This is a genomic window from Streptomyces sp. JNUCC 63 (assembly GCF_054366325.1).
Window position 1 is genome coordinate 3028789 of sequence record NZ_CM135963.1, and the last position, 113930, is coordinate 3142718.

The 113930-nt window shown below is 71.8% G+C and carries 95 protein-coding genes, 2 pseudogenes and 1 riboswitch (2 of these 98 only partly in view); of the genes and pseudogenes, 37 read left to right on the forward strand and 60 right to left on the reverse strand.

Going from position 1 to position 113930, the window contains the following annotated elements:
* From ACX25U_RS13670 to ACX25U_RS13700, 7 genes are all read right to left on the reverse strand, one after another.
* Positions 1 to 256 carry the beginning of an extensin gene (locus ACX25U_RS13670; RefSeq protein ID WP_454391949.1) on the reverse strand. The gene continues 929 nt to the left of window position 1, outside the view, so 256 of the gene's 1185 nt are visible here — the first part of the coding sequence; it begins with the start codon at positions 254 to 256; its stop codon lies beyond the left edge, outside the window.
* Positions 256 to 918 (reverse strand): RNA polymerase sigma factor, encoded by a 663-nt coding sequence (locus ACX25U_RS13675; RefSeq protein WP_454394259.1) that lies wholly within the window; start codon positions 916 to 918, stop codon positions 256 to 258. Before ACX25U_RS13675 ends, ACX25U_RS13670 begins: the two co-directional genes overlap by 1 nt.
* Positions 919 to 1211: 293 nt before the next feature.
* Positions 1212 to 1838, reverse strand: coding sequence for an RNA polymerase sigma factor (locus ACX25U_RS13680; RefSeq protein ID WP_454391951.1), 627 nt, complete (start codon positions 1836 to 1838; stop codon positions 1212 to 1214).
* A 134-nt stretch (positions 1839 to 1972) separates the two neighbouring features.
* The gene (locus ACX25U_RS13685) at positions 1973 to 2359 is read right to left on the reverse strand and encodes a hypothetical protein (protein ID WP_454394261.1); all 387 of its coding nucleotides are present in this window, start codon (positions 2357 to 2359) and stop codon (positions 1973 to 1975) included.
* A 131-nt stretch (positions 2360 to 2490) separates the two neighbouring features.
* Positions 2491 to 3057 (reverse strand): hypothetical protein, encoded by a 567-nt coding sequence (locus tag ACX25U_RS13690; RefSeq protein WP_454391953.1) that lies wholly within the window; start codon positions 3055 to 3057, stop codon positions 2491 to 2493.
* Positions 3058 to 3212: 155 nt separating this feature from the next.
* Positions 3213 to 3998: a DUF4328 domain-containing protein gene (locus ACX25U_RS13695; protein WP_454391955.1), complete on the reverse strand. Its 786-nt coding sequence runs from the start codon at positions 3996 to 3998 to the stop codon at positions 3213 to 3215.
* A gap of 110 nt (positions 3999 to 4108) precedes the next feature.
* The gene (locus tag ACX25U_RS13700) at positions 4109 to 5737 is read right to left on the reverse strand and encodes a beta-N-acetylhexosaminidase (RefSeq protein ID WP_454391957.1); all 1629 of its coding nucleotides are present in this window, start codon (positions 5735 to 5737) and stop codon (positions 4109 to 4111) included.
* 175 nt (positions 5738 to 5912) lie between these two features.
* Between ACX25U_RS13700 and ACX25U_RS13705 the strand changes: the two are divergent.
* From ACX25U_RS13705 to ACX25U_RS13725, 5 genes and pseudogenes are all read left to right on the forward strand, one after another.
* Positions 5913 to 6365: pseudogene (locus tag ACX25U_RS13705) on the forward strand (2-oxo-4-hydroxy-4-carboxy-5-ureidoimidazoline decarboxylase); the annotation flags it as partial.
* A gap of 308 nt (positions 6366 to 6673) precedes the next feature.
* Positions 6674 to 7054 (forward strand): succinate dehydrogenase, cytochrome b556 subunit, encoded by a 381-nt coding sequence (gene sdhC / locus ACX25U_RS13710; protein ID WP_454391959.1) that lies wholly within the window; start codon positions 6674 to 6676, stop codon positions 7052 to 7054.
* Between the two features lie 5 nt (positions 7055 to 7059).
* Entirely contained in the window at positions 7060 to 7542 is a 483-nt protein-coding gene (locus ACX25U_RS13715) for a succinate dehydrogenase hydrophobic membrane anchor subunit (RefSeq protein ID WP_454391961.1), read from the forward strand.
* Between the two features lie 24 nt (positions 7543 to 7566).
* The gene (sdhA, locus tag ACX25U_RS13720) at positions 7567 to 9321 is read left to right on the forward strand and encodes a succinate dehydrogenase flavoprotein subunit (RefSeq protein WP_454391963.1); all 1755 of its coding nucleotides are present in this window, start codon (positions 7567 to 7569) and stop codon (positions 9319 to 9321) included.
* On the forward strand, positions 9321 to 10085 hold the full coding sequence (locus tag ACX25U_RS13725; RefSeq protein WP_454391965.1) for a succinate dehydrogenase iron-sulfur subunit: 765 nt from the start codon (positions 9321 to 9323) through the stop codon (positions 10083 to 10085). The genes sdhA and ACX25U_RS13725 overlap by 1 nt, the downstream gene beginning before the upstream one ends.
* Positions 10086 to 10717: 632 nt before the next feature.
* Here the strand turns inward: ACX25U_RS13725 and ACX25U_RS13730 are convergent.
* Both ACX25U_RS13730 and ACX25U_RS13735 read right to left on the reverse strand, forming a co-directional pair.
* Positions 10718 to 11143: a DUF2752 domain-containing protein gene (locus ACX25U_RS13730; protein WP_454391967.1), complete on the reverse strand. Its 426-nt coding sequence runs from the start codon at positions 11141 to 11143 to the stop codon at positions 10718 to 10720.
* Positions 11136 to 11543, reverse strand: coding sequence for a TM2 domain-containing protein (locus ACX25U_RS13735; protein WP_454391969.1), 408 nt, complete (start codon positions 11541 to 11543; stop codon positions 11136 to 11138). The genes ACX25U_RS13730 and ACX25U_RS13735 overlap by 8 nt, the downstream gene beginning before the upstream one ends.
* 153 nt (positions 11544 to 11696) lie before the next feature.
* On the opposite strand from ACX25U_RS13735, the gene ACX25U_RS13740 reads away from it, so the two are divergent.
* From ACX25U_RS13740 to ACX25U_RS13750, 3 genes are all read left to right on the forward strand, one after another.
* Complete coding sequence (locus ACX25U_RS13740; RefSeq protein ID WP_454391971.1) at positions 11697 to 12107, forward strand: VOC family protein; 411 nt, start codon at positions 11697 to 11699, stop codon at positions 12105 to 12107.
* A gap of 77 nt (positions 12108 to 12184) precedes the next feature.
* Positions 12185 to 12937, forward strand: a complete 753-nt coding sequence (locus ACX25U_RS13745; RefSeq protein ID WP_454391972.1) for a TetR family transcriptional regulator — start codon at positions 12185 to 12187, stop codon at positions 12935 to 12937.
* Between the two features lie 90 nt (positions 12938 to 13027).
* A complete protein-coding gene (locus tag ACX25U_RS13750) occupies positions 13028 to 13645 on the forward strand; it encodes a Uma2 family endonuclease (protein ID WP_454391974.1) in 618 nt (205 codons plus the stop codon).
* Positions 13646 to 13670: 25 nt separating this feature from the next.
* Here ACX25U_RS13750 and ACX25U_RS13755 read toward each other — a convergent pair whose 3' ends face one another.
* From ACX25U_RS13755 to ACX25U_RS13765, 3 genes are all read right to left on the reverse strand, one after another.
* Positions 13671 to 15227 carry an ABC transporter substrate-binding protein gene (locus ACX25U_RS13755; protein ID WP_454391976.1) on the reverse strand — a complete coding sequence of 519 codons (1557 nt, stop codon included), beginning with the start codon at positions 15225 to 15227 and terminating at the stop codon, positions 13671 to 13673.
* A 170-nt stretch (positions 15228 to 15397) separates the two neighbouring features.
* The gene (locus ACX25U_RS13760) at positions 15398 to 16783 is read right to left on the reverse strand and encodes a metallophosphoesterase (RefSeq protein WP_454391978.1); all 1386 of its coding nucleotides are present in this window, start codon (positions 16781 to 16783) and stop codon (positions 15398 to 15400) included.
* Between the two features lie 35 nt (positions 16784 to 16818).
* Positions 16819 to 17058 carry an SCO4848 family membrane protein gene (locus ACX25U_RS13765; protein ID WP_111004586.1) on the reverse strand — a complete coding sequence of 80 codons (240 nt, stop codon included), beginning with the start codon at positions 17056 to 17058 and terminating at the stop codon, positions 16819 to 16821.
* 91 nt (positions 17059 to 17149) lie between these two features.
* On the opposite strand from ACX25U_RS13765, the gene ACX25U_RS13770 reads away from it, so the two are divergent.
* Positions 17150 to 18427 carry a D-alanyl-D-alanine carboxypeptidase family protein gene (locus ACX25U_RS13770; protein ID WP_454391980.1) on the forward strand — a complete coding sequence of 426 codons (1278 nt, stop codon included), beginning with the start codon at positions 17150 to 17152 and terminating at the stop codon, positions 18425 to 18427.
* Here ACX25U_RS13770 and ACX25U_RS13775 read toward each other — a convergent pair.
* Positions 18375 to 19331, reverse strand: a complete 957-nt coding sequence (locus tag ACX25U_RS13775; protein WP_454391982.1) for a YihY/virulence factor BrkB family protein — start codon at positions 19329 to 19331, stop codon at positions 18375 to 18377. The genes ACX25U_RS13770 and ACX25U_RS13775 overlap by 53 nt on opposite strands.
* An 86-nt stretch (positions 19332 to 19417) precedes the next feature.
* Between ACX25U_RS13775 and ACX25U_RS13780 the strand changes: the two genes are divergently transcribed.
* On the forward strand, positions 19418 to 20182 hold the full coding sequence (locus tag ACX25U_RS13780) for a decaprenylphospho-beta-D-erythro-pentofuranosid-2-ulose 2-reductase (protein WP_454391983.1): 765 nt from the start codon (positions 19418 to 19420) through the stop codon (positions 20180 to 20182).
* A gap of 25 nt (positions 20183 to 20207) precedes the next feature.
* On the opposite strand, the gene ACX25U_RS13785 is transcribed toward ACX25U_RS13780, so the two are convergent.
* Positions 20208 to 20789 carry a 2'-5' RNA ligase family protein gene (locus ACX25U_RS13785; RefSeq protein ID WP_454391985.1) on the reverse strand — a complete coding sequence of 194 codons (582 nt, stop codon included), beginning with the start codon at positions 20787 to 20789 and terminating at the stop codon, positions 20208 to 20210.
* Positions 20790 to 20951: 162 nt separating this feature from the next.
* Entirely contained in the window at positions 20952 to 21965 is a 1014-nt protein-coding gene (trpS, locus tag ACX25U_RS13790; RefSeq protein WP_454391987.1) for a tryptophan--tRNA ligase, read from the reverse strand.
* Between the two features lie 116 nt (positions 21966 to 22081).
* On the opposite strand from trpS, the gene ACX25U_RS13795 reads away from it, so the two are divergent.
* From ACX25U_RS13795 to ACX25U_RS13810, 4 genes are all read left to right on the forward strand, one after another.
* Positions 22082 to 22693: an RNA polymerase sigma factor gene (locus ACX25U_RS13795; RefSeq protein WP_454391989.1), complete on the forward strand. Its 612-nt coding sequence runs from the start codon at positions 22082 to 22084 to the stop codon at positions 22691 to 22693.
* On the forward strand, positions 22686 to 23585 hold the full coding sequence (locus ACX25U_RS13800) for a hypothetical protein (protein WP_454391991.1): 900 nt from the start codon (positions 22686 to 22688) through the stop codon (positions 23583 to 23585). The genes ACX25U_RS13795 and ACX25U_RS13800 overlap by 8 nt, the downstream gene beginning before the upstream one ends.
* A gap of 153 nt (positions 23586 to 23738) precedes the next feature.
* Complete coding sequence (locus ACX25U_RS13805) at positions 23739 to 24398, forward strand: hypothetical protein (RefSeq protein WP_454394263.1); 660 nt, start codon at positions 23739 to 23741, stop codon at positions 24396 to 24398.
* 29 nt (positions 24399 to 24427) lie between these two features.
* Positions 24428 to 25120, forward strand: a complete 693-nt coding sequence (locus tag ACX25U_RS13810; RefSeq protein ID WP_454391993.1) for a hypothetical protein — start codon at positions 24428 to 24430, stop codon at positions 25118 to 25120.
* A 14-nt stretch (positions 25121 to 25134) separates the two neighbouring features.
* On the opposite strand, the gene ACX25U_RS13815 is transcribed toward ACX25U_RS13810, so the two are convergent.
* Positions 25135 to 26589, reverse strand: a complete 1455-nt coding sequence (locus tag ACX25U_RS13815) for a glycine hydroxymethyltransferase (protein WP_454391995.1) — start codon at positions 26587 to 26589, stop codon at positions 25135 to 25137.
* Between the two features lie 31 nt (positions 26590 to 26620).
* A riboswitch (ZMP/ZTP riboswitch) is annotated at positions 26621 to 26710 on the reverse strand.
* A 117-nt stretch (positions 26711 to 26827) separates the two neighbouring features.
* On the opposite strand from ACX25U_RS13815, the gene rocD reads away from it, so the two are divergent.
* On the forward strand, positions 26828 to 28033 hold the full coding sequence (gene rocD / locus ACX25U_RS13820; RefSeq protein WP_454391997.1) for an ornithine--oxo-acid transaminase: 1206 nt from the start codon (positions 26828 to 26830) through the stop codon (positions 28031 to 28033).
* A gap of 9 nt (positions 28034 to 28042) precedes the next feature.
* Here rocD and ACX25U_RS13825 read toward each other — a convergent pair whose 3' ends face one another.
* Both ACX25U_RS13825 and ACX25U_RS13830 read right to left on the reverse strand, forming a co-directional pair.
* Complete coding sequence (locus ACX25U_RS13825; protein WP_454391999.1) at positions 28043 to 29230, reverse strand: glutathionylspermidine synthase family protein; 1188 nt, start codon at positions 29228 to 29230, stop codon at positions 28043 to 28045.
* A 7-nt stretch (positions 29231 to 29237) separates the two neighbouring features.
* Positions 29238 to 29591 (reverse strand): hypothetical protein, encoded by a 354-nt coding sequence (locus ACX25U_RS13830; protein WP_454392001.1) that lies wholly within the window; start codon positions 29589 to 29591, stop codon positions 29238 to 29240.
* A 157-nt stretch (positions 29592 to 29748) separates the two neighbouring features.
* Between ACX25U_RS13830 and ACX25U_RS13835 the strand changes: the two genes are divergently transcribed.
* Entirely contained in the window at positions 29749 to 30573 is an 825-nt protein-coding gene (locus ACX25U_RS13835) for a hypothetical protein (RefSeq protein WP_454394265.1), read from the forward strand.
* Between the two features lie 61 nt (positions 30574 to 30634).
* Here ACX25U_RS13835 and ACX25U_RS13840 read toward each other — a convergent pair whose 3' ends face one another.
* The 10 genes from ACX25U_RS13840 to ACX25U_RS13885 form a co-directional block, all read right to left on the reverse strand.
* Positions 30635 to 31591: an ABC transporter substrate-binding protein gene (locus ACX25U_RS13840; protein WP_454392003.1), complete on the reverse strand. Its 957-nt coding sequence runs from the start codon at positions 31589 to 31591 to the stop codon at positions 30635 to 30637.
* A gap of 1 nt (position 31592) precedes the next feature.
* Complete coding sequence (locus ACX25U_RS13845) at positions 31593 to 33536, reverse strand: ABC transporter permease (protein ID WP_454392005.1); 1944 nt, start codon at positions 33534 to 33536, stop codon at positions 31593 to 31595.
* Positions 33536 to 34684 carry a quaternary amine ABC transporter ATP-binding protein gene (locus ACX25U_RS13850; protein WP_454392007.1) on the reverse strand — a complete coding sequence of 383 codons (1149 nt, stop codon included), beginning with the start codon at positions 34682 to 34684 and terminating at the stop codon, positions 33536 to 33538. Before ACX25U_RS13850 ends, ACX25U_RS13845 begins: the two co-directional genes overlap by 1 nt.
* Positions 34684 to 36213: a GMC family oxidoreductase gene (locus ACX25U_RS13855; protein ID WP_454392009.1), complete on the reverse strand. Its 1530-nt coding sequence runs from the start codon at positions 36211 to 36213 to the stop codon at positions 34684 to 34686. Before ACX25U_RS13855 ends, ACX25U_RS13850 begins: the two co-directional genes overlap by 1 nt.
* A gap of 115 nt (positions 36214 to 36328) precedes the next feature.
* On the reverse strand, positions 36329 to 37855 hold the full coding sequence (locus ACX25U_RS13860) for an aldehyde dehydrogenase family protein (protein WP_454392011.1): 1527 nt from the start codon (positions 37853 to 37855) through the stop codon (positions 36329 to 36331).
* Positions 37856 to 38118: 263 nt separating this feature from the next.
* Positions 38119 to 39108 carry a malate dehydrogenase gene (locus ACX25U_RS13865; RefSeq protein ID WP_454392013.1) on the reverse strand — a complete coding sequence of 330 codons (990 nt, stop codon included), beginning with the start codon at positions 39106 to 39108 and terminating at the stop codon, positions 38119 to 38121.
* A 388-nt stretch (positions 39109 to 39496) separates the two neighbouring features.
* Positions 39497 to 40759, reverse strand: coding sequence for a DUF2690 domain-containing protein (locus ACX25U_RS13870; protein ID WP_454392015.1), 1263 nt, complete (start codon positions 40757 to 40759; stop codon positions 39497 to 39499).
* Positions 40760 to 40967: 208 nt separating this feature from the next.
* The gene (locus ACX25U_RS13875; RefSeq protein WP_454392017.1) at positions 40968 to 41438 is read right to left on the reverse strand and encodes a helix-turn-helix domain-containing protein; all 471 of its coding nucleotides are present in this window, start codon (positions 41436 to 41438) and stop codon (positions 40968 to 40970) included.
* A gap of 260 nt (positions 41439 to 41698) precedes the next feature.
* Positions 41699 to 42202, reverse strand: a complete 504-nt coding sequence (locus ACX25U_RS13880; protein WP_454392019.1) for a DUF3017 domain-containing protein — start codon at positions 42200 to 42202, stop codon at positions 41699 to 41701.
* On the reverse strand, positions 42192 to 43046 hold the full coding sequence (locus ACX25U_RS13885; protein ID WP_454392021.1) for a bifunctional methylenetetrahydrofolate dehydrogenase/methenyltetrahydrofolate cyclohydrolase: 855 nt from the start codon (positions 43044 to 43046) through the stop codon (positions 42192 to 42194). Before ACX25U_RS13885 ends, ACX25U_RS13880 begins: the two co-directional genes overlap by 11 nt.
* Before the next feature lie 263 nt (positions 43047 to 43309).
* Here ACX25U_RS13885 and ACX25U_RS13890 point away from each other — a divergent pair, with 263 nt between their 5' ends.
* On the forward strand, positions 43310 to 43876 hold the full coding sequence (locus ACX25U_RS13890; RefSeq protein WP_454392023.1) for a hypothetical protein: 567 nt from the start codon (positions 43310 to 43312) through the stop codon (positions 43874 to 43876).
* A pseudogene (locus tag ACX25U_RS13895) lies at positions 43852 to 44406 on the forward strand (FHA domain-containing protein); the annotation flags it as partial. The gene ACX25U_RS13890 and the pseudogene ACX25U_RS13895, both read left to right, overlap by 25 nt.
* Positions 44407 to 44760: 354 nt before the next feature.
* On the opposite strand, the gene purH reads toward ACX25U_RS13895, so the two are convergent.
* Together purH and purN are read right to left on the reverse strand one after the other, a co-directional pair.
* Positions 44761 to 46326, reverse strand: coding sequence for a bifunctional phosphoribosylaminoimidazolecarboxamide formyltransferase/IMP cyclohydrolase (purH, locus tag ACX25U_RS13900; protein WP_454392025.1), 1566 nt, complete (start codon positions 46324 to 46326; stop codon positions 44761 to 44763).
* Positions 46323 to 46952, reverse strand: coding sequence for a phosphoribosylglycinamide formyltransferase (gene purN / locus ACX25U_RS13905; protein WP_454392027.1), 630 nt, complete (start codon positions 46950 to 46952; stop codon positions 46323 to 46325). Before purN ends, purH begins: the two co-directional genes overlap by 4 nt.
* 300 nt (positions 46953 to 47252) lie before the next feature.
* Here purN and ACX25U_RS13910 point away from each other — a divergent pair, with 300 nt between their 5' ends.
* Positions 47253 to 48044, forward strand: coding sequence for a hypothetical protein (locus tag ACX25U_RS13910; RefSeq protein ID WP_454392029.1), 792 nt, complete (start codon positions 47253 to 47255; stop codon positions 48042 to 48044).
* 34 nt (positions 48045 to 48078) lie between these two features.
* Here ACX25U_RS13910 and ACX25U_RS13915 read toward each other — a convergent pair whose 3' ends face one another.
* Complete coding sequence (locus ACX25U_RS13915; protein ID WP_454392031.1) at positions 48079 to 49833, reverse strand: cell division protein PerM; 1755 nt, start codon at positions 49831 to 49833, stop codon at positions 48079 to 48081.
* Between the two features lie 104 nt (positions 49834 to 49937).
* Here ACX25U_RS13915 and ACX25U_RS13920 point away from each other — a divergent pair, with 104 nt between their 5' ends.
* Positions 49938 to 50837, forward strand: a complete 900-nt coding sequence (locus ACX25U_RS13920) for an RNA polymerase sigma factor (protein WP_454392033.1) — start codon at positions 49938 to 49940, stop codon at positions 50835 to 50837.
* Between the two features lie 80 nt (positions 50838 to 50917).
* On the opposite strand, the gene sucD is transcribed toward ACX25U_RS13920, so the two are convergent.
* The 5 genes from sucD to ACX25U_RS13945 form a co-directional block, all read right to left on the reverse strand.
* Entirely contained in the window at positions 50918 to 51802 is an 885-nt protein-coding gene (sucD, locus tag ACX25U_RS13925; protein ID WP_454392035.1) for a succinate--CoA ligase subunit alpha, read from the reverse strand.
* A gap of 21 nt (positions 51803 to 51823) precedes the next feature.
* Positions 51824 to 53005, reverse strand: a complete 1182-nt coding sequence (gene sucC, locus ACX25U_RS13930) for an ADP-forming succinate--CoA ligase subunit beta (RefSeq protein ID WP_454392037.1) — start codon at positions 53003 to 53005, stop codon at positions 51824 to 51826.
* 582 nt (positions 53006 to 53587) lie between these two features.
* Positions 53588 to 54763, reverse strand: a complete 1176-nt coding sequence (locus ACX25U_RS13935) for a VWA domain-containing protein (protein WP_454392039.1) — start codon at positions 54761 to 54763, stop codon at positions 53588 to 53590.
* Positions 54760 to 57174 (reverse strand): DUF5682 family protein, encoded by a 2415-nt coding sequence (locus ACX25U_RS13940; protein WP_454392040.1) that lies wholly within the window; start codon positions 57172 to 57174, stop codon positions 54760 to 54762. Before ACX25U_RS13940 ends, ACX25U_RS13935 begins: the two co-directional genes overlap by 4 nt.
* 111 nt (positions 57175 to 57285) lie before the next feature.
* Positions 57286 to 58437 (reverse strand): ATP-binding protein, encoded by a 1152-nt coding sequence (locus ACX25U_RS13945; RefSeq protein ID WP_454392042.1) that lies wholly within the window; start codon positions 58435 to 58437, stop codon positions 57286 to 57288.
* A 133-nt stretch (positions 58438 to 58570) separates the two neighbouring features.
* Between ACX25U_RS13945 and ACX25U_RS13950 the strand changes: the two genes are divergently transcribed.
* Positions 58571 to 59935, forward strand: coding sequence for an SWIM zinc finger family protein (locus ACX25U_RS13950; RefSeq protein ID WP_454392044.1), 1365 nt, complete (start codon positions 58571 to 58573; stop codon positions 59933 to 59935).
* Between the two features lie 256 nt (positions 59936 to 60191).
* The gene (locus tag ACX25U_RS13955; RefSeq protein WP_454392045.1) at positions 60192 to 61892 is read left to right on the forward strand and encodes a DUF5691 domain-containing protein; all 1701 of its coding nucleotides are present in this window, start codon (positions 60192 to 60194) and stop codon (positions 61890 to 61892) included.
* A 26-nt stretch (positions 61893 to 61918) separates the two neighbouring features.
* On the opposite strand, the gene ACX25U_RS13960 is transcribed toward ACX25U_RS13955, so the two are convergent.
* A complete protein-coding gene (locus ACX25U_RS13960) occupies positions 61919 to 62335 on the reverse strand; it encodes a cobalamin B12-binding domain-containing protein (RefSeq protein WP_073945805.1) in 417 nt (138 codons plus the stop codon).
* 425 nt (positions 62336 to 62760) lie between these two features.
* Here ACX25U_RS13960 and ACX25U_RS13965 point away from each other — a divergent pair, with 425 nt between their 5' ends.
* A complete protein-coding gene (locus tag ACX25U_RS13965; protein WP_454392047.1) occupies positions 62761 to 63627 on the forward strand; it encodes an esterase/lipase family protein in 867 nt (288 codons plus the stop codon).
* Between the two features lie 74 nt (positions 63628 to 63701).
* Positions 63702 to 65261, forward strand: coding sequence for a M23 family metallopeptidase (locus ACX25U_RS13970; RefSeq protein ID WP_454392049.1), 1560 nt, complete (start codon positions 63702 to 63704; stop codon positions 65259 to 65261).
* A 12-nt stretch (positions 65262 to 65273) separates the two neighbouring features.
* On the opposite strand, the gene pcrA is transcribed toward ACX25U_RS13970, so the two are convergent.
* Positions 65274 to 67742 (reverse strand): DNA helicase PcrA, encoded by a 2469-nt coding sequence (gene pcrA, locus ACX25U_RS13975; protein ID WP_454392051.1) that lies wholly within the window; start codon positions 67740 to 67742, stop codon positions 65274 to 65276.
* Between the two features lie 286 nt (positions 67743 to 68028).
* Between pcrA and ACX25U_RS13980 the strand changes: the two genes are divergently transcribed.
* Together ACX25U_RS13980 and ACX25U_RS13985 are read left to right on the forward strand one after the other, a co-directional pair.
* Positions 68029 to 69144 (forward strand): C40 family peptidase, encoded by a 1116-nt coding sequence (locus tag ACX25U_RS13980; protein WP_454392053.1) that lies wholly within the window; start codon positions 68029 to 68031, stop codon positions 69142 to 69144.
* Positions 69145 to 69218: 74 nt separating this feature from the next.
* Positions 69219 to 70187: a tellurite resistance/C4-dicarboxylate transporter family protein gene (locus tag ACX25U_RS13985; protein ID WP_454392055.1), complete on the forward strand. Its 969-nt coding sequence runs from the start codon at positions 69219 to 69221 to the stop codon at positions 70185 to 70187.
* A gap of 3 nt (positions 70188 to 70190) precedes the next feature.
* Here ACX25U_RS13985 and ACX25U_RS13990 read toward each other — a convergent pair whose 3' ends face one another.
* Complete coding sequence (locus ACX25U_RS13990; protein ID WP_454392057.1) at positions 70191 to 70544, reverse strand: hypothetical protein; 354 nt, start codon at positions 70542 to 70544, stop codon at positions 70191 to 70193.
* A gap of 379 nt (positions 70545 to 70923) precedes the next feature.
* Between ACX25U_RS13990 and ACX25U_RS13995 the strand changes: the two genes are divergently transcribed.
* Entirely contained in the window at positions 70924 to 71961 is a 1038-nt protein-coding gene (locus ACX25U_RS13995) for an NlpC/P60 family protein (RefSeq protein WP_454394267.1), read from the forward strand.
* Positions 71962 to 71977: 16 nt separating this feature from the next.
* On the opposite strand, the gene ACX25U_RS14000 is transcribed toward ACX25U_RS13995, so the two are convergent.
* Complete coding sequence (locus ACX25U_RS14000) at positions 71978 to 72526, reverse strand: hypothetical protein (RefSeq protein WP_454392058.1); 549 nt, start codon at positions 72524 to 72526, stop codon at positions 71978 to 71980.
* A 716-nt stretch (positions 72527 to 73242) separates the two neighbouring features.
* Here ACX25U_RS14000 and ACX25U_RS14005 point away from each other — a divergent pair.
* Positions 73243 to 73794, forward strand: a complete 552-nt coding sequence (locus tag ACX25U_RS14005; RefSeq protein ID WP_454392060.1) for a hypothetical protein — start codon at positions 73243 to 73245, stop codon at positions 73792 to 73794.
* Between the two features lie 733 nt (positions 73795 to 74527).
* Positions 74528 to 76138 carry a hypothetical protein gene (locus ACX25U_RS14010; protein ID WP_454392062.1) on the forward strand — a complete coding sequence of 537 codons (1611 nt, stop codon included), beginning with the start codon at positions 74528 to 74530 and terminating at the stop codon, positions 76136 to 76138.
* A gap of 338 nt (positions 76139 to 76476) precedes the next feature.
* On the opposite strand, the gene ACX25U_RS14015 is transcribed toward ACX25U_RS14010, so the two are convergent.
* Genes ACX25U_RS14015 through ACX25U_RS14025 form a run of 3 tightly spaced genes read right to left on the reverse strand, consistent with a single transcriptional unit; the run spans position 76477 to position 79081 of the window.
* Positions 76477 to 77034 (reverse strand): RloB family protein, encoded by a 558-nt coding sequence (locus ACX25U_RS14015; protein WP_454392064.1) that lies wholly within the window; start codon positions 77032 to 77034, stop codon positions 76477 to 76479.
* A 38-nt stretch (positions 77035 to 77072) separates the two neighbouring features.
* Complete coding sequence (locus ACX25U_RS14020; protein WP_454392066.1) at positions 77073 to 77795, reverse strand: LuxR C-terminal-related transcriptional regulator; 723 nt, start codon at positions 77793 to 77795, stop codon at positions 77073 to 77075.
* Positions 77792 to 79081: an ATP-binding protein gene (locus tag ACX25U_RS14025; RefSeq protein ID WP_454392068.1), complete on the reverse strand. Its 1290-nt coding sequence runs from the start codon at positions 79079 to 79081 to the stop codon at positions 77792 to 77794. Before ACX25U_RS14025 ends, ACX25U_RS14020 begins: the two co-directional genes overlap by 4 nt.
* Before the next feature lie 199 nt (positions 79082 to 79280).
* Here ACX25U_RS14025 and ACX25U_RS14030 point away from each other — a divergent pair, with 199 nt between their 5' ends.
* Both ACX25U_RS14030 and ACX25U_RS14035 read left to right on the forward strand, forming a co-directional pair.
* A complete protein-coding gene (locus ACX25U_RS14030; RefSeq protein ID WP_454392070.1) occupies positions 79281 to 80864 on the forward strand; it encodes a PspC domain-containing protein in 1584 nt (527 codons plus the stop codon).
* Entirely contained in the window at positions 80851 to 81093 is a 243-nt protein-coding gene (locus ACX25U_RS14035; RefSeq protein ID WP_454392072.1) for a hypothetical protein, read from the forward strand. The genes ACX25U_RS14030 and ACX25U_RS14035 overlap by 14 nt, the downstream gene beginning before the upstream one ends.
* Before the next feature lie 13 nt (positions 81094 to 81106).
* Here the strand turns inward: ACX25U_RS14035 and ACX25U_RS14040 are convergent, their stop codons facing one another.
* The 3 genes from ACX25U_RS14040 to ACX25U_RS14050 all read right to left on the reverse strand — a co-directional run bounded on the left by ACX25U_RS14040 (position 81107) and on the right by ACX25U_RS14050 (position 84078).
* The gene (locus ACX25U_RS14040) at positions 81107 to 81637 is read right to left on the reverse strand and encodes a DoxX family protein (protein WP_454392074.1); all 531 of its coding nucleotides are present in this window, start codon (positions 81635 to 81637) and stop codon (positions 81107 to 81109) included.
* Positions 81638 to 81807: 170 nt separating this feature from the next.
* Positions 81808 to 83082 (reverse strand): hypothetical protein, encoded by a 1275-nt coding sequence (locus ACX25U_RS14045; protein ID WP_454392076.1) that lies wholly within the window; start codon positions 83080 to 83082, stop codon positions 81808 to 81810.
* 201 nt (positions 83083 to 83283) lie between these two features.
* Positions 83284 to 84078, reverse strand: a complete 795-nt coding sequence (locus ACX25U_RS14050) for a class II aldolase/adducin family protein (RefSeq protein WP_454392078.1) — start codon at positions 84076 to 84078, stop codon at positions 83284 to 83286.
* Between the two features lie 164 nt (positions 84079 to 84242).
* Here ACX25U_RS14050 and ACX25U_RS14055 point away from each other — a divergent pair, with 164 nt between their 5' ends.
* A complete protein-coding gene (locus ACX25U_RS14055; RefSeq protein ID WP_454392080.1) occupies positions 84243 to 84716 on the forward strand; it encodes a pyridoxamine 5'-phosphate oxidase family protein in 474 nt (157 codons plus the stop codon).
* 19 nt (positions 84717 to 84735) lie between these two features.
* On the opposite strand, the gene guaA is transcribed toward ACX25U_RS14055, so the two are convergent.
* Positions 84736 to 86316 carry a glutamine-hydrolyzing GMP synthase gene (gene guaA, locus ACX25U_RS14060; protein ID WP_454392082.1) on the reverse strand — a complete coding sequence of 527 codons (1581 nt, stop codon included), beginning with the start codon at positions 86314 to 86316 and terminating at the stop codon, positions 84736 to 84738.
* Positions 86317 to 86663: 347 nt separating this feature from the next.
* Between guaA and ACX25U_RS14065 the strand changes: the two genes are divergently transcribed.
* Together ACX25U_RS14065 and ACX25U_RS14070 are read left to right on the forward strand one after the other, a co-directional pair.
* Positions 86664 to 86951, forward strand: coding sequence for a chorismate mutase (locus ACX25U_RS14065; protein ID WP_454392084.1), 288 nt, complete (start codon positions 86664 to 86666; stop codon positions 86949 to 86951).
* A 560-nt stretch (positions 86952 to 87511) separates the two neighbouring features.
* Positions 87512 to 88582, forward strand: coding sequence for an LPXTG cell wall anchor domain-containing protein (locus ACX25U_RS14070; RefSeq protein ID WP_454392086.1), 1071 nt, complete (start codon positions 87512 to 87514; stop codon positions 88580 to 88582).
* Between the two features lie 120 nt (positions 88583 to 88702).
* Here ACX25U_RS14070 and ACX25U_RS14075 read toward each other — a convergent pair whose 3' ends face one another.
* From ACX25U_RS14075 to ACX25U_RS14110, 8 genes are all read right to left on the reverse strand, one after another.
* Positions 88703 to 90481: a GMC family oxidoreductase N-terminal domain-containing protein gene (locus ACX25U_RS14075; RefSeq protein WP_454392088.1), complete on the reverse strand. Its 1779-nt coding sequence runs from the start codon at positions 90479 to 90481 to the stop codon at positions 88703 to 88705.
* A 30-nt stretch (positions 90482 to 90511) separates the two neighbouring features.
* On the reverse strand, positions 90512 to 92125 hold the full coding sequence (locus tag ACX25U_RS14080; protein ID WP_454392090.1) for a succinic semialdehyde dehydrogenase: 1614 nt from the start codon (positions 92123 to 92125) through the stop codon (positions 90512 to 90514).
* A gap of 115 nt (positions 92126 to 92240) precedes the next feature.
* The gene (locus ACX25U_RS14085; RefSeq protein ID WP_454392092.1) at positions 92241 to 93899 is read right to left on the reverse strand and encodes a serine/threonine-protein kinase; all 1659 of its coding nucleotides are present in this window, start codon (positions 93897 to 93899) and stop codon (positions 92241 to 92243) included.
* A gap of 69 nt (positions 93900 to 93968) precedes the next feature.
* Positions 93969 to 95630: a serine/threonine-protein kinase gene (locus ACX25U_RS14090; protein WP_454392094.1), complete on the reverse strand. Its 1662-nt coding sequence runs from the start codon at positions 95628 to 95630 to the stop codon at positions 93969 to 93971.
* 71 nt (positions 95631 to 95701) lie between these two features.
* The gene (locus ACX25U_RS14095) at positions 95702 to 97363 is read right to left on the reverse strand and encodes a protein kinase domain-containing protein (RefSeq protein ID WP_454394269.1); all 1662 of its coding nucleotides are present in this window, start codon (positions 97361 to 97363) and stop codon (positions 95702 to 95704) included.
* Positions 97364 to 97498: 135 nt separating this feature from the next.
* Positions 97499 to 100324 (reverse strand): protein kinase, encoded by a 2826-nt coding sequence (locus ACX25U_RS14100; RefSeq protein ID WP_454392096.1) that lies wholly within the window; start codon positions 100322 to 100324, stop codon positions 97499 to 97501.
* A 143-nt stretch (positions 100325 to 100467) separates the two neighbouring features.
* Positions 100468 to 102552 (reverse strand): serine/threonine-protein kinase, encoded by a 2085-nt coding sequence (locus ACX25U_RS14105; protein ID WP_454392098.1) that lies wholly within the window; start codon positions 102550 to 102552, stop codon positions 100468 to 100470.
* A gap of 283 nt (positions 102553 to 102835) precedes the next feature.
* A complete protein-coding gene (locus ACX25U_RS14110; RefSeq protein ID WP_454392100.1) occupies positions 102836 to 104542 on the reverse strand; it encodes a glycerol-3-phosphate dehydrogenase/oxidase in 1707 nt (568 codons plus the stop codon).
* A 301-nt stretch (positions 104543 to 104843) separates the two neighbouring features.
* On the opposite strand from ACX25U_RS14110, the gene ACX25U_RS14115 reads away from it, so the two are divergent.
* Positions 104844 to 106052, forward strand: coding sequence for a nucleotide sugar dehydrogenase (locus ACX25U_RS14115; RefSeq protein WP_454392102.1), 1209 nt, complete (start codon positions 104844 to 104846; stop codon positions 106050 to 106052).
* Between the two features lie 612 nt (positions 106053 to 106664).
* Here ACX25U_RS14115 and ACX25U_RS14120 read toward each other — a convergent pair.
* The 4 genes from ACX25U_RS14120 to ACX25U_RS14135 all read right to left on the reverse strand — a co-directional run bounded on the left by ACX25U_RS14120 (position 106665) and on the right by ACX25U_RS14135 (position 111489).
* A complete protein-coding gene (locus ACX25U_RS14120) occupies positions 106665 to 107789 on the reverse strand; it encodes a GuaB3 family IMP dehydrogenase-related protein (protein WP_454392104.1) in 1125 nt (374 codons plus the stop codon).
* 128 nt (positions 107790 to 107917) lie between these two features.
* Entirely contained in the window at positions 107918 to 109426 is a 1509-nt protein-coding gene (gene guaB / locus ACX25U_RS14125) for an IMP dehydrogenase (RefSeq protein ID WP_454392106.1), read from the reverse strand.
* Positions 109427 to 109569: 143 nt separating this feature from the next.
* A complete protein-coding gene (locus tag ACX25U_RS14130; RefSeq protein ID WP_454392108.1) occupies positions 109570 to 110157 on the reverse strand; it encodes a sigma-70 family RNA polymerase sigma factor in 588 nt (195 codons plus the stop codon).
* A 720-nt stretch (positions 110158 to 110877) separates the two neighbouring features.
* The gene (locus ACX25U_RS14135) at positions 110878 to 111489 is read right to left on the reverse strand and encodes a response regulator transcription factor (protein ID WP_003948568.1); all 612 of its coding nucleotides are present in this window, start codon (positions 111487 to 111489) and stop codon (positions 110878 to 110880) included.
* Between the two features lie 381 nt (positions 111490 to 111870).
* Between ACX25U_RS14135 and ACX25U_RS14140 the strand changes: the two genes are divergently transcribed.
* On the forward strand, positions 111871 to 112200 hold the full coding sequence (locus ACX25U_RS14140; protein WP_358733963.1) for a WhiB family transcriptional regulator: 330 nt from the start codon (positions 111871 to 111873) through the stop codon (positions 112198 to 112200).
* A 93-nt stretch (positions 112201 to 112293) separates the two neighbouring features.
* On the opposite strand, the gene ACX25U_RS14145 is transcribed toward ACX25U_RS14140, so the two are convergent.
* Positions 112294 to 113190, reverse strand: coding sequence for a LysR family transcriptional regulator (locus tag ACX25U_RS14145; RefSeq protein WP_454392111.1), 897 nt, complete (start codon positions 113188 to 113190; stop codon positions 112294 to 112296).
* An 81-nt stretch (positions 113191 to 113271) separates the two neighbouring features.
* On the opposite strand from ACX25U_RS14145, the gene ACX25U_RS14150 reads away from it, so the two are divergent.
* On the forward strand, positions 113272 to 113930 hold the 5' portion of the coding sequence (locus ACX25U_RS14150; RefSeq protein ID WP_454392113.1) for an MOSC domain-containing protein. 22 nt of this gene lie beyond the right edge of the window; the window shows 659 of its 681 coding nt (coding positions 1–659); its start codon is at positions 113272 to 113274; the stop codon falls past the right edge of the window.

Here is a 113930-nt window from a genome sequence, read left to right on the forward strand (position 1 = left end):
GTGTGCAGGCATGTTCCGCCGCCCGCTCCGCGCGCGCCTTGCGGAAGGCGGCCAGCGCGGCGGCCTCGCCGGGCAGTTCGGCGTCGGCCGAGGCGGGGAAGGCGGGAACGGGCGGTTCGGCGGAGAGGGCTCCGAGCGCCTTGGCGAGTCGTTCGGCCTGATCACGGGCGGTGGCGTCGACGGTGTCCAGTGACTCTCCGCGCAGCAGTCGCTCCGCCGTATCGCGGTCCAGCCACCTGTACTGCTCGTCGGCCATCACATGTCCTTCTGCGTCCGGGCACGCATATGCGTCACACCGGCGGACGTCACCGCACGGCCCCGCGGTTTCCGCGGGGGCGGCAGCGCGTCGAGCACATGGGGGGATTCCGGATCGTCGCCGAGTAGTTCCGCGAGCCGCTTCAGACCGCGGTGCGCGGCCGTGCGTACGGCACCGGGCCGCTTGCCGAGCGTTTCGGCGGCGGTCTTGGCGTCCAGGCCCACGACCACGCGCAACACGACGGCCTCGGCCTGGTCCTGCGGGAGCTGGGCGATGAGCGAGAGGGTGCTGCCGGTGGCCAGCGCCTCCATGGCCTCGCCCGCGGTGTCGGACTCCGAGGCCCTGCCGGTCAGTTCCGTTTCGTCACCGCCGATCGCGGGGCGGCGGCCGCGCATGCGGATGTGGTCGAGCGCGCGGTTGCGGGCGATCCGGGCGGCCCAGCCGCGGAACCGGTCGGCGTCCCCGCTGAAGCGCTCGAGGTCGCGGGCGATCTGCAGCCAGGCCTCGGACGCCACGTCCTCGGCGTCCGGGTCGCCGACCAGCGTGCGTATGTATCCGAGCAGCCGTGGGTGCACGGCGCGGTACACAGTCCGGAACGCGGTCTCGTCCCCGTCCTGTGCCGCAAGCACCGCGGCGGTCAGCTCCGCGTCGTCCCCCAGCACGTGGTTCCTCAAGTGATCGAGTGAATCGTTGCGGCAGCGCGGCCACCGATGGTTTGCGGTGATCGTGCCCGTCCCGCGCCCGGCGCGAAAGGCACGTTACGGCCTGAAACCGCCTCTCGTCCATGACCGTACAACGTGCAACTAACCAAAGTGGGGATGAGGTGTGACGGAAAGCGCACCCGCGGCGCTGTAGAGAGTACGGGCCGCCGCGCGGCCCGTGCCGCGCGACGGCCGGGGCCTCTCCTGTGGGGGGTGGCGGCCCCGGCCGTTGCCTCGGTCCGCTCCGGCAGGACCTACTCGGCCGACCGGCCCCTTCCCTCCCCTTGCGAACTCCCGTCGCCGTCGCCCTCCGCGCCGAGCTGCCGGGCCAGCCGCTTCAGCCCCCGGTGGGCGGCGGTGCGCACCGCGCCGGGCCGCTTGCCGAGAACACGCGCGGCGGCGGGGCCGTCGAGGCCGACGACCACACGGAGCAGCACGGCCTCGGCCTGGTCGCGGGGCAGCCGTCTCAGGAGCGCGAGGGCCTGCTCGGTGGTGATGGACTCCAGGGCCTGGTCATGGGTGCTGTACGGGCCGGGCAGGTTCAGGACGTCCTGTTCGAGCGCGGTGCCCCGGGGCCGCACGCGCTGCCGGCGCAGATGGTCGAGCGCCCGGTGCCGGGCGATGGTCGCCGTCCAGCCGCGGAAGCCCGCCCCGTCGCCCCGGAACCGGCCCAGGTCGCGGGCGATCTCCAGCCAGGCGTCCGACGCCACGTCCTCGGCGTCGTTCCCGACGAGGCCGCGCAGGTACCCGAGCAGTCCGGGCTGCACGATCCGGTACGCGGCCGCGAAGGCCTCCTCGTCGCCTTCCTGGGCCCGCGCGACGGCCGCACCCAGCTCCCCGTCGTACGCCTGCGTGCGGCGGGGTTCCCCTCCCTGGCCCAAGAACTGTCCTCGTCCGTAGCGAGTCCCCAGACGTGCGCACCACCGTGTGTCCGGTTGTGTCCACGCCCCCCACGGTCATCAGCGTCGGCTCTCACAGAAGTGTCACAGCTCGTCAGCGGCCCCTTGCGCACGGCTCAGTTCCGCCGCCCGCTCATGGCGTCCCGGCAGAGCAGTCGCAGCGAGCCGTGGCCCGCGTAGCAGCGCCGGGCCTCGTCGATCGGGTCCCACAGCCGTCCGTCGGGTGTACGGACCCAGTGCTCGCCACCGGTCGCCCACCACTCGGCTCCGCCGTGGCGGACGATCACCTCGCCGGCGTAGGCCCCGAAGCCGCGCAGCACGTCGCCCAGGGCGCCGGGCGGTGCGCCCTCGCGCCGCATCTCCTCGATCACCCGGTCGACCCGCCACAGGCTCTGCGCCGAGTAGTCCGGTCGCAGCCGGGCACCCATCGCCGCCGCGGCGTCCGTCGCCCACCGCACCGGCCTGGTGGCGGCGTGCGGCCTGGTCTGCCGCTGAGTCGTCACATCCTGCGCTGCCATATACGGAAGAGCGCGTTCCGCGTGCTCTTCGTCACCCGTATCCGGGGCTTTTCCGCAACCGGCGCAGGAACGGCGCAAGGTTTCCGCACCGCGCCCGCAGGAGGCTCACACGGCTTTCACGCCCGGCTGCGGGCCCGGCGGGACACCACGGCGCGCAGGACACGGCGTCCCTCGGTGGAGATCTCCAGCGCCTGGCGGAGTCCGGCGGGGCCGTGCCCGGCGAGCAGTTCCAGGACGGTGATCTGCCGGCGCAGCTCGGCGGCGACGAGCGGCGACATGCCCTCCGTACGCCCCTCACGGCGCGAGTCGACCGGGGAGGCGTCCTCGGCCGGGTCGAGGAGCCGGTGGATCTGGAGCGAGGCGACCGAACAGGCGTCCGCCCACTGCCGCACCCCAGGAGCGGACCGGACGGCCGGCGCGGCGGCCAGCATCCGGCGGACCAGCAGCGCGGCCTCGTCCTCGACGGCCTCCTCCCCGCCGGCCGTCTCCAGCGCGCCGCGCGCCTGCTGAAGCCGTTCGGCCCAGTCGCCGTCGCCGGGGGAGTCGTCGACGAGGCTCCCCCACAGCGGCCGCAGGACCTCGTCGTCGCCGCCGAGCAGCGGTACGCACCGATCCAAACAAGCCAGCCCGCTGGCGGCCAGTCCGCGCTCGTCGGCCTGCGCGATCAGTTCCACCAGGCTCATCCACGCCTCCTTGCAGGGCGCCGATCTCCACGGAGCCCGCACTTGCCATCACTGTGTGCGATCGCCCGGTAGTGTCACACGGCGATCACACGCAGTCGAGAGAAGGACGACAGAAGGCGGAAGAAAAGATTTCGGCCAGCGATCGAGGTCGGCGGTCAGCGCGTCGGAAAGGAGGGGCAGGCCGCGGTCGGCGCCGGCCCCCGCAGCGCCTTCTCGTGCTGCATCCGGGTCAGCCGGAGCACGACAAGGATGGCAAGTACGGCGGCCACGGCGTCGAGGGCGTCGGAGAACAGCATCTGCCCGGCGGCCTTGCGCAGTTCCTCGGCCGTTTCGGCCCGGCTGTAGGTGGTGAACGCGGCACGGCCCACCACCAAGTCGATGATCCACAACGTCCACCAGGCGTTGACCAGCCCATGCGACCCGGGCCGGTCCCGGAGGCTGCTGGCGTCCCAGATGTCCAGCGTGATCCGGCGCGGGAACCACAGGCTGACGACCGGGGTGAACCACGCGCCGATCGCCCAGCCGCGCTTCTTGCTGTGCCCGAACGGGTCGAACACCTCGGCGTTGACCCGCACCCGGTGGAACCAGCACAGGAAGACGACACAGCTGGCGAGCAGCGCGGCGGTCTGCACGACGCCCGCGACGGCGTAGAGCCGGTCCGCGTCGTCGGCCCGCCGCGTCACGTCCCCGCCGACCGGGCCGTTCATGAGGTCACCCGCGACGCCGTACATCACGGCGTCCGCCCAGATGGCGAACAGGTCGGTGGCGATGACGAGGCCGAGCAGCACGGCCGCGGCCCGGCCCAGTCCGACCGGCGAGCGCAGCCAGGCGGCGGGTGCCCCCGCGGGCGGTGGGACGGCCGGCGCCGGAACGGCCGAGCAACCGGTGCACAAAGTGCCGCCGGGCACCGCCGCGAAGTGCCGGCAACGCGCGCAGATCATGGTGAGTCCCCCCGAGGTGTCGTCCTGGAACCGCCGCGGGCTCCCCAGGAGCATCGAGCGCGGCACCCGGAACCTACGGGGTCCCGCTCTCGCACGTCTACTCGATTCGGTCAGCCCAGCCTGGCCGCCAGCGCCTTGAACTCCGCCCAGGACATCGCCGGCCTGCCGGGGTCCCACAGCTTCTGGATCGTCGCCCGCAGCGGCATACGGATGCCGGCCGCCACCTGGTCCTGGGTCTGGGAGTTCGCGAGGTCGGACCACACGGCGAACGAGCCGCCCAGTATCTGCGCGTCGTACCGTGCGGGTACCGCCTGGGTGCCGCGCAGCACGCGCGGGGTCCACTGTTCGTAGATCCGCTGTCCGGTCGGGTAGACGAAGGTCTGCGGCTGGCCGAGGACGTAGTACAGGAACTCGTCGTTGTAGTTGAGCACCTTGCGGCCGGCGGCCAGGTACTCGGCGGGTTGGCGGGCGCCTGTCTCCTTGCCGGTCCAGTAGGCGACCACGATGTCCTTCGCGGGCTGTACGGAGGTGTTCCGGAAAAAGCCGTCGTTCCACGCGCGCGGGGTGCGGTCGTGCTTGCGGACGGTGGCGGCGCGGTCGTTCAGCCAGCCCGTCGCCAGGTCGGCCACGGTGCCGCCGGGGCCGTAGGCCTTCTTCGCGGCGGCCGCCAGCTGCGGGTAGGACGCCTCGGGGTTGCGCGCGGTCAGCGCCTGGTACTCGTCGCCGCCGAGGTGCCACTGGCTGCCGGGGAAGAGGCCCGCGTACTCGTTCAGCAGGTCGTCGACGATCCGGGCGGACCGCTCCTTGGAGATGTCGATCGCGCCCCGCGTCGCCACACCCCGCGCGTTGCGCAGCTGCAGGTCGGGGTGGGCGGCGATCACCGCTCCCAGATGGCCGGGCGAGTCGATCTCGGGCACGACGGTGATGTGCCGGCTGGCGGCGAGGGCGACGATCTGCTTGACCTGCGCCTTGCTGAGGTGGTTCCTGGAGACGATCTCCGGGTGCGTGTCGGACTGTATGCGGAAGCCCTGGTCGTCGGAGAAGTGCAGGCCCAGCTCGTTGAACTTCAGGTCGCCCAGCTCGCGTACCCGGTCCTCTATCCAGCCGGCCGTGAACGGCTTGCGGGCGATGTCCAGCATGAAGCCGCGCCGCGGCTTGGCCGGCATGTCGTTCACGACGCCCTCGGGCGCCGTACCGCCGCCGTGCACCTCCTGCTTCAGGGTGCGGGTGCCGTAGAAGACCCCCGCGTCGGCCGGCCCGCTGATGGTCACCCGGCCGTCGCGCACGGTCATGGTGTACGACTCCGGGTTCCCGCCTCCGCCGAGCGTCAGCCGTACGTCCCCGGAGCGCACGTCGCTTTTCTGCCCGGCGTACGTCAGACCGAGCTCGCTCGCTATCAGCTTCCCCTCGTCGGCCAGGGAGGCGTTGCCCACCACGACCCGGCCGCCGTGCGCCGGGCGCCAGCCGGGGCCGCGGGCCGGGGTGTGGGAGCGCACGGCGGGGATGGTCCGCGGCGCCTGGGACAGGGGGTGGCTGCGGGTGGGACTGGGGCTCGCGGAGGGGGCGGCGGCGGGCGCGCCCGACGCGCGCTGCCCGGAGCCCGCCGGGGACCCGTGGCCGCCGGAGGCCCACACGCCGAGCGCGGCGCCCAGTCCGACCGTCACGGCGAACGCGCCGCCGGCCACTGCCTGCCGGTGCCGCACCTTCCGGCCCGAAGCCCGGTGCCTGTGCTTGCTCACCCCGCCAACGTACGGCCCATGGGCGCCGAATGTGTCCACCAGAAGTCCCCAAACTCTCCCGTTCGGGTGAAAATCAGGCGCCCACCGGACACGTCATGAGCACACCCGATAACGTAACGGCGCATCTCTCACAGCATCCCCTGCCGACCGAGGACCCACGCTGCCCGCGCAGAACCTGGAGCACTTCAACACCGCCCCCGCCCCCGTGGCCCACCACACCCTCCTGACCTGCCTGCACAGCCCCCGCTGGGCCCAGCGTCTCACCGCTCACCGCCCCTACCCGGACCTGCCGTCCCTCCTGGCCGCGGCGGACGAGGCGGCGTACGACCTGCGCCCGTCGGACCTGGCAGAGGCGCTGGCGGCGGAGCCTCTGCCCCCGCTCCCCGAGGGCATCTACGCGGCCGCCTCCATGGCCCTGAGTGCCGCCTACGCCGCCTACGAGGCCCGATTCGGCCACAGCTTCGCCATCTGCCTGGACGGCACCGCGCCGGCCGAGACCTTGGACCGGGTACTGGCAGCCATCCGGTCACGATTGACGAACGATCCGGAGGAGGAGCGGATCGTGGCGGCAGAGGAACTCCGGCACCTTGCGAGAGGACGGCTGAGGAACCTCCTGAAGGGGCGCGGGGCCGTATCGATCAGCGGCTCCGCCGCGATGGGGGTCCCCCCTGTTCGAGCGAAGCCGAGGACTTGGGGGAGCGACCAGTCACAACACAGCCGCAGTCGGCAGACAACCGAACAAACCACCCCAGTAGCCGCCCCCGCTAACCCGTCCGTGCACCTTTGAGTGCAAGTTCGATCACACGGGCAGGCCCCCCTGTAAGCCTCGCCGCAACGGCTGGTTACGATGCTGGGGGCCGGTGGACCGTACCCGGCCGGGCCCGACCGACAGTGAAGCCGGCGCGGCCCTAGTCCCCGCTCCCGGAGGGTTCTTCCGTGCCGGCTGGAACGCTGTACCGCGGCAGGGAAGGAATGTGGTCCTGGGTGGCTCACCGAGTCACCGGCGTCCTCATCTTCTTCTTCCTGTTCGTTCACGTGCTGGACACCGCGCTCGTCCGCGTGTCTCCCGAGGCCTACGACACTGTCGTGGCCACGTACAAGTCGCCGATCGTCGCCGTACTCGAGTACGGCCTGGTCGCCGCGATCCTCTTCCACGCGCTCAACGGCCTGCGCGTGATCGCCGTCGACTTCTGGGCCAAGGGCGCCCGCTATCAGAAGCAGATGCTGTGGACCGTGGTCGGCATCTGGGTCGTGCTGATGATCGGGGCGATCTACCCCGTCCTCGGCCACGCCGCACGAGTATTGTTCGGGAGCTGACGCACATGTCCACTTCTGAAACCACCGCTTCCGGCGTCGGCCCCGTCGAGGGCGGCTCCGGCTACAGCGTCGACAACCCCGCCCCCTTCATCGAGGCCCCGCGCCAGCGGACCAAGAAGACCCCGCGGTCGACCCGGGGCAACTTCGAGATGTACGGCTGGCTGTTCATGCGGCTGTCCGGCATCGTCCTGGTCGTCCTCGTCATCGGCCACCTGCTGATCCAGCTCGTCCTGGACGGCGGCGTCTCCAAGATCGGCTTCGCCTTCGTGGCGGGCCGCTGGGCCTCCCCCTGGTGGCAGGTCTGGGACCTGCTCATGCTGTGGCTGGCGATGCTGCACGGCTGCAACGGCCTGCGCACGGTCATCAACGACTACGCGGAGCGCGCGAACACGCGCCTGTGGCTGAAGGGCCTGCTGTACACCGCCACGGTGTGGACCATCCTGTTGGGCACGCTGGTGATCTTCACCTTCGACCCGAACATCCGCTAGGCCCCGGGACCGAGGTATTTCCTGATGAAGATCCACAAGTACGACACCGTCATCGTCGGCGCCGGTGGCGCCGGTATGCGTGCCGCCATCGAATCGACGAAGCGCAGCCGCACCGCCGTCCTGACCAAGCTCTACCCCACCCGCTCCCACACGGGCGCCGCTCAGGGCGGCATGGCCGCCGCGCTGGCCAACGTGGAGGAGGACAACTGGGAGTGGCACACCTTCGACACGGTCAAGGGCGGTGACTACCTGGTCGACCAGGACGCCGCCGAGATCCTGGCGAAGGAGGCCATCGACTCCGTCCTCGACCTGGAGAAGATGGGCCTGCCGTTCAACCGCACCCCGAACGGCACCATCGACCAGCGCCGCTTCGGCGGCCACTCGCGCAACCACGGCGAGGCCCCGGTCCGCCGCTCCTGCTACGCGGCCGACCGCACCGGTCACATGATCCTCCAGACGCTGTACCAGAACTGCGTCAAGGAGGGCGTGGAGTTCTTCAACGAGTTCTACGTCCTGGACCAGCTGATGACCGAGGTCGACGGCGTCAAGAAGTCGGCCGGTGTCGTGGCGTACGAGCTGGCCACCGGCGAGATCCACGTCTTCCAGGCGAAGTCCGTGATCTACGCCTCCGGCGGCTGCGGCAAGTTCTTCCGCGTGACGTCCAACGCGCACACCCTGACCGGTGACGGCCAGGCGGCCGTCTACCGGCGCGGACTGCCGCTGGAGGACATGGAGTTCTTCCAGTTCCACCCGACCGGCATCTGGCGCATGGGCATCCTGCTCACCGAGGGCGCCCGCGGTGAGGGCGGCATCCTGCGCAACAAGGACGGCGAGCGCTTCATGGAGAAGTACGCCCCCGTCATGAAGGACCTGGCCTCCCGTGACGTCGTCTCCCGCTCGATCTACACGGAGATCCGCGAGGGCCGCGGCTGCGGTCCCGAGGGCGACCACGTCTACCTGGACCTGACCCACCTGCCGCCGGAGCAGCTGGACGCCAAGCTGCCGGACATCACCGAGTTCGCGCGGACCTACCTGGGCATCGAGCCGTACACGGACCCGATCCCGATCCAGCCGACCGCGCACTACGCGATGGGCGGCATCCCGACCAACGTCCAGGGCGAGGTGCTCGCGGACAACACCACGGTCGTGCCGGGCCTGTACGCGGCCGGCGAGGTCGCCTGTGTGTCCGTGCACGGAGCCAACCGTCTGGGCACCAACTCGTTGCTGGACATCAACGTGTTCGGCAAGCGGGCGGGCATCGCGGCGGCGGAGTACGCGCACAAGGTGGACTTCGTCGAGCTGCCGGAGAACCCGGAGTCCTTCGTCGTCGAGCAGATCGAGCGGCTGCGGACCTCCACCGGCAACGAGCGGGTGGCCGAGCTCCGCAGTGAGCTGCAGGAGACCATGGACGCCAACGTCATGGTGTTCCGCACCGAGCAGACGATCAAGACGGCCGTCGAGAAGATCGCCGAGCTCCGGGAGCGCTACAAGAACGTGGCGATCCAGGACAAGGGCAAGCGGTTCAACACGGACCTGCTGGAGGCCATCGAGCTGGGCAACCTGCTGGAGCTGGCCGAGGTCATGGCGATCTCCGCCCTGGCCCGCAAGGAGTCCCGCGGCGGTCACTACCGCGAGGACTACCCCAACCGCGACGACGTCAACTTCATGCGCCACACCATGGCGTACCGCGAGGTCGGCGCCGACGGGTCCGAAACCGTCCGTCTCGACTACAAGCCGGTCGTGCAGACCCGCTACCAGCCGATGGAGCGTAAGTACTGATGGCAACCCCCGTTCTGGACAAGGCCGAGGCGGAGGGCCAGGCCGCGTCCCCGTACATCACGGTCACCTTCCGCGTCCGCCGCTTCAACCCGGAGGTCTCGGGCGAGGCGACCTGGGAAGACTTCCAGCTGGAGATCGACCCCAAGGAGCGTGTCCTCGACGGTCTGCACAAGATCAAGTGGGACCTCGACGGCACGCTGACCTTCCGCCGCTCCTGCGCGCACGGCATCTGCGGCTCGGACGCCATGCGGATCAACGGCAAGAACCGTCTGGCCTGCAAGACGCTGATCAAGGACATCAACCCCGAGAAGCCGATCACGGTCGAGCCCATCAAGGGTCTTACGGTCCTGAAGGACCTGATCGTGGACATGGAGCCGTTCTTCCAGGCGTACCGGGACGTCATGCCCTTCCTCATCACGAAGGAGACGAACGAGCCCACGCGTGAGCGCCTGCAGTCCCCGGAGGACCGGGCCCTGTTCGACGACACCACGAAGTGCATCCTGTGCGCGGCCTGCACCTCGTCCTGCCCGGTGTTCTGGAACGACGGCCAGTACTTCGGTCCGGCGGCCATCGTCAACGCCCACCGGTTCATCTTCGACAGCCGTGACGAGGCCGGCGAGCAGCGCCTGGAGATCCTCAACGACAAGGACGGCGTCTGGCGCTGCCGTACCACCTTCAACTGCACCGACGCCTGCCCCCGCGGCATCGAGGTGACCAAGGCGATCGCGGAGGTGAAGCGGGCGCTGATCACGCGCCGCTTCTGACACCGCGCCGCATACGACGCCGAGGGCCCCGTTCCGTCCGGAACGGGGCCCTCGGCGTGTCACCGGCCGGCCGCCTGACGTGTCTCGCAACCCCCTTCGACTTGTCGGAGTACGAGCGGCTCTGCGGGACGTAGCCGTAGGGCGCGTCAGGGGTGGGGACGGTCGTGACTCCGCTCCCCATCCGCAGGAGGGGGGCCTCCAACCCAGGGGTTGCGGTCCAGCCCGAACCGATCCCTTGCGGGACGGGCAGGAACTGCCGCACATGCAGGAAGCGGTTCCCCACCGGTTGAAGCCGGTGGCTCCCTCGCCAGGAGAGCGATGGAAGGTGCTCCCGGCAGTGACCGGAGCGACCGGAACGACCGGAGCGACCGGAACGACCGGAACGACCGGAGTGGGATCCTCCGGGGCCCAGGAGGCCCGACTGCCCGATCACGCGACATCCGCGCGCGATCCACCGCGCACTGACCGGATACGGCCGTCCCCCTGCGCGCTGGAAGCATGAGGATCCAAAGGGGCGGTGTGGGAGGGGTGGTGGTCGACCATTCCCGTTCGTGATGAAATCCGGCCACACCGGCGGCCTTTCGTCGCCGGTGTCCGTATGCCCGCATCGCGGACTTCTCCCGAGGGCGGCTCTAGACGACGTTGCGGACGACGGTCCACGCCACGGCCACCAGGAGCACCAGCGCCTGTGCCCGGGAGCTGAGCCGGGGGTGCCAGCGGTGTCCGCGCAGGCCCTCCACCGCCCACTTGCCGAGCAGCGCCAGTGCGAACGGAGAGGCGAGCAGGAGCATCCTGTTGTCCAGCCAGGCCTGGGCGAAGTGACCGTGCATCAGGTCGTACACCATGCGCGTGCCGCCGCAGGCCGGGCAGAGCAGCCCGATGACGTACCGGAAGGGACACCGGGGCAGGAGGTGGGCGGGCTCGTGCGGGTCGGTGACGTAGAGATAGGCGGCGCCCGCGGCGCCCGCGCAGAGCACTGCGAGCGGGGCCGCCGCCGGGTGCCGCAGCAACTGACGCAGCTGCCGGCGGCGGACCGCGCCGGCCGCCGCGTCAGCCACGCAGGATCCGGCCCTGCGAGTCGGTGGTGTCGTTGCCCGTCAGCAGCATGATGCCGTCGATCAGGGCCCAGATGCCGAACCCGCCGCAGGTGAAGAGCTGGGCGAGGCCGAGCCCGACGTGGCCGATGTAGAAGCGGCCGATGCCGAGGCCGCCCAGGGTGAGCTGGAGGACACCGGCGACGATCTTCGACTTGTCGGAGTAGGGACGGCCGTAGGGATCGTAGCCGTACGGAGCGTTGGGGTCCGCCATCATCCCGGGGGGCGGATAGGCGCCGGGGGGCGGCGGGTACGCGCCGGGGGGCGGCGGGTAGGCACCCGGAGGCGGCGGGTACGCGCCGGGCGGCTGGTTGGGGTAGCCGTATCCCGGGGCCTTGGGCGGCTGTTGCGACTGCTCGGACACGGTTGCTCCACTCTTCGGCAGGGACGAACTGACGGTCATAGTGCAGGAAGTACGGCCGGAGGGAAACATCGGGGTCCGCCCCAACGAGTGAGCGGGCGGCCCGGCCGCGCTCGGCCTCCCCCACCGCGCGCCTGCGACACCTAATCTGATGGCATGTCAGATGACGAGTCGTACGAGCTGCTCGGGTTCGACAACGTGCTGCTGCCCGTGGGGGATCTCGGCGAGGCCGTCGGTTTCTACGAGCGGGCCGGGTTCGCGGTGGCGTTCCGGCTGGACGAGGCGGGAATCGCGGGGCTGAAGGTGGGGGGCGAGGCGCCGGGGATCCTGCTGCGCGCGGAGGAGACGTTCGGACACCGGCCGCCGCCGTGGCCCTCGTCCCGGGTGTGGCTGGAGGTGTCGGACGCGCGGGCCGCGGCGCGGGAGCTGACGGCGGCCGGGATCGCGCTGCTCGACGAGCCGTCCGCGGTGGCGACCGGCTGGACCGTCGAGATCGCCGACCCGTGGGGCAACGTCCTGGGGTTCACCGACTACAGCAAGCGGCCGGAGCTCGGACGCAGGCCCTGACGGAACCCGTCCCGGCCGGCCCGCACACCGCCCTCGGCCGCTGCGGCGGCGCCCGTACCACTGGCTAGGCTCTCTCCGTGCCCGTGAAGAACAACGACGGCCCTGGTGAGGGCGTGCCCGCCGGAAAGTCCGAGCAGACCCGTGCCCGGATCCTTCAGACGGCCATGCGGCTGTTCCAGGAACGTGGCTACGACAGGACGACCATGCGGGCCATCGCCAAGGAGGCCGGGGTCTCCGTCGGCAACGCCTACTACTACTTCGAGGGCAAGGAACACCTGATCCAGGGCTTCTACGACCGGATCGCCGCCGAGCACCGGGCGGCGGTCCGGGAGGTCCTGGACCGGGAGACCGACCTGGAGGCACGGCTGGCGGGCGTGCTGAAGACATGGCTGGACATCGCCGCGCCGTACCACGAGTTCGCGGTGCAGTTCTTCAAGAACGCCGCCGACCCCGACAGCCCGCTCAGCCCCTTCTCCCCCGAGTCGGAGCACGCGCGCGTGGAGGCCATCGGCATCCACAAGGAGGTGCTGTACGGCGCGAGGACCAAGGTCCCGGCGGAGCTGCGGGAGGTGCTGCCCGAGCTGATGTGGCTCGCCCAGATGGGACTCGTCCTGTACTGGGTGTTCGACCGCACGGAGGACCGCGAGCGCAGCTACCGGCTGGCCGGGCGCGGGGCACGGCTCACCGCGCGGGGCGTGACCCTGGCCCGCTTCCGGGTGCTGCGGCCGCTGGTGCAGGAGGTGCACGAGCTGTTCACGGACTTCCTGCCGGGGATGACGAAGGCGATGCCGGATCCGGCGGGCAGGGGGCGGCGCACTGCGGCCGAGTGATCACTTTCGGGTGAACCGGCCGGAGCAGGACACCCGGGATCCTGCCTGCCTACGATGATGCTCTCGACACCAGCCCCTAGGAGGCACGCGATGTCCGCCGCATCCGTCGAGCAGCCCTTCGACGACGACCGGCCGTTCTCGCTCACGGCCATCGCCGACGAGATCATGGAGCGCCATCCGGGCTACCGCGTCGAGATCATCGGGGGCCACCTCCTCGTGACCCCATCACCGGATGTCCCCCACGCCCGCGCCCTGACGAAACTGATGCGCCCCTTCATCGCCGCAGGACTCGACGACGGCGAAACCGAGGTCCTCCAGAACGTCGGGATCTGGCTGCCCGCCGGCGCCGAGGACTACGCCATCCCCGACCTCGTCGTGGTGGACGCCGACATCGACGAGCACTTCGTCGAGAACAACGCGCACGACCCGGTCTGCTTCCGTCTCGTCCTGGAAGTCACCTCCAGCAACTGGAAGGACGACCTGAAGACCAAGGCCGCCGCCTACGCCGAGGCGAAAGTCCCCGTCTACGTCATCGTCGACCGCAAACATCAGCGTCTTCACGTCCTGGCGGATCCGGTCGAGGGCAAGTACGAGTACCACCGCCCCCACGCCCCCGGCGAACTCGTCACCCTCCCCGACTCCCTCGGCGCCAAGGTCACCCTCGACGTGGCCGAGATCCTCAAGGCCGGACAGAAGAAGGCTGGTTGACCCGTCCGCCTCCGGCGGTCGCCGGTCAGATCCAGTCGAGCTTCCACAGCCGGAAAGCGCCGGTGCCGTCCGTCAGGTACTGGCTGCCGCCGACGTCCTTGCTGCTGACGACGTACTCCTTGCGCTGCCACAGCGGGATGAGCGGTACGTCGGCGGCGATCTCCGCCTGCAGGGTGCGGAAGTCCGCGACGACCCGGCCGCGGTCGGCGTGCTCCTGGCTGCCCCGGATGAGGTCGTCGACGGCCTTGTTGCTGTAGCCGGTGTTCATGGTGCTGCCGGTGCCGACGAGCGGGGAGCCGAAGGTGTCCGGGTCCGGGTAGTCGGCGACCCAGCCGACCGCGTAGGCGTCGAGCTTGCCGCCCGCCCAGCGCTTCTGGAAGTCGGTCCACTCGTAGCCCTTGACGTCGACCTCGAACAGGCCGCTCGCCTCCAGTTGCCGCTTGAGTTCGGCGGCCTCCTCGGCGGCGGCGCCGCGCCCCTCGCCGTAGCCGTAGGCGAAGCGCACCGGGATCGACACGCCGGCCTCGGTCAGCAGCGCGCGTGCCCGCTTGACGTTCTGCTCCGGGTAGGCGTCGAAGAACGACGTGGTGTGGCCCGTGATGCCCGTCGGGATCAGCGAGTACAGCGCGTCGACGGTGCCGTCGTACACGGCACCGGCCAGATGCTCACGGTTGATCAGCCAGGCCATGGCCCGCCGGACGTGGACGTCGTGCAGCGCGGAGGAGGCACGCGTGTTGAGGTAGAGGTTGCGGGTCTCGGAGCTGTCGGACACCGACACACGGTGTCCGGGGTCGCTCGGGTTGAGTCCGGCGAGGACCTTCGGGGACAGGGTGCGGGTGGCGACGTCGATCTGCTTGTCCTGCCAGGCCCGGTCGAGCTCGCCCGCGCTGGAGTAGTAGCGCAGCTCGACGGGTCGTCCGGTACCGCCGACGGCGCCCTTGTAGGAGCCGTTCGGCTCCAGCTCCGCGCTCCTGTCCTTGGCGTAACCCTTCAGCCGGTACGGTCCGGTGCCGTCGGCCTGAGTGCCGGTGCGCAGCGCGTCCTTGGAGTAGCGGGTGTGGTCGACGATGGAGCCGGCTCCCGTGGCCACCTTCAAGGGGAACGTGGCGTCCGGCGACGACAGGTGGAAGGTGACGATCGAACCGGCGGCCTGCACCGAGCCGAGGGTGGAGAACAGGGAGGCCGGGCCGACATCGGAGTTGATCTTCTTGACGCGGTCGAAGGAGAACTTCACGTCCTCGGCGGTCATCGTGCGTCCGCTCGGGAACGTGATGCCGTCGCGCAGTTCGCAGCGGTAGGTGCGCAGCCCGCTGCCGACGAAGCCGCAGCTGCCGGCCGCGTCCGGCACCGGGGAGGTGCCGCCCGGCTGGAAGGTCAGCAGGGACTGGAACACGTTGCCGAACAGCGCCCAGGAGCCGGCGTCGTAGGCGCCGGCCGGGTCGAGCGACGTGACGGCGTCCGTCGTGCCGACGGTGATCGCCTTGTTCTTGTCCCCCTGCGACGGCAGCAACTGCCGGCCTCCGACGCCCACGACGGCCAGTACGAGCAGCGTCGTGAGTATCCGTATGCGAACCGATCGCATCGGCAGCCTCCCCAGACCCTTCACGGGCCCTTTGCATGTGCCACGTCCCTCAGTGGCGCCGACACCTAATCACACGCCTCTCGGCGCGGGGAAGCCGGGTGTGGAGACAAGGAAGAGAAGTTACGAAGACGTGTTTCGCGTTTGCTTCACAAGACGTTCCCAACCGGTGCTCAGGCCCGCCGGGAGGCGAGTTCGACGACGGTGATGTCGGAGGGGGCACCCACACGCGTGGGCGGGCCCCAGGCGCCGGCGCCGCGGGTGACGTACAACTGGGTGTCGCCGTAGCGCTCCAGGCCCGCGACGGTCGGGTTGGCGGCGGCCGCGAGGAGGTTGCCGGGCCAGAGCTGGCCGCCGTGGGTGTGGCCGGACAGCTGGAGGTCCACGCCGTGCCGGACGGCCTCGTGGATCTGCACCGGCTGGTGGGCGAGCAGCACGCACGCGCGTGCGGGGTCCCGGTCGCCCAGGGCCCGCTCGTAGTCGGGGCCCTGTCCCTCTCGCTCGCCCTGCACGTCGTTGACGCCGGCCAGGTCGAAGCCGGGCAGCTCGGTGCGCGCGTTCTCCAGGGGGAGCAGGCCGAGGCGCCGTACCTCCTCGACCCACTGCTCGGCACCGGAGAAGTATTCGTGGTTGCCCGTGACGAAGTACGCCCCGTGCCGCGCCCGGAGTCCCGCCAGCGGCGCCGCCGCCGGCCCGAGGTCCTTGACGTCGCCGTCCACCAGATCCCCGACGACCGCGATGAGGTCGGGCTGGGTCGCGTTGATCGTGTCGACGACCTTCTGCGCGAAGCCGCGCCCCAGGATGGGCCCCAGGTGAATGTCACTGACCACGGCGATCCGGAAACCGTGTGCGGCCCGCGGCAACTTCGCCAGCGCCACGGTGACCCTCTTCACCCGCGGCCCCCGCAGCACGCCGTACGTCCCGTACCCGACGGTCCCCACCGCGGCCGCCGCTGCGGTCCCGGCCACCATCCGGGACACGAACAGCCGCCGGGTGGGAACGCGAACCACCGTCTCTCCCCCGGCTGGGGACACCTCCCCGGAAACGGCCTGCGCCTCAGCGACGGAACAGCTGCCGAGCCCCGCCCGGACGTCGCGCGCCGGCGCGTGCTCGAACTCCGCCCCGGCAGGCCCGGAACCGGCCGCCGACGGACCGCCGAGCGCCGCCTCGCGGGCAGGCGCCGGCTCGTGGGCCACGTCCGTCCGCCCGTCGTGTCCCGGCTCGGAGTCCCGTGTCGCCGGGCGGGTGAGCAGACGGTGGAGGACCGGCCGCAGGGGTTCGGTGGCCAGGGTGGCCAGGAGGAGGTAGAGCGACAGGGCCAGCCAGAGGTAGCCGGGCCAGGCCAGGGTGCGCTGGAGCCAGAAGGGGGCGCCGGCGCGTGCGCCGGCGAAGGCCGCGATCGCCGACAGCCAGCCGCCGACGATCAGGGCGGCGCCGACGCGCCGTACCGGACCGGGGCCGCGGGTCGTGTCGCGGAACAGGCGCCGCCACAGGTACCAGTTGGCCGCCACCAGGATGGCCAGGGCGAGCAGCGCCACGAGCACGAAGACGACCACCATGCCGTACGTACCTTCCGGTCGGGGTGTCGGAGACGCTATGACGTCCGACGCAGTGCGCGCACTCCGCGCAACCCGATGGCCCCGATGACCGTCCCCAATACGAAGGAGACGACGGCGAGCGTCAGATGCACCCAGAAGTACGCCGTCGGATGCCCTTCGTCGAACGCGAGCCCGCTGCTGTCCTTGACGAGATTCTTGACGAAAGTGACCCAGATGACCCAGCTCCACACCCCGAAGGCGAGCAGGAACCAGGAGACGGGGCGGCTGAGCTTCATACCTTCAGTATCGCTGCCGGACGCCGGGCTCCGCGCCCGGGGTGGGAGGCCGGGCGGAACGTCACTGCCGGTGCCAGGTACGTTTCCGACCGTGCCCGCACCCCAGAAGACCGCCAGGCGCCGCCTGCTGGTCGCTTCCGCCGCCCTGTTGTCCGTTTCCCTGACCGCGCCCGCCGCCCTCGCCGCGCCGGTCACCCCGAGGACGAGCCCGTCGGCCACTCCCCCGGCGCAGATGTCCACCGTGGGCGGCGCCCGCCTGGGCCGGCCGGGCACGCAGGTCGACCTGGCGAACGGCGCGCCCGTGCTGCCCAAGGACATCACCGCCCGCTCCTGGATCGTGGCCGACGCCGAGTCCGGCGAGGTCCTCGCCGCGCACAACGCGCACTGGCGGCTGCCCCCGGCCAGCACGCTGAAGATGCTGTTCGCCGACACCGTCCTGCCGAAGTTCCCCAGGACGCAGACGTACAAGGTCGACCCGGCCGACCTGGCCGGCGTGGGCGCCGGCTCCAGCCTGGTCGGCATCAAGGAGAACGAGACGTACACGGTCCACGACCTGTGGCTGGGCGTCTTCCTGCGCTCGGGCAACGACGCCGTGCACGTCCTGTCCGCGATGAACGACGGCGTCGAGCGGACCGTCGAGGACATGAACGCGCACGCGCAGGAGCTGCAGGCCCTCGACACGCACGTGGAGAGCCCGGACGGCTACGACGCCAAGGGCCAGGTCTCCTCGGCGTACGACCTGACCCTGTTCGCCCGTTCCGGGCTGCAGAAGAAGGACTTCCGCGAGTACTGCTCGACCGTACGGGCCCCGTTCCCCGGCGAGACGAAGAAGGACAAGAAGGGCAAGACAACCCGCGGTTCCTTCGAGATCCAGAACACCAACCGGCTGCTGAGCGGCGACTACGACCTCTCCGTCTACCAGGGCATCGCGGGTGTGAAGAACGGCAACACCACCAACGCGGGCGCCACCTTCACCGGCGTGGCCGAACGCGACGGCCGGGTGCTGCTCGTGACGGTGATGAACCCGGAGAAGAAGGAGCACAACGAGGTCTACAAGGAGACCGCCAGGCTGTTCGACTGGGGCTTCGCCGCCGCGGGCAAGGTACGGCCGGTGGGCGAACTGGTGCCGCCGAAGAGCGCGGTCGGCGCGAAGGGGCAGCCGGGCGCCACGCCCTCGGCCGGCCAGGCGGGCGGCGGCGGATCGCCGTCCAAGTCCGTGGCGAGCGCCTCCGTCAAGAACGGCGCCGGCGGCGCCGGTACCGCCCTCGGTGTCACGGGCGGCGTCCTGGTGCTGCTCGCCGCCGGGGCGTTCCTGGTCAACCGCCGCTGGCCCCTGCCGGACCTGATGCGACGCCGGAGCCGCCCCTGAGCCGGACTCCCTTGCCGCCGTCGCCGTCCACGCCGTTCCGGCCGCCGGTTTCGTCCTCCCTGCCGCCCGTCGCCGTCCAGGCGGCGCAGTACAGGACCAGCTTGGAGGTGAAGTTGATCCACAGCAGCAGGGCGACGGGAACCCCGAAGGCGCCGTACATGCTCTTCGCCGCCACCCCCTGGATGTAGCCGCTCAGCAGCAGCTTCAGCAGTTCGAAGCCGACCGCGCCGAGCAGTGCGGCGACGAGCAGCCGGCGGCGCGGCGGTTCGACGCCGGGCAGCAGGGTGAGGACGTACAACAGCACCAGGAAGTCGGCCAGTACGGCGACCACGAACGCGACGACCCGCAACACCACGCTGCCCCAGCCGTGTTCGTCCAGCCCGATCTGCCGGGCGGTCCAGCCGACGGCGGCCGAGGCGACGGTGGACACGGCGAGCGTGACGAGCAACGCGCCGCCGAGACCCACCAGAACGCCCGCGTCCTTCACCTTGCTCAGCAGCGGGTTCTCCTCCGGGTCGGCCAGCTCCCACACCGCGCGCAGGCAGTCCCGCATCTGGGCGACCCAGTTGACGCCGGTCAGCAGCAGGGCGGCGCCGGCGATGATCCCGACGGTACCGGCGTTCTGTACCAGGGCGCCGATGTCCAGCTGGTTGCCGAGGCCCGGGAACTGCTGGGCGATCTTGCTCTGGAGCGTGTGCTGCTGCTCACCGTTGAGCGTGGCCGCGCCGATCGCGGCACCCACCGTCAGCAGCGGGAACAGGGCGATGAAGCTGATGAACGTCATGGCGGCGGCCAGCCGTGTCCACTTCACCCGGTCCAGACGCTCGTACGACCGCCACGCGTGCGTGCCCATCAGGCGCGCCGCCCACGGCCCGACGACAGGGAGCCTCTTCAGCCAGTCCATGATTCGGACTGTGCCCGCTCGGCGACCGCGCCAACACCGCGTTTCTGCGGCAAACCGCGCACAACCGGACGATACAGTCCTCTGCCGTGAGAGCTGCCCCCGGTCCGACCCGTCTCCCGCAGTCCCTGCTCGTCCTCGGCGGCACGTCCGAGATCGCCCTGGCCACCGCACGCCGCCTGATCGCCCGCCGCACCCGCACGGTGTGGCTGGCGGGCCGCCCGTCACCGGCCCTGGAGGAGGCCGCCGCACACCTGCGCGCCCTGGGCGCCGACGTGCGCACCGTCCCCTTCGACGCGCTCGACCCCGAGTCCCACGAGACCGCCCTCGGCAAGGTCTTCGCCGAGGGCGGCATCGACATGGTGCTGCTGGCCTTCGGCGTCCTCGGCGACCAGGCGTACGACGAACGCGAACCCCTCAACGCGGTCCGGGTCGCCCGGACCAACTACACCGGGGCGGTGTCCGCGGGACTCATCACCGCCCGGTCGCTGCAGAACCAGGGACACGGCTCGCTGGTGGTGCTCTCGGCGGCGGCCGGTGAACGCGCCCGCCGCGCGGACTTCATCTACGGCTCCAGCAAGGCCGGTCTGGACACCTTCGCCCAGGGCCTGGGCGACGCGCTGTACGGCACGGGCGTGCACGTCATGGTCGTACGCCCCGGCTTCGTACGGTCCAGGGCGACCGCCGGACGGGAGGCCGAACCCTTCGCCGTCACCCCGGAGGAGGTGGCCACCGCCGTCGAACTGGGCCTCAGACGGCGCTCGGAGACGGTGTGGGTGCCCGGTGTGCTCCGGCTGGTGACGTCCGTACTGCGGCATCTGCCGCGCGCGGTGTTCCGGCGGCTGCCGCTGTAGCCCCCGCCGTTCCCTGCTGCTGCCGCTAGCGAGTGGGCAGTGTGCCGCGGTCCACCGGGCCCGCCTGCGGGGGCACCGTCGTGCAGCCGCCGAAGCCGAACTCGCGCAGTTTGCGCCAGACTCCGTCGGGGCCCTGCTCGTGCAGGGCGAATCCGGTGCACGGCCACTCGGCCTCGTACCCGGCGAGTTCCTCGAAGGCGCGGTCCATGGCCGCGTCGTCGATGCCGTGCGCCACCGTCACATGCGGGTGGTAGGGGAACTGGAGTTCACGCGCCACGGGTCCGGAGGCGTCACGGACCTGCTTCTGCAGCCATGTGCACGCCTCGGCGCCCTCGACGACGCGTACGAACACCACCGGCGACAGCGGCCGGAAGGTGTCCGTGCCCGACAGCCGCATGGTGAACGGATGTCCGGCCGCGGCCACCTCCGTCAGATGGGCCTCGACGGCTGGCAGCTCGGCGTCGTCGACCTCCGTCGGCGGCAGCAGGGTGACGTGCGTGGGGATTCCGTGAGCCGCGGCGTCGCCGAAGCCCGCGCGCCGCTGCTGGAGCAGGCTGCCGTGGGGCTCCGGGACCGCGATCGACACGCCGATCGTTACGGTCCCCACGTCGTCTCCTGTCGTCGTGTCGGAAGCGTCGTCTGTTTGGTTCTCAGCCGTTTCGTCACTGCCGTCCGGCTTCGACTGTACGTCTGCGGCCGTGTTGTGGGCAGGCGCAGCCATGTGATGTGCAGCGCTCCGCCCGGTGCCGCGTGTGTGCGGTGGTGCGCCTCAGCGCTTGGCGGGCAGGAAACCCACCTTGTCGTACGCCCGGGCGAGGGTCTCCGCGGCGACCGTGCGCGCCTTCTCCGCGCCCTTGGCCAGGATCGAGTCCAGCGTCTCCGGGTCGTCCAGGTACTGCTGGGTCTGCTCCCGGAACGGCGTCACGAACTCGGTCATGACCTCGGCGAGGTCCGTCTTGAGCGCGCCGTAGCCCTTGCCGGCGTACTTCTCCTCCAGCTCGGCGATGCCCGTGCCCGTCAGGGTCGAGTAGATCGTCAGGAGGTTGCTGACGCCGGCCTTGGTCTCCGGGTCGTAGCGGATGACGGTGTCGGTGTCGGTGACCGCGCTCTTGACCTTCTTCGCGGTGGTCTTCGGGTCGTCGAGCAGGTTGACGAGGCCCTTCGGCGTGGACGCCGACTTGCTCATCTTGATCGTCGGGTCCTGCAGGTCGTAGATCTTCGCCGTCTCCTTCAGGATGTACGCGTCCGGGACGGTGAAGGTCTCGCCGAAGCGGCCGTTGAAGCGCTCGGCGAGGTCGCGGGTGAGCTCGATGTGCTGACGCTGGTCCTCGCCGACCGGAACCTGGTTGGCCTGGTAGAGCAGGATGTCGGCGACCTGGAGGATCGGGTACGTGAACAGGCCGACGGAGGTGCGGTCGGCGCCCTGCTTGGCGGACTTGTCCTTGAACTGGGTCATGCGGCCCGCCTCGCCGAAGCCGGTGAGGCAGTTCATGACCCAGGCCAGCTCGGCGTGCTCGGGGACATGGCTCTGGACGAACAGCGTGCAGCGGTCCGGGTCCAGTCCGGCTGCCAGCAGCTGGGCGGCGGCCACCCGGGTGTTGGCGCGCAGCTCCGCCGGATCCTGCGTGACCGTGATCGCGTGCAGGTCGGCGAGCATGTAGAACGCGTCGTGGGACTCCTGCAGGGCCACCCACTGGCGGACGGCGCCGAGGTAGTTGCCTAGGTGGAAGGAGCCTGCGGTGGGCTGGATTCCGGAGAGCACACGGGGTCGATCAGAGGCCATGTCCACCATTCTCTCAGGTACTGGATCCTCCCCCTCTCGGGTGCTGGATCCTCCCCGATCCGGAACTGGTCGGGAACAGGTGGGAACCGAACCGGCCCGCGCGGTGTAACAAGGGTGTGAGAACGCGGGAGGGGGGCCGCATCGTCGACGAGGCCGCGGTGATCGCTCGTGTACGCGCCGGGGAGCCGGAGGCGTACGCGGAGCTGGTGCGGGCCCATACGGGCATCGCGCTCAGGGCGGCCGCGGCGCTCGGAGCGGGAGTGGACGCGGAGGACGTGGTGCAGCAGGCCTTCGTCAAGGCGTACTGCGCCCTGGGCCGGTTCAGGGACGGCTCGGCCTTCAAGCCGTGGCTGCTGTCCATCGTCGCCAATGAGACCAGGAACACAGTGCGCACGGCGGCGCGGCAGCGCACGCTCGTCGGCCGGGAGGCCGCCTTCGTGGAGGCCGAGCCGTTGATACCGGAGTCGGCGGACCCGGCGGTGGCGACGCTGCGGATCGAGCGCCGCGCCGCCCTGCTGGCCGCCCTGGAGCAGCTGGGCGAGGAGCACCGCCTGGTCGTCACCTACCGCTATCTGCTGGAGATGGACGAGTCGGAGACCGCCCAGGCCCTGGGCTGGCCTCGCGGGACCGTGAAGTCCCGGCTCAACCGTGCCCTGCGCAAGCTGAGCCGTCTGCTGCCGGATTTCCAGCCTCGGAAAGGGCGGGAAGGGGGTGAGGAGCGTGCGTGAGGAGCCGGAGGATGCCTCTCGGCTGCGAGAGGAGTTGCGGGCGCTGGGGCGGGCGCTGGACGCGCCCGGTTCCGCGGGTTCGCCGGATTCCGCGGGTTCTGCTGCGGGACCGGAGACGATGGTCGAGCGGGTGCTGCGGCAGATACTGGCCGATCAGGTGCCGGTGCCGGTGGCCGAGCCGGCGGGTGCCGGTGAGCGGCTGCGGGCGGTGCGGCACTGGACGCGGACGCGGTGGCGCTCGCTGACGGCGGCCCTTTGCGGTCTGCTCACGGTGCTCGCGCTCACTCCCCCGGTGCGGGCGGCGGTCCTCGACTGGTTCGACTTCGCGGGTGTCGAGGTGCGCTACGACCCGTCGGCGGTGCCCTCGCCGGGTGCGCGGGTCCCCGACTGCGGCCGGTCGCTGTCCCTGGCGCAGGCCCGGCTGCAGGCCGGTTTCGAACCCCTGGTGCCGGATGCGCTCGGCGTGCCGGACGCGGTGACGGTGACCGATGCTCCGGAAGGGCGGTTCCTTGTGACCCTGTGCTGGCACGAGCAGGGGCGGACCGTACGGCTCGACGAGTACCCGGAGCGGTTGGACCTCAGCTTCGCCAAGAGCGTGCGGGAATCACCGGAGTGGATACAGCTGGACACGACGGCCTCGGCCGGCGGCATCCCGAACTCCGCCCTGTGGTTCCCGAGGCCCCATCTGCTCACCTTCTGGCTGATGGACGCCGACGGCCACCGGTTCACGCGCAGCAAGCGGACGGCCGGTCCGACGCTGTTGTGGACGCGGGGGACCAGCGGCGGCGATGTGACGCTCCGGCTGGAGGGAGTGGCGTCGAAGGCGCAGGCGGTGCGGATCGCGCGGTCGGGTGTGCTGGGTACCAAGGCGCCCGGGCGGCCTTCGAAATAATGCACGCGGGACGGGAACCCCGGCGGGCCGGGCGGTGTACCAGAAGTGACACGCGGCCTGTGGGCGGGCCGCACGGGATCGTCCGGTTGGGGGTTTCGGATGGGCAGGTGGAGAGTTCGTGAACTGACGGCCTGCGTGGGCGCGTTGACGGTTGTGCTCGCGCTGACGGTGTGGGGCGCGTCCTCCGCGGCGGCCGGCGGGCCGACGAGCGTGCTCGTGACCTCGCCGCAGAGCGGTGAGGCCACCGCGCTGTACTTCTCCCAGAAGGAGTACGGGCAGCTGGAGCGGCTTCTGGGACCGGCGGGCACGGGCAGCCGGGACAAGCCTCCCGAGGCCGACCTGGTCCACGCCCGGCAGGTCAACGTGACCTGGATGGCGCACGACATATCGCCGTGGCGACTCGACCGGGTATTCCCGGTGACCGGCACCGACGCCGTCTGGATCCACACGGCGGCGAACATGCCCGAGTCCGTGAACGGCTACTGGCACCGCGCCGAGCAGCCCGCCCGGTTGCGTGCCCTGTTCGGGAAGCTGGGCGTCATGGGCAAGGTCGCGGGCGAGGGGTACACCGGCATCTTCCCGGCGCCCTGGCAATCCGACACCGCCACGCCCGGCGCCGCCGATACGGAGACGATCCGGGTGAGCGCAGGGACGGCCGACGGCGGCGGGACCGACTGGTGGTGGGCGATACCGGGCGCGGCGGCGGGGGCGGTGCTGGCGCTGACGCTGCGGCCCCTGGCATTGAGGCTGCCGCTCGACCGCCTGCGGCGTGAGCGGGACCCGGGGCCCAGGCAGGAATTGCGGGACGTGTAAGACGTGTGAGCGGGAGGGGGAGCGGTCGGATGGCACTGCGTGGTGGGCGTGCGGCGGCCTGGCTGGTCTCCGTGCCGCCGGTGTCGGTGGCGGTGATGCTGCTGTGCGCAGGGTCGGCGGTCGCGACGGCCGCGGACGGGGACATTGCGCCGCGCGCGCCCGATGTGGCGCTGGTCGTCGCGGGCGGCTCGGGGCGGACGAGAGCGTTGCACTCGGGGGATCGCGACTTCGCCCGGCTCCAGGAGCTGCTGCGGCCTTCGTACACGGGGACGGAGCCGGTACCGGCGGCCTGGGCGGAGGGGCGGTATCCGGCGGTGCGGGTGACCGTGGTGTGGGGGCTGACCGGGGTCGGGGGATGGCCGATGACGAGCAGGCCGCCGGGAGGGGATGTGGCCGTGGAGAGACAGGACCAGTTGATCGTGGCGGGGGACGGCACGCCGTGGGTGCGGTCGGACCCGGCGCCGGATGTGGAGGACGACGACATCCACTGGCACCGGGCGCCACGGGACCTGTACGAGCGGCTGGACCACGCGGGGCTTCTGGGGGGCGAGGACAGTACGTCGTCCGGCGGGGCTCGGGGCGGGAGGGGTGATCCCTTGTGGTGGGCGGCCGGCGGGCTGGCCGTCGGGATCGGCGGCACGCTGCTGATACGCCGCGCGGCGGCCCGGCGTGGTGCCGGACCGCCGCGGGAGGAACCACGACAGGAGCTGATCGACCTTTGACCCCGGGGGGTGCGTCAGCCCAGGTCGATCTCCGGGTACAGCGGGAAGCCGGCCAGCAGGTCGGTCGCGCGGCGGGAGATCTCGTCGGCGACCTTCGGGTCGAGGACGTGGGCGGCCTTGGACCGGGCGCCCGACTTGGTGGTGCCGGGCTCGGCGGCCGTCAGGACGCGGTCGATGAGGCCGGCGACCTCGTCCATCTCGGCGGTGCCCAGACCGCGGGTGGTCAGCGCGGGCGTGCCGATGCGGACGCCGGAGGTGTACCAGGCGCCGTTGGGGTCGGCCGGGATCGCGTTGCGGTTGGTGACGATGCCGGACTCCAGCAGGGCGGCCTCGGCCTGGCGGCCGGTGAGGCCGTAGGAGGAGGCGACGTCGATCAGGTTGAGGTGGTTGTCGGTGCCGCCGGTCACCAGGGTGGCGCCGCGGCGCGTCAGGCCCTCGGCCAGGGCACGGGAGTTGTCGACGATCCGCTGGGCGTAGTCCTGGAAGGAGGGCTGCCGGGCCTCGGCCAGGGCGACCGCCTTGGCGGCCATGACGTGCGGGAGGGGGCCGCCGAGGACCATCGGGCAGCCGCGGTCGACCTGGTCCTTGAGGGAGTCGTCGCACAGGACCATGCCGCCGCGCGGTCCGCGCAGGGACTTGTGGGTGGTGGTCGTGACGATCTGGGCGTGCGGGACCGGGTCGAAGTCGCCGGTGAGGACCTTGCCGGCGACCAGGCCCGCGAAGTGGGCCATGTCGACCATGAGCGTGGCACCGACTTCGTCGGCGATCTCGCGCATGATCCGGAAGTTCACCAGGCGCGGGTAGGCGGAGTAGCCGGCGACGATGATCAGCGGCTTGAACTCCCGGGCGGAGGCGCGCAGGGCCTCGTAGTCGAGGAGGCCGGTGGCCGGGTCGGTGCCGTAGGAACGCTGGTCGAACATCTTTCCTGAGATGTTCGGGCGGAAGCCGTGGGTGAGGTGGCCACCGGCGTCCAGGGACATGCCGAGCATGCGCTGGTTGCCGAAGGCCTGGCGCAGTTCGGCCCAGTCGGCCTCGGAGAGGTCGTTGACCTGGCGGACGCCGGCCTTCTCCAGAGCGGGGGCCTCCACACGCTGGGCGAGGACGGCCCAGAAGGCGACGAGGTTGGCGTCGATGCCGGAGTGCGGCTGGACGTAGGCGTGGCGGGCACCGAAGAGTTCGCGGGCGTGCTCGGCGGCCAGTGACTCGACGGTGTCGACGTTGCGGCAACCGGCGTAGAAGCGGCGGCCGACGGTGCCCTCGGCGTACTTGTCGCTGAACCAGTTGCCCATGGCCAGCAGGGTGGCCGGGGAGGCGTAGTTCTCGGAGGCGATCAGCTTGAGCATCTCGCGCTGGTCGGCGACCTCCTGGCCGATGGCGTCGGCCACGCGCGGCTCGACGGCGCGGATCACGTCGAGGGCGGCGCGGAAGGCGATGGACTCGTGGGACAGGGGCGCAGAGTTCTCGGGCATCAGGACCTCCGGACGTGGCGTTCGGCGTTCACGGTACGGCCCAGGCGCACGGCACTCTTTCCCGCTCGGGCCGCTCCCCGATGGTCGGTCCCATCCCAGCGCGCCAGTCACGGCCCGCGGTCAGCCTACCGGGCGCGCCGAACGGCGCAGTTCCCGCGTCCACCATGCGAGCGGGGATAGGAAGGAGGACGGCCTCCCTTTCGCCGGGGGGCGCCCCTCGTCGTCCTCGGGAGCCGCCGTGACCGCTACGGAAGACCTCATCGCCACCGCCGACGCCCACAGCGCGCACACCTACGACCCGCTGCCCGTGGTGATCGCCGCCGCGGACGGCGCCTGGATGACGGACGTGGAGGGCCGCCGGTATCTCGATCTGCTGGCCGGTTACTCGGCGCTGAACTTCGGGCACGGCAACCGGCGGCTGCTCGAGGCTGCCAGGGCGCAGATGGAGCGGGTGACGCTGACCTCGCGGGCCTTCCACCACGACCGGTTCGGCGCGTTCTGCGAGCAGTTGGCGACGCTGTGCGGCATGGAGACGGTGCTGCCGATGAACACGGGCGCGGAGGCGGTGGAGACGGCCGTGAAGACGGCCCGCAAGTGGGGTTACAAGGTCAAGGGCGTGCCCGCGGAGATGGCGAAGATCGTGGTCGCGGGCAACAACTTCCACGGCCGTACGACGACGATCATCAGCTTCTCCACCGACCCGCAGTCGAGGGCGGACTTCGGGCCGTACACGCCGGGCTTCCAGATCGTGCCGTACGGGGACCTGACGGCGATGCGGTCGGCGCTGACGGAGAACACGGTCGCCGTGTTGCTCGAGCCGATCCAGGGCGAGGCGGGGGTGCTGGTGCCGCCGGCCGGTTATCTGCCGGCGGTGCGGGAGCTGACCCGGGAGCGGAACGTGCTGTTCGTCGCCGACGAGGTCCAGTCGGGGCTGGGGCGGACGGGCCGTACCTTCGCGTGCGAGCACGAGGGGGTCGTCCCGGACATGTACGTCCTGGGGAAGGCGCTGGGCGGCGGGATCCTGCCGGTGTCGGCGGTGGTGTCCTCGCGGGAGGTGCTCGGGGTGTTCCGGCCGGGCGAGCACGGGTCGACGTTCGGCGGTAATCCGCTGGCGTGCGCGGTGGCGCTGGAGGTGATCGCGATGCTGCGCACGGGCGAGTTCCAGGCGCGGGCCGCGGAGCTGGGCGAGCGTCTGCACCGCGAGCTGGGGCAGCTGGCCGGAGCGGGGCGGGTGCGGGCGGTGCGCGGGCGGGGGCTGTGGGCGGGCGTGGACGTGGACCCGGCGCTCGGGACCGGCCGGGAGGTCTCGGAGAAGCTGATGGACCGGGGTGTCCTGGTGAAGGACACCCACGGTTCGACCATCCGGATCGCCCCGCCGCTGGTGATCGGCGAGGAGGACCTGGACTGGGGGCTGGAGCAACTGCGGGCGGTGCTGAGCGCGTAGGAGCCGTCTCTAGAGGATCACGTGGGGCAGGAAGCGGGCGTACCCGTCCGTGACCAGGCCGGCCGACTCGCGGATGCCGAGGCCGGCCGCCTCATCCCCGACGACCCAGGCACCGAGGACGACGTGGTTGCCGTCGAAGGCGGGCAGCGGGGCGAGGGCCTGGTAGCAGCAGGGCTCGTCGCCGGCGGGAGGGCCGCCGCTGCCGGGCCGGCGGATCGTCACTCCGGCGCCCTCCCGGCCGAGCAGGGGTTTGGCGACGTAGCCGGTGGTGGCCGCCAGGTCGCGGGGGCCGTCCAGGTGGGCGGGGAGGAGGTTCGGGTGGCCGGGGTACAGCTCCCAGAGGACGGCGAGCAGGGCCTTGTTGCTCAGCAGCATCTTCCAGGCGGGCTCGATCCACAGGGTGGAGCCGGTGCCGCCGCCGTTGTCGAGGGTGTCCAGGACGTGGTCGGCGAAGCGGTCGGTGGTCAGCCACTCCCACGGGTAGAGCTTGAAGATGCTGCGGATGAACCGCAGTCCGTTGTCGACGAAGCGTTCGGAGAGCGGGTCCCAGCCGATCTCCTCCATGGATGTCCAGTCGGTGTCGAGGCCGGCCTGTTCGGCGGTCTCCTTCAGATAGGCGACCGTCATCAGGTCCTCGCCGGTTTCGTCGTCGCTGGTGTGCGCGAAGTGCAGGGGACTGCCGGGCGGCAGCAGCGGGGCCTGCTTCCGCCAGGCGGCGACGAGGCGTTCGTGCAGGGAGTTCCACTGGTCGGCGCCGGGGAAGCGCTCCTCCATCCAGAACCACTGGGGGGAGGCGGCCTCGACCAGGGAGGTGGGTGTGTCGGCGTTGTACTCCAGGAGCTTGGCCGGGCCGGTGCCGTCGTAGCGGAGGTCGAAGCGGCCGTAGAGGGAGGGGAGTTCGGCACGGCGGTGCCAGGACTCGGCGACGGCGTGGGCTACGCGCGGGTCGGTGATGCCGAGGTCGGCGAAGCGGCCGGCGGTGACGATGTGGTCCGCCGCGGCGAGGCACATGCGGTGCAGTTCCTCGACGGTCTCCTCCAGCGCCTCCACCTCGTCGAGGGTGAAGACGTAGCAGGCGCTCTCGTCCCAGTACGGGCGGAAGGAGTTGTCGGGGTACCTGGTGAGCGGATAGATGAGGCCCTGGGCCTCGACGGCCTGCTGCCAGCCGGGGCGGGGCGTGAGGGTACGGCGCTCCATGCCGGCCTCAGCCGCCGGACTTGCCGCTGCCGCCGCCGAAGCCGCCGCGGTCCACACCGCCGTGGCCGCCGCCCGAACCGCCCGAGCCACCCGGGCTGTTGCGGGGCTTGGTGAAGGAGCCGCCGTTGACCCAGCCGCTCTTCTTCTTGCCGCCGTAGTACCAGGCACCCTTGGAGGACACGGTGCCGGCCTTGCAGTCCTTGTCGGAGACGACCTTGTAGCCCTTGCCGAACATGTAGCTGTCGCGGTCCACACAGCGCTTGTCCGGATCGGAGGAGCAGGCGGTGAGCACCGCGGCGAGCAGTCCCATGCCGCCGAGTACGACCGTGCCCGAGCGAAGTTGCCGACGTGCGTCCGCCATGTCCGTGTCTCCCCGTTGTCTGCTGGTCGTTGTCCGCTGGTTGTCCGTACGGCTCCTGGCCGGCGGTGTCGGCCGCCAGCCTAGAGATCGGTGAGAACGTCCGTCCCGGCGGCCCGGCGATCTCCCGCTCCCCTACAGTCGCTTCGTGCTCTTTGGAATGGTGTGCGCCCTTGGTGCGGCGGTGTGTTTCGGTACGGCGACCGTGCTCCAGGCGATCGCCGCCCGCGCCGCGGCGCGCACGGGCGGGGGCGGGGAGGCGGCGCTGCTGCTGCGGGCGGTGCGGCAGTGGCGGTATCTGGCGGGGCTGGCGCTGGACGGCCTCGGGTTCCTGTTGCAGATCGCGGCCCTGCGTTCACTTCCGATCTACGTGGTCGGCGCGGCCCTCGCCGCGAGCCTCGCGGTGACGGCGGTGGCCGCGTCCCGGCTGCTGCGGGTGCGGCTGAGCGTGGTGGAGTGGTCCGCGGTGGGCGTCGTCTGCGCCGGCCTGGCCATGCTGGGCCTGGCCTCGGGCCCGGAGGGCGGCGAGGACGGCTCGACGGCCCTGAAGTGGGCGATGCTCGGGGCGGCGGTGGCCGTGCTGCTCCTGGGCGCGGTGGGCGGCCGCCTGCCCGAACGCGGCCGGGCGCTGCTGCTCGGCCTGGGCGCGGGCCTCGGCTTCGGCGTGGTCGAGGTGGCGGTACGTCTGATCGACTCGCTCACCCCGTCGGCGCTGTTCGCCAACCCGGCGACGTACGCCCTCCTGCTCGGCGGAGGCGCCGCCTTCCTGCTGCTGACCTCGGCCCTCCAGCGCGGCTCGGTGACCACGGCCACCGCCGGCATGGTCATCGGCGAGACGATCGGCCCCGCGGCCGTCGGCGTGGTCTGGCTGGGCGACCGCACCCGCGACGGCCTGACCTGGCTCGCGGTCCTGGGCTTCGCGGTGGCGGTGGCCGGGGCCCTGGCACTGGCGCGGTTCGGGGAGGCACCGGTCGAGGAGAGGTGACGGCCGGGCCCCGCCGGAACGATCACGGCGGGACCCGGCGCAGGGCCTCCGGGCCCACCGGTCAGGACAGCCACGCCCTCCACGTGGATTCGTGACCGTCCACCCACTTCTTCGCCGCCTCGGCCGGGGTGAGCTTCTGGTCGGCGATCATCAGGGAGACCTCGTTCTGGTCCTCGGTCGTCCACTTGAACTTCTTCAGGAAGGCGGCCGCCCTGCCGCCGGACTCCGCGAAGTCCGCGTTGAGGTACTTCTGCAGCGGCGTGTGCGGGTAGGCGCAGGCGACCTTGGCCGCGTCCGCGTCGCAGCCCTCCTTGTACGGGGGCAGTTTCACCTCGGTCATCGGCACCTTCTCGAACAGCCAATGGGGTGTGTTCCAGTAGGTGAGGAAGGGCTTCTTCTCCTTGGCGAACTGCTTGATCTGGGTGAGCAGCGCGGCCTCGGAGCCGGCGAACACCACCTTGAAGTCCAGCTCCAGGTTCTTCACCAGCGCCTTGTCGTGGGTGAGGTAGGCCGGCGAGCCGTCCATCAGCTGGCCCTTGCCGCCGCTTTCCGCGGTGCGGAACTGCTCGGCGTACTTGTTGAGGTTCTTCCAGTCCTTGATGTCGGGGTGCTGCTCGGCGAAGTACGTCGGCACGAACCAGCCGATGTGCCCGGTGACCCCGAGGTCGCTGCCGGGCGTGATCGTTTTCTTGTCCTCGACGTACCGCTGCTCCTGCTCGGGGTGGCCCCAGTCCTCGAGGACGGCGTCGACGCGGCCCTGGCTGAGCGCGTCCCAGGCGGGCACCTCGTCGACCTGGACGATGTCGACGCGGTAGCCGAGTTCGTGCTCCAGCAGGTGCTGGGCGACGGCTACGTTGGCCAGGGAGCCCACCCAGGACTGCACCGCCAGGCTCACCGTCCTGGCGCCCTGGACGTTGGCGTACGGCGAGGCCTGCTTGGTCATGTCGGCGGCACCGCAGCCGGTGAGCAGCGCGAGCGCGAAGACTCCGGCCACCGCGGAGGTCGTACGACGTCGCATGTCAGGCTCCCTTCGTCGCGCGGCGTTCGGTGGGCTGTGTCACCCGGTCGAGCATCAGGCCCAGGCAGACGATCGCGGCCCCGGCGACCAGGCCGGTCGCCAGGTCGCCCTGGGCGAGGCCGAAGACGACGTCGTAGCCGAGCGCGCCACCGCCGACCATGCCGCCGATGATGACGACGGCGAGGACCAGGACCACACCCTGGTTGACGGCGAGCCGCAGGGCCGGGCGGGCCAGCGGGAGCTGGACCTGGCGCAGTTGCTGGGCACCGGTCGCGCCGAGCGAGCGGGCCGACTCCAGTGCCGCCGGGTCCACCTGGCGCAGGCCCTGCGCGGTGATCCGTACGACCGCCGGCAGCGCGTAGACGATGGCGGCGGCGACGGCCGGGGCGCGGCCCACGCCGAACAGCGCGACGACCGGGATCAGGTACACGAACTGCGGCATCGTCTGGAACACGTCCAGCACCGGGCGCAGCAGCCGCTCGAAGCGGTCGCTGCGGGCGGCGGCGATGCCGGTCGCGAAGCCGATGACGAGGGTGACGGCGACGGCCGCGAGGACCTGCGACAGCGTGTCGAGGGACGGCTTCCACACGCCGAGCACCCCGATGGCGGCCATGGCGAGGACGGCGGTGAGCGCGGTGCGCCAGGTGCCTATCAGCCAGGCCAGGGCGGCGACGACGAGCAGCACCGACCACCAGGGCAGCCACTGCAGTCCGTCGCGGAGCGGGTCGAGCACCCAGGTGGTGAAGTGTGCGGCCCAGTCGGCGGTGCCGCCGATCACGGGGACGCCCGAGTACAGATGGGCGGTCATCCAGTCGACGGCCCGGTTGACCGGCTCGGCGATGGCCACAACCCAGGTGCCGGGCCATTCCAGGCGCCCCGCCAGACGTCCGGCGACCGCGACGGCCGCGGCGGCGAGCAGGGCGTACAGCCAGGGCGCGCGCGGCTCGGGCTCCTCGCCGAGGCTCGCCCCGGCCGCGCCGGTCACCCGGTCGAGGACAACGGCGAGCAGCACGATCGGGATACCGGCGGCGAGTGCGGCGCCCACGTCGACCGAGGCCAGCGCCTGGTAGACGCGGTCACCGAGACCGCCCGCGCCGATCACCGACGCGATGACGGCCATGGACAGCGCCATCATGATCGTCTGGTTGAGGCCGAGGAGGAGTTCCTTGCGGGCCAGCGGGATACGGGCGGTCAGCAGGCGCTGGCGTGCGGTGGTGCCGAGCGACTCGACCGCCTCCAGCACCTCCTTGTCGGCGCCGCGCAGCCCGAGCGAGGTCAGCCGGGCCATGGGCGGAGCGGCGTAGACGACGGTGGCCAGGACGGCCGCCGGCACGCCGATGCCGAAGACCAGCACGACCGGCAGGAGGTAGGCGAAGGCCGGCAGCACCTGCATCGTGTCCAGGACCGGGCGCAGGGTGCGGTCCATCCGGTCGGAGAGACCGGCGGCGAGCCCGAGCAGCGCGCCGGCGACGACGGACGCGGTGACCGCGACCACCATCAGGGCGAGCGTCTGCATGGTCGGCACCCACATGCCGAGCAGACCGCAGGCGAGGAACGCGGCGACCGTGCCGAGTGCGAGCCGCAGGCCCGCGACCCGCCAGGCGACGAGCCCCGCGAGGGCGGTCACCCCCGCCCAGCCGACGGCGAGGAGGGCGAGGTAGACGGCGCGTACGGCGATGACGACGACGTTGCTGACGTGTCCGAAGAAGTAGAGGAAGAGGGGGTGCGCGTCCCGGTTGTCGATGATCCAGTCGCTGACCGTGGCCAGCGGTGCGGAGACATCGACGGTCAGTGCGTCGGGCCAGGTGCCGCTCGCCCAGCGCGCCGCGGCGAGCGGGACGAGGATCGCGGCGGCCACGGCGAGCAGCAGCAGCTTGCGCACGGCGCGGTGTCCGAGGACGCCGGGTCGTGCGGTGCGGGGGGCGGTTGTGGTGATGGTCGCCATCAGACCGCCTCCTTGGGCAGCTCCGTTCCGGCGGACTGCTCCGTTCCCGCAGTCCGGTGGCCGGTTCCGGCGGGCTGCCCCGTGCCGGCGACGACCGTGAGCAGGGCGTCGGAGTCGACGACGCCCAGGCAGCGGCCCTCGTCCAGGACCCGGGCCGGGGTGCCCGCGCGGGCGACGGCCTCGATGGCCTCCGACACCGTGGCGTCGGGCCGTACGGCCGGGCCGCTGCCGGCCTCTTCGGCCGAGGTGGCGGGACGCATGGCCGTACGGACGGTCAGGACCTGCTCGCGCGGGACGTCCCGGACGAACTCGCGGACGTAGTCGTCGGCGGGCGAGCCCACGATCTCCTCGGGGGTGCCGAGTTGGACCACCCGTCCGTCGCGCATCAGGACGATACGGTCGCCCAGCTTCAGGGCCTCGCCGAGGTCGTGGGTGATGAAGACCATCGTGCGGCCCTCCTCGCGGTGCAGCCGGACCACCTCCTCCTGCATGTCGCGCCGGATGAGCGGGTCCAGCGCGCTGAACGGCTCGTCGAACAGCAGCACCTGGGGGTCGACGGCGAGCGCGCGGGCCAGTCCGACCCGCTGGCGCTGACCGCCGGAGAGCTGCGCGGGTCTGCGCTGCTCCATGCCTTCCAGGCCGACCTTGGCGACGATCTCGGCGGCCCTCTCGCGGCGTTCCGCCCTGCTCACGCCCTGGATCTCCAAGCCGTAGGCGACGTTGTCGAGGACCGTGCGGTGCGGCAGCAGGCCGAAGTGCTGGAAGACCATCGCGGCGCGGTGCCGGCGCAGTTCGCGCAGCCGGGCCCTGTCCATGGCGCGGACGTCCTCGCCGTCGATGGCGATGGTGCCCGCGGTGGGCTCGATCAGCCGGGTCAGACAGCGCACCAGCGTGGACTTGCCGGACCCGGACAGGCCCATGACGACGAAGACCTCGCCCTTGCGCACGTCGAAGGAGACGTCGCGGACGGCGGCCGTGCAGCCGGTGCGCTCGCGCAGCTCGGCCGGGCTCAGTGCGCCGAGTTCCGGGTCCGCGGGGACGCGGGCGGCCTTCGGGCCGAAGACCTTCCACAGGCCGTCCACCGCGAAGACGGGGGCGGCGGTGGAGTCGTCCGTGGGCGGTTTGCGGGTGGGGACCGTGAGAGCCATCAGCTCTCACCTCCGATCAGGTCGACGGCCTTCTCCCCGACCATGAGCACCCCGATCATCGGGTTCACGGCGGTCATGGTCGGGAACACGGAGGCGTCCGCGACACGGATGCCCTCCAGGCCCCGGATGCGCAACTGGGGGTCCACGACGGCGAGTTCGTTGTCGGCGGCGCCCATCCTGCAGGTACCCGCCGGGTGGTAGACGGTATGCGCGACCTTGCGGGCGTACTCGCTCAGCTCCTCGTCGCCGGTGACGTCCGGACCGGGGCACACCTCGCGCTTGAGCCAGCCGGCCAGCGGCTCGGTCTTCGCGATCTCGCGGGCGATGCGGATGCCGTCGACGAGGGTGTGGCCGTCGTAGTCGTCCTCGTCAGTGAAGTAGCGGAAGTCCAGGGCCGGCTTGACGGACGGGTCGGCGCTGGTGAGGTACAGCCGGCCCTTGCTCTTCGGCTTGGGGATGTTCGGGGTCATCGACACGCCGTACGGGGGCCGTTCGTAGCCCAGGCGCTCGGGGTTGTCCGTGAACGGGATCTGGTAGAAGTGGAACATCAGGTCGGGGCCAGCGTGTTCGGGGTCGCGGCGCACGAACAGGCCGGCGTCGGAGTCCATCGCGGAGTTGTCCGGGATGGGGCCGTTCGTCTCCCACACGATCACCGACTCGGGGTGGTCGAGCAGGTTCTCGCCGACGCCCGGCAGGTCGTGCGCGACGGGTATGCCGAGCTTCTCCAGGTCCGCCTTGGGGCCGATGCCGGAGTGCAGCAGCAGACGGGGCGAGTCGACGGCGCCGGCGCACAGCAGGACCTCGCGGCGGGCCCGTACGAGGGTCTCCTCGCCGTCCTTGGTGCGCACATGGACGCCCTCGGCACGGGTGCCGTTCAACTCGAGCCTGTACGCCCAGGTCTCCAGCAGGATCGTCAGGTTGGCGCGCTCGTCCATCACCGGGTGCAGATAGGCCACGGAGGCGCTGGAGCGCTTGTTGTTCTCCGGGTGGTAGGCGAGGTCGAAGAAGCCGACGCCGTCGTTGAACGGCTCCTTGTTGAAGCCTTCCACGCGCGGCACGCCGAGCGCCGCCTGGGCGGCGTCGACGAAGTCCCGGGCGATGGCGTTGCGGTCCTTCTCGTCGACGGCGACGATGTTGTTCTTCAGGCGGGCGAAGTACGCCTCCATCGCGATCGCGCCCCAGCCCTCGGCGCCGGCCGCCTCCCACTCGTCCCAGTCGGACGGCAGCGGCTTGAAGGCGATGAGCGTGTTGTGGGAGGAGCAGCCGCCGAGCACGCGGGCGCGGCTGTGCCGGATGTGGGAGTTGCCGCGGGGCTGCTCGGTGGTCGGGTAGTCGTAGTCCAGTTCGCCGCCGAGCAGGCCCATCCAGCGGCGCAGGGTCAGCACGTCCTCGCGGCCGACGTCGCTGGGGCCGCCCTCGATGACGGCGACGGTGACGTCCGGGTCCTCGGTGAGGCGGGAGGCGATCACGGAGCCGGCCGTGCCGCCGCCGATGACGACGTAGTCGAACTCGTGGGTGTTGTCGTGCATGGGGGAGGTACTCCTGTGGTGACGAGGAGGTCGGGAGAACTTCGAGCGGAAAAGGGGAGGAACGGGGGAAGGAACAGCGGTGCGTGGGACCGGTGTCAGGGGTGGTGAGTGCGGCTCAGCCCGCGAACCAGCGCACCGGGCCGGGGGCGAGGTTCTGGTAGACGTGCTTGGTCTCGCGGTACTCGGCGAGCCCGGCGGGGCCGAGTTCGCGGCCGACGCCGCTCTTGCCGAAGCCGCCCCACTCCGCCTGCGGCAGGTAGGGGTGGAAGTCGTTGATCCACACGGTGCCGGCGCGCAGCCGGCCGGCCACGCGCCGGGCGCGGCCCGCGTCCGCGGTCCACACGGCGCCCGCGAGGCCGTACTCGGTGTCGTTGGCGAGCGCGACGGCCTCGTCCTCGGTGCGGAAGGTCTCCACGGTGAGGACGGGTCCGAAGACCTCCTCCCGGACGACCTTCATCTCGCGGTGGCAGCGGTCCAGGACGGTGGGCTCGTAGAAGTAGCCGGTGGCGGGCCGCTGCGGCGACGGCTCGGGGCGCCGGCCGCCGCAGCGCAGCACCGCGCCCTCGGCGAGCGCGGACTCGACGTACGCCTCGATCTTGGCGCGCTGCTGCTCGGAGACGAGCGGGCCGCACTCGACGCCGGCCTCGGTGCCGCGGCCCAGCCGGATCCTCTCGGCGCGGCGGGCGAGTTCGGCGACGAAGCGGTCGCGGACGGACTCCTCGACGATGAGCCGGGCGCCGGCGGAGCAGACCTGGCCGCTGTGGATGAAGGCCGCGTTGAGGGCCTGGTCGACGGCGGTGTCGAAGCCCTCGTCGGTGGCGCAGGCGTCGGCGAAGACGACGTTGGGGTTCTTGCCGCCGAGTTCGAGGGCGACCTTCTTGACCGTGGGGGCGGCGGCCTGGGCCACCTTGGTGCCGCTGACCAGGCCGCCGGTGAAGGAGACGAGGTCGACGTCGGGGTGTTCGGCGAGCCGGGCGCCGACCGTGTGGCCGGGGCCGGTGACGATGTTGGCGACGCCCGCGGGCAGGCCCGCCTCGACGAGGAGTTCGATCAGGGCGACCGTGGTGAGCGGGGTGATCTCGCTGGGCTTGATCACGAAGGTGTTGCCCGCGGCGAGCGCCGGGGCGATCTTCCAACTGGCCTGGAGCAGCGGGTAGTTCCAGGGTGTGATCATCGCGCAGACGCCGACCGACTCGTGCACGACGACGCTGTGGATCTCGGGCGAGCCCGCGTCCACGACCCGGCCGGGGGCTTCCGCGGCGACCAGATCGGCGAAGTAGCGGAAGGCGTCGGCGACGCAGTCGATGTCGACGCGGCCCTCCTCCAGGGTCTTTCCGGCGTCCCGGCTCTCCAGCAGGCCGAGATTCTCCCGGTCGCGCACCAGGAGGTCGGCGACCCGGCGCAGCAGGGCGGCGCGCTCGGCGACCGGTGTGCGCGGCCAGGCGCCCTGTCCGCCGTCGAAGGCGCGGCGGGCGGCCTCCACCGCCAGGTCCGCGTCCTTCTCGTCGCCCTCCGCGACCACGGCGAACGGCGTCGCGTCCGCGGGGTCGAGGATCTCGCGTGTGGCACCGCTGACCGCCTCACGCCACTCCCCGCCCGCGTGAATGGTGCCGCGCGCGTCGCGTTCCGTACTGTCCGCCATGATCGGTACTGCCTTCCGTTCCTGCCCGGTTCCCCTGTGTTACATCGGTGTGACCCGTAGGGAGAGTGAGCGCCTGCCCTTTCCCGTGCCGTCCATGCCTGTCTGGTGGCCGAGAGTGCCGCGTGTCACGGAATTTGGGGACGCCAAGGGACAAAAGGTGCGCAATTCCAGGTCGTTGTGGCAGCCGGAACGGCCGCGGGCCCCGTTCCGGAAGAAACCGGAACGGGGCCCGTGCGGGGTCGTGACAGAGGGAGCCGTACGGCTCAGATGAGGCCGAGGCCGCGGACCGCCTCGCGCTCCTCCTCCAGCTCCTTGACGGAGGCGTCGATGCGGGCGCGGGAGAAGTCGTTGATCTCCAGGCCCTGGACGATCTCGTACGTGCCGTCCTTGCAGGTGACCGGGAAGGAGGAGATCAGGCCCTCCGGGACGCCGTAGGAGCCGTCGGACGGGATGGCCATGGAAGTCCAGTTGCCCTCGGCGGTGCCGTTGACCCAGGTGTGGACGTGGTCGATGGCGGCGTTGGCGGCGGAGGCGGCCGAGGAGGCGCCGCGGGCCTCGATGATGGCGGCGCCGCGCTTGGCGACGGTCGGGATGAAGTCCTCGGCCAGCCACTTCTCGTCGTTGACGACCTCGGCGGCGTTCTTGCCGGCGACCGTGGCGTGGAAGATGTCCGGGTACTGGGTGGCGGAGTGGTTGCCCCAGATGGTCAGGCGCTTGATGTCGGAGACCGTCGAGCCCGTCTTCTTCGCGAGCTGGGTCAGCGCGCGGTTGTGGTCCAGACGGGTCATGGCGGTGAAGCGCTCGGCCGGTACGTCCGGCGCGGCGGCCTGGGCGATCAGCGCGTTGGTGTTCGCCGGGTTGCCGACGACCAGGACCTTGACGTCGTCGGCGGCGTGGTCGTTGATGGCCTTGCCCTGCGGCTTGAAGATGCCTCCGTTGGCCTCGAGCAGGTCACCGCGCTCCATGCCCTTGGTGCGCGGGCGGGCACCGACGAGGAGGGCGACGTTGGTGCCGTCGAAGGCGACGTTCGGGTCGTCGCTGATGTCGATGCCCCGCAGGAGCGGGAACGCGCAGTCGTCCAGCTCCATGGCCGTGCCCTCGGCGGCCTTCAGCGCCGGCGTGATCTCCAGGAGCCGCAGCTTGACCGGCACGTCCGCGCCGAGCAGGTGGCCGGAGGCGATGCGGAAGAGCAGGGCGTAACCGATCTGGCCGGCCGCGCCGGTGACGGTGACGTTCACGGGAGTGCGGGTCATGGCGTTCTCCGTATGACAGCTGGCGGTGGGGCGTCCCTGCCCCGGGTGCGGGATCCCGGCACCGGCTCGTGACCGGCGCCGCCGCGATGATCGATCACGGATACGGATGATCGATCTCTTGGCGTCAAGAGAGATCCACTCGTCAGGCTATCGCCTCTCCGGCATCCCGGTCGGCCGGACCCCTGTGGCCCGGCCCACAGGGCGACCACGTGGCGTACGAGTGGCGGCCGCCCATCCGGAGAGGAAGGGCCAGGGCGGCCGCCGTGTGGGGGTTGCCGGAGTACCGGACTCCCGTGGGGGTGAGGTCCGCGTGCCCCGATCGGCGACCCTCATGCCTGTCCGGCGCCACTTCTTTTCTTTCGCCGACCTCCCGGCACACCGCTCCCGGCTACTTCGTGCACCCCTGCTGCCCCGAGGCCAGCGTCGCGCACGCCGTCGCCTGCGTCACGTCCTTCACCGCGACCATCGGCGTGTACGCGATCGTCTCGCCGGCCTTGGTGATGCCGCCGGTCTCCTTGTGCGAGCCGACCGTGACCTGGACCTCGTCGCCCGGCACGGCCCGGGTGATACGGGCCCAGGCAGCGCCGCAGGTCTTGCTGTAGCGGATCTCCAGGAAGGTGGCGCCGACGGTGACGCTCCGGGCGGTGGTCACCAGCTCACCGCTGCACCCCATGCTCTCGGCGTCCTTGCCGGTGCAGCCGTCCCCGCTGCACTTGACCCCGGGCGGCAGATTGAGCGGGGTGCCGGCGGAGGGGGACGGCGACTTGCCCGCGTCGCCGGCCTTCCTGCCGTCGTTTCCTCCGGTGAAGTGGAAGACGGCGCCGATCACGACCAGCACGCCGACCAGGCCGGCGAGGAACATGGTCAGCTGCCGCTTGCGCACCCCGCCGGCGGTGCCGCCGGAGGCGGGCGGGGGAGCCTGCGGAGGGCCGCCGTACGGCCCCGAGGGGGCGGGGGCGTACGGGCTCGGCGCGCCCGGCGTGCGCCCGGTGCCGTCGGGCTGGGACGGTACGGAGGGCGAGGCCGCCCCGGCCCCGGGAGCGCTCCCTCCTGCCCGGGACGGTCCCCGGTAACCGGCCACGTTCCAGGAGTTGCCGCCCGCGGGGGTCTGTGTGCCGGTACCGGAGTCGGTGCGCGCGTCGGCACCGGAGTCGGAGGCCGGCGCGGATCTCTTCGACGTGTCCCCCCGGGCGTCGGCGTCGGGCGCCGTCGGCTGCGCCGGCACCGTCGGGGTCCCGGGGGCCGCCGTGGCGCTGCCGCTCTTGCGGGGCGGCTTGCTCCCGTTGACCTCGGCGCCGGGGGCGTCGCCGCCGAAATCCCCGAGCGCGGCACGCGCCTGGGATATCCGGATGGCCTCCATGGTGCGGTCGTGGCGCATCTCCGCGCGGCTCCACGCGCGCTCGGCGAGCTCCCACATGGTGGTGAGATGGACCGGGTTGGTGCCGGTGACCTCGGCGAGGGCCACGACCGCGCCCTTGGGCGCCAGGAGCCGGCCGTTGAGGTAACGCTCCCAGGAGGTCTTGCTGTAGCCCGTGCGATCGGCGAGCGCGGCGATGCTCAGGCCGCCGCGGTCCACGAGCCGCCGCAGTTGGCTCGCGAACTCCCTGATCTGTGGATCGAGTTCATCGGGCAAGGCCTTCCAACGAGGCATCGTGTCCCCTTCCCCCCGGTACGTGCTGGCTGTTCTCCGCGCGTGACGTCCTGTGCCGAGTCCTGGTTCTGGCTACCCCCACAGGAGTGCGCCCCGCCAGGATCTCAGGTCGCGCGGTGGGGGCGCACGGGAGCATTCGGGCCGGGGCACGCGCCGGTGTGCTCCGGGTCCACGCTAGTCGGGTTCCCGCCCCGCGGACGTCTCCGGGTCACCCCAGAACGACGGCGCCGGCCACCGCGGTCAGCAGCAGGGCGAGGAGCAGGACGACGGCGTACAGCAGGGGGCGTCCGATGGGGCCGGGGCGCGGGTTCTCCTCCGGCCGGTCCCACCACGGGACGGTCGGGTCGTCCTCGTACTCCTCGTGCTCCCGCGCTCCGGCGGGTCTCGCGGGTGCCGTGGCCGGGCGGGGCCAGGCCTGTACGGCCATCTCCCAGCGCACGGTGTGGCGTTCGGCCTCCGCGCCGGCCAGGCCCGCGACTCGGCACAGGGCGGCGACGGCCTGGTGCGGCGGGGGCTGGCCGGCGTTGAGGTAGCGCTGCCAGGAGGACTTGCTGTATGCGGTACGCGCGCCCAGCGCGACCAGGCTGAGGCCGGTCTCGTCCTTCAGGAGCCGTAGCTGCTCCACGAAGTGCCGTACCTCCGGCGGCAGATCGTCCGGCAGCGGCTGCCAGGCGCCCATCGCTCACCTCCACCGCGTCCCTCGTGTCGCCCCGTTGCAGCGAGTGACGACGGCGGGGGCGGTTCGGTTCCCACGGCGGGGTCGCGGAAGACCCTGTGGCAGAGCGGGGACACCGTGGCGGAACGGTCACTTCCGTGCCACAGCGCACGGACAGGCGTTGAACAGCCCGCTCACGGTGCAGGAGGGTGGGCTGCGGCGGCGGCCCGTCCTTGCTCGGGGGAGAGGACGGGCCGCCGTCGTCGGACGGAGGTGAAATCTTGTCAACTGTTGCGGACGGTGAAGTGCAGCGCGTCGTCCAGGAACGGGATCTCCAGCCATGGCTTCGGCTGGGCCATCAGCGCCAGCAGGACGATGGCGCAGCCCAGCAGGCCGTAGATGATGATGTCGGTGAAGCGGGAGCGGACGGCGAGCATCCCGACGCGGGGCAGGAACCAGCGCAGCCCGGCCCCGCCGAGCAGGGCGACGCCGATCAGCAGCAGGCCGACCCGGAAGGCGTCGAAGGCGGTCACCAGCAGCCCGAGCCCGACCACGGACAGCACGGCCAGCATCGGCCACTGCCGGGCGGGCGCCGGGGCGTCATCGGGCGCGGCCCGGCCGCCGCCCTCCGGGCGCGCGGTGTCCTTGGTGAACAGCGGGAAGCGGCGCGTGGTCCGGCGCGGCCTGCCCTCGGCGTCCGGCGCGCTGACCGGGTCCCGTACCTCGATCTCCGGCTCCGGCTTCGCGGAAGCGGACTCCCGCCCGGTGTCCTTCGCCTCAGCCGACACTGCGCTCCGCCGCCTCGACCACGTTGACCAGCAGCTGGGCCCGGGTCATCGGGCCGACGCCGCCGGGGTTCGGGGACAGCCAGCCGGCCACCTCGGCGACGTCCGGGTGGACATCGCCGACGATCCTGCCCTCGGCGTTGCGGGAGACGCCGACGTCGAGGACGGCCGCGCCGGGCTTGACGTCCTCGGCGCGGATCAGGTGCGGGGAGCCGGCCGCGGCGACGATGATGTCGGCGCGGCGCAGGTGGGCGGACAGGTCGCGGGTACCGGTGTGGCACTGGGTGACCGTGGCGTTCTCGCTGCGCCGGGTGAGCAGCAGCGGCATCGGACGGCCGATGGTCACGCCGCGGCCGACGACCACGACCTCGGCGCCCTTGATCTCCACGCCGTAGCGGCGCAGCAGCGTCAGCACGCCGTTGGGGGTGCAGGGCAGCGGGGCGGGCTCGTTGAGGACGAGCCGACCGAGGTTCATCGGGTGCAGGCCGTCGGCGTCCTTGTCCGGGTCCATCAGCTCCAGGATGCGGTTCTCGTCGATGCCCTTGGGCAGGGGCAGCTGGACGATGTAGCCGGTGCAGGAGGGGTCCTCGTTCAGCTCCCGGACGACCGCCTCGATCTCGTCCTGGGTGGCGGTGGCCGGCAGCTCGCGCTGGATGGAGGCGATGCCGACCTCGGCGCAGTCGCGGTGCTTGCCGGCGACGTACTTGCGGCTGCCCGGATCGTCGCCCACCAGGATCGTGCCGAGGCCGGGCGTGACGCCCTTCTCCCTCAGCGCCGCCACACGGGCGGTCAGATCGGACTTGATCGCGGCTGCGGTGGCCTTGCCATCGAGAATCTGGGCGGTCATGTTCCCATCCTCGCGGATGACCGGCGCGCGGTTCCAATCCGGGTGATCCGGGGGCCTTCCCCGTCGGTGCCCGTGACCGGTGATGTTGCACTTGCACAACACCTGTGGGATCCGGCTGGACAAGTAAGTCGCTCGTAAAGAACGATGAACAGCACAGTGCCGCGGGCAGCTCATCGGGGGGACAAACCGCATTTCTGTAGAAATCGCCTCCGCATGGTGCCGCGCATCGCCCCCGCACCTGATCGACGGAGGAAGCAAAAGCAATGAGTTACGGCGATCCGAACAACCCCTACGGCGCACCGCAGCAGCCGTCCCAGCCGGGCTACGGCGCCCCCCAGGGCCAGGCCCCCGGCTACGGCTACCCGCAGGCCCCGCCCATGCAGCAGCCGTACGGCGCTCCGGTACCGCAGACGATGCCGAGCAACGTCAGCGCGGCCCGCGTGATGCTGTGGGTGATCGTCGGTCTGCAGGTCATCGGCGTGGCCCTGTTCGCCTTCGCCGCCGTCGGCCTGAACGCCGCGAAGAAGGACGACACCCTCAAGGACGACGCCAACTTCCAGCAGCTCGCCGACTACTCGACCGGCATGCTCTGGGGCGTGATGCTGTTCGCGCTGGCCTGGGGCGTGTTCGCGGCCGTACTGGCGGTGAAGTTCAACACGGGCCGCAACGGCCTCCGCGTCACCGTCATGGTCTTCAGCATTGTCACCGCGATCCTCGGCATCTACCCGTTCGTCCTCGTGGGTCTGATCCACACCGTGCTCGCCATTCTGATCGCCTGTTTCGTCGGCGGCGCCAACGGCAAGGCCTGGTTCAACCGCCCCAGCTACTGAACAGTTCGCGCCGTTCACCCCCAGGGCCGTGTCTCACCCGGAAGAGGGAGGGACACGGCCCTGGTGTGTCGCCCCAGGGCCGTGTCCGGCGGATCACACCAAAATCGCGGGGCCTGGAACGCTCCCCCGAGCTCTTCGCGCAGCGGGACCCTGCGGCCCCTGGTCGCCGGTCCCCGGCACTCCGCGTCGGCAGGGTCGCGCCGGGGCGGCTGGACGCGCCGGAGCCCTTCGGGTTCTCCCGGATCGCGCTGCCCGCGGCCGGGGATCTGCTGCCGGTCGAGGTGTGGGCGCCGCGCCACGACCGTCCGAGCGGCGCGGGCGGCGCCGACGGCGAGCCCACCGCGCCGGCCTTCCCGGTGGATCGGAACAAGCCCTGCTACGCGCTGCTCGCCGCCCTGTGCGAGCCCCGGCTGCGCGCCCGCACGCACACCCCGCTGCCCACGGTCGACCAGGTGGTCGAGCGGTTGCGCCCGGCCTGGCCGGCCGCGTCCCGCACCTCGGTGCAGTGGAACATCGACTACCTGGCCGTCACCTTCTCGGCCGTGAACGACTCCGTAACGCGTCCGGTACGCCCGGTGCACCGTCGGGGGCGATGACCAGGTCCCCGGCAATCCGTGCGGGTCCCGCACCTGCTCCGGCGGCCGGAAGGACCGTCGCTGGGCAGGCATGGCCTGTCGAACTCCCCGGAGCGATCCGGGGGAGGAATCTCCCGGATCCGTCCGGGAGAGAACTTCGAACCCGGGCGGACAACGGAGCCCGGGGCTGGATGAGCGACGGCGACATCGCCTCGGAGCCGACCCGCGGCCCTGCCGCCAGGGCACGACCGCGGCCTCCGGCCCCCTCGAAGGAGAGCCGGAGGCCGCGCTTGCGTATCGGTGCCGGGATCAGTGGAAGAAGTGGCGCGTGCCCGTGAAGTACATCGTCACGCCCGCCTTCTCGGCGGCCTCGACGACCTGCTCGTCACGGATCGAGCCGCCCGGCTGGACGATCGCCTTCACGCCCGCCGCGATCAGTATCTCGGGGCCGTCGGGGAAGGGAAAGAAGGCGTCGGAGGCGGCGTAGGAGCCACGGGCCCGCTCCTCGCCGGCCCGCTCGACCGCCAGCTTGCAGGAGTCGACACGGTTGACCTGGCCCATGCCGACGCCGACCGAGGCGCCGTCCTTGGCGAGCAGGATCGCGTTGGACTTCACCGCGCGGCAGGCCTTCCAGGCGAAGGCGAGCTGCGCGAGCCCGTCGGCGTCAAGCGCCTCGCCGCTGGCCAGGTTCCAGTTGGCGGGGTCGTCGCCGTCGGCCTGGAGCCGGTCGGTGACCTGGAGCAGCGCGCCGCCGTCGATGGCCTTGACCTCGACGGGGTTCGCCGGGCCGTTCGGGGCCCTGAGGACGCGGATGTTCTTCTTCTTGGTGAGGGCCTCCAGGGCCCCCTCCTCGTAGTCGGGCGCGACGACGACCTCGGTGAAGATCTCGGCGACCTGCTCGGCCATCTCCTTGCTGACCGGCCGGTTCACGGCGATCACACCGCCGAAGGCGGACAGCGGGTCGCAGGCGTGCGCCTTGCGGTGCGCCTCGGCGACGTCCGCGCCGACCGCGATACCGCACGGGTTGGCGTGCTTGATGATCGCCACGCACGGCTCGTCGTGGTCGTACGCGGCACGGCGGGCGGCGTCCGTGTCCATGTAGTTGTTGTACGACATCTCCTTGCCGTGCAGCTGCTCGGCCTGCGCGAGACCGGCGCCGCCGGCGTCGAGGTAGAGCGCGGCCGGCTGGTGCGGGTTCTCGCCGTAGCGCAGTGTGTGCGCGCGCTCCCGGGTGGCGCCGAGGAAGTCGGGGAACTGTGAGTCGTCCACGGGGGCGTAGGAGGACGCGAACCAGCTCGCGACAGCCACGTCGTACGCGGCCGTGTGCTGGAAGGCCTCGGCGGCCAGCCGCTTGCGGGTGGCGAGGTCGAAGCCACCGGCGGAGACCGCGGCGAGGACGTCGGCGTACCGCTCCGGGCTGGTGACCACGGCCACGGACGGATGGTTCTTGGCGGCGGCGCGGACCATGGAGGGGCCGCCGATGTCGATCTGCTCGACGCACTCGTCGGGCGAGGCGCCGGAGGCGACGGTCTCGCGGAACGGGTAGAGGTTGACCACGACCAGGTCGAACGGCTCGACGCCCAGCTCCTGAAGCTGCCGCTGATGGTCCTCCAGGCGCAGGTCGGCGAGGATGCCCGCGTGGACCTTGGGGTGCAGGGTCTTGACCCGGCCGTCCAGGCACTCGGGGAAGCCGGTGAGGTCCTCGACCTTGGTGACGGGTACGCCGGCCGCGGCGATCCGCCCGGCGGTGGAGCCGGTGGAGACGAGTTCGACGCCGGCCTCGTGCAGCCCGCGCGCGAGCTCCTCCAGGCCGGTCTTGTCGTAGACGCTGACGAGCGCGCGCCGGATGGGCCGCTTGTTGCTCTCGGCGGTCACTGGATAACTACCTTTCGTCCCTCGATGCGATAGCCGTTGCGGGCGAGCCGCCCCACGACCTCGACGAGCAGCCTTCGCTCGACTTCCTTGATGCGCTCGTGCAGCGCGCTCTCGTCGTCCTCGTCCCGGACCTCGACCACGCCCTGGGCGATGATCGGACCGGTGTCGACGCCGTCGTCGACGAAGTGGACGGTGCAGCCGGTGACCCTGGCGCCGTACGCGAGCGCGTCCCGCACGCCGTGGGCCCCGGGAAAACTGGGCAGCAGGGCGGGGTGCGTGTTGACGAACCGCCCGCCGAAGCGCGCGAGGAACTCCTTCCCCACGATCTTCATGAACCCGGCGGACACCACCAGGTCGGGCTCGTGGGCGGCGACGGCCTCGGCCAGCGCCGCGTCCCACTCCTCGCGCGTGCCGTAGTCCTTGACCTTCCGCACGAAGGTCGGCAGCCCGGCGCGCTCGGCGCGCGCCAGCCCCTCGATGCCGTCGCGGTCGGCGCCCACGGCGACGATCCGGGCGCCGTAGGCCTCGGCGCCGGTCTCGGCGATCGCGTCGAGGAGCGCCTGCAGATTGGTGCCGGATCCGGAGACCAGCACGACGAGGCGCTTGGCCACGGGCTTGGCGGCCACGGTGAGGCCCTTTCTCGGGGGAGCTGTTTTGTATGGTCGTACGAATGCTTCGCGCCCCCGGATACGGGGAAGCCTACGAAGCGGCCGACCGCCAGCAACGATACCGGCACGGCCGACCGGCCCCCATGGGACGGGGGCGTGGCCGGAAGGTAGCGTCAGGGGGAGCCGGTACGGGAACGCACCGCCTGCACCGTGCGTTCACGGAATGACGGACCCGCGTCCCGGGGCGCGCAGCGCCTTGTGGGGTGTACCGGACGTGCCAGATCAGTCGTGACTCACCAAGGGGAAGACGCTCACTTGATGCCGGACCGCAGCCTGCGACTCCTTACGCTCCCTCCGCAGTCGGCGCAGGGAGGGCGGCGTGGTGCCGTGCTGCTGAGGGAGCGCCCGTCCTCGCCGCCGGACGCCCCCTCGGACGGGCGGGGCAACGGCACAGGTGGCACGACCCCGGACGACAACCCCTTCGCCCCGCCCCCGGAGGGCACCCCCGACCGTCCGTGGCAGCCCCGGCACCCGTCCGACGGGGACTCCTCCTCCGACGGCGGCTCCGACGGGTCGGGCCAGGGCGGCGGCCGGTCCCCGTGGGGCAGCCAGTGGAGCGACCACCAGCCGGGCCGCTCCTCCGGCGGCTTCGGCGAACGCCCGCAGCGGCCCGGCGGCCCGGAGGGCCCGGGCGGCGGCCCCGGCCCGGGCATGCGCTGGGACCCCACGGATCCCGCCCAGCGCCGCGCGCGGTACGCGCTGCTGTCCGGCATGTGGGCCTTCTTCTTCGCCCTGTTCAGCTGGACGTACGTGGCCCTGCTGCTCGGGGCGCTGGCCCTGTACTGGGGTATCAGCTCCCTGCGCGCCAAGCCGCGCGGGCACGATCCCAACACGCCGGCGCCCACGGGTCGTCCTCAGGCGACGGCCGCGATCAGCGGTCTGGTCACCGCGTCGCTGGCACTTGCCGTGGTCGCCGTGACCTTCGCCGCGCAGCTGGTCTACCAGGACTACTACTCGTGCGTGCACGACTCCCTCACGAACCAGGCCAAGCAGTCCTGCGACCAGCATCTGCCTCCTGAGCTGCGGAAGGTTCTGAAGGACAACAGCTGACGGGGGTGTCGGGCACGGGGGTTCCTGAGCGGGGTCACTGCTTGGCGGGCGGGTCCGCCGGGCCGTCGCCCTCGGGGGGTGGCGGGGGCTCCACCGGCTCCGTGATGTCGTCCGCCTTCGCTTCCTCCGGGTCGGCGCCTTCTTCCGGCTCCACGGTTTCCTCCGGCTCCGTGGCTCCCTTCGCCGCCTCCTTCAGCGCGGCCCAGCGGGCGCGGCGGGCGCTGTCGTCGTCCTGCCAGGAAGCGGCGGGTCCGGACGTCGGCGGATCGAGGGGCAGGACGTCGTACGGCTCGAGGGCGGCGTCGTAGCCATGGTGCACCGGTGTGGACCGCGGGGGCGGTGACACCGCGGCCCTCGGCCCGAGGAGCAGGCCCCGTCGGCGTACGCGCCCGTCGGCGGCCGAAGGCTCCGGGGCCGTGGTGGCCCCGCCCGCCCGGGGCTTGCCGACCGTCCGCCGGGCTCCGTCGCCCACCGACGCCCTGCCCCCGCGGCAGCGCCACGCCCGCAGCGCCGCCGCCGTCGGCACGGCCGCCGTCGCCGTCCACAGCAGCGCGGCCCCGCCCACCTGCCACCCCACCGGCCCGAACCGGGCGAGCGCGGCACCGCCGAGCGGGCCGCCCGCCAGGGCCGCGAACGCCCCGAGCACGGCCGCGCACACCAGGCACGCCAGCCCGGCCCCGGCCACGGTCCGCCGCCACGACCACGCCCGTACCCCCGCGCTTCCTCCCCGGGCGTCCCAGCTCTCCCGCACCGCCGCTCCCGCCACGAACCAGCCCATCGTCAGCCCGGCCGCCACCGGCACCGCCGCCGACGCCCAGGTGAGCGGGGTGCCGGGGCCCGCGTCCGGGACCGCGGCGAGCAGGGGGAAGGCCGGCAGCAGCGGAGCCGGGGAGGAGGAGAGCGGGCCGACGACATGGCCGGAGCCGAGCAGGAAGCCGGGCCCGAGGGAGTACGCCACCGCCCAGAGCACCGCGTTCGGCAGCAGCGCCAGGCACAGCAGCAGCACGACGAACCGCCCCGACCAGCCCTCCGTCAGCGTCAGGAACGCCCCCTGGGCCGTCTCGCCGTGCCCCACCAGCGACACCCCGAGCACCAGCGCCCCGCCCCCGACGAAGACCACCACCCCGGCCCCCGCCGCCCGCGGCGCGGCGCCGAGGCGCGCACGGGGGCCGGGCCCGAGCAGCAGGCGCCGTACGCTGCCCGGCAGCCGGCGCAGCGCCCTGTCCAGGGGCGCGCGGGGACAGCCGTACGCCGTCCACACGCCGGTGCCGGCCGCCGCCACGGCGAGCAGTGGCACGCACACCGCCGTCCACACCCACGAGGGACGCAGCGCACCGTCGGCCGCGTACGCGATGGCACCGGCACCGACGGTGAGGTAGCCGAGGACGACGCCCGCCCAGGCGGTGCGCGGCGGGAGGAGCGGGCCGCCGTCGCCTGTGTCGGTGGCGTCCCGCGCCGCCCGGTGCACCAGCAGCGCGGGCAGGGCGAGCAGCAGCAGCGGAGTCACTCCGACGGGCGTGGGGACCCCGGTGAGCGTATTGGAGCGGACCAGTTCGGCGCCGTGCGCCAGCAGCCACAGCGCCGCGGCGACGTTCAGCGCGCCGCCGGGTCCGCTGTCGGGGTACGGCGAGCTGATCCACAGCGCGATGACCAGCACGGCGAACGAGCCGAACCCCAGCCCCGCCGCCACCGCACCGCCCACGAAACCGGCGCCCAGGCCGGGTGAGCGGTCCCTTACGCAGGTGCGAAGGCGCGGCAGCGGCGGACGGTGACGGGTCGTCTGGATCACGGCCTCATGCTCCAACGAACACCCGCTTTCCCGGCGCAACAGGCGAACCTCCGCTGTGTCGCGCAATATACGTTTATGTGCCTATTCACACGGAGGGACGCATCATGACGAACAGTCATGCGAAGCCGCTGCCACCGTTCACGGAGAACCGACACTCCGGCGCGATCGCCTTCCTGACACCAGGTCAGCTCACCGAGGAGGACGGCGACTCCCTGACGCCGACTCAGGCCTTCGACGCGCTCCACGCCTTCTGCGCCCCCGCCCTCGTACGGCAGGCCTATCTGCTCACCGGCCGGCACGAGCGAGCGCGGGCCGCCGTGGAAGAGGCCTTCCAACTGGCCTGGCAGCGCTGGCCGGAGGTGGCCCACGACCGGGACCCGGCCGGCTGGGTGCGGGCGGTGGCGTACGAGTGCGCGCTGTCCCCCTGGCACCGCTTCATCCCGCGCAACCGCGTCCCCGACCCACCCCCCGACCCCGCGGACCGCGCGCTGCAGCAGGCCCTGCTGCGGCTGCCGCCGTCGTACCGCCGCACCCTGGTGCTCTACGACGGTGTCGGCCTCGATCTGCCGGAGACCGCGGCGGAGACCGAGGCGAGCACCCCGGCGGCGGCGAACCGGCTGGTGCACGCCCGCGAAGCCGTCGCCGCGCGCCTGCCGGAACTGGCCGACCCGGCGGAACTGCACCGGCGGCTGGTCCGGCTGGGGGCCGCGGAACGCCTCGGGGCGCCCGGGTCGACGGCCGTGCGGACGGCCGGGGAGCGCCGGATCCGCTTCTGGACCCGGTCCGCCATCGCCTTCACGGTCACCATCGTCGGCGCGACGGCGCTCACGCTGCGCACGGCCCCCACGCACTACCTGGCACCGGTCTCCCCCGGGCACGCGGTCCAGGGGGTGCCGCCGCAGGGCCTGCTCGGGCCCCTCTCACCAGGGGCGCCCGAGCTGCGCGCCAAGCTGAGGAAGGAACCGGCGGCCGGCCCGGAGCGGCTGGTACCGCAGGCCGGATAGCCCGACGCCCGGTCCCGGACATGCCGGTGGGCCCGCCCCCGTGCGGGGAACGGGCCCACCGGGCCTTCGTGTCGGGAAGCTCAGCCCGCGAGGATCTCTCGCGCCAGCTCGGCCGTCTCGGTCGGGGTCTTGCCGACCTTGACGCCCGCGGCCTCCAGGGCCTCCTTCTTGGCCTGGGCGGTGCCGGAGGAGCCGGAGACGATGGCGCCGGCGTGGCCCATGGTCTTGCCCTCGGGCGCGGTGAAGCCCGCGACGTAGCCGACGACCGGCTTGGTCACGTTCTCCTTGATGAAGGCCGCGGCCCGCTCCTCGGCGTCGCCGCCGATCTCGCCGATCATGACGATCAGGTCGGTGTCGGGGTCGTCCTGGAACGCCTTGAGCGCGTCGATGTGCGTGGTGCCGATGATCGGGTCACCGCCGATGCCGACGCAGGTGGAGAAGCCGATGTCACGCAGCTCGTACATCATCTGGTACGTCAGCGTGCCGGACTTCGAGACCAGGCCGATACGGCCCGGCTTGGTGATGTCGGCCGGGATGATGCCGGCGTTGGACTGACCGGGGGTGATCAGACCGGGGCAGTTCGGGCCGATGATGCGGGTCTTGTTGCCCTTCTTGCCGGCGTACGCCCAGAAGGCGGCCGTGTCGTGCACCGCGATGCCCTCGGTGATGACGACCGCGAGCGGGATCTCGGCGTCGATGGCCTCGACGACCGCGTCCTTGGTGAACTTCTCCGGGACGAAGATGACCGTGACGTCGGCGCCGGTGGCCTCGATGGCCTCCTTGACGGTGCCGAAGACCGGTACCTCGGTGCCGTCGAAGTCGACGGTGGTGCCCGCCTTGCGCGGGTTCACGCCACCGACGATGTTCGTGCCGGAGGCCAGCATGCGGCGGGTGTGCTTCTGGCCCTCGGAGCCGGTCATGCCCTGGACGATGACCTTGGATTCCTTGGTGAGGAAGATAGCCATGGTGTTCTGTGACCTCGTCCCTTACTTCGCGGCAGCAGCCAGCTCGGCGGCCTTGTCGGCCGCGCCGTCCATCGTGTCCACCCGCTGGACGAGCGGGTGCTTGCGGTCGTCCAGGATCTTGCGGCCCAGCTCGGCGTTGTTGCCGTCGAGGCGCACGACGAGCGGCTTGGTGACCTCCTCGCCCTTGGACTCGAGGAGTTCCAGGGCCTGCACGATGCCGTTGGCGACGGCGTCGCAGGCGGTGATGCCACCGAAGACGTTGACGAAGACGGACTTGACGTCCGGGTCGCCGAGGATGATCTCGAGGCCGTTGGCCATGACCTCGGCGGAGGCGCCGCCGCCGATGTCGAGGAAGTTGGCCGGCTTGACGCCCTGGTGGGCCTCACCGGCGTAGGCGACGACGTCCAGGGTCGACATGACCAGGCCGGCGCCATTGCCGATGATGCCGACCTCGCCGTCGAGCTTGACGTAGTTGAGGTTCTTCTCCTTGGCGGCCGCCTCGAGCGGGTTGGCCGCGGCCTTGTCGTGGAGCTCCTCGAACTCGGGGTGGCGGAACTCGGCGTTGTCGTCCAGGGACACCTTGCCGTCGAGGGCGAGCACGTCACCGGAGGCGACCTTGGCGAGCGGGTTCACCTCGACCAGGAGGGCGTCCTCCTTGATGAACACCTCCCACAGGCTCACCAGGACGTCGGCGACCTTGTCGGCGACCTCGGCCGGGAACTTCGCCGCGGCGGCGATCTCCTGGGCCTTGGCCCGGTCCACGCCGTCGATGGCGTCGATCGCGATCTTGGCGACGGCCTCGGGGCGGGCGGCCGCGACCTCCTCGATCTCCATGCCGCCCTCGACGGAGGCGATGGAGAGGAAGGTGCGGTTGGCACGGTCGAGGAGGAAGGAGACGTAGTACTCCTCGACGATCTCCGGAGCGGTCTCGGCGATCATGACCTTGTGGACCGTGTGGCCCTTGATGTCCATGCCGAGGATGTCCGTCGCACGGGCGACGGCCTCGTCCGGGGTGGCGGCGAGCTTGACGCCGCCGGCCTTGCCGCGACCACCGACCTTCACCTGAGCCTTGACGACCGACTTGCCGCCCAGTCGCTCGGTGATCCCGCGCGCCGCCTCAGGCGTGTCGATGACTTCACCGGCCAGCACCGGTACACCGTGCTTGGCGAAGAGGTCCCTCGCCTGGTACTCGAACAGGTCCACGCGCTTCCGTCCCTATCAGTGATCTCGCGGTTCGTTGAATGCGTGGGCGTGCCGCGAAGGGCAACGTGACGTCCGCTCTGGGTCACAGGGAAGGCGCACACGGTGCCCGAGCGCGCGGCATGTCCATCTCGCAGGTTATCCCCGCTTGCCGGAACCCCCTAAATCCAGGAGTCACACATGAGCGGTGATACCTGTCACATGATGCCGCGCCTTCTGGCACGGCGTGCCACGGACGGGGCCTCACCGGGCGGGGTCCCACCGGGCTGGGGTTGACCCGGTGAGACCCCCTGGATCAGCCCTCGCAGGGGCCCGGGCGGACGATCCCCACCCCAATGGGGCCGGCCCGCCCTTCCGCGGGGTCCCGGGCAGCACGGCCGGACCGACCGACGGCTTTCGGCCGTCCCGGGTCACCGGCGACCCCACTTCCGACCGCGCTCCGGCCGGCCCGCCCGCCACGGTGCCGCCGCGGGCGCGGCGCACGCCGTACGGCGATACGAGTGGTGGGGCGGCGATCCTCGCACGTGGTTCCCGAGGTTGCGCAAGCCCCCTGTTACCGCTAGGTAGGCATGTTCGTTTTGTACGTCACGCGGTGTCCGGTATCGGAAGCGGCCGTTTCTCGATCGCCGCCGCCATCACCTCCGGGAACAGATCGGGTGTGCAGGCGAACGCCGGTGCCCCGAGCGCGGCGAGCGCGGCCGCGTGCTCACGGTCGTACGCGGGCGCTCCCTCGTCGGAGAGCGCGAGCAGCGTCACGAACTGCGCTCCGGACGCCTTCATCGCGGCGACCCGCTTGAGCATCTCGTTCCGTATGCCTCCCTCGTACAGGTCGCTGATCAGCACGACCACCGTCTGAGCGGGCCGAGTGATCCGCGACTGGCAGTACGCCAGCGCCCGGTTGATGTCCGTGCCGCCGCCGAGCTGGGTGCCGAAGAGCACGTCGACCGGGTCGTCGAGCTGGTCGGTGAGGTCGACGACCGCCGTGTCGAAGACGACCAGCCGGGTGCTGATGGACCGCATGGACGCCAGCACCGCCCCGAACACGGAGGCGTACACCACGGACGCCGCCATCGACCCGGACTGGTCGACGCAGAGGATGACCTCCTTCTTCACGGACTGCGACGCCCGGCCGTAGCCGATCAGCCGCTCGGGCACGACCGTCCGGTACTCCGGCAGGTAGTTCTTGAGGTTGGCCGCGATGGTGCGGTTCCAGTCGATGTCGTGGTGGCGCGGCCGGCTGACGCGTGCGCTGCGGTCGAGGGCGCCGGTGAGTGTGGCCCGGGTGCGGGTGGCCAGCCGCTTCTCCAGGTCCTCGACGACCTTGCGCACGACGGCCCGTGCCGTCTCCTTCGTCGTCTCCGGCATCGCCTTGTTGAGCGAGAGCAGAGTGCCGACGAGGTGGACGTCCGCCTCCACCGCTTCCAGCATCTCCGGCTCCAGCAGCAGCGTGGCCAGCCCGAGCCGGTCGATGGCGTCCCGCTGCATGACCTGCACGACGGACGAGGGGAAGTAGGTCCGTATGTCCCCGAGCCAGCGCGCCACCGAGGGCGCCGAGGCCCCCAGCCCGGCCGAACGGTCCCGTCCCGTCCGCGGCTTGTCCCCCTTGCCGTAGAGCGCGGCGAGCGCCCCGTCCATCGCCGCGTCCCGGCCCGACAGCGCGCATCCGGTGCCGTCGGCCGCATCGCCGCCGAGCACCAGCCGCCAGCGCCGCAGCCGCTCCTGCGCCGAATCCGTCACGTCGTACCTCTCGCCCACGCTCATCCCGCCACCCCCGCGAGCTCGTCGCCGTCCCTCTCCCCGAGACCGGGACCTGGGGCGGGGCCTGGTCCGGGGCCGGCCGGCCCCAGCAACAGCCGCACCACCGGCAGTACGGCGTCCGCCCGCTCCCGGTCGAGGTCCGCGGCGAAGCCCGGCACACCGGCCCCCCTCCCCCCGGCCCCGCCGCCCTGCCCCGGACCACGCCGGACCAGCTCGCCGAGTGTCCTGCGCACCCCTGGCTCGTACGCCGAGAAGGTGCGCCGCAGCAGCGGCAGTACGTCGGTGAACGCCTCCCCCGGCACGCCGGTCAGCCAGGCGTCGACCAGGTCCAGCAGCCGCTCGTCGTGCACGAGCAGCATTCCGCCCCCGCCGCCGACGAAGCCCTCGATCCACGCGGCCGCGCCGGCCGGCGGCGTGCCCGGCGAGAGCGCGAGCCCCATGAGCTTCGCCGCCTGCTCCTGCTCGACCTCCCCGTCGTCGAGCAGGAGCCGCACGGCGCGCCCCCGCAGCACCCCGGGCATCGTGTCCCGCCCGGACAGGACCCGGAGCACGCCGTGCCAGCGGGCGCGCAGGCCGTCGTGGACGGCCACGGGGGTGTCGCCGAGCAGGGCGACGGCCCCGTGCACCGCGTCCACGTGGCGCCGCATCTCCTCGGCCGCGTCCGCGTCCAGTGCGGCGCAGGCCGGGGGCAGGCCGACGAAGATCCGCTCGGCCAGGCCCGCGGCCACCCCGGCCAGGGCCCCGGTGTCCGTGCCGCGCACGTCGCCGTAGCGCAGGGAGCGCACCAGGGCCGGCAGCGCCCGGGCGAGGTGTCCGACGTCCGCGTCGAGCGCCGCCCGGTCGGCGAGCACCCGCATCACCACGGGCAGCGCGTCGGGGAGTTCGGCGAGCAGGCAGCGCTCGGCGAGCGCGGTGACCTCGGCGAGAGCCCGCGCGGCGACGGCGTCGGCCTCCGCCTTGGCGGTCGCGGCGGCGAGCACGGTCGTCCCCCACACCCCGGCCTCGGCGACCCGCACCGACAACTCCGGCTCCCAGCACAGCCGCCAGGTCTCCCGGAACGTGCCCGTGCTGCCCCGCGAGACGGCCGGCTCCCCCCAGTCGATGCCCAGCAGCCGCAGTCGGTGCAGCAGCCTGCTGCGCCCGGCGTCGGTCTCCTTGCGCAGGTCGAGCTCCAGCTCCCGCGCCGGCGCCTCCGGTTTGAGCCGCAACCGCCGCTGGACGCGGGCGAGGTCCCGCTGCAACGGCACCGCGGGCGCCGCCTGCGGCACCTCCCCCAGTACGTCCCCGACCACCAGCCGGTCGTGCACCGGCGCCAGCGGCACGTCGGAGCCGTCGCACATCACCGCGCGCACCGCGTCCGTCGTCTCGCTCAGGCCCGGCAGCGGGCGGCCGCGCATCGCGGCGAGCGTCTCCGCCAGCCGCACCGCCTCGATGACGTGCGCGGAGGACACGATCCGGTCCTCCTCCCGCAGCAGCCCCGCCACCCGGGTCAGCCACCGCTCCACGGGCCGGTCCGGCGCGCCGAACAGGTGGGCGTACCAGCCCGGCGACTCGATGCCCGCGCCGTAGCCGCTCGCCCGGGAGAGCCGGCGGTGCGTCCACGGCACCCACGTCATGTCCGTCTTGACCTTGGGCAGCCCCTTCACCAGGGCCCGGTCCGCGGTCACGGCTGCCTTCCGCCGCAGCGCCGGCACGTGCCAGGCCCCGCACACCACGGCGACGGCGTCCCCGAACCCGCGCCGTGCGGAGCGCACCTGGAGCCGCATGTACGCCTCGCGCACGAGATCCCGGTCGTGGCCCCCGCCGCTGCCGTACGCCTCCCGCAGCACGCCCATGGCCTCCTCCAGGGCCAGGAACGGGGCGAACACGTCCCCCTCCCCGGCGCCCCGGTGCTCGACGACGTCCTCCCACCAGCGCTCGGGATCGTCGTACCCGGCGGCCCCCGCGAGCGCGGCGAGCGGGTCGACGCGTACATCGGTCTCGGGCGGGCGGACCCCGGACGGGCGCCGCGCGGTCCCCTCCTCCGCGGAGCCGTCTTCGTCCGGCTGCTCCCTGCCCCACGCGAGCGTGTGCGTGGCCGGCAGGTCGATGAAGCGGGCCGGGACCCCGTGTTCCAGGGCCCAGCGGATGGCAACCCACTCGGGCGAGAACTCGGCCAGCGGCCAGAACGCCGAGTGGCCGGGCTCGTCCACGGCGTGGGCGAGGAGTGCGACGGGCGGTCGCATGTCCTCGTCGGCGGCGAGCGGGATCAGCGCGTCGGCCTCCGGCGGGCCCTCGATCAGCACCGCACGTGGCCGTGCCGCCTCCAGTGCGGCCCGCACCGCGCGTGCGGACCCGGGCCCGTGGTGCCGGACTCCGAGCAGCAGCGGGCCCGCGCCGGGCCACCGGCTCCCGGCCGCCTCAACCCCTGTCACACCGTCCCCCTCGTCGCCCTCGCCCGCCCGTCCAGCTGGGCTCGTCGTCGGCGCGCGCCCACGCCGTACCGGCCGGCAGCCGTCCCATGCCGTTCGGCCATCCGGTGCCGATCACGCGCTCACCTCCCGGCAGGCCCGGTAGAAGTCCTTCCAGCCGTCGCGCTCGCGGACCACGGTCTCGAGGTACTCCTGCCAGATGACACGGTCGGCCGCCGGGTCGCGGACGACGGCGCCGAGGATGCCGGCGGCCACGTCACCGGCGCGCAGCACGCCGTCACCGAAGTGGGCGGCCAGTGCCAGCCCACCGGTGACCACCGAGATCGCCTCGGCCGTGGACAGGGTGCCGCTCGGCGACTTCAGCTTCGTACGGCCGTCGGTGGTGATCCCGTCGCGCAGCTCGCGGAAGACGGTCACGACACGGCGGATCTCGTCGATGCCGTCCGGCACGGCCGGCAGGTCCAGCGAGCGGCCGATCTGGTCGACGCGGCGCGAGACGATGTCGACCTCGGCCTCGGGGCTCTCCGGCAACGGCAGCACCACCGTGTTGAAGCGGCGGCGCAGGGCGCTGGACAGGTCGTTGACCCCGCGGTCGCGGTCGTTGGCGGTGGCGATCAGGTTGAAGCCGCGGACCGCCTGCACCTCCTCGCCCAGCTCCGGTATCGGCAGGGTCTTCTCCGACAGGATGGTGATCAGCGTGTCCTGCACGTCGGCCGGGATGCGGGTCAGCTCCTCGACACGGGCGGTCATGCCCTGCGCCATGGCCCGCATGACCGGGCTGGGCACGAGGGCGTCGCGGCTGGGGCCGTGCGCCAGCAGCCGCGCGTAGTTCCAGCCGTACCGGATCGCCTCCTCCGGTGTGCCGGCCGTGCCCTGCACCAGCAGAGTGGAGTCGCCGCTGACCGCGGCGGCCAGGTGCTCGGACACCCAGGTCTTCGCCGTGCCGGGCACGCCGAGCAGGAGCAGGGCGCGGTCGGTGGCGAGGGTGGTGACCGCGACCTCGACGATGCGGCGCGGGCCGACGTACTTCGGCGTGATCACCGTGCCGTCCGGCAGCGTGCCGCCGAGCAGGTAGGTCGCGACGGCCCACGGCGACAGCTTCCAGCGGGGCGGGCGCGCATGGTCGTCGTGCGCGGCGAGCGCGGCCAGTTCGGCGGCGAAGGCGTTCTCGGCGTGCGGGCGCAGCGCCTCCGCTTCTTTCGCGTTCGCGGGCGCGGAGTGGCTTCGGCTCGGTTCGACGGACGTCGGTTCCACGGACACAGGCATGGCTGAGGCCCCCTCCAGCTCGGCCGGTTCGGATCTGGCACCCACCGTGCACCACGGCACTGACAACGCATTCTGACCTGGACAAACACGCTCGCGAGGTCGATTGTCAGTGGCAGGATCTACCTTCGATGGCATGACTCAGCAGGGGGTGCGCTGGACCGCGGACCAGGTGCTGGCACTGGCGCCTGACGACGCGTCACGCAAAGCGGGAAGCAAACTCGGAGCGGCCGGGCCGTGGTCCGAGGCGGGACGTTCCGACGAGGGGACGGTGTGGGGACTGTGCAAGGGCAGCGGCGGCAGGCCGTATCGGACGGTCGTCGACATCGCGGACGCGGCCGGGCCGGCGTACAAGTGCAGTTGCCCGAGCCGCAAGTTCCCGTGCAAGCACGCGCTCGGCCTGCTGCTGCTGTGGGCGAGCGATGACGGTGCGACCGGTGCGGTACCGCCCGGGCGGGCACCGGACTGGGCCGAGCAGTGGGCGGCGGGCAGAAGGAAGCGGACGGCGGAGAAACGGGTGGCCGGGACGGCCGGGTCCGCCGCCGCCTCCGCTGATCCTCGGGCGGCGCGGCGCAGGGCGGAGCGGCGGGCCGAGCGAATCACCACGGGGACGACGGAGCTGGAGCAGCGCCTGGCCGATCTGCTGCGCAGCGGTCTGGCCACGGCCGAACAGGCGGGGTACGGGCTGTGGGAGGAGACGGCGGCCCGCATGGTCGACGCGCAGGCGCCCGGGCTGGCCGCGCGGGTGCGGGAGCTGGCGGCCATACCGTCGTCGGGGCCGGGCTGGCCGGTGCGGCTGCTGGAGGAGTGCGCGCTGCTGCATCTCCTGGACCAGGGCTGGCTGGGCCGGGAGCGGCTGCCCGAGGGTCTGGCGGCGACGGTGCGTTCCCGTGTCGGCCTGCCGGCCTCCGCGGACGGGCCGACGGTACGGGACCGCTGGCTCGTCCTCGCCCAGTACGACACCGCGGACGCGAAGCTGATCACCCGCAGGATCTGGCTGTACGGCGCCGGCTCCGGCCGTACGGCTCTGCTGCTCTCCTACGGCGCCGCCGGCCGCGCGCCGGAGCTCGCGCTGCCGGTGGGCCTGGCCCTGGACGCGGAGGTGTCCGCGTATCCGGGCGTGGGACAGCTCCGTGCGGCCCTGGGCGAGCGGTTCGCTCCCCCGGCACCCACGCGGATACGCCCGCCCGGGGGGACGACGGCGCAGGCGGCCGCCCGCTACGGCGAGGCGCTGCGGAACGACCCGTGGCTGGAGTCGGTTCCGGTGACGCTCGGGGAGGTCGTACCGGTCCCGGACGGCGAGTCCTGGCAGCTGGCCGACGCCGGCTGCGATTCCGCGCTGCCCCTCGCCCCCGCGGCGCGTACGCGTCCGGGCCTGTGGCGGCTGGTCGCCCTGTCGGGCGGCGCGCCCGTCACCGTATTCGGCGAGTGCGGCCACCGGGGCTTCATCCCTCTGACCGCCTGGCCGCGGAACGAAGGAGAAATGGTGACGCTGTGCTGATCACCTGTACACCATCTGCGACATTCACCCTGGCGGCGAACTCGAAGTGTCCGGCAAAGGGGTGACGTCCCGGCGAACAGCGGGGCCCCGCCGACGCAGCGGGAACCCTCACCCGAAAGGCGCAGAAGAGCGAGAGAATAACCCATCAACCCATCCTTTCTCTCCTGAACCAGGCATTTGTTCCACCCCATGGGAAACCCGGGGGGGCAGTGCCCCTTCGACCGCTTCCAGGCACCCGGCTACCGAAAGGAAGCTCATGATCAGGACCTCCGCTCCGGTGGAAGCGCCCGCCACGGGCGCCTGGGAGGAGTTGGTCACCACCGCCCTGCTCGGCACGGATCGGCGTACGCCCCCGGGCGGCGCGCGCGGCCGGACGGCGCCCGTGGCGCTGCTGGACGCTGCGGCTGCGCAGACCGTGTGGCGACGGGCGGGACTGCGCCCCGCGCCGGCGGCCGAGCGCCCGGAGCCGGCTCCCGCGGACCCACGTCCGCCGCTGCCCGCCGCGGCGGCCCGCAGGCTCACCATGCTGCTGGCCGACCGGCCCGGCACGGCGGGCGGCGGCCGCAGGGGCACGGCACCCGATCTCATGGAACTGCTCCCCCAGTGGCTCGCGGCGGCCAACGCGCGCGGGTACGCCGCTCCCCCGGAGGCGCTTCCGGCCCTGCTGGACGCGGCCCGGGGCCGTACGGACCTGCGTCCGGCCGCACTGACCTTCGGCGGCCCGCGCGCGCTGTGGCTCGCCCGGCTCAACCCGGACTGGCGGTTCGCCCTGCGGGCCGCCCCGGGCGGTGGCGCCGCGCTGCCCGGCCCGGAGGACGCGGACCGTGTCCGGAGGCTGTGGGAGGAGGGCCTGTTCGCGGAGCGGGTCTCGCTGCTGGCGGCGACACGCGCGCGCAGGCCCGCGGACGCGCGCGAACTGCTCGCCACCACCTGGGCCACCGAGCGGGCCGAGGACCGGCTGATGTTCCTCGACTCGCTGCGGACGGGCCTGGGCCCGGACGACGAGCCGCTCCTGGAGCAGGCCCTGTCCGACCGCAGCCGCAACGTACGGGCCACGGCCGCCGAGTTGCTCTCGGCGCTGCCCGGATCGGCGCTCGCCTCGCGTATGGCGGCCCGGGCCGGGGCCTGCGTGGCCGTGGACCACACGCGCGGGACGCCGACGGTCGTCGTCGAGGCGCCGCACGAGTGCGACGCGGGCATGGAACGCGACGGTGTCGTCCCCAAGGCGCCGACGGGACGCGGCGAACGGTCGTGGTGGCTGGGTCAGCTGGTCGAGGCGGCACCGCTCGGGACGTGGCACGCGCGGCTGGGCGGGCGCACGGCGCAGGAGATCGTGGCGCTACCGGTCGCGGACGACTGGCAGGGCGAACTGCACGCCGCCTGGTGCCGGGCGGCGGTACGGCAGCGGGACGCCCCGTGGGCGCGGGCGCTCCTCGGGGCGCCCGCGGCGCCCGAGGCCGGCGGGCCGGGCGCGGTGTCCCTGGCCGAGCGCGCCAAGCTGCTCGGCACGCTGGGCGCCGCCGAACGGGCCGACTGGGTGGCCGGGTTCATCGCGGCACACGGGTTGTCCGAGGCCTTTCAGCTGCTCGGAGTGTGCGCGGTTCCGTGGGCGGCCCCGCTCGGACGGGCGGTGGTCGACGCGCTCAACATCGCGCGGGACGCAGGGAGTTACCCATGGAGTTTCAGTGGAGTGATGGGGTTGGCCGAGCGGTGCCTGGATCCCGCGGAGGCGAGTCGGCTGGACGGTCTGCTGGCGGTTCCGGACGAGGCGGAGGACGCGTCGCCCGGGGCCGGGGGGTACTGGGCGGAGGCGTTCCAGCGGCTGGTGACAACGTTGCGGTTGCGCTCCGCCATGGCCGAGGAATTGAGTCCGGCCCAGGTCGGCCGAGTGGCACCGCGGGCTGCCGGGGCCGTCCCCGGGGGCTGCGCCCCCAGGGACCCCTTCGGCCTGACGTGACCGTCTTTGTCCAACCGCCGGAGGTACTACGCTTCCGCCGGCTCCCGGACGTTCGCGCGGACCCAGTCCACGATCGACTGGGTGGTCGCGCCCGGGGTGAAGATCTCCGCGACGCCCTTCTCCTTGAGCAGGGGGATGTCCGCCTCGGGGATGATCCCGCCGCCGAAGACCACGATGTCCTCCGCGTCGCGCTCCCGGAGCAGGTCGATCACGGCGGCGAAGAGCGTGTTGTGTGCCCCGGAGAGGATGGACAGCCCGATCGCGTCGGCGTCCTCCTGGATCGCCGTGTCGACGATCTGCTCCGGGGTCTGGTGGAGTCCGGTGTAGATGACCTCCATACCGGCGTCGCGCAGGGCGCGCGCGATCACCTTGGCGCCCCGATCGTGGCCGTCGAGCCCCGGCTTGGCCACCACCACGCGGATCGGACCGGCTGCCACACCCATCACTGCCTCCATGAAGCGACTACATCCATCCGTACCGACAAGTACCGCACAAGCGGGACGGACACCCCGCACCACACCGTCCGGGGAAGTGAACGAACGTTATCGCCAGCATCCCGCAACCGGCAGTTTCACGGTGCGGAGCGAGGGGGAAATCACACGGTGAGGCACTCCCCCGGACTCTGCGAGCAGGGGGGACCCGCGCAGCGGGAACAAGCGCAACGGGAGCCGCAACGAGGTCGTCGCACCATCACGCCGCGGGCCACGCGACACGGTGGTGCGGCGGATCGGCGAGGGCACGAAGGGCACCCGGGGCGGGCACGGCACGGCAGCGCGCAGTCTGCCCCGCCGACCGCCCCCGCCGCGACTGCCCACGAGGGCACACGGGGGACAGGGCCGTCCTCCCACGTGCCGACAGGAGGTCGGCCATGAAGGTCACCAGGGTCGCAGACCCCATTCTTCCGCTCTGCCAGCGCCTGCTTCCGTGCAGGCTCGCGGGACTCTCGCTGGCCCTCCTGAAGGCGACCGCCCTGGAGCTCGCGATCCTCGCGGGACACCTGCTCCTCTATCCCTCGGGCATCGTCCAGGAGCGCCGCTGCCAGGCCGGCCGGCTGCCCGCGCCGCACGGCGCCACCCAACTGCCGACGGAGGCCAAGCCCCCGGTCGTGCTGCTGCACGGGTTCATCGACAACCGCTCGGTGTTCGTCCTGCTGCGTCGCAACCTCGCCCAGCACGGCCGCCAGCGGGTGGAGTCCCTCAACTACTCGCCGCTGACCTGCGACATCCGCACCGCGGCCGCACTGCTCGGCCGGCACATAGAGGAGATCTGCGAGCGCACCGACAGCAGGCAGGTCGACGTCGTCGGGCACAGCCTCGGCGGACTGATCGCCCGCTACTACGTGCAGCGGCTCGGTGGCGACCTGCGGGTCCGCACTCTCGTCACCCTCGGCACCCCGCATTCCGGCACCCGGGTCGCGCCGCTGGCCAACGCCCACCCGATCGTGCGCCAGATGCGCCCCGGTTCGGAGCTGATCGAGGAGCTGTCCCGTCCGGCGCCGGGCTGCCGTACGCAGTTCGTGAGCTTCTGGAGCGATCTCGACCACCTGATGGACCCGCTGGAGTCGGCCTGCATCGACCACCCGGATCTGCGGGCGGAGAACGTCCAGGTGAGCGGGATCGGGCATCTCGCCCTGCCAGTGCATCCCGCCGTCGCGACCGGGATACGGCAGGCGCTCGACACGGCGCGGCCCGGCGACCCGTCCGTCGCGCGCGCCGGCGGTCTGACAGTGGCGTGACGGCGTAACACGAGTCGAACAAATCTCGAACAAAAAGCCAAAGTCCTGTCGACGGACCGGCGAAACACGGCTGAATGCCCGTTTCCCGCGTTCGGGAAACCTGCCGAAGATTGTCGCGTCCGCATACCGCCGGGTACAGTCGCCGCACTGCTCTGCCAGCCCCTGTTGTCGAGGCGAAAGAGAAGTTGGTGAACGACCGTCACCCGTCGGGGAGCGTGGCCGCCCCGGCTCCGGCTTCCGATGCCGCCTCGACGCCCTACGCGTCGTACGACGCACAGGAAGCCGCATACGGCGACTTCACCACCTACGGCGACTACGGCGCCACCAATTTTCAGACCGGCACATACGGCACGGGGAACTTCCCGGCCGACCCCCTCTTCGGCGACCTCCCGGCCAACGGCACCCACACCACGGGCTCTTACGACACCGCCCACTGGTCCACGGGCAGCCATCAGACGCCGAACCACGACCCGTACGCGGCCCAGCACCACACCGCCTACGACACCGGCGCGTACGACACGACCGCCTGGACGACGGGCTACCAGCAACCGGCCGCCGTACCCCATCAGTCCGGGCCCGTCGACACCGGCGGCCAGTGGGACGCGAGCGCCTGGCTGCAGACGGACCAGTCGGCCGCCGACGGCACCCAGCAGTGGGACTGGGGCACGCAGACCTTCGACACCGGCGCGTACGACGCCACGCAGTGGAACAGCGACGGCACCACCACGGCCGCCGAGGACTCCGACGAGCCCGGGCCGCACGGACAGCACGGCGAAACTCCCTCGGTGGAAGGGGAGTTGGCCGCCACCGGCGAGATGCCCGTGGTCCCGTCGCTGCTCGACGACGAGGAAGAGGTCATCCCGGATCCTGACCCGGCTCCGGCCTCGCGAGCGGCCTCCCGTTCCCGGCGCCGTCCCCCGGCCAAGCGCTCCGCGCTGCTCACCGTGGCCGTGCCCTCGGTCTGTGTGATGGGCGTCGCGGGGATCGCCGCGGCCTCCGTGGGCGGACTGACCGACGACGGCAAGGACACCTCGGCGGCCGCGGCCGACGCGCCCACGGTGAAGGCCTCCACCGCCAACGCGAAGCTGGACACCCAATTGCGGAGCGTGTCCGCGGGCGCGAACGACTTCGCCGGCCGGGCCAGCCGCTACCAGGAGCGCATCGACCTCAAGGCGCAGCAGGCCGCCGAGCTGAGGAAGGCGGCGGAGGAGGCGGCCCGCAAGGAGCGGCTGCGCCCCAAGTTCGCCCTTCCCGTCATGCCGAGGGGACTCAGCGCCTACTTCGGCCAGGCCGGCGTGAACTGGATGTCCGTGCACACCGGCATCGACTTCCCCGTCTCGTACGGGACGACGGTGATGGCCGCCACCGACGGCACGGTCCGCACGGAGTGGAACAGCGCGTACGGCAACATGATGATCGTGACCGCGATGGACGGCACGGAGACGTGGTACTGCCACCTCTCCAGCTACCGGGTCCCCTCCGGTACGACGGTCAAGGCCGGAGACCCGATCGCCTACTCCGGGAACTCCGGCAACTCCACCGGTCCGCACCTGCACTTCGAGGTCAGGCCCGCCGGGGGGTCGCCCATCGACCCGCTGTCATGGCTGCGCAGCCACGGCCTCAACCCGACGTAGGTTTTCCCCCCGCTACAGCTTCTCCACCGGCGCGTACCGCAGCAGCAGCCGCTTGGGCTTGGCGTCGCCGAAGTCGATCGTCGCCTCTGCGTTGCCGCCGGTGCCCTTGACCGCGACCACCGTGCCCAGGCCGAACTGGTCGTGCGTGACCCGGTCGCCGACGGCGAGGGACACCACCGGCTTCTCCGAGGCACGGCGGGTGGCGAACCCCGAGGCGCCGGACGCCGAGGAGCGGGACCGGGACGACGACAGCGAGGCCGCCACCCCGGACGCGGGACCGGAGGACAGGGGCGCCGAGCCGCCCGTCCGCTTCCAGTCCACGTGCACCGGCGGGATCTCCTCCAGGAAGCGGGAGGGCGGGTTGTACGACGGCTGCCCCCACGCGCTGCGCATCGCCGAGCGCGTCAGGTACAGCCGCTCCCGCGCGCGTGTGATGCCGACGTAGGCCAGGCGCCGCTCCTCCTCCAGCTCCTTGGTCTGGCCGAGGGCGCGCATGTGCGGGAAGACACCGTCCTCCATGCCGGTGAGGAAGACCACCGGGAACTCCAGGCCCTTCGCGGTGTGCAGGGTCATCAGCGTGATGACCCCGCCGCCCTCCTCCTCGTCCGGGATCTGGTCGGAGTCGGCGACCAGCGCGACCTGCTCCAGGAAGTCGGACAGCGCGACCGACTCGCCCTCCCCGCGCTCCTGCTCGAACTCCAAGGCCACGGCGGCGAGTTCCTGGAGGTTCTCGATGCGGGTCTCGTCCTGCGGGTCGGTGGAGGCCTGCAACTCGGCCAGGTAGCCGGTGCGTTCGAGCACGGCCTCCAGGACCGTGGCCGGTCCGGCGCCGGACTCCGCGATCGTCCGCAGGTCCTCCATCAGCGTGTTGAACCGCTTGACGGCGTTCGTGGAACGCGCCGCCATGCCGTACGCCTCGTCGACGCGGCGCAGCGCCTGCGGGAAGCTGATCCTCTCGCGCTGGGCGAGGGCGTCGATCATCGCCTCGGCGCGCTCGCCGATGCCCCGCTTGGGCACGTTGAGGATGCGCCGCAGCGGAACGGAGTCCTCGGGGTTGGCCAGCACGCGCAGGTAGGCCAGGACGTCCCGGACCTCCTTGCGCTCGTAGAAGCGGACGCCGCCGACGACCTTGTAGGGCAGGCCGACGCGGATGAAGACCTCTTCGAAGACACGGGACTGGGCGTTGGTGCGGTAGAAGACGGCGACGTCACCGGCCTTGGCCTCGCCCGCGTCGGTGAGACGGTCTATCTCGTCGGCGACGAACTGCGCCTCGTCGTGCTCGGTGTCGGCGACGTACCCGGTGATGCGGGCGCCCGCGCCGGCGTTGGTCCACAGATTCTTCGGGCGGCGGGACTCGTTGCGCTCGATGACCGCGTTGGCGGCGGACAGGATCGTCTGCGTGGAGCGGTAGTTCTGCTCCAGCAGGATCGTCGTCGCGTCCGGGTAGTCCTCCTCGAACTGGAGGATGTTGCGGATGGTGGCGCCGCGGAAGGCGTAGATCGACTGGTCGGCGTCACCGACCACGCACAGCTCGGCGGGCTGGAGGTCGTCCTCGCCGGCGCCGACGAGTTCCCGTACGAGGGCGTACTGGGCGTGGTTGGTGTCCTGGTACTCGTCGACCAGGACGTGCCGGAAGCGGCGGCGGTAGTGCTCGGCGACGTCCGGGAAGGCGCGGAGCAGGTTGACCGTCGTCATGATCAGGTCGTCGAAGTCCAGGGCGTTGGCCTCGCGCAGCCGCGACTGGTAGAGGGCGTAGGCCTGGGCGAGGGTCTTCTCGAAGCCGTCGGCGGCCTGGGCGGCGAAGTCCTCCTCGTCGATCAGCTCGTTCTTCAGGTTGCTGATCTTGGCGCTGAAGGACTTGGGCGGATAGCGCTTGGGGTCGAGGTCCAGGTCGCGGCAGACCAGGGCCATCAGACGCTTGGAGTCGGCGGCGTCGTAGATCGAGAAGGAGGACGTGAAGCCGAGCTTCTTGGACTCCCTGCGCAGGATGCGCACGCACGCGCTGTGGAAGGTCATCACCCACATCGCGTTCGCGCGCGGGCCGACGAGCTGCTCGACGCGCTCCTTCATCTCGCCGGCGGCCTTGTTGGTGAAGGTGATCGCCAGGACCTGGCCGGGGTGGACGCCCCGCTCGGCCAGCAGGTGGGCGATGCGGTGCGTGAGCACACGGGTCTTGCCGGAGCCGGCGCCGGCCACGATGAGCAGCGGTGAGCCGGCGTGGACGACGGCGGCGCGCTGGTTGTCGTTCAGCCCCTCCAGAAGCGCGGCCGGGTCCACGACCGGGCGATGGGCGCCGTCGCGGTAGTAGGCCTCCCGCTCGTAGGCGTCCGGGTCCGGGGGCACGTCGAACTTCCCGCCGAACAGATCGTCCGGAACCGGCTCCGGAGCGTGATCGTCCTCGGGCGGTGGCGGAGGCTCTTCCTCGTGGCCGCGCGGGGCCTGGAGGTCCGCCAGGAAGCTGTCGTCAAAGAGGCTGCTCATCGCTCTACGAGTCTAGGGCGCCCCACCGACAACCCGTGGCCGCCCCGGCAAGATGACCGGTTCCACCGGGTCGCGCCCTACCCCGGACCCCGCCATCAGCGAGGTCACGAAAATATATCGGAACCGTATCGGACATACCGCGCACTGAACTTCACACAAGTCACACAAGTTGGTTAGCGTGCCGTCCGGCCGCACGACCCCCCACCGGCGAACGTCGCCGGGCGATGCGGCCTCCGCCGAGCCGCGAGCCGGCCCCGCGGGCGGACGATGGAAGGAGTCGCCCCCCTTGGCGTCGCACCGCAAGGCGCATCCTGCGGCCACGCGCGTAATGGGCACGCGCACCCCCGCACTGGCCACGGCCGCCCTGACCTCGGTGGCCCTGGTCTCCCAGACCTCGGGGGCCGCCCCCTCGGACGACGGCGGCAGGCCGAGTCTCGAAGAGGTCGAGAAGAAGCTCGACTACCTGTACCGCCGCACCGATCCGGCGACCGTGCAGGAGACCACCCAGGAGAAGGGGGCACGGCAGCGCGGGCGGGTCGCGGCACTGTTCGACGACGTCGCCAAGCGCACCGACGTGCTCAGTAAGGCACGTCAGAAGCTGGGTTCGTTCGCGGCGGCCCCGTACCGCACCGGTGACACCGCCTCCGAGACCGCCGACCTGCTGCTCGCGGAGACCCCGCAGGGCTACTTCGACCAGGCCCAGGTGATGAGCCGGCTGAACGCGCGCCACAAGGGCCTGGCCGACGGCCGGGCCGCGCAGCCGGCCGCGCCTCCGCGGCCGCGGGAGGCGCCCCGGACCCCCGAGCCACCGGCGGAGCCGCAGTACGACATCGCGGCGGCCAAGACCGCCATGCAGAAGAAACTGGCCCACGCGCGCGTACTGCTGTCGGCGCCGACCGCGCGGGAAGCCGCCCCGGAGCCCGCGGCATCGTCCGGCCCGGAGCTCTCCGGGTCTGCGTCGTTCGGGCCTGCGCCGTCCGAGTCCGCGCCGTCCGGGCCTGCGGTGTCCGGCCCTGCGCCGGACACCGCGTACGCGACCAAGGCCGAGAAGGCGCTCGCCTTCGCCCGCGCGCAGATCGGCAAGCCGTACGTCTGGGGTGCGGCGGGCCCCGGGTCGTACGACTGCTCCGGCCTCACCCAGGCCGCGTGGAAGGCCGCCGGCGTCATCCTGCCCCGCGCCACCCACGACCAGGCCCACGCGGGGACCACGGTTCCGCTCACCGAGGCGCGGCCGGGCGACCTCGTCTTCCTCGCCTCTCCCTCCGGCGACACCGGCCACGTCGGCGTCTACGCCGGCGGCGGCGTGATGGTCCACGCCCCGGGACCCGGCGCCTACGTCCGCGAGGAGTCGATCCACCACGACGGCGAGTCGTCCGTCCACCGCGTGGTGCGCCCCGTCTGAAAGGGATGCCCTTTCGCGTGCATCCGCGCGCGTGCCCCGCCCGCGCGGCGCGCGGAGGTACTTAGCATCGGGCCATGCCCGGCACCTCACCCTTCCGCGTCTGGTTGGCGCAGCGTCCGCCGGCGGCCGGGGCCGCCGTGATGGCCACCGGCATCGTCTCGATCGGGCTGGACCTGACGGGCCACGAGCTGCTGTCCCCGGTGGTCCTCGCGGTGGGCTGCGTCGCCTGGCTGGCGCTGGCAGCGGACTTCGTCGTACGGCTGCTGGGCGACCGGTCGCGGTGGATGGCCGAGGCGGGGACGCCCGGCGCGCTCACCGCCGTCGCCGCGACGACCGTGCTCGGCACCCGTTTCTCGGCGCTGGGGTGGCAGCCCCTCGCCGAGGCGCTGCTCGCGCTGGCCGTCGTGCTGTGGCCGGGGCTCATCGTGCTGGTCGTCCGCAACTCCCGGCGGCCCATGCCCGGGGCGGTGTTCCTGAGCTGCGTGGCCACGGAGGGCCTGGCCGTGCTCGGCGCCACACTGGCCAAGGCGGAGGCCACGGCATGGCCGGCGCACACGGCACTGGTGTTCTTCTGGCTCGGGCTCGCGCTCTACGTCTTCGCGCTGGGCTGTTTCGACCTGCGGCAGGTGCTCGAGGGGCACGGGGACCACTGGGTCGCGGGCGGGGCGCTGGCGATCTCGGCGCTCGCCGGCGCGAAGCTGATCGCCGTCGGCAGCGGTGGCCCGTACCTGTGGAACACCGACGACAGCGGTGTGCTGCGGACGGTGACCCTCGCGCTGTTCGTACTCGATCTGTGCTGGTACGCCGTGCTGGTCCTCGCCGAGCTGGTCCGGCCCCGGCCGCGCTACGACGTACGCCGCTGGGCGACCGTGTTCCCCCTGGGCATGACGGCCGTGGCGGCCCTGTCCATCGCCACCGCCATGGACATCCCGTGGCTGCGGGGGCTCGGGGAGGTGCTGCTGTGGGTCGCGGTGGCGGCGTGGCTGGCGGTCGCCGCCGGGGCGGCGGTGGACGCGCGCGCGGAACTCAGGGCACTGCGCTGAGCGTCACGTCCACAGCACGGCGATGAAGATGTTCGCCGTGGTCAGCAGGCCCACCAGGCCGAACATGCCCTTGTCCACCTTCTCCTCGTCCCGCTTGACGTAGACCAGGGCGAGAATCACGATCAGCAGCGCCAGCTTCACGCCGATCTTGATGTTGTTCACGTGGTGGTCGCCGGCCTCGTTGAGCCCGACCAGGACGACGCCGGTGACCAGCATGGTCAGCGCGCCGTGCAGCATGGCGGGCACGAACCGGGCCGTGCCCTGGCCCATCGCCTTCATCTGGGTGAGGAAACCGCCGAGCAGCGCGGCGATGCCGACGATGTGCAGACCGACGAAGAGATGGATGAGTACGTCCATGAGGCCGGAGCCTAACCAGCGGCCCGTACGCCCCGGACACCGGCCCGTCCCTGTAGCACCTCGCGCGGCCCGCCTGCCCCCGAAACCCCACATCGGTCATCGCGCTGCGTGAAGGCGGCGTGCTTGTGGCCGGGCCCCGGTCGCATACGGTCACCCGGCGCCTCCCTCACACCACTTCCGTACATGACGTCACCGGGTCGTCACGGAGCGGTTTAGCGTCCTCCCCCAGGTGACCGGCTTCCCACCGCCGCCCGGACCGGGGACGGCAGCCGGACACCACCTCCGAGAAGGTCCGGCGGCGGCCCGCTCCCCCTGTGTGGGCCGTCGCCGGACGCGCACCCGCCCCCGCGGGGCCGGACGAAGGGACGTGACGCTCCACGTGGCAGCGCACCGCAGACCCAGTCGGCATTCGCTCGGCGGCAGCACGGTCCGGACGGCCGCCACGATCGCCCTCGCGGGCGCCGCGACGGCGGCCGGCTTCGACGGCACCGGGCAGGCCGCGCCGCAGCTCACGCCGGAGCAGGTCAAGGCCAAGGTGGACAAGCTGTACCAGGAGGCGGAGACCGCCACCGAGAAGTACGACGCCGCCCAGGAGAAGGCGGACGCGGCCGAGAAGCGGCTGAGGACGCTGGGCGACGAGGCCGCCCGCAGGCAGGCGAAGCTCAACTCCGCGCGGGACGCGCTGGGTTCGATCGCCGCGGCGCAGTACCGGGACGGCGGGATCGATCCCGTGGTGCGGCTGATGCTGTCCGACGACCCGCGGCACTACCTGGAGGGAGCCGCGTTCGCCGAGCGGGCGGGCGCCCGGCAGACGGCCGCCGTGGCCGACGTACGCAGGCAGCTGAGGGAGATCGACCAGCTGCGCGGGGACGCGCACGTGGAGCTGACCTCGTTCAGGTCACGGCAGGCGGAACTGCGCCGGCAGAAGAAGACGGTCACCGCCAAACTGGACGAGGCCCGGCGGCTGCTGTCCCGCCTGTCACCGCGACAGCGCGCGGCGATCGGCGAGAACGGGAACACGGGACACACCACCCGCGCCGACGCCCGGGCCGCACTCGGCACCACCGGCTCCCGGGCGGCGGCGGCCGTCGCCTACGCCTACGACAAGCTCGGCAGCCCCTATGTGTGGGGCGCGACCGGGCCCGACGCCTTCGACTGCTCGGGCCTGGTCCAGGCGGCCTACCGCTCCGCCGGCATCTCACTCCCCCGCACCACCTACGCCCAGATCAACGCGGGCCGCCGCGTCCCACGCTCCGAACTGCGCCCCGGCGACCTGGTGTTCTTCTACTCCGGAATCAGCCACGTCGGTCTCTACGTGGGCAACGGCCAAATGATCCACGCCCCGAACCCCTCGGCCCCGGTCCGCCTGGCTCCCATCGACGAGATGCCGTTCGCGGGGGCGACGCGGTTGGTGTGAGCAGCGGGTGGCCTGCTCACACCAACCGGCGTGCCGTCGCCCAGCGGGTCAGCTCGTCACGCGCGGCCAGGGCCGCGCGGACCTGGGCAACGGCGTCCTGGCGGAGTGCGGCGGGAGCGGTGATCGAAGGGATGTCCTGCCGGGCGGACGGAGTGTCCGCAGCGGTACGGCAGCCCCGGCACAAGCCCCCGACGAAGGCGGCGGAACGCCCCGGCACACCGCACTCCGCGCACTCCGGCATGAGACGGCCGGGGCGAGGCGCGGGGATATCGGGGTGCGGTGCGGACTCGGGCGTGGGCGTCGATACGGGCACGGGCGGCGGGGGCAGCTTGTCCCGCAGCCGCCGGGCCACGAACCCGTGCGGGGCGTGGACGACTTCGGGCAGGCCGGAGGTCAGGGCCCGCATGACGGAGACGGAGGTCGCGTCCCGCTCCAGCCAGGGGACGACCAGGTCGGCGAGGGCGTTGCAGTCGGCGTCGGACAGGGCGAGACGGGGCTCGACGCGGCCGAGCCGGGCGAGAACGTGGTAGGCGGTGGCGCGGTGCGTGTCCGTGGAGGCGGGCACCGGTTCGGGTGCGGGTGTGGGGACGGTCGTCCGGTCAGCGGATGCCGATGGCGCGGCCGGGCGGTGGGTAGAACTCGGGCTCGGGCTCGGAACGACTTCATAAGCGCACGCGGCGGCAGTGGCAGCTTCATCGCCATCCGGGAAACAGGCCCACCAGGCGTCGTCGCGTGGGGCGCTGGACCAGAACGTACGGAACACCCAACGGGTCCCGCCGTCGCTGGTGGCGGCGAGGCCACGGGCGCGGTGCAGAACCACCTGGCGGGACACGATCGCTCCAACTCCACGAGCCGGCAACGCGGCTTGGCGTTCTCCTCCCGCAGTTCACCGATCACGCGGGTCTGCACAGCGAACAGCGAGGCAAGACCCTCGCACGACGGTCGCTGCGACACAACCCACAACCTACGGGCCGTCAGAATGGCAGGATCGGCAGGCCACGACCACCGGACACCGGCCTGTCTCAAATTTTCCTCAGATTCATTGCGCAGGTCGCCCCGAGCAAACAAGATCTACAACCAGGAGCCGCCTGTTGTACCTCCATTGACCACGGAGGGGTGAAGACGGGCGTCATCAAACGGCGGAGAAGCCGGCGGGGACAAAGAACTCTCCTGCATTTCCGGGCTGCTCTACCGTGCCCATCTTTGCGCGAACTGACACGCACTGACGTTCAGGAGCCGCAGGTAAAGATTGGGCCGAAAAAGGGGAGAAAAATTATGAGAATGAGTGGACGTCAGGCCGTCGCACGCGCTGCCGTGATCGGGGCACTGAGCTCCGCGTTGATGGCCGTCGGCGCGCTGCCCGCCGCTGCGTACAGCCACAGCGGGTCGGGCACCCGCGGTGTGAGCATCGGCACCCTAAAGGTCTCCTTCACCGACACTTGGCGAGGTGCGGGCCAGGCGACTTGGACTCTCGACTCATCCAAGGCATCCGCCTCCTGGTCCACGAAGGCAGCCGGGCCGGTGGCGAGCTACAGCATCAAGCTCAGTGACGGAATCTGCTTCAACAAGTACGGCATCGGTGGCGTGAATGTCACTGGCGGTGGCCTGTCACCCGGTAGCATAGGCGGTGAATCGGATTGCGGCACCGGCGTTTACCAGGGCAGCAAGAACTCCCCCGTGACCGCTAACCACGGAAAGGTCGTCGGTCGGGGCAACGTATACGGTCGCTGGATCTGGGTTTCTCACACCGCAACGGCCAGCATGAAGTACGGCAATACTTACTACGACGTGAATGCCTACAAGCGATCCAGCCCTGTAGGCGGGTCCGTCTGATTTCATGGTTTCATCCCGCTATGCGCCTGGGTGAGACTGCTCCAGGTAGTTGCTGTACGAGGGGAAAGGCAGCGAGTTCCCTCGGCTCAGTGCCATCCCGATAGGTCGAAGCGCGCTTCCTCTGGTAGCGCGCTTCGACCACGAACCGCATGACTCGCTGCCAGGTCTGTGAACGTGCGCCGCGCCACCCGATCGCGTCCCGCCAGGTGGTGTAGCCGATCAAGTACTCGGAATGCGCAGGTCACCGCCGCATCGACGCGGTTCAGGGGCCGCCAGATGGCGCTGTCGGCAGGACAACCGCGCGCGATGCGGGAGCCGCCTCCCATGGGGCGGCCGACGTGCGGCTTACCGGAACGCGTCGAGCAGGGTCGCTTACACCACGAAGCGGGGCACGATCCGCCACCCTTCGCTCACCGGGAGCCGAAGAATCCAAGCGGGCTCCGCCGCCGACCCCAAAGCCATGGAAGTCAGCCCAACTCGACGCAACGACCTGTCCATGTCTCGGGCGGACCACAGCGCGAAGTAGCCGTCAACAAAGCTGACACCCCATCACAACGGAGGCTGACCTTTGCGGTTTCAGACTGTAGGCACTCGGGTGTGGTCCTTCGCTTCCCCGCACCGTCTTCGCGTAATTGCTCTCATCGTCGGGTTGACGGGGCTCGTCGGCTGCCAGGGAAGCCCACAGGGGACGCACGGCATTCACATCAGACCTCATGTACAGGGACCGACGGCAGTGGAGGAGCGGCTGGCTGCGACTCTCGCCGCCAGCCTCTCGACGGTCCAGCTCACGGGCGTGGATCCTGCTCGGACCGCAGCCTCCGTAGCTGTGCTCCGGAACACCGGCCACCCGGTAAGGGAGGCCGATGCTGCACAGCTTGCCGACTGGTGGTCGCAACACATTGCCGCCGAGCCCGGGAACGAGCCCGCACTGCAGCTTCAGCAGCTGCGCATCGGGCTCCAGGCGTTCCCCGATCATCTCAAGCCGTCTCGCGTCCATCGTGCCGTGACCAATGTGACCAGCGAACTCCTCCGTGGCGCACCACCACTCCCGGACGTGGCGAGTGTGGCCGCGCTCAGTGAACAGCTGAACCGATTCGGTACGCCCACCGGCCAGTGGCAACAGGTCGGAAATCAGGCCAGACAGGCCGTAACGAGTCACCTGACATCGCGTCCACGAGCATGCCAGACCGCCGCACCCGACGACGTGTTGCCGAATTATGTCGCCGTGCGCGAACTGACCGCCTTAGGCTACAGATGCGCCGCTCTCCCCGAGCTTGAGCGGGCTGCCCGTACAAAAATTCGCGGACTCGCGAACAGCAGTGACAGCTGGTCTGCCCCGGAAGCGATCTTGCTGGCGCAGGTGGCCGACGCGGGCCAGGGAGACGAGCGGCAGGACGCCAAGGACATCAAGGCAGTGAAGGAGCGGGCCCAGGGAGTGTTGATGGACCTGCTCGCGAGTGACGGGTCCTACTACCGGGGCATGCCGGCACCACTCACCGAGCTCTCTTTGGCGTCCGCGACTCTGTCAGGTTGGTCCGGCCAACCGTCCGGCGCCCGCCTCTCGCCCTCGACGGCACAGGCCATGGCCGACATTGCACTGCTGCGGGGCCGCATCCCGGATCAACCAGAGGAGAACTCCGCGATCGACGGCTACCTCGCGGCTGTCGCTTCGTCCCAGTTGACCGGGACGCCTGTCGGCCTCGGCGCCCGTCCGCGGAAACCGGCGACGAACAGCTCGGCACGTGATCATGTGCACTTCTATCTGGACGCGTCACTCCGCACTGGGGAACCTCTGAGTTCCGAGGATGTGCGCCGTAATGTGGGGGCTTTCCTGACGGGGGTGAAGAATCCGCTCGACCGGCTCACTGTCACGGCCGCCGCGACATTCGCCCTCCTACGGACGGATCAGTCCTGCGCGGTCGTCGACCAAGAGACACCCCAGCTCCAGATGGCACTGACACAGGTCGTTGAACAGTTCGCTTCCGACAGCGACGCGGTGAGGACGTGGCTCACCCTACTGTGGAGTTCCACGACGGAATGCGGCACCTTCCAGCAGCAGACCGCTTCCATTGCAGCGGACTTCCTGAAGCTGTTGTCGGTGACTCCGAAGGCAGCTAGCCCGACGGCACAGGCCGTGGCCGCGTGGGGAGCCCTTGAGCTGACGTGCGCGAAGAATGGTTCCGTAAGTCCGGTGGATCCGGTCACCCTTACGGCATTCGCCGAGGACAGTGATCCCGGTGACGGGCTGGGCCTGGGCGTCTATGCTGCACTACGTACAGAAGAAATGGCAGTCGCACCATGCTCAAGAAGCCTGAGGGACAAGCTCAATGGGGTGGGCGAATGACTGTGTATGACGAAAGGAACAGAGCAGTGACACCTCGGACCTGGGAACGGTTCCTCGGAGGACTATTCTTGTTCGGTTCATTTCTGACGATCATCTACGGATTCGGCACGTCTCAGTCGGACGGATCGTCCGGAACAGCGCTGATTGCCATCGCACTGTGCGTCCTCGGCGTCCTCCTAATTCGTGGAACCCGCTTCTCTAAGCGCTGATCTCGATTCACCAGCGCGGTTCAGTCGCTGATCTATTCGGCAGTTCACCCACAATAACGTCCACCGTATCCAATCCTGTTGGAAAACTTGCGAGAGATGTCCTCATCCTTCAAGTTACAGGCCCTCTGCTCACTCTCCGAGAAGCCCGTTTACTTGAATCGCGGGACCGTAAGTCTGAGCGAACTCTGGCTGATGCTTCAGCCAGGGCTCGCCGCGCTGTTCGCACACTCCGACGAAGGTGCTGGTGTAGTTCTGGTAGTGCAGCAGACGCCCGAGCTCGAAGCACGGGTGAGAGTGGGCGACGTGCAGATTCTCCCGCCTGGCCTTGGCGAACGCCGTGGGAATGTCCTCATGCTGGTCCCGGTCGAACAGACACCACACCTGCGGCCAGTTCCAGTCATCCGGCTCGATCCCGGCCTTCTTGGCGGCGCGACGGACCTCGTGCCGCTTGGTGATCGAACCCGTAGGGTCCAGCGCACTCCGTCGTCGAGGACGAAGTCCGCCTCGTAAAAGGTGCTCTCTGCCGCCGACTCGGAGTCGAGGGCGAAGGGCTCGCGTTCCGGGACACCGGTGTAGGAAGTCCACAACCCGTAGGAGCCGAGGACCGCGCTCCTCATCTTCTTCAACGCGGTGATGACGTTGGACTTCCCCGAGACAGCAGCATGCAGCCCTCCTCCCGTCGGGCACAGCGTAACGGTGTGATCGTAAGCATGCCTACCGGACGATCACACCAGCCGGCGTGCCGTCGCCCAGCGGGTCAGCTCGTGGCGGTTGGACAGCTGGAGCTTTCTCAGGACCGCCGAGACGTGGGACTCCACCGTCTTCACGGAGATGAAGAGCTGCTTGGCGATCTCCTTGTAGGCGTAACCGCGGGCGATGAGACGCAGGACCTCGCGTTCACGCTGGGTGAGACGGTCGAGGTCCTCGTCGACCGGCGGGGCGTCGGTCGAGGCGAAGGCGTCGAGGACGAAGCCGGCCAGACGCGGGGAGAAGACGGCGTCGCCCTCCTGGACCCGGAAGATCGAGTCGATGAGGTCCGCGCCCGTGATCGTCTTGGTCACATAGCCGCGCGCTCCGCCACGGATCACGCCGATCACGTCCTCCGCCGCGTCCGACACGGACAGCGCGAGGAAGCGCACGGGCCGCTCGGTGTCGGCCGACAGCGCCGCGCAGCGCCGCAGCACCTCCACCCCGCCGCCGCCGGGCAGGTGGACATCGAGCAGGACCACCTCGGGGCGGGTCGCGGTGATGACCGTGACCGCCTGGTCGACGTCCGCGGCCTCTCCGACGACCTCCACACCGGTCTGCTCGGTCCGGCCGATCTCGGCCTGGACCCCGGTGCGGAACATGCGGTGGTCGTCGACGAGGACCACGCGCGCGTGCCGCCCGCCCGCCCCCGTCGTCTCCGCTCCGGCCGTACCGTTCGCCTCGGTCGGGTCGCTCGTCATGTGTTCTCCGCCCTCTCCATCTCCAGCTCGACCTCCGTGCCGCCGTCCGGCACGTTCCGCAGCCGGGCCGTCCCCCCGTTGCGCTCCATACGGCCGATGATCGATTCTCTGACACCCATCCGGTCCGCGGGTATCGCGTCGAGGTCGAAGCCGGGTCCGCGGTCCCGGACGGACACGAAGACCGTCCTGCCCTCGACCTCGGCGTAGACCTGGACGGCGCCGCCCTCGCCACCGTACTTGGCGGCGTTCACCATGGCTTCCCTCGCGGCCTGCATCTGGGCACCGATCCGGTCGTCGAGCGGGCAGTCACCGACCACTACCACCTCTATGGGGACGCCGTGCTTGTCCTCGACCTCGGCGGCGTTGCGCTTGACCGCTTCGGCGAGGGTGTCCGGTTCGTCGGCCTCGTCCTTACCGTTGCCCTCCGGCTTGTAGAGCCAGGCGCGCAGGTCGCGCTCCTGGGCCCGGGCGAGGCGGCGGACCTCGCCCGCGTTGTCCGCGTTGCGCTGGATCAGGGTGAGGGTGTGCAGCACCGAGTCGTGGACATGGGCGGCGACCTCGGCGCGCTCCTGGGCGCGGATGCGCATCAACCGCTCCTCCGAGAGATCCTGGGTCATGCGCACGAGGTACGGCCCGGCGAGCAGGGTTATGCCGACGAGGACCGCGAGGGCCGCCTGGAGGACCGAGCCGAGGTGGGCGGCGGACCCCTGCAGCACGAAGATGGCGGAGACACCGGCCGTGACCAGCAGGACACCCGCACCGGCGCGCAGCAGCGTGAGCGTGCGGCGACGGCGCCCCACCTCCACCCAGCGGGCCCGGCGGGCGTTGTCCGCCTGGCGCCAGACCAGGGCGACGCCCGCGGCGACGAGGACGGCCGGCAGCAGGTACGCCTTGGCGCCGTTGCCCAGATTGACGCTGCCGACGAAGGCCATCGCGACGACGACCATGAGGAGCAGGGCGACGATCTGGCCCTTGTCCGGCTTGCGGGCCACGATTCTGCGGTGGCCGTCCGGCGAGGTCTCCGTGGCGACGAGGGACGGCGGCTTCTGGCCGCCGACGCCGCCCACGCCCAGGGGCACGAAGAACCAGAAGGCCGCGTAGAGCAGGGCGCCGAGTCCGTCGGCCATGAACAGGCCGACGAAGACGAGCCGCACCCAGACCACGGGCAGCCCGAGGTGCCCGGCGAGGCCCCGCGCCACTCCGCCCAGCCAGCGGCCGTCGCTGCTGCGGTAGAGCTTGCGCGGCGGCCGCGGGTCGTCGAGAGGCACTGCTGCGGCTTCCGGCATGCCACTGATGGTCACACGGCCGGCGGGACCGGGGCATCAGGGTCCGCCCCCGAGACACCCCTGATCTTCGACGACGCCCCGCGGTCGCGGCCCGGCGGGCCGGTCGAACGCATCCCCGGCCGCGGCTCAGGGGCGAATCAGGGTTCGGCCAGGGTCGCCCCGGCTGCCGCGGCGGCGGCGCGCCCGTCACCATGGACGCATGACGAATCACCAGCATGCCGCGACGGGCTCGGACCCCGGCTCCGGCCCCCGCCCGGCCCCGGGCGCCGGGCCGCGAGACGCCGTGCCCGGCGCGAGTGCGGGTGAGGAGCCGCGTGCGCACGAGCGGATGAGCGCGCGACAAGCGGACGAACGGCCGGGCACGGCCGGCGAGGCCCACCCGACCGGGGAGGAAGACGTGACGGGCACCACGGGGGCGGCAAAACAGCCGGGCACACCCACCGAGCCGCGGCCGGACCCGGACGCCCGGGCCGGGGCGGAGCCGGGAGCCGAGGCCGGCCCGGAGGGCGCCGAGGGTGCCGCGAGGTTTCGGCGGGAGCGGCGGCACCGGATGATCGCGGGGGTGTGTGCCGGGCTGGGCCGACAGTGCGACATGGACCCGGTGATCTTCCGGATCACACTGTCCGTGCTCGCCGCCACCGGCGGGATCGGCCTCCTCTTCTACGGCTTCGCCTGGCTCTTCGTGCCGTACGAGGACGAGGATGAGAACGAGGTGCGCAAGCTCCTCACCGGCCGGGTGGACGGCCAGGCACTGGCGGCCGTGATATTCGCGCTGGTCGGCTGCGGGATGTTCCTGTCGATGCTGAGCAACGCCAGTGTGCTGACCTTCGGCGTCGTACTGTCCCTGCTCCTCGCGGGGGCCGGTTACTGGTCGCAGCACCGCGGCGCCCCCGACCCCGACCCGCTGGCCGCCCAGGCCGTCGCCGACGCCCCGCCGGAGGCGCAGGCGCCGCCGGTGCCCGCCGCCCACCCCTCCTGGTGGCGCTACCCGATCGTCAAGGACGGCACCCACGTCGGCGGCACGGGCTATCTGTGGGGCCCCCGGGACTCGCGGGACCGGGACGTCGCCGCGGCCGTCAACGTCAGCCTCGGCCTCCGCGAGAGCGAGGACATACGCCCGGCGTACGCCAAGCCGCTCCGCCCGCGCGGCCCCCGCGGGATCGGCGGCTGGGTCTTCCTGCTGGCTCTGCTCGCCGGCGGCCTCGGCACCGGACTGACCTGGCACGACCACGCGCTGGGCACCAGCCTGCAGGCCGGCCTGGCCTGCGCGCTCGCCGTATTCGGCCTGGGCATCGCGGTGAGCGCCTTCCTGGGACGGACGGGCGCCGGTTCGGTACTGCTGGCACTGGTCACCGCGGCCCTGCTCGCCGTCTCCGCGGCGCTTCCGAAGGACATCAGTACGCACTGGGCCCACCGGACGTGGCGGCCCGCCGTGACGGCGGACGTCCAGGGCAAGTACAACCTCGGCACCGGGGAGGGCACTCTCGACCTGACCCGGATACGCCTCGACAAGGGAGAGACGGTGACAACGACGGCACAGGTGGGGGTCGGCCGGCTGAGGGTGATCGTGCCACCGGGCGTGACCGTGCGGGCGACCATCGACGTGGGGGTCGGCGACATCCAGCTGCCGGGAGAGAGCTCACAGGACGTGGACGTGGCTCCGGGCCGGCACCAGAAGGTGACGCTGCCACCCGCGGCCGGCGGCAAGAGCGGCGCCGGGACACTGGATCTCGAGCTCCAGGTCGGTCTGGGACAGGCGGAGGTGAGCCGTGCTGCGTCATGAGTTCCAGCCCGGGAGGCTGGTGGCCGGCGTCTTCCTCACCGGCGCGGGCGTGGTCTACGCCGGAGACGCGGGCGGCGCCTGGAAGATCCCGTGGTTCGTGGTGATACCCCTGGTCGTGGGCGGCCTGTGTCTGGCGGGCGCGGTGGGGGTCATGGCCAAGGCCATACGCAGGCGCCGGAGCTGTCGCACGACCGTCGGCGGGACCGGGACGGCGGAAGGGACCGGCTGAGCCACTCGGCCGGTTACCCGTACTCCCCCGCCCGTCGCCGTCGCCGCGCTCGCAACGCGGCGTCGAGGGAGAGCATCGGGGCACCGGCGAGGACGAGGGGCAGCCAGGCCATCAGGTAGGCGAGGTCGTTGCCGTAGTAGTAGGGAGTGCTGGCCCAGCTGACCGTGAGCCACAGGCTGAGGGAGATCAGCATGCCGCCGAGTGCGGCCAGACGGCTGAGGAGGCCGACGAGGGTGCCGAGGCCGACGGCCAGTTCGGCGAAGGCGATGCCGTAGCCGAAGCCGACCGGATTCTTCAGGGCCAGGTCTACCAGGGCGGGGATGGCGGAGGAGTCGCGGACCGCGCGCATCGTGTCGCCGATCGCCCCGGAGCCGGCGTCCTTCATGAAGCCGCTGTCGGTGAGCTTGTCGAGGCCGGCGTAGATGAAGGTGATGCCCAGGAAGATGCGGAGGGGAAGAAGGGCATGGCGGGCGGCGGTGTCGCGCCAGGTCCCGCGCCGGTCGACATACAGAGTATGCGTGTCCGTACGAACACCGTGAGTCATCGCTGTCAGCCGCCTCTCACCGCCGTGCCGCCTACGTAGTGTGCCCCTTACGAGACAATACGTATGTAAGACAGGATCCGCTCAACCCCACGGAGCCGTTTTTCCGGCTTCCGCGTGACTTCGGCCCGTCTGTCAGGAGGTGCCCGACCCGCCGGGAGGTGGAGGTGCCGTCATTCCGTGATGTCGATCGCGTACCGGTTCGTCTCCACGCCCGCCGCCGTCACCACCTGTACCTCGACCCGGCCCGGCTCCACCTCCGCCGGGACGGGCACGGTCAGTGCCGTGTCCGTCGGGTTGCTGAAACCGCCCGTGACCGGGACCAGGGGCACATGGACGTTGACCGCGCCGATGCGGACCACCATCCGCGCCAGCCGGTCGGCCCCCTGCGCCCCCGGCGGGACGAAGCCCGCGCCGCGGATCTCGATGTCGTCGCCGGTGCGGATCGGCGCGTCCAGGTCACCGGCCTCCCGGGCCCGGACCACCGACAGGACGACCGGCCGCCCGCCCTCGGCGTACTTGCCCGCCAGATAGGTCGCCGCCGACACCAGCACCACCACCGCAAGTCCCCACGGCAGGTCGGGCAGCTGGTCGGGGCGCCGGGCCAGCCGCACCGCCGCGAACACCAGGGCCACGGCGCTGATCACGACGTACTGGATGTCCGCGAACGTTCCCCGTCCCGCGTCGTCGGTCAGCAGGTCGGCCGCGCGCGGCCGGTCCGCCCGCACCTTCTGCAGCCGCTGCTCCTGCACCCGCAGCCCGACGACCCGTCGCACCAGGACGGCGATCCCGCACACCACGGCGAGCACGGTGACCACACCGGCGCCCCGGGCCAGCTCCAGCCCGGAGATCAGCGCGTCGCGCTCCGCGTGGTCCGAGGCGGCCGCCAGCCGACCCACCAGGACCAGCACCGCGTACGCCACGAACAGCACCCACCCGGCGGCGACCGCACGCGAGGTGGACAGCCGGTTGTCCTCGCCGATGACCGGGGCCAGCGCCCCGCCGCGCGCCCGGTGGAACCAGGAGGCGGCGATCAGCGCACCGCCCACCACGACCGCCGCGAGCAGCCCCGCCGTCCGCGCGGTGCTCCAGCCCGCGCCGACCGCCGTCAGCGCCTGCACCAGAAGCAGCAGCACGACCACCGCCCATACCCCGTACGCCGTCCAGCGCCACAGCCGGGCCAGCCAGGCCTGCCCCTCGGCCCGGCCGCGTTCGGCGACGAGTTCCGCCGACTGGGTCAACTCCTCCGACACCCACTGCCGGGAGGCCGACGCCGAGTGGGCCACGGCCGCCGGCAGGCCCTGGCCGGCGGCGAACTCGTCCCGCTTGAGAAGGAATTCGGCGACGGCCCGCCGGTGTCCCGCACGCGCCCCGTGCGGGCAGTCCCCACAAGTGCAGCCGCCCCCATGGGCAGCCGCCGCACCGTCTCTCGCTTCCTGCACCGCCACGCCCGACGCCCGCCTTCTCCGTCAGCCCGCAGCGAATCTGCGGACAACACCCCTACGCCGTCAGCGAATTGTGCCCTACGCCACCCCGCCCTCGGCCGTCAGGTCCGGTCCGGCCCGGTCAGCGCGGGTGAAGCCGGGGCCGCCACGTTGACCCGGCTGCGCGTATGCCCGTACGGCCGAGTCCGACCACCCCGGACGGTCTCAGCTCAGCAGGTCGGGTTCGGCGCGGCTGATGTCCTGCCACAGGGGCTGGTAGTTGATCCAGGCGACCAGGTCCCCGCCCAGCTGCTCCCGGGACGCCACCGCCGGGTCGTGGTCGATCAGGACCGGCCGGCCCGCCGCGCGGGCGGTCAGCTGCACCTGGCAGGAGCGTTCCATGGACAGGAACCACCAGGCCGCCGCGTCCACCGAGTCGCCGACCGTCAGCAGTCCGTGGTTGCGCAGCACCAGCGCCTTGCGGGAGCCCAGCGCGGCCGCGATGCGACGGCCCTCCTCCGCGTCGACGGTGACTCCGGTGTACGCGTCGTAGAGGGCGTGGTCCTCGTAGAAGGCGCAGCTCTCCTGGGTGATGGGGTCCAGCAGGTCACCGAGGGCCGCCAGGGCCCTGCCGTGCACCGAGTGACAGTGGGCGACGGCCACGACGTCCGGGCGGGCCGCGTGGACCTGGGCGTGCACGGTGAACGCGGCCTGGTTGACGTGGTAGCCGCCCTCGATCACCTGCCCCTCCTGGTTGGCGAGCACCAGGTCGCTCACCGTGACGTGCTTGAACGGCATCCCGAAGGGGTTGACCCAGAAGCAGTCGCTGAACTCGGGGTCGCGGGCGGTGATGTGGCCCGATACGCCGTCCTCGAAGCCGTACCGGCCGAAGAGCCGCAGCGCGCCCGCGAGCCGTTCCTTGCGGTGCCGGCGTTCGTCCTCCACCGACTCGTGCATCGGCGGCATCGCGAACCGCAGCTTCTCGGTGGGCAGGGGCGGGGGCGGAGTGGGGCCGTGCATGGGGGTCCTCCGGCGCGGGATCGGTGTACGGGGCGGAAGTTACCGGCGGTCGAGCCCGGAAACGAGCGCTGTTTCGTAAAGATGCCGCGCTCCGGCGGCCCGCGGCCCCGAAATCCCGACAGAACCCGACAGAAGATGTCGGGTATCGGCGCCAGACTCACGGCATGGCAACCAACTGGGCGGCCTTCGCCGCGGCGGAGCCCGATCTGGCCACGACCGTCGAGCAGCGCTTCGGGGCGTTCACGCACCACGTCCTCGCGACCCTGCGCAAGGACGGCTCCCCCCGCACCACCGGCCTGGAGGTGCGCTTCCTGCACGGTGAGCTGTGGCTCGGCATGATGCCGGACTCGCTCAAGGCGCTCGATCTGCGCCGGGACGCGAGGTTCGCGCTGCAGGCGAATCCCGGGCCGGACACCGCGATGGCCGACGGCGACGTACGGGTTTCCGGGCGAGCGGTCGAGATGGAGGACCCCGAGGCGAAGGGGGCGTACGTGGAAGAGGTGGAACCGCCGCAGCCGTTCCACCTCTTCCGCACCGAGTTGACGGAGGTCGTACGGACCTATGTGGAGGACGACACGTATCTGGTCGTCCAGGTCTGGAAGCCCGGAGAGCCGGTGCGCACTCTCAGGCGGACCTGATCCCCTCGAAAAGAGGGGATCACTCCCACTCGATCGTCCCCGGAGGCTTCGAGGTCACGTCGAGCACGACCCGGTTGACGTCCCGGACCTCGTTGGTGATCCTCGTCGAGATCCTCGCGAGCACGTCGTACGGCAGACGCGACCAGTCGGCGGTCATCGCGTCCTCGGAGGAGACCGGGCGCAGCACGATCGGGTGGCCGTAGGTGCGGCCGTCGCCCTGGACGCCGACGGACCGTACGTCCGCGAGCAGCACCACCGGGCACTGCCAGATGTCCCGGTCCAGGCCGGCCGCCGTCAGCTCCTCGCGGGCGATGGCGTCGGCCTCGCGCAGCAGGTCCAGGCGCTCCTTGGTGACCTCGCCGACGATCCGGATGCCGAGGCCGGGGCCCGGGAACGGCTGGCGCTGGACGATCTCCTCCGGCAGGCCCAGCTCCTGGCCGACCATGCGGACCTCGTCCTTGAACAGCTTGCGCAGCGGCTCGATCAGCTTGAACTCGAGGTCCTCGGGCAGGCCGCCCACATTGTGGTGCGACTTGATGTTCGCCGTGCCGGTGCCGCCGCCGGACTCGACCACGTCCGGGTAGAGCGTGCCCTGGACCAGGAACTCCACCGCCGGACCCTCGTCCGCGATGATCTCCGCCTGGGCCTGCTCGAAGACCCGGATGAACTCACGGCCGATGATCTTGCGCTTCTCCTCGGGGTCGCTGACCCCCTTGAGCGCGGTGAGGAAGCGCTCCTCGGCGTCCACGACCTTCAGCTGGACGCCGGTCGCGGCCACGAAGTCCTTCTCGACCTGCTCGGTCTCGCCCTTGCGCATCAGGCCGTGGTCGACGTAGACGCAGGTCAGCTGGGAGCCGATGGCCTTCTGCACGAGGGCGGCGGCGACCGCCGAGTCCACGCCGCCGGACAGGCCGCAGATCGCCCGCCTGTCGCCGACCAGCTCGCGGATCGCGGCGACCTGCTCCTCGATCACGTTGCCGGTGGTCCAGTTCGGCTTGAGGCCCGCCCCGCGGTACAGGAAGTGCTCCAGCACCTGCTGGCCGTGCGTGGAGTGCATGACCTCGGGGTGGTACTGGACGCCGTAGAGCTTCTTCTCGTCGTTCTCGAACGCGGCGACCGGGACGACGTCCGTGGAGGCCGTGACGGAGAAGCCCTCGGGGGCGGCGGAGCAGGCGTCGCCGTGCGACATCCACACGTCCTGCTCGGCCGGGGTGCCCTCGAAGAGGGTGGAGGAGGGCCTGGAGACGGCCAGGGCGGTACGGCCGTACTCGCGGGCGCCGCTGTTGTCCACGGTTCCGCCGAGGGCCTGGGCCATCAGCTGGAAGCCGTAGCACATGCCGAGGACGGGGACGCCGGCCTCGAAGATCTCGCGGTCGAGGCGGGGGGCGCCCTCTTCGTACACCGAGGAGGGGCCGCCGGAGAGGATGATCGCCGCCGGGTTCTTGGCGAGCATGTCCTGCACCGGCATGGTGCTCGGCACGATCTCGCTGTAGACCCGGGCCTCGCGGACGCGACGGGCGATGAGCTGGGCGTACTGCGCGCCGAAGTCGACGACCAGGACGGTGTCGGGGGTGGCGGCAGCGGGGGTCGCTGATGACACGGGGTGCCTTCCGGCGGTTGGGCGGGTGGCTTGTGATTGTCGATTCTACCGAGGTGGCCGTGGGCCGGGTCCCGTCCCTGGGGACTCCACCCCCGGCCCCCGTCCATGCCCACCCGTCACCCGGCTCGGTGGGAGGGAAAGCGCCGTGGCATACTGGTCCCATGCTCACGCACTCGACCTTCCTCTTTACCTATGGCACCCGGCCCGCCGGCTGCCATGGTCGTGCTGCTTGAGTCAACGTCAAGCGACTTCCCAGGCGCCCCGGGCCGACAAGGCCCGGGGCGCCTGGCGTTTCTCCGGTCCTTGCCGATCCGGGGCACCGCACCCACCCAGTGAGGAGCTCCGAGATGACCGCCACCGCAACCGAGAAGACCGGCGCCAGGACCGACGAGGCCGCGAACGTGATCGCCGGCGCCCGGGAGCGCATCGACGCGCTCGACGACCGGATCATCGGCCTGGTCCAGGAGCGCATGGCCGTCTCCGCCGTCATCCAGGAGGCCCGGATCGCCTCCGGCGGCCGGCGCGTGAACCTCTCCCGCGAGATGGAGATCCTCGGCCACTACAGGGAGGCCCTGGGCAAGCCGGGCACGACCCTGGCGATGACCCTGCTGGAGCTGTGCCGCGGCAAGATCTGAACCCGGCCCGGGATCTCTCATCCGGATCCCGCCCGCATCTCACCCGTACGGCGCGTGACCGCCGCGTACGCCGCCTCGTTGTTCTCGGTGTCCGCGCCAGCCAGGGGCGGGCCCGAAAGAACCACGCGTGGCTCTCTGGAGCGATGAGGTGTGCGGATCGTGCCGTGCGCCGTGGGACCTCGCTCCAGGGAAGTGACCGGACGGCAGGGGACAGCAGCCCGGTCACCCGGATAACGGTCGGCTCCGGGGACGCCCGGGGCCGACCGGCGGGCCGATCCTCGAGTCCCCGTAGTGGACAGCGGCATTTCCGTGCACCCTCCGGCTTCCTCGGGCCGAGACCATCCGTGCGCCGGGCACCCGGCCCGCGAGCCGGCCCGCCCATGAGCCCGCTGCGCGTGACTCACGCCACATAAAAATTCTGTCAAGGACAGCACAACCTTTCATCCGCCTCCTCGGTCACACCAGCAGAACCAGGCCACGACCCGCGGCCCCACACGCGGAGGGCCTCCCCAACGTTCGTGCTGCGTCGCCGCAGTACACACCGACTTACCGAGGTCTGCATGAAACTTCGCCGTGCCATGGCAGCCGCCGCCGCGACGGCCGTGATAGCCCCCCTGGCGCTGCTGTCGGCTCCGGCCGCGTTCGCGTCCGAGGACCCCTCGCAGAGCTCCAGCCTCACCACCGAGGAGTCCTCCCCCGGGGAGACCCCGTCCTCCCCCGGCAACGACGAGTCGACCCCCGAGGAGACCCCGTCCTCCCCCAGCGACGACGAGTCGACCCCCGAGGAGACCCCGTCCTCCCCCGGCGACGACGAGTCGACCCCCGAGGAGACCCCGTCCTCCCCCGGCGACGACGAGTCGACCCCCGAGGAGACCCCGTCCTCCCCCGGCGACGACGAGTCGACCCCCGAGGAGCCGGCACCGAGCACCTCCGCCCCGGAGGAGACCGACTCCCCCGAGCCTGAGCCGTCGTTCTGCGAGGACACCAAGGTCGACGTCAGCATCAAGGGCCTGCCGGGCAAGATCGCCGCGGGCAGCGGCTGGCACAAGTTCACGCTGAACGTGGCCAACAACTCCGGTTCGACGCTCAACGACCTCGACTACTTCGCCGGGGCCTCGCCCGACAAGAACGGCGAGGACATGTTCAAGACCAGGCAGGTCCACCTGCAGGCCTGGAACCCCGTGAACAAGGTCTGGGAGGACCTCGACTCGGGCGGCTACGCGGTCGGCTACGTCGGTTACACCGACGAGCTCAAGCCCGACTACGAGGTCGACATCCCGCTGCGCATCAACGTCAAGGCCAACGCCCCGGTCGGCGCCGGCTTCTCGCTCGGCGCCACCATCTACGGCGACGGCGACGGCGAGTGCGTCGGCGTCGGCAGCGTGTCGTACAAGTTCCAGATCGTCTCGTCCGGCACGGACACCGGTGGCACCAAGCCGCAGGAAGGCGGCAAGGCTCCGATCACCGACACCAAGCCGGCCGGCAGCACGCCGAAGGTCGAGGGCAGCCTGGCCGAGACCGGCTCCAGCTCCGCCCTGCCGATGATCGGTCTCATCGGCGGTGCCGCCGTCGTCGCCGGTGCGGGGTCGATCGTGCTCGTGCGCCGTCGCAAGGCGGGTGCGGTCGCGTAACGCGCCACGTGGCTCGCAGGGCTCCGCGCGACATGTCGTAGAGCCCTGCACAAGAAGAGAAGGACCTGCGTCAGGAGGGGGACGCAGGTCCTTCTCTTCTTCTCCGCGCCCCCCTGCCGGTCACTTCTTCGGCGGCACCGCCGGCATCCCCAGGAACGGCAGCCGCAGCGCGCCGAAGGCGTCCGCCGGGACCGCCGGGTGCCGGGGTTCCACCGGCTTCAGACGCTCGTACGCCGCTCCCTGCGGCGGACGCGGGTCGGTCTCGCCCTTGTTGGGCCAGTACGACATCGCCCGCTCGGCCTGGGCGGTGATGGTCAGGGACGGGTTCACGCCCAGGTTCGCCGAGACCGCCGCGCCGTCCACGACCGAGATGCCGGGGTGGCCGTAGAGGCGGTGGTACGGGTCGATGACGCCCGTCTCGCGGGAGGCGCCGATCGGGCAGCCGCCGAGGAAGTGGGCGGTGAGCGGGGTGCCCATCAGCTCTCCCACGTTGGAGCCGGCGAAGCCGTTGATCTCGGCGGCGAGCGCGGTGGCGCCCTGAGTGGCGGCCCTGATCTGCTTGGGGTTGGGCGAGCCGTGACCCTGACGGGCCGTGAGCAGTCCCTTGCCCGGGCCGTCCGGTTTCAGGTGGGTCGTCAGGGAGTTGTCCAGGGACTGCATCACCAGGCCGATGATCGTGCGCTCCGACCAGCGGCGGTTCGACAGCGAACGCAGGACGAGCATCGGATGGCGCGCCGCGTTGCGCAGCCAGGCCGTGACCCTGGACGAGCCCTCGGCGTAGGGGACCTGCAGGATCGACAGGCCGCCCATCGAGTTGGAACCCTTGCCGTAGCGGACCGGCTCGATGTGGGTGTTCTCGTCGGGGTGGATGGAGGACGTGATGGCGACTCCGCGCGTGAAGTCCGCCTTCGGCGCGCCGGTCGCCTTGCGGTAGCGCCGGTTGTCGGTCTGGGCGCCCACCAGCGCCTCGGAGTTGGTACGGGTCAGCTCGCCCAGCCGGGGTGAGAGGTACGGAAGCCGGCCGCTCGCCTTCATGCGGTGCAGCAGCGTCTGGGTGCCGTAGGTGCCGGCCGCCAGGACCACCCTGCGTGCCGTGAAGAAGCGGCCCGCGCCCTTCTTCTTGTTGTCCGTCGGGAGGGTGGCGACCGCGTAGCCGCCCCGCGAGTCGTCCGTGACCGACACGACCGTCGTCATGGGGTGGACCACCGCGCCGGCCTTCTCGGCGAGGTGGAGGTAGTTCTCGTTCAGCGTGTTCTTCGCGCCGTGCCGGCAGCCCGTCATGCACTCGCCGCACTCGGTGCAGGCGTTGCGGTCGGGACCCGCCCCGCCGAAGTAGGGGTCCGCGACCCGCTCCCCCGCCTTCGCCCTCGCCTTGCCGTCGGCGTCCTCGCCGTCGCCGAAGAACACCCCGACCGGCGCCATGTGGAAGGTGTCGCCGACGCCCATCCGCTGCGCGGCCGCCTTCAGGTGGACGTCGGAGGGGGTCATGGTCGGGTTGAGCCGTACGCCGAGCATGCGCCGGGCCTGGTCGTAGTACGGCTTCAGCTCCTCCTGCCAGTCGGTGATGTCCCGCCACTGGGGGTCGTCGAAGAAGGCCTTCGGCGGTACGTAGAGGGTGTTGGCGTAGTTGAGGGAGCCGCCGCCGACTCCGGCGCCGGCCAGCACCATGACGTTGCCGAGCAGGTGGATGCGCTGGATGCCGTACATGCCGAGCTTCGGGGCCCACAGGTAGTTCTTCAGGTCCCAGGAGTTCTTCGGCAGGCTCTCGCGGGTGAAGCGGCGGCCGGCTTCCAGGACGCCGACGCGGTAACCCTTCTCGGTCAGGCGGAGCGCGGTGACGGAGCCGCCGAACCCGGAGCCCACGACGATGACGTCGTAGTCGTAGCCGTCTTGAGACACGTACTCTCCTCGTCGGGAACGGTGTGCCGTCTAGCGGAAGCGGAACGCCTTCATCAGCCTCAGGCTGCGGCTCATGAACGCCGCGTACCTCTCGTCGTCCATGCCGAGTGACGGGGCCATGGGCAGCAGCCGCTGGTGGGCGAGGGTCTGGGCCTCGGTGTACTTGAGGATGCCCTCGGAGCCGTGCCGGCGGCCGAGGCCGGAGTCCTTCATACCGCCCATCGGCGACTGGACGCTGCCGTAGGCGGGGGCGTAGCCCTCGTTGATGTTCACCGTGCCGGTACGCAGCCGGGCGGCGACCTCGCGGCCGCGGCGGGCGTCCTTCGTCCAGACCGACGCGTTCAGGCCGTACGGCGTGGAGTTGGCGCGCTCGACGGCCTCGTCGTCGGTCTTGAAGCGGTAGACCGAGACGACCGGGCCGAAGGTCTCCTCGGTGCACACGGACATGGGGGCCTCGACGCCGTCGAGGATGGTCGGCTCGTAGAAGTAGGGGCCGATGTCCGGGCGGGCGACACCGCCCGCGACCACCTCGGCGCCCTTGGCGACGGCCTCCTCCACGTGCCGCGCGACGGTCTCCAGCTGCCGCTCGCCGACCAGCGATCCCATGTCGGCGCCGTACGCCAGCGACGTGCCGAGCCGCATCGCCCGGGTACGGACGGCGAAGCGCTCGAGGAAGGTGTCCGCGATCGCCTCGTGGACGTACAACCGCTCGATGGAGATGCACAGTTGGCCGGCGGAGGAGAAGCAGGCGCGGACCGCTCCCGCCGCCGCCTTCTCGATGTCGGCGTCCCTCAGGACCAGCATGGCGTTCTTGCCGCCGAGTTCGAGGGAGACGCCGATCAGACGGGCGGCGGCGCCCTGGGCGACCTCACGGCCGGTGCGGGTGGAGCCGGTGAAGGAGACGTAGTCGGCGTGCTGGACGACCTCGGGACCGACGACCGGGCCGTCGCCGATGACGACCTGGAACACCTCGGCGGGCAGCCCGGCCTCGATCAGCAGGTCACGGGCCCACAGGGCGGTGAGGCAGGTCTCCGTGTCCGGCTTCATGACCACCGCGTTGCCCGCGACGAAGGCGGGGAGCGCGTCGCCGACCGACAGCTCCAGGGGGTAGTTCCAGGGGGCGATCTGGCCGACGACGCCGCGCGGGTGGCGCAGTTCGGTGACCTCCGTCAGCGCCGGAATGGCGCCGGTGTGCCGCTTGGGCCTCAGGTACGCGGCGGCGCGGCGGCCGTAGTGCCGGGCGGCGACGGTGACGGCCTGCACCTCCTCGTGCGCGTGCAGGCGGGCCTTGCCGGTCTCCAGCTGGATCAGGTCCAGGACCTCGGCCTGGCGTTCCAGGACCAGGTCGTGGAAGCGGAGCAGGACGGCCGCGCGCCGCCGTACGGGGATCCGCGCCCAGACGGCCTGCGCGGCGCGGGCCCGCTCGAAGGCGAGGGCGACGTCCTCGGGGGTGGACTCGGGCAGATCGGCGAGCTTCTCCCCGGTGAACGGCGTGTGGTTGGCGGTCCGGCCGGATCCGACGACGCCCTTGGTGAGCTGGGCGACCAGCTCGGGCGTCACCACATCGGCGGCGGTGCGGACCCCCGCGGGGGCGGGGGCCAAGGGATTCGTGCCGGTCTTCACCGGGGCCTGCGCATCCGTCATGAGGCGCAGGGTATGCCGCACCGGCGGCTTTGTGTACCCGTCGGTAATGACGATTCACCGAGCGCTCACAGGCCGCCAGTGATCACTGGCAACAAACGCCCTGATCAGGGCGTTGTCACGGCCGGTCGATGTCCAGGTTGGCGATTGCGGTCTTCGCCACCTCGCGGCCGCGTTCGGTGAAGTCGCCCTTGCCGGGGTAGCCGACGGTGAGCTTGTACATGTCGCCCGCGGTGGTCTTGTAGTAGAAGATCCGCAGCTCGCGCGGCATCGGGTGCGTGCTGTCGTTGGTGGTGTAGACGACCGTGTTCTCGGCGGCCTTCTTGCCCCGGTACGTGGACTCCTTGGTGTGGGTCGTCGGATTTCCGGGCATGTCGAGCTCGTAGCTGCCGGACTGCTTGAAGGAGCCGTTGTCGTCGTACATCTGGGCGGCCGCGGAGTCCTTGATGTCGCGTTCGGACTCCTCGGACTTCTTCAGCAGGCGCAGATTGACCGTGATGCTGCCGCTCCAGTCGCTGTAGGCCACCCAGTGCTTCTTGGTGATGCTCTTCGGGTCCGGCACCTCGCGCTGGTAGTCCTTCGGCACGGCGATCGTCGCGGCGACGTCCTTCTCGTGGTGGGTCTCCCAGCCCTCGGGCAGCGGCCCCGCGAACGGGCGCGCGATCAGGACGTACGCCGTCACCGCCGCCGCGACGGCCGCGGCACCGAGCCCGAGCCACGCCTTGCGGCCGAGCCTGGGGGAAGGTCTTTTGCCCTCGGCGTACCGCACCACCTGTGTGGGTGCCGGCGCGGGCGGGGCGGCGGCCGCCTCCAGCAGGGCGCGCACCCGTGCGGCGTCCGGCCGGTGCGCCGGGTCCTTGTGCAGCAGGCCGTTGATGACCTCGGCGAGCGGGCCCTGCGCGGCGGCCGGCGGCGCGGGCGTGGCGTTGAGGACCGACTGGAGGGTGGCGGGTGTGTTGCTGCGGCGGAACGGGGAGACGCCCTCCGTGGCCGCGTACAGCACCACGCCGAGCGACCACAGGTCGGAGGCCGGGCCGGGCCGCTGTCCCAGCACCCGCTCCGGCGCGATGTACTCGGGGGAGCCGACGAAGCCGCCGGTGTCGGTCAGGTTGGTCTCGCCCTCGATCTGGGCGATGCCGAAGTCGGTGAGGACGATCCGGTCGTGCCGGCCGAGCAGGATGTTGTCCGGCTTGACGTCCCGGTGCAGGATGCCCGCGGCGTGCGCGGCCTGAAGCGCGCCGAGCACCGCGAGGCCGATCCTGGCCGCCTCGCGGGCGTCCAGCGTGCCCTCCTGCAGGGCGGCGCCGAGCGAGCGGCCCTGCACCAGCTCCATCACGATCCACGGCTGCCCGTCGACGACGGCGACGTCGTGGACGTTGACGACCGCGGGGTGGTCGAGCCGGGCGGCGGCGCGGGCCTCGCGGCGCATGCGCTCGAAGGCGTTGGCACGTTCCCGTTCGGGGAAGTGGTCGGGGATACGGGGCTCCTTGACGGCGACCTCGCGGTCCACCGTCTCGTCCTTGGCCCGCCACACGGTCCCCATGCCGCCGTGCCCGAGCTTGGCGAGCAGCCGGTAGCGCCCGCCGATCAGCCGCCCGGCGCCGGGGTCCTGCGGCTGCGCCGGGGCGGGGGCCTGCGGCTGCCCGCCGCCGCTGCTCTGTGCGGGCATGGCGTACGGGTTGTGCGGGTGGGGCACCCGTGCCTGCGGGTTCGGCGGTTGCAGGGCGAAACTCGTCGGCTCGTCGGCCCCGTGGTGGGCAGCCCCGTTGTTGCTCATGGATCCATCCATATCGTGCCCCCCGCCGCCGCCTCCACGAGGGGTGCCATCCGGTCACAGACCCGTGACCTAGCCGGGACGGAAGGTGTCCACCGCGACGTCGAAGTGCTCCTTGGACTCGCGCGTCCTGTCGACCGGTGCCGACATCCATACGTCGTACATCTGCCCGTCCTGTTCCCAGCACAGGTCGTAGGTGTGCCGCGGGCCCTCCGCCGCGCTGAAGCCGTTCCAGGTGAACTCCCACAGGGCGGCCGGGTGTCCGTTGTGCGTGGTGCCGGTGACCCGGCCGTCGTGGTAGCCGGGGTTGGTGTCCGGTCCGGCGGCGTCGGCGCGGCGCATCACCGCGAGGGGGCCGCCGGCGTCGGGAGCGGCGATCTTGATGCCGAGGCGGAAGGACTCCCCCGGCGACACGTAGAAGATGCGCTCGCCCTGCGGCTTGCGGGTGAAGCCGTCCGGTACGGCGACGGTGAAGCCGGCCGGGTCCCGGACCAGGTGGTGGCCCTGGGGCGCGGTGGGGCCGTCGGCGGCGGGCGGGGCGGGCCGGGTGACGGTGACCGTGGAAACGGGGGTGGCCGGCGAAGTGGTCGACGGTGACGGCGTGGACGACCGGGCCGCGGTGCTCGCCGGCGTGCTCACCGATGTCCGCGGCGCCGAAGTCGTCGGCGTACCGCCGCCGTCGCCGCCTCCGCGCATCAGCAGCGCCGCCGCCGAGACGCCCGCCCCGGCCATCGCGGCGACCAGCAGCGCCGCGACCAGCACACTCCGGGTGGAGCGCCGGGCGGGATCCTGGGACGCGGTGTCGGCCGTCGGCGGCGCGGCGGGCGTCGGCCGGGGCGCGTGGGGCGATACGGGGACGTCGCGCTGCGTGGGTGTGCAGCGGGCCGGCGGCGTCGGTGTACGGCCCGACTCCAGGAAGGCCCGCAGCATCCGTTCCGCCTCGTCCGCCGCCAGCCGCCGGTCCGGGTCGCGCTCCAGCAGCCCCCGTACGACGGGCAGGATCGGCGCGGCCTGCGGAGGTGGCCGGATCTCGTCGAAGACGACCGCGTGCAGGATGCCGCCCAGCGAGTCGCGCCGGAACGGCGACTCACCGCTGAGCGCGGTGCACAGCAGCGCGCCGAGCGACCACAGGTCGGACTCCGGGCCGGTCCTGGCCCCGGACATCCGCTCCGGCGCGGTGTACTCCGGCGAGCCGACGAAGGACCCGGTCTCGGTGAGTGTGGTGGCGCCGGCCACCTGGGCGATGCCGAAGTCGGTGAGGACGATCCGGTCGGTGGCGGACTCCACCAGGACGTTCGCGGGCTTGATGTCCCGGTGCAGGACACCGGCGGCGTGGGCCGTGCGCAGCGCGCTCAGCAGGGCGATGCCGATACGGGCGCCTTCGGCGGCGTCCACCGGGCCGCGCGCGGCGATCCGGTCGGCGAGCGAGCCGCCGTCGATCAGCTCCATGACGATGTACGGGCGTTCGTCCTGCTCGACGATGTCGTACACGACGATGACGTGCGGATGCCGCAACTGCGCGACGGCGCGTGCCTCGCGCACCGTCCGCTCCCGCTGCACCGATGCCTCCTCGGCGGACAGCGTCTCGTCGAACGGGAGTTCCTTGACCGCGACCTCCCGTCCGAGCAGCTGGTCGGTCGCCCGCCACACGACGCCCATGCCTCCGCGTCCGAGCCGCGCCTGAAGGCGGTAACGGCCCGCGATGACACGGGAGTCGTCCCCCTCGGTCCCCATGCGCCCCATCATGCCGCAAGGAGCAGCGGCGTTCCGGGGCGCCGACCGGCCAAGGATCGGGCTCCGCCGCGTCAGCTCCCGTCCGGCTGCCAGCTCTGCAGCACGGTCCTGAACTGCTTCTCGGTGGTCGCCCAGTCCTCCTCGGGTGAGGACATGTAGATCGCGTACTCGACGCCCTCGCGGGAGAAGTACGTCTCCTCGACGGCGTGCCGCGGGCCGGGGAACGGCGTGTCCTTGGCCAGGGCCGTCCAGGTGTACTCCCACAGCGCGCCCGGACGGTCGCGGTAGGTGTTGGCCTCCAGGGTCACCCGCCGGTAGTCGACCAGCCGCTGGAGCTGCTGTTCCAGGTCGAGTTGGTGAGCGTGTGCGCTGGGGAAGTCCGGCGAGTCGTCGACGGCGATGCGGATGAAGTGCTTGCCGCCGTCGGGCGTGTAGTCGACCTGGCCGGTGGCCTTGTCGAACTCCTGCCGCTTCCAGCTCGCGTCGGGCACGGCGATGCTGAAGCCGTAGGGGTCGCTCTTGCGCACCCAGCCGGGCGGGAGGTCGCCGGTGTCGTCGGTGCTCGTGGAGGGCGTGGGGTTCGGCGGGGACGACTGGGAGGTGCCGTTGCCCTGGTGTCGGCCCTGGTCCCACTTCAGCAGGGCGACCGCGGTGCTGCCGCCGACGAGCGCGGCGAGGGCCACGACGAGGACGAGGGTGCGCAGGCGGCGCCTGGGTGGCGCGGCGGCGGTCGTCGTGACGGGTGCGGGTGCGACGTCGGTCGGCCAGGTCGGTGCGGTCGGCCCGGTCGGCCCGGTCGGTGCGGTCACCGGCGGGTACGGGGTCGGGGACGCCGTACCGGTCCCGGTGGCGTGGGTGACGGTCTCCCGGTGGTTTCCGACCGCCTGCGTGGGCACGTACACCTGCGCGCTGCTCGGCCGTCGTCCCTCGGCGGCCTCGGCGAGCATCTGCTCGACCTCCTCCGCCTGCGGTCGCCCGGCCGGATCCTTGCGCAGCAGGGCGGTGATGACGGGAGCGAGCGGACCGGCGCACCGCGCCTCGCGGGGCTCCTCGTCGACGACCGCCTGCATGGTGCTCAGCGGCGAGGTGCGGCGGAACGGCGACAGGCCCTCCACGGCCGTGTAGAGCGTGGCGCCCAGCGCCCACAGGTCGGAGGCCGGGCCCGGGTCGTGGCCGCGGACGCGCTCGGGGGCCAGGTAGTCGACCGAGCCGACGACCTCTCCGGTGCGGGTGATGGTCGTATCACCCTCTATCTGGGCGATGCCGAAGTCGGTGAGCAGGACGCGGCCGTCCTGGCCGAGCAGGACGTTGCCGGGCTTGACGTCGCGGTGCAGCACCCCGGCGGCGTGCGCGGCGCGCAGGGCGCGCAGCACCCACAGGCCGATCCGGGCGGCCTCCTCCGGCTCCACCCGGCCCTGTTCCTTGACCTCGTCCGCCAGCGAGCGGCCCTCGACCAGCTCCATCACGATCCACGGGCGGCCGTCGTGCTCCAGTACGTCGTGCACGGTGACGACGGCGGAGTGGTTGATCCGCGCGGCGGCGCGCGCCTCGGCCCGGGTGCGCGCGAGCAGGACCGCCTGGTCGCTCCCGGCGGCGTAGAGCGCGGCGGTCAACTCCTTGATGGCGACGGCCCGGTGCAGCACCTCGTCGTGCGCGCGCCACACCCGGCCCATGCCGCCGCTGCCGATGGCGTCGGCGAGCCGGTAGCGGCCCGCGAGGAGCAGGCCCTGCATCTGATTCACGTTTCCCCGCAATGGTCTTGACAGGGTCAGGGTAAGTTCCGGCCACCCCGCAGGGAACCAGCGGGGCCCCGAGGAGTCCCGACTGTGACGGTTGTCGCTTCCCGGGGCCGGCGGGCCCTCCCGTGGTCAACCCGTGTACCGGTACGTCGTCGAGGCCTGCTCGTACAGCTTGGTCACCTGGTCCCGCTGGGCCTCGGGTCCCCGGACCTGCACGACGTGGTACCTGCCGTCGAGGAGGATGGCCAGATTGCGCACGAAGAGCTGCTGCCCGTTCGCGCCCGTCCACGTGAACTGCCCCTCGGCCATGGTGCGTCCGCCCACCTGGATGGTCTGCAGCCCGGAGGAGGTGGCCCAGCTGGAGGCGCGGTAGCCCTGCAACTCGCTCTCCTTCTCCCGCTGGTACGCCATCGGGTCGCTGCCGAACTCGGCGGCGCTGTCCCGGCCGGGTACGACGATCAGCTCGAAGGTGCCGTGGGAGTAGACGACTTGGCCCCGGTCGTTCTTGGGCGTACGGGCCCAGTCCTTGGCGACGGCGACCTGGAACCCGGCGGGGTCCTCGCGGAGGGTGAAACCGTCGGCGACGCCGGGGACCGTGGTCTGTGCCTCGGTCGAACCGGCGGACCCGGAGGGGCTGTTGTCGGTGCGGGGCGAGGACTGGGAGGGGCTGGGCCGGGGCGCACCGTCCGACTTCGCCGGGGCCGGGCTCGCCTCACCGGCGGTTCTGGTGCGATCGCCGCTCGCCGCGCCGTCGTGGCCGGCCTTCGGCATGAACAGCATCGCGTACGCGATGGCGGCGGCCAGCAGAAGCAGGATCAGCAACAGCAGGGTGCGGCCCAGACTCCGCGGCGAACGGGACTGCTGCCTGGCCCGCTTGTGCCGCCCGTGCGTGGCGGGCAGCCCGGCGCGCCGCCTGCGCACCAGCTCGCCGCGGCGGCGTACGACCGGCAGCCGGCTCGAGTCGGCGGGCGGGGCGGCGATGACGTGCGCGCCGGCCTCCGGCTCGGGCGCGGACCGCACCAGTGAGCGCAGCCAGCCGCGCAGTTCCTCGAAGTCCGGGCGTTCGGTGGGGTCCTGACGCAGCAGCGACTCCACGACCGGCCGCAGCGGCCCGCACTCCTCCGCGTAGGCGGGCGGCTCGGCGCACACCATCTGCACCAGTTCGGCGGTCGACTCCTCCGGGTACGGCGCATGCCCCTGTACGGCCCTGAAGAGCAGCGCGCCCAGCGCCCACAGGTCGGTCGCCGGTCCGATGGGCGCGGCCAGCTGCCAGTTCTCGTGGACGGGCCCGGCCTGCTCCGGCGCCCACCGCTCGGTCACCGGTCCCACCACGGCCATCCGCGCCTGCCGAGCCCGCTCGGCCGCGAGCGCGGTGGCGGGTCCGCGCGGCACGGGGGTGCCGGCGGCGGGGTCGTCCCAACGGGCGGGGGTATCCCAACGGGCGGGGTCGTCCCAACGGGCGGGAGCGCCGCCGGGCTCGGGGCGGCCCTGAGGGGGCACCGCCGGGGTGGGGGCGGTGCCTGGAGTGCCATGGCCCGGGTCCGAGGCGCCCTGGTGCGCGCCCGGAGTGCCGTAGCCCTGGTCCGTGGCGGAGCCGGGCTCGCCCCCGGGGAGCGCCGTGTGCCGGCCGGTGTCGCCGGGTGGGAGGGGGAGGCCGGTCCCGGTGCGGGACGCGGTGCCGTTCCAGGAGTGGGCCCGGACGCCGTAGGGGTCGGCTATCCGGCCCGGAGGGGTGGGTTGGCCCTCGCGGTCCGTGCCTGTTCCGGGGGCGGCGTCGGCCCGGGTCTCGCCCTCGGCGGGCGGACGGGCGCCGGGCAGCGCGGCGCGTGCGCTCTGCTGGGCCTCCTGCACGCGGGCAGCCGCCCTCGCGCCCGCGCGGTACGCGGCGATCGCCCCGGCCCGTGCCGCCCTGATGTCCCCGCCGGTCTCCGGCGTCCGCCGGGCGAGCCCGCCCGATGCCCCGGGCCCCGTCTCCGCACCCGGCAGCGGCAACGGCCCGGCCGCCCGTGCCTCTATCGCGGCCCGCCGCGCGGCCTCCGGGTCCGCCGGGACGGGGTCCGCGCCGGTCGCGGGCCCCCCGAAACCGCCCTCGCCGGGCACACCCCGCGCGGGACCACCGGACGCCCCCGCAGCCCCGCCGAAGCCGCCCGTGACCCCGTTGAATCCACCGCGGCCACCAACGCCGCCGGCGCCGGGCCCACCGAGGCCGCCCGCGCCGCCGGAACCACCCGATGCGCCCGCGGCTCCGTCCGGCTCCCCCTCGGGCAGCGCGTCCAGGGCCGCGTCCTCGCCCTCCACCCCCCGCACCGGTACCGGGTCGTACCCGCACAGGGCCTCCTCCGCCGCGCCGGCCGCGAGGCCGGTCAGCATGACGCGGCCGTCGTCGCAGACGAGGACCGTGCGGGCGGTGATGTTGCGGTGCACCCAGCCGTGGGCGTGCAGGACCCGCAGCGCCATGAGGATGTCGGAGGCGATCTCGGCCGCCCGGTACGGCGTCAGCGGTTTCTCGGCGAGCAGCGCCGCCAGCGGTCGCGCGGCCACCCGTTCGCTGACGATCCACAGCGAACCGCCCTCCGCGAACACGTCGAAGACCTGGTCCAGCCGAGGGTGATCGGGGATCCGCGCCGCGGCCTGCGCGGCCTCGACCGCCCTCCGCACCGCCGGATCGGCGGGCCGCCGCGTCGCCGTGCGTGCGGAACGATCCCCGCCCGCCGTACGCCCGCTCCGCGCCGAGGGCCCCCGGAAGGCGCCGTCGCGCGCCGTGAAACCGTCGGGCAGCCCGTCCGCGTCGAGCACCTCCGCCTCGACCACCTCCGGCAACGGCACCTGCCGGACGAGGACTTCCTGTCCGCTGTAGGTGTCGAAGGCCCGCGTCTCGGTGAGTTCGTACTCGTCGGACGGAGGCAGCGGCAGGCGGTAGCGGTCGGCGAGAACCCGGCCCGCGTAGTCGTCCACGTTGCCTCCCCCGGCCGCACGCCCGGTCAATTCCGTTCGCCACGCGTCCCGTTCCCGATGCTTACGGTCCGCAACCACTCACGATACGTGCCGGAGGCAACCCGCAAAGAGGGGATGACGGATCTCGCGCCTCGAACCCGGGGTCACGACTTCTTCGGCCGGAAGGTCTCCGTCAGCGTCTCCCACGTGCTCTCGCGCAGGTCGCTGTCCCAGTTCGCGGCCTTCGCGGTGTACATCAGCGCGTGGCCGAGGTGGTCGTTCACCACGAACCCGCGGTCGATGACGCGGTACTTGGTCCCGCCGTCGACGTAGGTGAACTCCCAGTCGGCGGTCTTCCAGCCTTGGTATTCCACCTTCTCTATGCGGACCCGCTTGTACTGGGGGCGCACCATGCCCTTTTCCTGGTTGGTCCAGTCGGCGACCGGGTCGCCCTTCGGCGTGGACGTCCAGCCGACCAGCAACTTCTGCCCGTCGGGGCCGGTGAAGCGGGCCCCCGCGGGGTCGGTGGTCGCGTACTTCCAGCCCGCGGGGAGTCCGATGGAGAAGCCTTGCGCGCTCTTGTACGTCGATGCCACGGCGCCGTCGTCCCCGGGCCCGTCCTCTCCGGAGTCGGAACCGGAATCGGACCCGGAGCCGTCGTCGCCCGACGTCCCGGTGCCGGCGTTCGTGGCCGGCTTGCCGCTCGAACCGTCGGCACTCGCCGCGGAGTCGGCCTCGTCCCCGCCCGTGCCGGTGCCGCTGCTCACGTCCTCCTTGGTCGAGGCACCCGCGGACGTCCCGGCGGTGGCGGTCGTGCGGCCGTCTCCGCTCTTGGCTCCCTTGGGGTCCTTGTCGTCCCCGCCGAGCGTGAACGCCAGCACGGCGCCGATCACGGCGAGCACCACGGCCAGCGCGATGATCACCAGCGTCCGCCGTGGCACCACGTCGGTGATCGGCGCCCTGGGCGGCGCCGACCGCGGCGGCAGGTCCGGCGTCGGCATCACGGGCCACCCCGAACTGGGCTGCCCGGCCCGCGCGCCACCGGCCGGCCCGGAAGCGGGGGCACTCTGCGTCCGGGGCTCCGCGGCCGCCACGGCGGCGACCCCGCTCCCCGGGCCCGAACCCGTGCGGCCGGCCGGCGACTTGGTGCGGGCCGCGGCCGCCGAGGGGGCCGCGCCTGCCGTCACGGCGGCCTTGCGCACCGAGCGCAGTGCCCCGCGCAGCCGGTCGCCCGCCTCCTCACCCCGCCTGCCGCCGTAGGCGGAACCGGAACCCGCCGAACCGCCTCTGCCCTTGCCTCCGCCGGGCTGTGCGGGCAGTGAGATGACCTTGGTGGCGTCCTCGGGCGGCTCCGGTTCGGCGCCCTTCGGCTCGGGCGCGTTGATGACGGCCTTGAGCATGGTCCGGGCGCCGGTGTCGTCGAGCCGCTCCGCCGGGTCCTTGGTCAGCAGGCCGTGGATGACGTCCCTGAGCGGGCCGGCGTTCTTGGGTTCCTCCAGCGGCTCGGTCATCACCGCGGTCAGGGTGGCGATCGCCGAGCCCTTGTCGTACGGCGGCGCGCCCTCCACCGCCGCGTACAGCAGGCCGCCGAGCGACCACAGGTCGGCCGCCGGGCCCGGCTTGTGGCCACGGGCCCGTTCCGGCGAGATGTAGGAAGGGGCGCCGACGAGCATGCCGGTGGAGGTGATGGACGGGTCGCCCTCGACCTGGGCGATGCCGAAGTCGGTGAGCACGACCCGGCCGTCGTCGGCGATGAGCACGTTGGACGGCTTCACGTCGCGGTGCAGGATGCCCTGGCGGTGCGCGGAGCGCAGCACGTCGAGGACCGCGAGCCCGACCTCGGCCGCCCGCCGCGGCTCCAACAGTCCGTCCTCGCGGATGACCTCGGCCAGGGACTTGCCCTCGACGAGTTCCATGACGATCCACGGCCGGTCGTCCTCGTCGACCACGTCGAAGACGGTCACCGCGCTGGTGTCGCGGATCCGGGCGATCGCCTTGGCCTCGCGCAGCGTGCGCGTGATCAGCCGCCGTTTCTCGTCCTCGTCGATGTTCGACGGGAACCGCAGTTCCTTGACGGCGACCGTACGGCCCAGGGTCTCGTCCTCGGCGCGCCACACGGTGCCCATGCCGCCGCGACCGAGCACGTCCCCCAGCCGGTACCGGCCGGCGAGAAGACGCTCGCTCTTGTCCTGCAGAGTGTCCTGACGAGTGTCCTGACGGGGTGTCCCCGCCCGCTCCGCCTCCGACATGCGTCCCCTCATGCAACCCGCCCTGACAGAGCCTCCATTGTCTCTCACCCGACAAGTGCTCAACGCCCAGGGTGCCCCTGAGGACACCCCGGGACCGCGCTCGAACGGCCTGTCGTACACGCCGGGATGACGGGCCGTGACAAGGAAGAAGCCACGGGTGCCGACCCTTCGGACCATTCCGTCCATAACCTGCGTCGCACACCCTGCGCGGAACGGCGGACCCGGCCCGGAAGTCGCCGTGAGGAATTTCCGGAACAGGCTTCCGGAACGACTTCCGGGCGGCTTACAACGGCACGATGTCCGGCGCCCCCAGCCGGGCCGCGTCGGCCGTCAGATCGTCGGGCTGGCGCTGCGACTCCCGCTCGGCCTCCACCCGCTTCTCGTAGTGCTCGACCTCGCGTTCGATCTGGTCCTTGTCCCAGCCCAGCACCGGCGCCATCAGCTCGGCGGCCTCCCGGGCGCTGCGCGTGCCCCGGTCGAAGGTCTCGATGGATATGCGCGTACGCCGGGTCAGTACGTCGTCCAGGTGCCGCGCGCCCTCGTGGGAGGCGGCGTGGACGATCTCGGCGCGCAGGTAGTCGTCGGCGCCCTGCAGGGGCGCGCCCAGCGCGGGGTTCTCGGTGACCAGGGCCAGGACCTCCCGGGCCGCCGACCCGTACCGCCTGAGCAGGTGCTCCACGCGCACCACGTGGAGACCGTGGTCGGCGGCGATGCGCGCCCGCGCGTTCCACAGGGCGGGGTAGCCCTCGGCGCCGTACAGCGGTATCTCCTCGGTGACGCAGTCGGCGACCCGCATGTCCAGGCCGTGCACCGCCTCGTCGACGGCGTCCTTGGCCATCACCCGGTACGTCGTGTACTTGCCGCCCGCGACCACGACCAGACCCGGCGCCGGATGGGCCACGGTGTGTTCGCGCGACAGCTTGCTGGTGGCGTCGGACTCGCCGGCCAGCAGCGGCCTGAGCCCCGCGTACACGCCCTGCACGTCGTCGCGGCCGAGCGGCACCGCGAGGACCGAGTTCACGCGCTCCAGCAGGTAGTCGATGTCGGCGCTGGAGGCGGCCGGGTGGGCCTTGTCGAGGTCCCAGTCGGTGTCGGTGGTGCCGACGATCCAGTGCCGACCCCAGGGGATCACGAACAGGACGGACTTCTCGGTGCGCAGGATCAGCCCGGTGGTGGAGTGGATGCGGTCCCTGGGCACGACGAGGTGGATGCCCTTGGAGGCGCGGACGTGGAACTGGCCGCGCTCGCCCACCATCGCCTGGGTGTCGTCGGTCCACACCCCGGTGGCGTTGACGACCTGCTTGGCGCGGACCTCGTACTCGCCTCCGCCCTCCACGTCCCGCACCCGGGCGCCGACGACACGCTCGCCCTCGCGCAGGAACCCGGTGACGCGCGCGCGGTTGGCGGCCTTCGCGCCGTACGACGCCGCGGTGCGCACCAGGGCGGCCACGAAGCGGGCGTCGTCCACCTGTGCGTCGTAGTACTGCAGGGCGCCGACCAGGGTGTCCTTCTTCAGGCAGGGGGCGACTCGCAGGGCGTGACGGCGGGTCAGGTGGCGGTGCAGGGGCAGGCCCCGGCCATGGCCGCGGGCCATCGACATGGCGTCGTAGAGGGCGACGCCGGAGCCGGCGTACAGGCGCTCCCAGCCCTTGTGCTGCAGCGGGTAGAGGAACGGCACCGGCCGGACCAGGTGGGGTGCGAGGCGCTCCAGCAGCAGGCCGCGCTCCTTCAGCGCCTCGCGGACGAGCGCGAAGTCGAGCATCTCCAGATAGCGCAGTCCGCCGTGTATCAGCTTGCTGGAGCGGCTCGAGGTGCCCGACGCCCAGTCGCGCGCCTCCACGATGCCGGTGGACAGGCCGCGGGTGACGGCGTCCAGGGCCGTGCCCGCGCCGACCACGCCTCCGCCCACGACCAGGATGTCCAGCTCCCGCTCGGCCATTCCCGCCAGTGACTCGGCGCGCTGCGCCGGCCCCAGTGCCGCTGTCCTCACCGCTGCCTCCCGCTGTCCGTCGCGCCGGCCGCACCCGTCGGGCGAAGCCCGTTCCCATCCCCCATGCCTCTCCCTTGTCCCCTCACCTCCTGCCCATGCCCAAATTCTGACGGGGTTGCCCGGCTTCAGCCACCAGTCGCCCCCAGCCTGTGGACAACTCTCCCCGGCTCACCGAGAAACACGCTGGTCAATCCCACAAAACGGTCATATTTACTCCTAGTCTGACATTGCGCTCGCTCGTCCTGTCCACAGGACTTGCGTACCTGCCACGCCTCGGTTACTGGGAAGGACGGCCCACGCCATGCCCGCAGATCTCGCCGTCATCGGACTCGGTCCTCTCGGCCTGCCCCTGGCCCAGGCCGCCGTCGCCGCCGGCATCCCGACCCTCGGGTACCGCATCGGGGAGGAGTCCGGTGCCCTCAGCCCAGCCGAACTGCGCCGGATGCTCTCGGGGGGCTTCCGGCCGGCCACCAACCCGGCCGAGCTCGGCCGGGTGCGCACCGCGGTGATCTGCGCGGCGACCCCGCGCGGCTCGGACGGCGGCCTCGACCTGAGCCAGGTGGAGGCCGCCGCCCGTGCGCTCGCCGGGCACCTGCGCCCGCACACCACCGTGATCCTGGAGTCGCCCGTGTACCCCGGGACCACGGAGGACTTCCTGCGCCCCCTGTTGGAGAAGGGCTCCGGCCTGCGCGCGGGCCGTGACTTCCACCTCGCCCACTCGCCCAGCCGTGTCGACCCCGGCAACCGCGACTTCACCCCCGCCAACACGCCCAAGGTGATCGGCGGCCTGACCCCGGCCTGCACCGAGTCGGCCGCCGCGTTCTACGGCCGGCTCACCGACAAGGTGGTACGCGCGCGTGGGCTCAGGGAGGCCGAGACGGTCCAGCTCCTGGAGACCAACTACCGGCACGTCAACATCGCCCTCGTCAACGAGATGGCCGTCCTCTGCCACGACCTCGGCGTCGACCTGTGGGACGTGGTCCGCTGCGCGGAGACCAAGCCGTTCGGCTTCCAGGCCTTCCGCCCCGGCCCCGGCGTCGGCGGCCACGGCCTCCCCCAGGACCTGACCGGCCGGGCGAGCCGCGGCCTGCGCATGGTGGAACTCGCCCAGCAGGTCAACAGCCGCATGCCCCGCTACGTCGTCCAGCGCGCCGCCACCCTCCTGAACGAGCACGGCAAGTCGGCCCGGGGCGCCCGGGTCCTCCTGCTGGGCGTCACCTACAAGCCCGACCTCGCCGACCTGCAGGGCACGCCCGCCGAGGAGATCGCCGTCCGGCTGATGGGGCTCGGCGCCTCCGTCAGCTACCACGACCCGCACGTGCCCGCGTGGAGCGTCCTGGACCGGCCCGTACCTCGCGCGGACTCCCTGTACGAGGCGGTGGCCGACGCCGACCTGACGATCCTGCTCCAGCACCACCGCACGTACGACCTGCAAGGGCTGTCGGTGAAGGCCCAGCTGCTGCTGGACACGCGGGGGGCGGCGCCCACGGGGGCGGCGCACCGGTTGTGAAGGGGGGCGCGTGGGGGTGCTGGACTTCCGCGGCTGGTGGCACACGGCGTTCTGCGCCAGTAGCGTACAGAACACGAAAAGCCGCAAGATCCACCTTCTCCGGTACCGGGCGCCCAACGACGGATCCGGTACGGTACAAAAAGGTGGAGCCCACCGCAGCGGGTACTGCGGCAGGCTCCGGGATGATTCACGGAGTGTCCGCCCCTACTTCTCTTAGGGGCGGCCGCTCATCATCCAAAGATCCGCAAGATCCACCTCCTCCGGAACTTCACCAGCCGCAGCCGAATACGGTCCCAGCGGGTGGGCTTGCGGTGACGGCCCATGGGCGCGCCCCCTTCCATGAAGCCGCCCAGAGACCCGGTAGGCGGTTCATTGGTTTCGGGCCGGGCCCCGAGGCGCGAGGTCCGGACCGTGTCCTTGGAAGGGGGCGCCCCAGAGAACCGGGTCGCCAGGCACGGACATTACCGGCTCGAAACGGCCCTCCCCCGCGTATTCGCCCCGAAGGCAACCGCGCGCCCCCGTAACGCACAACGCGCTCCCACCTGCGCACACGCGAAGGGGCCCGGTCACCACGTGACCGGGCCCCTTGAATGAACGCCGTACGGCTAACGGCTACCGCTTGTGCTGCGAGTCCCCCACCGTCACCTCGACCCGCTGGAACTCCTTCAGCTCGCTGTAGCCGGTCGTGGCCATCGCCCGCCGCAGCGCGCCGAAGAAGTTCATGGAGCCGTCAGGGGTGTGCGAGGGACCCGTGAGGACCTCCTCGATCGTGCCGACCGTGCCCAGGTCGACCTTCTTGCCGCGCGGCAGCTCCTCGTTGACGGCCTCCATGCCCCAGTGGTGGCCCCTGCCGGGCGCGTCCGTGGCGCGGGCCAGCGGGGAGCCCATCATCACGGAGTCCGCGCCGCAGGCGATCGCCTTGGGCAGGTCGCCGGACCAGCCCACGCCGCCGTCCGCGATCACGTGCACGTACCGGCCGCCGGACTCGTCCATGTAGTCGCGGCGGGCCGCGGCCACGTCGGCGACCGCGGTGGCCATCGGGACCTGGATGCCGAGCACGTTGCGCGTGGTGTGCGCGGCACCGCCGCCGAAGCCGACCAGGACGCCGGCCGCGCCCGTGCGCATCAGGTGCAGGGCCGCGGTGTAGGTGGCGCAGCCGCCGACGATCACCGGGACGTCGAGCTCGTAGATGAACTGCTTCAGGTTCAGCGGCTCGTGCGAGGACGAGACGTGCTCGGCCGAGACCGTCGTACCGCGGATGACGAAGATGTCCACGCCCGCGTCGACCACGGCCTTGGAGAACTGGGCCGTGCGCTGCGGGGAGAGCGCGGCGGCGGTGACCACGCCGGACTCGCGCACCTCCTTGATGCGCGCGCCGATCAGCTCCTCCTTGATGGGGGCGGCGTAGATCTCCTGCAGCCGGCGGGTGGCGGACTCGGCGGGCAGCTCGGCGATCTCGTCGAGCAGCGGCTGCGGGTCCTCGTAGCGCGTCCACAGGCCCTCGAGGTTGAGCACGCCCAGGCCGCCCAGCTCGCCGATGCGGATGGCGGTGGCCGGGGAGACGACCGAGTCCATGGGCGCGGCCAGGAAGGGCAGCTCGAAGCGGTAGGCGTCGATCTGCCAGGCGATCGAGACCTCCTTCGGGTCCCGCGTACGGCGGCTGGGCACGACGGCGATGTCGTCGAAGGCGTACGCCCGGCGGCCGCGCTTGCCGCGCCCGATCTCGATCTCAGTCACGTTGGTGGCCTTTCCCTGATGCGTTGCAGCGTCTTCCAGTATCGCCGACACCCACGACAAGGGCGGCCCCGGAGCAACCGGAGCCGCCCTCGACCGGACGCCGGACGTGCTTCACGCGTACGCGTGCGTCACTTCTTGCTGCTGTAGTTCGGCGCCTCGACCGTCATCTGGATGTCGTGCGGGTGGGATTCCTTCAGACCCGCCGAGGTGATCCGTACGAACTTGCCGTTCGCCTGCAGCTCGGAGACCGTCTTGCCGCCGACGTAGAACATCGACTGGCGCAGACCGCCGACCAGCTGGTGCACGACCGAGGCCAGCGGGCCGCGGTAGGGGACCTGGCCCTCGATGCCCTCGGGGATCAGCTGCTCGTCGGAGGCGACGCCCTCCTGGAAGTAGCGGTCCTTGGAGAACGACTTGCGGTCGCCGCGGGTCTGCATGGCGCCCAGCGAGCCCATGCCGCGGTAGGACTTGAACTGCTTGCCGTTGATGAACAGCAGTTCGCCCGGGGACTCCTCGCAGCCGGCCAGCAGCGAGCCCAGCATCACCGTGTCGGCGCCGGCGACCAGGGCCTTGGCGATGTCGCCGGAGTACTGCAGGCCGCCGTCGCCGATGACCGGGACGCCGGCCTCCTTGGCGGCCAGCGAGGCCTCGTAGATGGCGGTGACCTGCGGGACGCCGATGCCGGCGACCACGCGGGTGGTGCAGATGGAGCCGGGGCCGACACCGACCTTGATGCCGTCGGCGCCCGCGTCGACCAGGGCCTGGGCACCGTCGCGGGTGGCGACGTTGCCGCCGATGACGTCGACGCCGGACGCGTTCGACTTGATCTTGGAGATCATGTCGCCGACCAGCCGGGAGTGGCCGTGCGCGGTGTCGACGACGATGAAGTCGGCGCCCGCCTCGATCAGGGCCTGGGCGCGCTCGAAGGCGTCCCCGGCCACGCCGACCGCCGCGCCGACCAGCAGCCGGCCCTTGGCGTCCTTGGCGGCGTTGGGGTACTGCTCGGCCTTGACGAAGTCCTTGACCGTGATCAGGCCCTTGAGGACGCCCGCGTCGTCGACCAGCGGCAGCTTCTCGATCTTGTGGCGGCGCAGCAGCGCCATGGCGTCCGCGCGGGAGATGCCCACCGTGCCGGTGACCAGCGGCATCGGCGTCATGACCTCGCTGACCCGGCGTGAGCGGTCGGGCTCGAAGGCCATGTCACGGTTGGTGACGATGCCCACCAGCTTGCCGGAGGGGTCCGTGACGGGGGTGCCGCTGATGCGGAACTTGGCGCACAGCGCGTCCGCCTCGGCGAGCGTGGCCTCCGGGTGGATGGTGATGGGGTTGGCCACCATGCCGGACTCGGAGCGCTTGACCAGGTCGACCTGGTTGGCCTGGTCCTCGATGGACAGGTTGCGGTGCAGCACGCCGACGCCGCCCTGGCGGGCCATGGCGATCGCCATGCGCGACTCGGTCACCTTGTCCATGGCGGCGGACAGCAGCGGGACGTTGACCCGCACGTTCTTGGAGACGTACGAGGCGGTGTCGATCTCGTCGGGCGCCATGTCCGACGGGCCCGGCAGCAGCAGCACGTCGTCGTAGGTCAGCCCGAGTGTCGCGAATTTCTCGGGCACTCCGTCGACGTTGGCAGTCATGACACCTTCCCCAAATGGCCTTGATCGGTGCGGATGTCCATGCTAACGGGAAGCACGGCTGTCTCATTCCACGGTTCTGGGTGGCTTCAGGCCTCGTGTGTTCGTACGGAACCGTCGCACCGTCGGTTCAACCGCCGGGACGGCTACTGCTCGGCGAGGGCACGCAGGCGGCTCAGCGCGCGGTGCTGCGCCACCCTGACCGCCCCCGGTGACATTCCCAACATCTGTCCCGTTTCCTCCGCGGTCAGCCCCACCGCGATGCGCAGGAGCAGCAGCTCGCGCTGGTTCTCCGGGAGGCTGGCCAGCAGCTTCTTGGCCCACTCGGCGTCGCTGCTGAGCAGGGCGCGCTCCTCCGGACCCAGGGAGTCGTCCGCGCGCTCGGGCATCTCGTCCGAGGGCACGGCCGTCGAGCCCGGGTGCCGCATGGCGGCGCGCTGCAGATCGGCGACCTTGTGGGCGGCGATGGCGAAGACGAACGCCTCGAAGGGGCGACCGGTGTCCTTGTAGCGCGGCAGGGCGAGCAGGACGGCGACACAGACCTCCTGGGCGAGGTCCTCCACGAAGTGGCGCGCGTCGCCCGGGAGCCGGGACAGCCGGGTGCGGCAGTAACGCAGCGCGAGCGGATGGACCCGGGCGAGCAGATCGTGGGTGGCCTGCTCGTCACCGTCGACGGCGCGGTGGACGAGTGCACCGATCGCCCCTTGGGCAAGTGCCGCCTGGTCGTCGCGCATCGGTCCATGGTGCCTTGGCCTCGTCCGTTCCGTGGCACCGCCTTCGTGGTTGTGCACTGAAGCGTTATGAGCAGGTGCGCCGAAGCTCATCCCCTGCGCCCTCCCCTTCCGCTCGACCGACTCGTCCGCGAGGAACTCCACACCTCAAGCATGCGTCATCCCCGCCGAAACGAGCAGCGGGCACCGGGCGAGCCGCTTTGCCACCGGCGGCGGCGATGAGGTAGGGGGCGTCGCACGCCCGCACCGACGGGCGTCACCGGTGCCGCGGCGACCGGCACCCAGGCCGTCCTGACGGCACGCCGGCCGTCGACGACTGCCCTGCCCGCCCCGGCACCGTGCCGCGCCGATCTCCCGCCCTGTCGCACCGCGTCCACTGCCCACCCAGGTGGTCGATGTCGTACACGCGCGTGTTCGGCGGTCGGCGATGCCGTACGGCGGCCGATGGCTGCCGGTCCTCGTTCCGGTGAGGCCGCCGACGTCGGTCGGCGTCGTACGCGGAGTACGGCCACATACCTCCGACCGGCAGCGTCCCTCACCGCACCGCAGCGCGAGGCGCACCGTCGTACGGCCGGACGCTCCCCCCACGCCGATCCCGCGCGCGTGGGGGTGCCGTCGCGTCTCCACCGGTCCGGGCCGACCGGTTCCCGCCGCCGGAAGGTGGCCCGGTACGCCGGGCCGGACCCGGGTACGACCCGCCCTGCCCCCGGACCCGCGCAGGACCTAGCGGACCAGGCCCCACCGGAAGCCGAGGGCCACCGCGTGTGCGCGGTCCGAGGCGCCGAGCTTCTTGAACAGGCGGCGGGCGTGGGTCTTGACCGTGTCCTCGGAGAGGAACAGCTCGCGGCCGATCTCCGCGTTCGAGCGGCCGTGGCTCATGCCCTCCAGGACCTGGATCTCACGCGCGGTGAGCGTGGGCGCGGCGCCCATCTCGGCCGAGCGCAGCCGGCGCGGGGCGAGCCGCCAGGTGGGGTCGGCGAGTGCCTGCGTCACCGTGGCCCGCAGCTCCGCGCGGGAGGCGTCCTTGTGCAGGTAGCCACGCGCGCCGGCGGCCACGGCGAGCGCCACGCCGTCGAGGTCCTCGGCGACGGTGAGCATGATGATGCGCGCGCCGGGGTCCGCGGACAGCAGGCGCCGGACCGTCTCGACGCCACCCAGTCCGGGCATGCGCACGTCCATGAGAATGAGGTCGGAGCGGTCGGCGCCCCAGCGGCGGAGGACTTCCTCGCCGTTGGCCGCCGTCGTCACGCGCTCGACGCCGGGCACGGTCGCCACCGCGCGGCGCAGCGCCTCTCGGGCAAGCGGGGAGTCGTCGCAGACGAGGACGGAAGTCATGGCCGTCCTCCGCAGCTGATGCGCGTCACCTTGAGCCTCCAGGCTGGTACGAAATCGTCACCTGTGCGGTCGACCGTCTCGGACGCCCGCCCGAGCGCTTGTGTTTTCAACCGCCTCCGCACTCTCAACGACGGTCACTCGAAAGAGTTACGGGGCCGTACGCCGCCTTCGGCACTCTACGTGAGGGAACGGACACAGCGCAGACATGAACGTCGGACCCTCAACTTTTCATCACAAGGTATGCCCCATTTAGCCCCTTTTCTTCCCGTTTACAGGTGTCTAGGGCTAGATTCGCAATGAGTCATATTTTCATCTCCTTAGATCGGAGATGTACGGTCGTTGGCACCGTATCCGCCACGAACGGCTACAAGGGGTCACGCAATGGCAGATTTCTCCCGCCTTCCCGGACCGAACGCGGATCTGTGGGACTGGCAGCTGCTGGCTGCCTGCCGCGGAGTGGACAGCTCGCTCTTCTTCCATCCCGAGGGCGAGCGCGGGGCGGCTCGGAGCGCTCGAGAGAACTCGGCCAAGGAGGTCTGCATGAGGTGCCCGGTCCGTGCGGAGTGCGCGGCACACGCCTTGGCGGTGCGCGAGCCGTACGGAGTGTGGGGCGGCCTGACCGAGGACGAGCGCGAAGAGCTCATGGGGCGGGCACGGAACCGGCTGGTGTCGGCGTCGTCGACCAGCGGGGACACCGCCTCGGACAACTGAAGGAACGTTTCTCCACATCCGGATGTCCGATCGCATCCAGCCATAGCAGGGCACGCGTACGCGTGCCCTCGCGTCACCCCTGTTCCCCTTGTCTCACCGGGCCCCGGCCCGCACCAGTTCCTCCAGCGTCGCCTCCACCGCCGGGACCTGCGCCAGGTCGGGCAGGGTGAGGGCGACGATCTCCCGCCGCACCGCCGGTTCCAGCTCCACGGTCCGCACCCCCCTGGGGCGTACGGACTCGATCGCGAGCTGGGGCAGGACCGCGACCCCGAGTCCCGCCCCCACCAGGCCGGCCACCGCCGGGTAGTCGTCGGTCGCGAAGTCGATGCGGGGCGTGAAGCCGGCGCCCTCGCACACCTGAACCAGCTGGCCGCGGCAGCGCGGGCAGCCCGCGATCCACGGCTCGTCCGCGAGCTCCCCGATGGCGACGGACCCCGCGCGGGCCAGCCGGTGCCCCTCGGGCACCAGCCCCACGAGCCGGTCGGTCAGCAGCGGCCGTACGACCAGGTCCTCCCACTCCTCGGCGCCCGTCGCACCCTTGTAGCGGAAGGCGAGCGCCACGTCGCAGTCGCCCTCGCGCAGCAGTTCGACGGACCGCGGCGGCTCGGCCTCCTCCAGGGACACGCGCGTGCCGGGGTGCGCGGCGCGCAGCGCGGCGAGCGCGGCCGGTACGAGAGTGGAGCTGCCGCTGGGGAAGGAGACGAGCCGTACGCGCCCGGCCCGCAGCCCGGCGATCGCGGCGACCTCCTCCTCGGCCGCGGTGAGCCCGGCGAGGATGGTGCCCGCGTGCCGTACGAGCGCCTCACCGGCCTGGGTCAGGCGCATCTCGCGGCCGGCCCGGACCAGCAGCGGGGTGCCGACGGACGCCTCCAGGGCCTTCATCTGCTGGCTGACGGCGGGCTGGGTGCAGCCCAGTTCGCGCCCCGCCGCCGAGAAGGAGCCGGTGGTGGCCACGGCGCGCAGCACACGGAGATGACGAGCCTCGATCACACCATCGAGCATAAGCGAATCTTTGGCGGTGCGCGGGATATCACGTCGACACTTTCATCCTCCGCCCCCTACCGTGCCCCCATGCATCTTCTGTCTGTGAACCTGGGCCGTCCTGGGGCCGTGCCGTACACCGACCAGCCCGAGGGCGTGACCGGCATCGACAAACGGCCGGTGGACGGGCCGGTGCGGGTGGCGGCGCCCGGGCCGAAGGGCGTCGGCGCGAGCGGGCTGGCCGGGGACGCGGTGTGCGACACGCGGCACCACGGCGGCGACGACCAGGCGGTGTACGCGATGGCGCGCGAGGACCTCGACGACTGGGAGCGCGAGCTGGGCCGGACGCTGGCCAACGGCGCGTTCGGCGAGAACCTCACCACGCGGGGCCTGGACATATCCGGCGCGCTCATCGGCGAGCGCTGGCGCATCGGCTCGCGGCTCGGCCCGTCGGTGCTCCTCGAGGTCACGTCCGGGCGGATTCCCTGCCGTACCTTCCAGGGCCATCTGGGAGAGAAGGGCTGGGTGAAGCGGTTCACCCGCAAGGGTGCCCCGGGCGCGTATCTGCGGGTGCTGGAGCCGGGCGAGATCCGGGCGGGCGACCCCGTCGAGATCGTGCACCGCCCGGACCACGACGTGACCGTGGCCCTGGAGTTCCGGGCCAGGACGACCGAGCGCCCGCTGCTGCCCCGGCTGCTCGCGGCCGGTACGGCGCTGCACCCGGAGTCGCTGGCGGCGGCACGGAAGTA

What these genes read in the sequence shown, in the direction of transcription:
- ACX25U_RS13690 (WP_454391953.1), bottom strand. Translation starts at nt 3,057, where the DNA reads ATGAGCCTGGTGGAACTGATCGCGCAGGCCGACGAGCGCGGACTGGCC.
- ACX25U_RS13695 (WP_454391955.1), bottom strand. Translation starts at nt 3,998, where the DNA reads ATGATCTGCGCGCGTTGCCGGCACTTCGCGGCGGTGCCCGGCGGCACT.
- ACX25U_RS13715 (WP_454391961.1), top strand. Translation starts at nt 7,060, where the DNA reads ATGTCCACTTCTGAAACCACCGCTTCCGGCGTCGGCCCCGTCGAGGGC.
- sdhA (WP_454391963.1), top strand. Translation starts at nt 7,567, where the DNA reads ATGAAGATCCACAAGTACGACACCGTCATCGTCGGCGCCGGTGGCGCC.
- ACX25U_RS13725 (WP_454391965.1), top strand. Translation starts at nt 9,321, where the DNA reads ATGGCAACCCCCGTTCTGGACAAGGCCGAGGCGGAGGGCCAGGCCGCG.
- ACX25U_RS13740 (WP_454391971.1), top strand. Translation starts at nt 11,697, where the DNA reads ATGTCAGATGACGAGTCGTACGAGCTGCTCGGGTTCGACAACGTGCTG.
- ACX25U_RS13750 (WP_454391974.1), top strand. Translation starts at nt 13,028, where the DNA reads ATGTCCGCCGCATCCGTCGAGCAGCCCTTCGACGACGACCGGCCGTTC.
- ACX25U_RS13755 (WP_454391976.1), bottom strand. Translation starts at nt 15,227, where the DNA reads ATGCGATCGGTTCGCATACGGATACTCACGACGCTGCTCGTACTGGCC.
- ACX25U_RS13760 (WP_454391978.1), bottom strand. Translation starts at nt 16,783, where the DNA reads ATGGTGGTCGTCTTCGTGCTCGTGGCGCTGCTCGCCCTGGCCATCCTG.
- ACX25U_RS13765 (WP_111004586.1), bottom strand. Translation starts at nt 17,058, where the DNA reads ATGAAGCTCAGCCGCCCCGTCTCCTGGTTCCTGCTCGCCTTCGGGGTG.
- ACX25U_RS13775 (WP_454391982.1), bottom strand. Translation starts at nt 19,331, where the DNA reads ATGGACTGGCTGAAGAGGCTCCCTGTCGTCGGGCCGTGGGCGGCGCGC.
- trpS (WP_454391987.1), bottom strand. Translation starts at nt 21,965, where the DNA reads ATGGCCTCTGATCGACCCCGTGTGCTCTCCGGAATCCAGCCCACCGCA.
- ACX25U_RS13810 (WP_454391993.1), top strand. Translation starts at nt 24,428, where the DNA reads ATGGCACTGCGTGGTGGGCGTGCGGCGGCCTGGCTGGTCTCCGTGCCG.
- ACX25U_RS13815 (WP_454391995.1), bottom strand. Translation starts at nt 26,589, where the DNA reads ATGCCCGAGAACTCTGCGCCCCTGTCCCACGAGTCCATCGCCTTCCGC.
- ACX25U_RS13825 (WP_454391999.1), bottom strand. Translation starts at nt 29,230, where the DNA reads ATGGAGCGCCGTACCCTCACGCCCCGCCCCGGCTGGCAGCAGGCCGTC.
- ACX25U_RS13830 (WP_454392001.1), bottom strand. Translation starts at nt 29,591, where the DNA reads ATGGCGGACGCACGTCGGCAACTTCGCTCGGGCACGGTCGTACTCGGC.
- ACX25U_RS13835 (WP_454394265.1), top strand. Translation starts at nt 29,749, where the DNA reads ATGGTGTGCGCCCTTGGTGCGGCGGTGTGTTTCGGTACGGCGACCGTG.
- ACX25U_RS13840 (WP_454392003.1), bottom strand. Translation starts at nt 31,591, where the DNA reads ATGCGACGTCGTACGACCTCCGCGGTGGCCGGAGTCTTCGCGCTCGCG.
- ACX25U_RS13845 (WP_454392005.1), bottom strand. Translation starts at nt 33,536, where the DNA reads ATGGCGACCATCACCACAACCGCCCCCCGCACCGCACGACCCGGCGTC.
- ACX25U_RS13850 (WP_454392007.1), bottom strand. Translation starts at nt 34,684, where the DNA reads ATGGCTCTCACGGTCCCCACCCGCAAACCGCCCACGGACGACTCCACC.
- ACX25U_RS13855 (WP_454392009.1), bottom strand. Translation starts at nt 36,213, where the DNA reads ATGCACGACAACACCCACGAGTTCGACTACGTCGTCATCGGCGGCGGC.
- ACX25U_RS13860 (WP_454392011.1), bottom strand. Translation starts at nt 37,855, where the DNA reads ATGGCGGACAGTACGGAACGCGACGCGCGCGGCACCATTCACGCGGGC.
- ACX25U_RS13865 (WP_454392013.1), bottom strand. Translation starts at nt 39,108, where the DNA reads ATGACCCGCACTCCCGTGAACGTCACCGTCACCGGCGCGGCCGGCCAG.
- ACX25U_RS13870 (WP_454392015.1), bottom strand. Translation starts at nt 40,759, where the DNA reads ATGCCTCGTTGGAAGGCCTTGCCCGATGAACTCGATCCACAGATCAGG.
- ACX25U_RS13875 (WP_454392017.1), bottom strand. Translation starts at nt 41,438, where the DNA reads ATGGGCGCCTGGCAGCCGCTGCCGGACGATCTGCCGCCGGAGGTACGG.
- ACX25U_RS13885 (WP_454392021.1), bottom strand. Translation starts at nt 43,046, where the DNA reads ATGACCGCCCAGATTCTCGATGGCAAGGCCACCGCAGCCGCGATCAAG.
- ACX25U_RS13890 (WP_454392023.1), top strand. Translation starts at nt 43,310, where the DNA reads ATGAGTTACGGCGATCCGAACAACCCCTACGGCGCACCGCAGCAGCCG.
- ACX25U_RS13910 (WP_454392029.1), top strand. Translation starts at nt 47,253, where the DNA reads ATGCCGGACCGCAGCCTGCGACTCCTTACGCTCCCTCCGCAGTCGGCG.
- ACX25U_RS13920 (WP_454392033.1), top strand. Translation starts at nt 49,938, where the DNA reads ATGACGAACAGTCATGCGAAGCCGCTGCCACCGTTCACGGAGAACCGA.
- sucD (WP_454392035.1), bottom strand. Translation starts at nt 51,802, where the DNA reads ATGGCTATCTTCCTCACCAAGGAATCCAAGGTCATCGTCCAGGGCATG.
- ACX25U_RS13935 (WP_454392039.1), bottom strand. Translation starts at nt 54,763, where the DNA reads ATGAGCGTGGGCGAGAGGTACGACGTGACGGATTCGGCGCAGGAGCGG.
- ACX25U_RS13945 (WP_454392042.1), bottom strand. Translation starts at nt 58,437, where the DNA reads ATGCCTGTGTCCGTGGAACCGACGTCCGTCGAACCGAGCCGAAGCCAC.
- ACX25U_RS13950 (WP_454392044.1), top strand. Translation starts at nt 58,571, where the DNA reads ATGACTCAGCAGGGGGTGCGCTGGACCGCGGACCAGGTGCTGGCACTG.
- ACX25U_RS13955 (WP_454392045.1), top strand. Translation starts at nt 60,192, where the DNA reads ATGATCAGGACCTCCGCTCCGGTGGAAGCGCCCGCCACGGGCGCCTGG.
- ACX25U_RS13960 (WP_073945805.1), bottom strand. Translation starts at nt 62,335, where the DNA reads ATGGGTGTGGCAGCCGGTCCGATCCGCGTGGTGGTGGCCAAGCCGGGG.
- ACX25U_RS13965 (WP_454392047.1), top strand. Translation starts at nt 62,761, where the DNA reads ATGAAGGTCACCAGGGTCGCAGACCCCATTCTTCCGCTCTGCCAGCGC.
- ACX25U_RS13970 (WP_454392049.1), top strand. Translation starts at nt 63,702, where the DNA reads ATGCCCGTTTCCCGCGTTCGGGAAACCTGCCGAAGATTGTCGCGTCCG.
- pcrA (WP_454392051.1), bottom strand. Translation starts at nt 67,742, where the DNA reads ATGAGCAGCCTCTTTGACGACAGCTTCCTGGCGGACCTCCAGGCCCCG.
- ACX25U_RS13985 (WP_454392055.1), top strand. Translation starts at nt 69,219, where the DNA reads ATGCCCGGCACCTCACCCTTCCGCGTCTGGTTGGCGCAGCGTCCGCCG.
- ACX25U_RS13990 (WP_454392057.1), bottom strand. Translation starts at nt 70,544, where the DNA reads ATGGACGTACTCATCCATCTCTTCGTCGGTCTGCACATCGTCGGCATC.
- ACX25U_RS14005 (WP_454392060.1), top strand. Translation starts at nt 73,243, where the DNA reads ATGAGTGGACGTCAGGCCGTCGCACGCGCTGCCGTGATCGGGGCACTG.
- ACX25U_RS14020 (WP_454392066.1), bottom strand. Translation starts at nt 77,795, where the DNA reads ATGACGAGCGACCCGACCGAGGCGAACGGTACGGCCGGAGCGGAGACG.
- ACX25U_RS14025 (WP_454392068.1), bottom strand. Translation starts at nt 79,081, where the DNA reads ATGCCGGAAGCCGCAGCAGTGCCTCTCGACGACCCGCGGCCGCCGCGC.
- ACX25U_RS14030 (WP_454392070.1), top strand. Translation starts at nt 79,281, where the DNA reads ATGACGAATCACCAGCATGCCGCGACGGGCTCGGACCCCGGCTCCGGC.
- ACX25U_RS14040 (WP_454392074.1), bottom strand. Translation starts at nt 81,637, where the DNA reads ATGACTCACGGTGTTCGTACGGACACGCATACTCTGTATGTCGACCGG.
- ACX25U_RS14050 (WP_454392078.1), bottom strand. Translation starts at nt 84,078, where the DNA reads ATGCACGGCCCCACTCCGCCCCCGCCCCTGCCCACCGAGAAGCTGCGG.
- ACX25U_RS14055 (WP_454392080.1), top strand. Translation starts at nt 84,243, where the DNA reads ATGGCAACCAACTGGGCGGCCTTCGCCGCGGCGGAGCCCGATCTGGCC.
- ACX25U_RS14065 (WP_454392084.1), top strand. Translation starts at nt 86,664, where the DNA reads ATGACCGCCACCGCAACCGAGAAGACCGGCGCCAGGACCGACGAGGCC.
- ACX25U_RS14070 (WP_454392086.1), top strand. Translation starts at nt 87,512, where the DNA reads ATGAAACTTCGCCGTGCCATGGCAGCCGCCGCCGCGACGGCCGTGATA.
- ACX25U_RS14080 (WP_454392090.1), bottom strand. Translation starts at nt 92,125, where the DNA reads ATGACGGATGCGCAGGCCCCGGTGAAGACCGGCACGAATCCCTTGGCC.
- ACX25U_RS14085 (WP_454392092.1), bottom strand. Translation starts at nt 93,899, where the DNA reads ATGAGCAACAACGGGGCTGCCCACCACGGGGCCGACGAGCCGACGAGT.
- ACX25U_RS14090 (WP_454392094.1), bottom strand. Translation starts at nt 95,630, where the DNA reads ATGGGGACCGAGGGGGACGACTCCCGTGTCATCGCGGGCCGTTACCGC.
- ACX25U_RS14095 (WP_454394269.1), bottom strand. Translation starts at nt 97,363, where the DNA reads ATGCAGGGCCTGCTCCTCGCGGGCCGCTACCGGCTCGCCGACGCCATC.
- ACX25U_RS14105 (WP_454392098.1), bottom strand. Translation starts at nt 102,552, where the DNA reads ATGTCGGAGGCGGAGCGGGCGGGGACACCCCGTCAGGACACTCGTCAG.
- ACX25U_RS14115 (WP_454392102.1), top strand. Translation starts at nt 104,844, where the DNA reads ATGCCCGCAGATCTCGCCGTCATCGGACTCGGTCCTCTCGGCCTGCCC.
- guaB (WP_454392106.1), bottom strand. Translation starts at nt 109,426, where the DNA reads ATGACTGCCAACGTCGACGGAGTGCCCGAGAAATTCGCGACACTCGGG.
- ACX25U_RS14130 (WP_454392108.1), bottom strand. Translation starts at nt 110,157, where the DNA reads ATGCGCGACGACCAGGCGGCACTTGCCCAAGGGGCGATCGGTGCACTC.
- ACX25U_RS14135 (WP_003948568.1), bottom strand. Translation starts at nt 111,489, where the DNA reads ATGACTTCCGTCCTCGTCTGCGACGACTCCCCGCTTGCCCGAGAGGCG.
- ACX25U_RS14140 (WP_358733963.1), top strand. Translation starts at nt 111,871, where the DNA reads ATGGCAGATTTCTCCCGCCTTCCCGGACCGAACGCGGATCTGTGGGAC.